Origin of the sequence: Streptomyces sp. NPDC002730, from assembly GCF_042888805.1 — a bacterium.
GTDB lineage: Bacteria > Actinomycetota > Actinomycetes > Streptomycetales > Streptomycetaceae > Streptomyces.
Map to the genome: position 1 here is coordinate 57,672 of NZ_JBIAQG010000009.1, position 115,343 is coordinate 173,014.

Genomic DNA, 115,343 nt, shown 5'->3' on the forward strand with positions numbered 1-115,343 from the left:
GGGGTCGCTGTCGCTCATCGCCTGGCTGCTGGCGTGACCGCGGCGTCCGGCGACTGAGGACGGACCGGCAGCCGGACGGCCCCGGCCACCGCGCCGGCGGTCGACCGCCCTACCGGTCGACCGCCTCCGGCCAAAGCTCGCCGGACATCGCCGCGGCCATCCGCAGATGCGGCGCGGCGTCCCGAGGGCGCCCCTGGCGCTCCAGTGTGCGGCCGAGCATCAGCCGCGCGTAGTGCTCCACCGGGCTGAGCTCCAGAACGGCACGCAGTTCGGCCTCCGCCAAGCGCAGCCGTGCCGAGTGGTAGTAGGCGCGGGCGAGCAGCAGACGCGGCGCGATCTGCTCCGGCGCCTCGTCGACCAGACCTGCGAGAATGCGGGCCGCGGTGACGTACTCCTTGGCGTCGAAGAACAGCTGCGCGCGATCCCACCGCTCCGCGGGGGTGCCGAACTCGTAGTACGTCTCGTTCACGTGCTCTCCTCCTCGGAGCCCCGGTCTGCTGCTTGCACGGTGCTCAACACAGAGAGATGGTTGAACATTCCACTATCATTTGGGCGTGGGGGCTGACGGCTCGCGTCCGTACAGGAATAGGTTGAGCGCCATGAGCAATCTCGATCGTCAGGCCGCCCTCTCCGTCTGCGGCGGTCGTGGCTTCGTCGTCGCCGAACCCGTCCGCGAACTCCTCAGCCCGCGCCATGTCCAGCTCGGCGAATCCACCGAGGTCCGCAGGCTGCTGCCCAACCTCGGCCGCCGCATGGTGGGAGCATGGGCCTTCGTCGACCACTACGGTCCCGACGACATCGCCGACGAACCCGGCATGCAGGTCCCGCCCCACCCGCACATGGGACTCCAGACCGTGAGCTGGCTCCACGAGGGCGAGGTGCTGCACCGCGACAGCACCGGCAGCCTGGCGACGATCCGACCGCGCGAACTCGGCCTGATGACCTCCGGCCGGGCGATCAGTCACTCCGAGGAGAGCCCCGAGCCGCATGCCCGCTTCCTGCACGGAGCCCAGCTCTGGGTCGCGCTCCCCGACGCCGAACGGAACGTCGAGCCGCAGTTCCAGCACCACGCGGACCTGCCGACCGTCAGCGGGCCAGGCCTGACCGCCACCGTCATCCTCGGTCAGCTCGACGGCGCCCTCTCGCCCGGCACCACCTACACCCCGCTCGTCGGCGCCGATCTGGCGCTCTCCCGGGGCGCCGCGACGAGCCTGCCGCTGGACCCCGACTTCGAGTACGCCGTGCTCTGCATGTCCGGCGAGACACATGTCGACGGCGTGCCCGTACTGCCCGGTTCGATGCTCTACCTCGGCTGCGGCCGCACCGAACTCCCCTTGCGCGCCGAATCCGACGCGGGCCTGATGCTCCTGGGCGGCGAGCCCTTCGAGGAGGAGATCGTCATGTGGTGGAACTTCATCGGGCGCACGAACGAGGAGATCGCGCAGGCGCGGGCGGACTGGATGACCGGCTCCCGCTTCGGCGAGGTGAAGGGCTACGACGGCGGCCGGCTGCCTGCTCCCGAGCTGCCCCCGGTGGCCCTGAAACCACGGGGAAGGGTGCGCTGAACTGCGGTGATGTGCTCGAAGTGCGCGGTCATCAGGCGCCGGCCAGGGTGCTGGGGCCGCCCGCCAGGGCGATGTGCAGGCCGTCCGGCCGGACGTGCACGGACGTGGCTTTGAGTCCGAGCGGGTAGTCCTTCTGCGCGCCCGGCGCCGATCCAGGGCTGCGGTTGCCCATCCCGAGCCGGCTGGTGGGGACGGAGCGGCCGAACACGGTGAGCCCGTCGACGGCGAGGGTGACCTTCCCGTCCTTGAGTACGGGATGCAGCGTCAGCTGTCCGGCGCCGCCCGGGCCGACGGCGGCGAGGATGGTTCCTTTCGCCGGGTCGGTGGTGACCGATGCGACCGGTACGGACGGGGCGGCGGTCTGGATCGCGGCGGCGAGGGACTGCGTCCAGGCGATCACCTGGGCGTGGGTGCTGCCGACGGTGGCCGTGCCGCCGAGGCGGACGTCGTCGAGCTGTGCGTGGACGGAGACCTGGGAGAGGGGTCCGAGGTGGGCGTCGTCGCTGCTGATGTCGAGTCTGGGGATGTTCTTGTGTGCCAGGTCCCACAGGACCCAGTCGCCGGCCACGCTGACCGCCACGTTGTCGCCGAGGGAGGGTGCTGCTTCGGCGATGCGATTCTGGATCATGTTGCGGGCTGTGATCTCGGCCGCGCCCGTGGCGACGGCGGCTACCAGGACCACGGCGGTCGTGACCGTGAGGACGAGGTGGCGGCGCATGGCTGCCCGGGTCTTCGTCAGGCGGTGCTTCATCGCTGGTCTCCTCCTGCGGGCACAGGGGCGGGTGCGGGCAGGGAGGTGGGCGCGGCGGCGGGGCCTTCCGGGTCGAGATGCGGAAGGACCCGGTCCAGCCAGCCGGGTAGCCACCAGTTGGCGCGCCCGAAGAGGTACATGGACGCGGGCACCAAGATCAGGCGGACCACGGTGGCGTCGATGATGACGCTGACGCCGAGGCCGAGGGCGAGCATTTTGACGGCGACGTTCGTGGAGAGCAGGAACGCCAGGAAGACGCTGGTCATGATCAGTGCTGCGCAGGTGATGACGCGGGCCGTGGCGGCGAGGCCGGTGGCGACGGCCAGGTGGTTGTCCTTTCGGTGCAGCCAGGTCTCGCGGATCCGGGAGAGCAGGAAGACCTCGTAGTCCATGGAGAGCCCGAAGACGATGGCGAACATCATCATTGGCACATAGGACTCGACGGGGACCTTCTCGGTGACGCCGAACAGCGCGCCGCCCCAGCCCCATTGGAAGACCGCGACGACCACGCCGTAGGAGGCGGCGATGGAGAACAGATTGAGCACGGCGGCCTTGAGTGCGATCAGCAGGCTGCGGAAGACGGTCAGCAGCAGCAGGAACGCGGCGGCGACGACCACACCGATGATCAGGGGCAGTTTGGCGACGAGGGTGTCGGTGAAGGTCTGGGTGGCGGCGGTGGTGCCGGTGACGTAGCCGGTGGCACCGGTGCCGGACAGCGCTTGCGGCACCGTGTCGTTCTGCAATGTGTGGATCAGGTCGGTGGTGGCCCGGTCCTGCGGGCCGGTGGTGGGGGTGACGGTGGTGATGAGCAGGTCGTGGTCGGGGCTGACGACCGGGGGTGTCACGGAGGCGACGCCGGGCACGGCGGCCAGCGTGTGCCGGAGCGAGGTGGCGAGGTCCTGGCGCTCGGTCCGGCTGGCGACCTGCCGACTGTCAAGGTGGGTGACGACGGTGAGGGGGCCGTTGGCGCCGGGGCCGAATCCCACGGTGATCAGGTCGTAGGCACGGCGGTCGGTCCGGCCGGTGGACTGTGCTCCGGCGTCGACGTGGCCGAGCTGCATGGACGCGACCGGAATGGAGAGTGTGCCGAGCAGGAGCAGGCCGCTGACCAGGAAGAGCCAGGGGCGTCGGCTGACCTTGACGGCCCAGCGGTGCCACACGTCCGACTCGCCGGTGGGTTCGGCGACCGGCGTGCGCACGTGCAGGCGGTCGATGCGGCGGCCGAGCAGACCCAGCAGCGCGGGTGTCAGTGTCACGGACGCGGCAGCGGCCACGACGACACTGAGCCCGGCCGCGACGCCGAGGGTGCCGATGAAGCTCATGCCGGAGACGCAGAGCCCGCCCAGCGCCATGGCGACCGTGGCGGCGGCGACCAGCACGGCACGGCCGCTGGTGGCAACGGTGCGTCCGACCGCCTCAGCGGGTTCCATCCCGGAGTGCAGCAGGGCTCGGTAGCGGGTGGCCAGGAAGAGCGCGTAGTCGATGCCGACACCGAGGCCCATCATCGCGGCCAGGGTCGGGGACGCCTGCGCGAAGCTGAAGTGTGAGGCGAGCAGGCCGAGGCCGCCCAGGCCGACGGTCAGGCCGAGCACGGCCGTCAGCAGCGGCAGTCCGGTGGCGGCGACGCTGCCGAAGCCGATCAGCAGCACGAGTACGGCGACAGCCAGACCGATGGCCTCCGAGGCGCGGTCGGCCGATTTGGGCGCGGCCAGCTGCCCGAGCGGGTCCCCGTATTCGACGGTGACGTGGTCGGTGCGCAGTGGCTCGACGGCGGTGTCGACCTGGGCGAGATAGGAGCGGTCGAAACTCGCCGGGTTGCTGCTGAAGCGGACGGTCATCTGGGCGATGTCGCCGTTCGCGGAGACCGCCCCAGGCGTGGTGAGCGGGTCGGCCACCGAGAGGACGTTCGGCAGCTGATCCAGGTTATTGACGGCCGCGTCGATCGCGGCCCGGTGACTGGCGACCGAACCCTGGTCGGACTTGATCACGATCGGGGCGGATGTGCCCCCGGAACTGCTTGTGTGGGCCTTGAGCAGGTCGGCACCGGTCTGGGCACTGGTGCCGGGCAGGGTGAAGCTGTCCGCGAAGGTGCCGCCCCACTTGTGGTTGGCCGGCCCGAGGCCGACAAGGAGCAGCACCCACAGGGCGATCACCCGCCAGGCGTGCCGGGCACACCAGCGCCCGCTCCGGTGGAGCAGTCCAGGCCCCTCGGCCGATTCAGTTTTCATGGGGCCTCACTGTGCGCGGCGCGTGTAAGGGGGCCTTTGGCGCAATGTTCGGGGAATGTACGGGCGGCTGCGCGCCCGCCGGGACGAGGGCTCGCGAGTCCTCAAGCGCCGTCGGGTGACGGCGGGAGGGTGACGGTGAAGCAGGCGCCGCCTTCCGGGCCGCGCCCTTCGACACCGATGGCGCCACCGAGGCGGCCGGTCAGGCGGTGGGCGATGGCCAGGCCCAGGCCGCTGCCGACCGGGCGGGTGCCCCGGTAGCGCTCGTGGAGGGCGCCGCTGTCGAAGGCAATGCGGACGTCGTCGTCGCTCAGGCCGGGTCCACCGTCGCGGACCTGCAGTTCAGCCGCGCCGCCCGCAGCCGCGTGGACGGCGAGGACCAGGGGTGCGCCCTCGGGCGTGACCCGTAGGGCATTCTGCACCAGGCCGTCGATCAGCTGGCGAACCCGGAAGGCGTCCGTGTCGACGACCGGCTGCCCGGACTGCTCGAGCCGTAGGTCGACGCCGTGGCGTGCGCAGGGGCCAGCCCAGAAGGCAGCGGCCTCGGCGACGAGTGCGGAGATGTCGGTCGGGGCCGTGTCGAGGCGGAAGTCGTCCGCCTCCAGCCGGGCCAGGTCCAGCAGGTCCTCCAGGAAGCGGTCCAGGCGGCGGGTCTCGTCGGCCAGGATGCCGCCGACCTCGGGCAGTTGGTCCGGCTCGACCAGGCCGTCGGCAAGTGCCTCGGCGTATCCCTGCAGTGCGGTCAGCGGGGTGCGCAAGTCGTGGGAGACGGAGAGCAGGAACTCCCGCTGCCGGTTCTCGCTGTGCGCCAGCGCTTCGTCCAGGACGTTGAGGGCGCGCCCGATGTCCGCGGTCTCCCGTGGGCCGTCGACCGGGGCCGGTACGCCGCGTTCGCCGTCGGCGAGCCGGTGCGCGATCTGCGCGGCCGTCGCGAGCGGGCGGGCGATGCGGCGGGCCAGGAGTGCTCCGGCCAGTGCCGCGCCGAGCATGCCGACGATCAGCGGCGCGATCACGTTGCGGCGGATCTGGTTCGTGTTCTGGGTGACGACCGTGTACGGCTCGGTCAGCACGATCGCGCCGCCGCGCGCGCCGGGCTGCCCCACCAGCAGCACGTCCTGGCCGCCCAGGACGCTGTCGGTGGAGACCGGCTCTCCCGCCAGCAGGTCCGATTTCGAAGCCATGTCGACGGCTGGGGTAGCGGTTCCGCTCACCGTTCCGTCCGGGGCGATGACGGCGAGCTGCACGCTGTTCGGCCCGGCCAGTACCTGGGCGCCGGTAAAAAGGGCTTCGGACAAGGCGGGCAGGCGGCTCAGCACCGTTGCCTGGCGCGTCAGTTGGTCGCGCTCGCGACGCTCCGCGCCGTGCTCGGCGGTCTGCCAGGCGATGAGCCCGGTCAGCGCCACTGCGAGTGCTGCCACCACGGTGGTCAGCACCACGATGTTGCGTGCGAGCGAGCCACGACGGGAGCGGGGGCGGTTCACCTGCTGGAGGCCGTCGCGCTGTAGCCGACGCCGCGCACCGTACGGATCGGGCTCGCCTCGCCGAGCTTGGCGCGCAGTTGTGAGATGAAGACGTCGACCATCCGAGTGTCGCGGTAGCCCGGGTACCCCCAGACCCGCGCGAGCAGCTGGTCACGGGTGAAGACCTGCCCCACGTGCTGGAGCAGGTACGCGAGCAAGTTGAACTCGGTGGCGGTGAGCTCGACCAGCTCGCCGTCGCAGCGCACAGTGCGGCCGATCGGGTCCACGCTGAGCCGGCCGACGCTCTCGGTCGGCTGCCCCGGCGGCCCGGCCGCCCGGCGCAGCACGGTCTTGACCCGGGCGACCAGCTCGCGCGGCGAGAACGGCTTGGTCAGGTAGTCGTCCGCGCCCAACTCGAGCCCGAGGATCCGGTCGGCCTCCTCACCGCGCGCGGTGACCAGCAGCACCGGCGTCCAGTCGCCGACGTCACGCAGGGCACGGCAGAAGGCGATGCCATCCAGGCCCGGCAGACCGATGTCCAGCACGATCGCCACCGGGTGCATCCGTCTCGCGGCCGCGAGCCCGGCAATCCCATCGGTCTCGACGTGGACACCGAAGCCCTCGCGCGCCAAGTAGAGCCTTTCCACATCGGCGATGTGGCGCTCGTCCTCGACGATCAGCACGAGGCCCCTGGACTCCGTCATCACTGCCTCTCACGTGCGGCAACCTCATCGATGCTAACCACATCAAGTCGCCCTCCCGGCGGGCGCGCCGCCGCCCGTACATTCCCCGAACAATGCGCCGACCGCGCCCTTGCACCCGCCGCGCGTCCTGGTACCGGACGGCGCGCCCGGGGCTTGGCTGCCGCCGGGGGGCGCGGTCGTGCCGCAGGTCGCGGGGGGCCTGGACGGGCGACTGGCTGCCGCAGTTCCGCGGAATGCGGCGTTTGCGGGGAGCTCTGATCCGGAGCAGCGTGGACATGGATGCCGGTGCGGCACCGCGGCATCGGGGGCACTGGCTTCCAGAGGCACCTGCCGGAGCGAGGAGGAGACCGATGACCACTCCCCATGGAGGCCCGGAAGGCGTGCCGGTCGAACGCCGTCGGCCCGATTCGATCGACAGCGTGACCTGGGAGCCGAGTGAGCGGTGGGTGCGTGCGACGAAGGGCGAGGTCACGGTCGTGGACAGCCGCCGGCCCGTTCTTGTGTGGGAGCCCGGTCGTCCCGTACCCCTGTACGCCTTCCCGGCCGCAGACGTCCGAATGGATCTGCTGCGAAGGACCGAGCGGCCCGCCAACCCGCGGCGTCACGGGGGAGCGACGGTCTTCTACGACCTTGCGCTCGCCGAACGGACCGTCCAGGCGGCGGCCTGGACCTATCCCAGCGAGGAGCTGGCCGATTACATCAGCTTCGAATGGTTCGGGCACGAGGTGCTCGACCACTGGTACGAAGAGGACGAGGAGATCTTCGTGCACCCGCGTGACCCGTACAAGCGGGTGGACGCGCTGCCCAGCACCCGGCACGTCCAGGTCGAGATCGAGGGCACCGTCGTCGCGGATACGCGTACGCCGGTTCTGCTGTTCGAGACGCACCTGCCGGTCCGCTACTACATTCCGCGGGAGGACGTCCGCCTCGATCTTTTCACCCCAACCAGTGCGCGAACCCGCTGCCCGTACAAGGGTGTGGCGACCGACTACTGGTCGTGGGCGGGCGACGCCGACGTGCGGCCCGACATCGCCTGGAGCTATTCCGATCCTCTGCCTTCCGTGTGGATCATCAAGGACCGGGTGGCCTTCTACAACGAGTCCGTCGACATCGTCGTCGACGGAGAGCGGCAGCAGCGTCCGGTCACCTTCTTCAGCAAGCCGCCTCCCGAGAGTTCGGGAGGACCGGGTGCGACCGCAGGGCGGCCGGACCCGGAACACGCCTGATGAGACGGTGTTGGCCGCGAGCATCTACTTGAGGGGTGGGCGCGGCCTCGTTCCACGCCGCAGGCGTGGGCATCGCGGCGCTCGCATCGTCAGGGACTGCTGCTGCCGACGGCGCTGAGGTCAGCGGGTTTCATGCGCCTCTGCCTGGTGCTGCGCCCGATCCGTCGGCTCTCGACGACATACGCGAGCGCGTTGAGGGCCAATATCGCCGCGGCGAGTGCGGGCTGAGGGGCGAAGGTCCTCGGCGGGTCGACGAGCGCCGTGCCGGGGTAGAAGATCGCCGACAGCTGGGTGATCCAGTACAACGATGCGGCGCCGGTGGCGAGTTGAAGCCGGGAGTGCGACCAGGCGCCGCGGCGCATCCACAGGGCGTACAGACCCACCAGGCCGAGCGCAGCGCCGACGCTCATGGTCTGGGCGTTGTGGAACTTCGCGTGCGACGTCCAGTCGGGGTTGTAGATGTGCGTTTCGTTCCAGTCCGCCACGTACGCGAGGCTCATCGTGGCGAGCGAGGTCAGGGTCAGGAGGGCTCGCCCTGTACTGATCTTGGGCATGGGATTCCTCCGCAGGGTTGCGGCAGGCCGGCTGCCTGCCTGTCGGGCAGGTGTCACTTCACATGGCGTGCGTCGATGAGCGCCGGCCGCGCTGCTGTTGTCAGGCGGCCTGGGTGGTCATCGGGTTGGGGTGGCGGCGCCTTCAGCGCGCCGCCAGTCAGTCAGTCAGGCAGGTGTCACGGTCAGGCCGCAGCGGTCGTGACGATCGGAGCGCGGCCGGTTGCGTACTGGTAGCAGGCGGCGATGACCTTCTTGGCCACCTCGAGCTCGGCCTGGTCGCGGGGGGCGTAGAACATGACGACGTTGACGCCGCGCTCGTACAGAGGGTGCTTCTCGCCCCACCCGGAGGCCAGGAACGCGGGGTGGTCGGCCGGGTCCAGCGCCAGGTGGAGGCTGCCGTCGGCGTGCAGGTGCGCGAACTCCGCGTTCCCCCGGGGCAGGAACAGCCGGGCGCCCTCGGCCGGGGCGACGTCGCTGAGGAACACCGCCCAGGTGCTGGGGACGGATATCTCGCTGTGGCCCGGGACGATGCCGGGCAGTGCGGTGGCCATCCAGTGCCGCAGTTCTTCCTTGATCTGCGGCGGGCTGATCTGGGTGTACTGCAGGTGAGGGACCTCCGGCCCGGTCTCGGGCCGGTCGCCCTCACGCGTGGGGAGTGCCGGGAACGTCATGGTGGTGCCTTCTTCGCGTAGGAGACCGTGCCCCAATCGGGGCTTGGTCCGGTTCGGCGGGAGTGCCGGGCTGCTGTCTTTCAGCAACACCACCAGGCTACTTTCCTCGATATAGTGGTTACCTCAGAGATAGTGCCCGCAGCTTCGCGGGCCCGGGGCGGTAAGGAGAACGTCATGGCCGAGCCGGTGGAGCAGGCATGCCCGATCAATCCGGTGGTTGACCTGGTGTTCAGCCGCTGGACCACCCCGATCCTGTGGGTGCTCGAACACCATGGGCGGCTGCGTTTCAATGAACTGCAGCGGCTCGTGCCGAGCATCACTCCCAAGGTCCTCACCCAGCGCGTGCGTCAGCTGGAGCGTGACGGCATGATCGTGCGCACCTACCACGCGGAGATCCCGCCCCGGGTGGAGTACGAGATCAGTGACCTGGGCCGCACCCTGGTACCGGTCTTCGACACCCTCGTGGGCTGGTCCGAGGCGCACCTGCCACAGGTCGCCGCCGCCCGACGCGCCTATGACGCCGCACGGGAGGAAGAGGAAGCCTGGGCCAAAGGCTGACTGCGGTCCCGCTCCAACCTGGACTCGAAACCCACATGCCGGCTCGTCGTCGCCGCCCACGGGCGCTTCATGTCCAATACGGGACCTCGCAGTTGCACGCGCCGGTGTGCGGTGTTCACCGGTCCGTGGCGCGGAGGTCCGGCCCGGAGATGGTCAGATCGCCGCCGAACTGGCCGGCCTGCGAAACGGTCACGTCTTCGAACGCGACGGTCCGCATGGGCGCCCCCGGGTGAGAAAGCCACTGCGGGAGGGCGTCGGGGGTGATCGTGACGCTGCGGACCGCCGGGAGTGGGGCGTCGCCCAGGCTGGTGAGCGAGCCGGACAGCCTCTCGGTGTAGAGCGTCACCACGTCCTTGCCCCTGATCGTGGATGTCGTCGCGGGCCTGGCCCGCAGGCGCACCCCGCCGCCGATCGTCAGGTCGAGGTCGGTGATCTCCATCAACCGTGCGGTGAACTTCAGAACCCGCTCGGGTCCTGCCGGGGTCTGCACGGTTACCAGGCCGTGGAAAACGCTCCCGTGAAGGACGAGTCTGTCTGCCCGCAGAACCAAGGGGCCGTTGCCGAGCGGGGCAGAAGGCCGGTCGCGCGGGGCATCGGTGCCGACAGCGTCGAATGTGAGGATGCCGCTGGAAGAGAGGAGCGTGGTCGAAGCCGCCGGCGCACCGACGAGTGCCATCGGCAGCGCCGTCAGGGCCAGCGTCCTGGCGAGTGACCACCGCAAGCGGTCGAGTACGCCGCTCAGGTCGTCACCTCTCACCCTGGTCCTCGCTCACCGGGACGGCCGCGGAGGCGCGGTGTGCCGCGGACCGAGGATCCGCGGTGTCCGGCGGGGCCCAGGCACAGGCGAGGGAGCCGCCGACGAGGCCGCAGAGCAGACCGAGAAACATCCCCCCGAAGTTGACCATGGGGAGGGAGGCGAGGGCGAGCAGCATGGCAGCGATCCCGGCGAATACACGCACTTGCTGGTGGAACCAGAGGGTGATGCCGAGGATGACGAGCAGGATCCCGATGATCAGCGATCCTGCGCCGGCGGTGGTGGACAGCGCGAGAGGGATGCCGCCCAGACTGAGGCTCACGTAGGGGAAGTAGATGACGGGAACTCCGGCCGCGAGGGTGAACAGCCCGGCCCAGAAGGGGCGTTCACCACGCCATGCCCTGAATCTCCGTCGGGCGTCGGTGATCGCGACGCGCAGTCCTGGGCGTCTGCTGAAAGGGTTGTGGATCACGTGCGTCTTCCCTGTGGAAGCGGGCGGGAGGCAGGGCAGGCGAGCCCGGGTCACGCGGTCAGAAGCACTCTTCGCGACCCTTCAAGAGACGCAGATTGAGACCAGGGACATTGAGAGTGGCGGCCGAGACGGCGACTGCGGTGACACGCACGTCGGTGAGAGTGGCCGATGCCGCTTGCTGTGCGAAGCCGTTGGGATCGAAGAACCGCGAGTCCCTGTCATCGGGGTTGACCTTGCCCTTGGTGAGCGAGCCGGCCGCGACACCGATGTCGAGATCGTCGAGGGCCGCCTGACTCGCTGCCAAGGAGGTCCCATCGATGAACATGTCCTTCGCCTCGGCCAGGCCCCGGTCACCAGTGAGCCTCAGCGTGTACGTGCCGAGAACCGGGATCGGGACCGCAACAGACTGGCACAGACCGTCGATCTTCGCATGTCTCAGCCCGGTGACCACGACCGGAACAGGGGTGCCTTTACGGGGCACGTCCACCATGCCGTAGATGCTCAGACCCCGTACGGTCAGTGAGTCGGCGCCGACCTGGAAGCGCTGGCCGGAGATGAAGAACGACGCGGCCAGCGCTCCTTGCGCCATGGCGACACCAAGAGTCGCGGCGGCCGCGATGCCCGGGACAAGGATGATGGCGAAGCGCTTCCAGCGTGTCCTGCCGACGCCCTGTGACATTCCTTCTCCTCCGGTCCTGATATGGGCATGCCGGTGTCAGGCAGAGGAAGGCAATGTCCCAGTATGTGGTGATGAATCCTAGACTGCTGTGACCGGCAGCTGTCGGCACATCAGACCGTGCAGACGGGTGAGAAGCTTCTCGCGCGGTTTTCGTGCGACGCGCGGTGTTGTGCCACGGGCGATGTCCTCCGGCTGCTGACAATCACCGGGTGTGTGCCGAGGATGCCGAGCCGCTTCTGGGGGGCTGCGGAGTTACTGCTGAATGCCTTGGTTCAGGAGACCGGCAGGCGGCGCTGTTTGGTGGAACAGGGCCGTCCGCCGCTATGGCTTTGTCGAGCGGGGCTGGGTCGTCGGGATCCGATGGGTGAAGAACAGGGCGAGGAGGGCGGCGAGGGCGAGGATGGCGAGTGCGGCGCGCAGGCCGTCGAGCCTCGCTGCGGCGTTCGCGTCGAGCGCGGCCTGGGTCACCTCCGTGCTCGTGCCCGCTTCGTCGAGGGCGGTCTTGAGCTGGGCGTCCGACAGAAAAGGCACTCCGCTCTGGAGTTGGACGGTCGCCTGACTCTTGACCTCGGCCGGGACCGCCGGATTCTGCTCGATGGTGGTCAGAAACGAAGCCGTCAGCGCGGCGATCAGGATCGACCCGGCGAGTGCTGTACCGATCGAGGCGCCGAGGTTGGTGACGGCGTTCTGGATGCCGCCGACCTCCGCGCTCTGCTTGTCCGGCACTGCGGACACGGTGACCGACCCGAGCTGGGACGCCAGCGCGCCCATGCCGAGCCCGATCAGCAGAAGGGGGACGGTGACGATTTCCGCACCCGCGTCTGCGTCGAGCGCGGCCATCAGGACCACCGCGCCCGCGAGTAGCGAGAGGATCCCGAGCCGCACCACCCGCCGTGGCGAGACGTCCGGGAAGAAACGCGGGATCAGGATCGCGGCGGCCAGCAGTGTCAGTGAGAGCGGCAGGAGGCGTGCGCCGGTCTTGAGCGCGGACAGGCCGAGTGCGACCGACAGGTAGAGCGGTACGACGAAGAACACGCCCATCTGCACGAGGTATTGGAAGAAGAACATCGTCAGGCCGCCGGTGAGCTGCTTGTTCTGCAGCAGTGCCGGGTCCACGAGTGGTTCCTTGCGCTGCTCCACGAGGCGGGCCTCCCAGCGGAGGAAGAGCCAGATCAGGAGCAGACCCACCAGCATCAGCCAGATGACCAGTGAGATCCCGAGCCAGGAGGGTGCGTCGGGCTTCGGCTGGAACCAGCCCCATTCGTCCGAGCGGAGTACGCCGTAGACGAAGATCCCGAGCCCGAGGGCGGAGAGCACGGCGCCGACGAGATCGATGCGCGGGCGCCCGTCGCTCGGCGCGTCGGCGATGCGGCGGGTCAGTACCAGGATGCCGAGCACGATGACGACCTCACCGGCGAACACCCAGCGCCAGGAGAAGTACGTCGTCGCGATACCCCCGATGAGCGGTCCGACCGCGATGGCTACGGCTCCTGCGGCCGCGACGAGTCCGTAGGCGGCGGGCCGGCGTTCAGCCCCGAAGTTGCCGGCGACGAGCGCCACGATCGCGGGCAGGATGAGCGCCGCCCCGATCCCCTCGAGGAACGACCAGCCGAGCAGGAGCACGGGCAGGTTCGGGGCGAGCGCTGTCGTCAGGGATCCACAGCCGTAGATGACGCAGCCGATCCCGAACGCGCGCTTGCGGCCGATGAGCGCGCCGACCTTGCCGCCAGGGATCATGAACATCGCCATCACGAGCGTGTATGCCGTGATCGCGCCCTGGATCCCGGTCACGGTCGTGCCCACATCGTCGGCCACCGTCGCGATCGAGACGTTCATGACAGAGCTGTCGAGCGCCATCAGGAACTGCCCGGCCGCGAGTGTCAGCAGGACGAGTCGCGCCGATGCCGAACTCTGGGGAGAGCCTGTCCGGGGTGTCATGGGCGTATCGTCCCAGCGACCCGGAGGGCGGCTCCTCGACCCGCCGCGGAGATCAGCCGGTTGGCGGCGGTCGACCGCGCCGACTCCACTGAGCCCGTAGAGCCTGCTCCAGGCGTCACGGTCATGCCCACGTTGGTCACGGACGAGAGCAGCGTCGGCACGCTCAACCGTCGCTGAGAGCCGAAGCCGTTGCCCACTGATCCGCGCGCTGAGGGAATCGACAGGCCGGTGGTATCCGTCCGCCCGCGTCGTCGGCGGAGCCGGTTGGAGCGGCGTCGGGCGATCGCCAACGAGGGGAGCGGAATGGATGGTTGAGCACTTCCAGTGATTCAGGCCCAAGGGACGCGATGCGCATCCATCAGCGGTCGGCGGGCGCGGCGCAGCGGAAGCCGATGTTGCCGGTCGAGGACTCCGGGGTGTTCGGCATTCTCGCCGAGACCCGGTAGCGGCGCCGGTCCGAGCCTGGCGTGACAGCACACCGCTGGACCTGGGGCCTGTCCGGCGGCAGGCCGTACTGGCCGCACTGGTGCTGCGTCCGGGCTTCCTGGACGGAGTCTGGGGGGACCGAGCCGCCGCCGCCCGGGGCGGGCTGGAGAGCCGGCCGTTCCCGTGGGGCAGCGAGCTCCGCCCCGTCGGCCGGCACGCGACGAACATCGCTTGCATCCTGATCCGCTACCCGCAGACCTGCCAAGTGAGATGGCCGCGAAGACCGGGCCGCGTGAGCGCCGTCTGACGAGCGTGGGTCGTTGACGGGGTTGGTGAGGGCGAGCTGTATAGGGTCTTGGCAACCGTCCTTCTCGGTGAGGCCCCACCGCCCCGAATCAGACGGACATTCTCGGCAGGCCGTAAGCGCAGACTTGACCGATCATCAGGAGTGCTGCCGTGCGACCCACAGCGACATCATCCGCGCCCGGCAGCCTCGGTTGGAACCATGAGACAGCGATGCTGGCGCTCCTGTCCTTCGCCATGCTCATCGTTTCGCTCGACCAGTACATCGTGGTCGTGGCACTCCCCGACATCGCACGCGACCTTGGCTATTCCGCGCAGACGCTCCAGGCGGTCATCAGCGCCTATGCGGTAGCCTCCGCCGGCTTCCTACTGTTCGGCGGGCGTGCCGCCGACCTGCTCGGACGACGCCGCATCCTGGCCACCGGCCTCGCACTCTATGCCGGGGCATCGCTCGCGGGAGGATTCGCGACCGGCACCGGAATGCTTCTCGCCGCCCGCGCATTCCAAGGCCTCGGCGGAGCCCTCGTCTTCCCCACCACCCTGGCACTCATCAACACCACCTTCGCTGAAGGCCGCGCCCGTAACCGCGCATTGGGAATCTGGGGTGGGGCAGGCGCGGCAGGACTCGTCATCGGTGTGCTGCTCGGCGGAATTCTGACGCAGGCGTTCGGCTGGGAAGCGGTATTCCTCGTCAACGTCGCCCTGGCCGGCCCTGCGCTGCTGCTTGCCTTCGTAGTGATCCCCCGGGACGGTGAACGCGAAGAAGGCCGCACGTTCGACCTACCCGGTGCGCTCAGTATCACTCTCGGTGTCACACTCATCGTGTTCGCCCTCGTGCAAGGCCCCGGATTGGGCTGGCTTTCGCCGGGAATCCTGGTTGGCGCAGCGGCGGGCCTCCTGCTGATCGGAGCTTTCTTCATCATCGAGCGGCGCAGCGACGACCCGCTCATGCCACCCCGGCTGCTCTCCAACCCCAACCTGATCACCGGCGTCGTCATCGCGTTCATGTTCATGGCGACGTTCGGCTCCGTGCTCTACTTCCTGTCCATTTACTTCCAGGAGATTTTGGGCTACGACGCTTTGCAGACCGGCGCCGGCTTCCTCATCCCCACGGCAGTGGTGGTGGCCGGTTCGACAACCGCAGGCCAGCTCGTGACGCGGTTCGGTCTCAGGCGCACGTTGGCCGCAGCCCTCGCCGTCGGTGCGCTTGGTGCGGTCGCACTCGGCCTCGCGATCTCGCCGAACGGCACGTACATCGAACTCATCCCCGGCCTCGTGGTGCTCAGCGTCGGCGACGGGGTGGTCTTCACCGCCATGTTCATCGCCGCCGCCACTGGAATCTCCGACCGACAACAAGGCATCGCCTCCGGCATTGCCTCCACCGGCTCAGGCGCGGGCGCGGCTGTCGGCCTCGCCATCCTCGTCCTGGTGGCGACTGCCGGCCTCGATGGCCTCTCCGGTGAACAGCTTCGAATCGCCACCGCCGACGGGATCAGCACCACGCTCTTCGTCGTGGCAGGCGGAATCGTGCTGACCTTCCTCGTCGCCTTGAGGCGGTGCCCGACACCGCACGAACCGGTACCCGTCCCCGTGCCGTACCAGACCCGTCGCTGCTGACGGTTCTGACGCTCGCGCGACGCTGTTCCGGCGCCTACGCCGACCGTGCATGAGGTCGTTACGTACGCCAGATCTTCCGGTAGGCCTCACGGTAGCCCGACGGATTCCAGGAAGTGGCCCCGTTGCTGTTGTCTGCCGTGGCGATGTGGACGGGGGCGACGTAGCCGCTGGCGGCCTGGCCGGCGAAGGAGCGGTTGAACTCGTCGATGATTTGCCAGCCTTGCTGGGACAGCGGCTCGGGGACGGTGGCGGCCTGGAACTGCTTGCTGTTGATGCGCTGGAAGGCGGAGGGATCGCCGTCGCCCGCGCCGATGTTGAAGGGAGGGCCGGAGCCCGGTTTTGCGGCAGCGCGGAGGGCCGGGGCGGCGTCGGCGAAGTAGAGGTCGTTGATGGCGACGGAGTACGTCCAGCTGTTCTGGAAGCGGGAGAGGAGGGAGGAGACCTCCTGGGGGGTGCGGTGGCTCGCGTCCGGAATCGGGATGTTCTCGTACGCCAGCAGCTTCAGGCCGGAGCAGGTGGCGAGCTCCTGCTTGATCAGTTCGGACTTGTTCTTGGCGAACGGGATCGAGTCGTCGGTGAAGACGACGACTCCGGCATTGCCGTTGGACCGGGCGATGACCCAGTCCGCACTGATCTTCGCCACGTCCTCCACTTTGGTGGTGATGTTGGTGTAGAGGCTGGGGTTCTTGCTCGGGCCGGGGGAACGGACCGCGTGCCAGCCGATGAGCGGGACATGCGCCGCTTGCGCCCGTGCCACCTGCTGCGACGTCAGATTGGGGTCGAAGCCGCCGATGACGATGCCCGAGGGCTTGAGGGTGACGGCCTGGCTGAGTGCTGCCTGGATGCCGGCGGGGGTGCCCTCTCCGTCGATCACCCGGACGTTCCATCCGGTCACCTTCCCGGCTTCCTTGACGCCCCGCGCGACGCCTGCGACGCCAGGGTTGGTCATGGTCTGCGCGACGTAGACGATGGTCTTGCCGGAAACCGCCGCGGGGCCGCTGGTGGGGCCGTTCCAGGAGGCGTTGGTGTTCTCGGCCTGCTGCACGGCCGCCTTGGCCTTCGCGAGGATGGCGGGGCAACCGGCCTTCGACGGACCGGTGCCGGTCGACGGGCCGCGCTCGCAACCGACAACGACGGAGGCGGCCAGTGCCAGCAGGGTTGCGGCGGTGAGGGTGGTCTTTCGGTGCGAGTACACGGTGCTCCTGACGCAGGTGCGCGCTACGAAGTGTTCTAGGGGTTGCCGTCCTTCGTCGGTGCAGCCGACGGCTTTGCGAGTGACTGGCGGGTCGCGGTGGGGCCGGTGCGCAGTCGGCGGCGGGCGGAGTAGCCGGCCAGGCCGACGGCGATGAGCAGGGTGCCGCCGTTGAACAGCGGGGTGACCCAGAACTGGGCGCCGAGCTGGCCGATGCCGGCGAGGCCGATGGCGAGGACGGCGACGGCCACGAGGGTGCCCAAGGCGTTGGCGCGGCCGGGTTTGATCGCGGTGGAGCCGAGCAGGGCGCCGACGAAGGCGGGCAGCAGGTAGTCCAGGCCGACACTCGGGTTGCCGGTCTGCTGCTGAGCGGCGAGGAGGACGCCGGCGAAGCCGACGACCAGGCCCGATCCGGCGAAGGCGTAGACGGAGTACTTGCGGGTGGGGATGCCGAGCATGCCGGCGGCACGGGGGTTGGAGCCGATGACATACAGGTACCGGCCGAGCGGCAGCCGCTCCAGCACCAGCCAGAGGGCGACGACGACGGCGAGGACGTAGAAGGCGGGTACCGGCAGGCCGAGGAACCTGGAGTCGTAGATGTCGGTGAAGGCGGGCGGCAGGCCCTGCGGGCCGGGGACGATCCGGGCTCCGTCGGTGATCCAGCCGGTGAAGGCGTACATCATGCTGCCGGTGCCGAGAGTGGCGATGAAGGAGTCGATCTGCGCGAACTCGACGATGACACCGTTCAGAGCGCCGACCACCAGCCCTCCGAAAATCACTGCGAGGCAGGCGAGCGGCCAGGGCCAGCCTTCGTTGACGATGAGCTGCATCACCATGACGTGCGCCAGGCCGAGACCGTAGCCGATGGACAGGTCGAACTTGCCGGTGACGATGGGGATCGTCGCGCCGAGCGCGAGGATGGCGGGGATCGATTGGTTGGAGAGGATCGACGAGATGTTGTCCCGCGTGGGAAATGTGTCCGGCAGGGTGATGGAGAAGATCAGGAAGAGCAGGCCGGTGAGGGCCAGGAGGCCGTAGGTGCCGATGAGGTGTCCGCGCAGGAAGCCCAGCAGGGATCGAGGGGAGGGGGAGGGGGTCACCGGCTCGTCGCGGTTCCGGTGATTGCGGGCATGGCCGAGGCGGTGCGGGTGAGTTCACTGACAGTGAGTGCTTCACCGGTCAGCTCGGCTGTCACGGTCCCACGGGCGAACACCAGGGCGCGGTGGCACACGGTTGCGACCTCCTCGAAATCGGTGGAGATGAGCAGTACCGCCAGGCCGGCGGCCAGCGCGTCGTCGAGCAGACGGTAGATCGCGGCCTTGGCGCCGACGTCCACGCTGGCGGTCGGCTCTTCGAGGATCAGCAGGCGCAGGCTCCCCCGGAGCCACCGGCCGACCATGATCTTCTGCTGGTTGCCGCCCGAAAGGGTGGCGATCGGGACCTCGCAGTCGCGGGGCTGCACCGAGAACCGATCGATCAGGGCGGTGGCCTCGGCGCGCTCGCGCCGGGGACTGATCCAGTGCCACGCCGGCACACCGGCTGCCCGCGGGTTGGCCAGGAAGTTCTCCCGTACGGTCAGTTCGGCGGCGCAGCCCTCCTCCTGACGGTTGCCGGCCACGAAGCCGACGCCGGAGTCGAGAGCGGCGGCGACCGTACGCGGCTGGTACGGGCGGCCGTCGAGCAGCGCCCGCCCGCCGAGGATCGGCCGGGTGCCGGCGAGGGCGCGGCCCAGGTCCATGTGGCCGGCGCCGGTCAGGCCCACCGTGCCGAGGATTTCGCCGGCACGCAGTTCCAGGCTGACCGGTCCGGTGTACTGGGTCCGTACGCTGTCGAGGCTCAGGACGGGCGGGGCTGTGGCGGGGGTGGTGGCGGTTCGGTGGCCGGCCAGTTCGCGGCCCACGATGTCGTGCACCAGACGGGCGGGGCTGTGGACGGCGAGCGGACCTTGGCTGACGAGGTGGCCGTCGCGCAGTACGGCAAAAGTGTCGGCGACCTTGTACACCTCGTCGAGCCGGTGGCTGACGTAGAGGATGCCGTGCCCTCGGTCGCGCAGGGCGTGCAGTACGTCGAAGAGCCGGGCGCAGTCCGCGGCGGGGAGGGTGGCGGTCGGCTCGTCGAGGATGAAGAGCTCCGCCCGTGTCGCCAGGGCGCGGGCGATGGCGACCAGCGAGCGCTCGGCGGGGGCGAGGTCGGCAATCCGGGCGTCGGCGTCCAGGTGCCCGGCGACGATCCGCAGGGCCTCGGCGCAGCGCTCTCGGGTCTGCCGCCAGGAGACCAGTCCGCGACGGCGCGGATAGCCGGTGCCCAGTGCGATGTTCTCGGCAACCGTCATCCACTCGACGAGGCCGAGATCCTGGTGGATGAACGACATCTTCCGGGTGGCGGCGGCGGAGCCGAGCGAATGCCCGGCTACCGTCACCTCGCCCTCGTCGGCGCGGTGGACCCCGGCGAGCACCTTGATGAGGGTGGACTTCCCGGCGCCGTTGGGACCGAGCAGGGCGAGGACGCTGCCGCCGTGGATGTCGAGGTCGACCGAGGCGAGCGCGAGGGTGCCGCCGAAGCGCTTGCTGAGACCGCGAATGCGGACGAGAGGTTCTCCACCGAAGCGCGAGGGTGGGCTCATCGAGGTGTCGGGAGCGTCATGCACGGACTTCTCCGAGGGTCGGCCTCCGGGTTCTTCCCGACTGCATGGGGGATGCTACTGGGATCTGTTACCGCATTTCCGGCATATCGTTGATCCCTTTGACTCCAATGGGCGAGTTGCCCGGGAGGCAGTCTCCCCCTGCGCCTCCCGGCTGTGTCGGGTGGAGGTCACGCCGCATCCAGGGCGCACTCAGCCCAGATGACCTTGCCGTCGGTGGTATAGCGGGTGCCCCAGGTCTCGGCGAGCTGCGCAACGAGGAACAGGCCACGGCCACCCTCGTCGGTGGTGGCCGCCTGGCGCAGGCGTGGGGCGGTGTTACTGGTGTCATAGACCTCGCAGATCAGGGTGCGGCCGTGAATGAGGCGTACCTGGATGGGCCCGGTGCCGTAGCGGACGGCGTTCGTAACCAGCTCGCTGAGCAGCAGCTCTGTGGCGAAAGCGGACTCGTCCAGCCCCCACTGGCTCAGCCGGCGGACGGCGGCGGCACGGACGTCGGAGACGAGGGCCGGGTCGGCGGTCAGGTCCCAGGTGGCGATCCGGTCTGGGGGCAGGGCGTGGGTGCGGGCGACGAGTAGGGCAATGTCGTCGCCAGGGTGGTCGGGTGCCACGGCGTCGAGGACCGCTTGGCAGGTGTCCTCGGGCGTTCGGTCCGGGTGGGCCAACGCGCGGCGCAGCTGGTCGAGGGCCACGTCGATGTCGCGATGGCGGTCTTCGATGAGTCCGTCGGTGTAGAGGACCAGCTGGCTGTGCTCGGAGAGGTGAATTTCGGCCGTTTCGAAGGGGAGACCACCCAGGCCGAGCGGGGGTCCGGCGGGCAGGTCCGGGAATGTCACGGTGCCGTCGGGGTGGACCAGCGCGGGCGGAGGGTGGCCGGCGCGAGCCATGGTGCACTGCCCCGAGGTGGGGTCGTAGATGGCGTACAGGCAGGTGGCGCCGACGATGCCGGTGCTGCCTACCGCAGGGTTCTCGTCGCCCTCCTCCCGGTCCAGGCGCACCACGAGATTGTCCAGGTGGGTGAGGAGTTCGTCGGGGGCGAGTTCCAGTTCGGCGAAGTTGCGTGCGGCGGTGCGCAGCCGGCCCATGGTGGCGGCGGCGTGCAGTCCATGGCCGACGACATCGCCGACGAGGAGGGCGACGCGGGTGCCGGAGAGGGGGATGACGTCGAACCAGTCGCCACCCACTCCGGATTCGGCGGGCAGATAGCGGTGCGCGACCTCGACGGCGTCCTGCTCGGGATGGCCGCGCGGGAGCAGGCTGCGCTGAAGTGCCAGAGCCAGGGTGTGTTCGCGGGTGTAGCGGCGGGCGTTGTCGATGCAGAGGGCGGCGCGGGCGGCGAGTTCCTGGGCCAGCGAGCGGTCGTCGTCCCCGAAGGGGGCGGGATCCTGCGAGCGGTAGAAGCTGGCGATGCCCAGGAGGACTCCGCGCGCGAGCAGGGGGACGGAGATGAGGGAGTGGACGTTGTGGGCGAGGATCCGCTCGGCGTGCTCGGGTTCTTGGGCGATCCAGCCGGCGGCGGACTTCAGATCGGGTTCCAGCACTGCCTGTCCGCTGGCCAGGCATCGTAGATGGGGCGTCGCCGGGCGAAGGTCCACCCGCTCGCCGACCGGGTAGAAGGGGCAGTCCTCGCGGATGCCGTGGACCACCGTACGGTGCAGTTCGGTGCGGGCGTCGGAGGCCTCCTCGCCGCGCAGTACGGCCTCGGGCACGTCGATGGTGACGAAGTCGGCCAGGCGCGGGACCGCGATCTCGGCGAGTTCCCAGGCGGTGCGGCTCACGTCCAAGGTGGTGCCGATGCGGGTGCTGGCCTCGGCCAGCAGCTCCAGGCGGCGTCGGGCCGCAACCGCGTACTTCCCTACTTCCGGCTCGCCCACCAGCACCAGCCCCCTGGCCAAGCCGTTGGCGGAGTCGTCGGTGCCAGGTGGGACGGGCGCGCGGACCGTCGTGGCGGCTCGGCCGGCTGCGGCGCCGGGAAGGTGCCCGGACGACGGGTCGGCGGAGGTGGGGGCATATTGCGCGACAAGGCCGAGTGGTCGGCCGGCGCGAGTCGGGCCGGCGCGAGTCGGGACGGCGATGCGGGGTTGCGGCGAGTCACCGGGGAGGACCGCTTCGATGACGACGCCCTCCACCCCGGAGGGGCTCGTCACCGGACGGCTCAAGAGCGTGACCCGCCGGTCGCGGGACAGGGACACTTCGACGGCAGCCCGCTGGGACGAGGAGATCAGCTCGGTGGCCTTCTCCTTGAGGATCATCTGATCGCGCTGGTCCAGCCCGATCTGAACCAGTTCATCCATTCCGATCAGGTGCCCGTCCCTGGCGGCCTCGCTGGTCCACGCGAGGCGTCTGGCGTCGAGATACGCCCGCAGCAAGCCGCGCTCTCGCGCCGAACTCTGCTCCATCAGCCGCCGTTCGATGGCTTCGGCGGCGTCGCGTATCACGGTGACCAGTGCCGGGTCCGCATCGGTGAGGGGATAGCCGAAGCAGAGGACGCCCTCGATGCGTCCGCTGAGCTGGTCGCGAATGGGGATTGCAGAACAGGCGTTTGACTGAGAGCGCTCGGCGAAGTGCTCGGCACCGTAGACCTGGCAAAGCTCCCTTTCCGCGAGTGCGAGACCGACGCCGTTGGTCCCGGCGAACTGCTCGGCGAACACGAAGCCCGGGACGCTCTGGATCGCGGAGAGATGCCGGACCAAAGACGCTTCCCCGAAACGGCGTTCAAGCACCGTGCCGTGTCCATCGGCGAGACAGATATTCATCTTGCTGCCCGCGAACATGGATCGCAGCCGGTCCAGCACAGGCCCGGCCGCGCGGACGAGCTGGCTTTCCGGATCGAAATCCTGCCGGTAGGGGAGCTCGGACTGGTCCGGTGAGAGTCCCAGCAGTCGGCAGCGCTGCCACGAGCTCAGAATCGGACTTCTCACGCCCCCCTCGACCGACTCGCCGTGCAGAAACCGCTCGCGGGGGCGTACGGGGCCGATGCGGTCTCCCACGACCCCCATCTGCATCACTTCCCTCACAGAAACTTTGCGATCACCCAGTCTCCATTTGAGTATATTCCTCACTTTTTGGGTGAATTTAAGAAGCCTTAACGTAATGCGATGGTCGGCTGTCGAAAAGACCTGGCCGGCGTCCACCGTGATCGGCGGCCGGCGCGAGGCGACGGTGGCGGCCGGCCATCACAGGACCGCGACCGGGTTGACGGGCGAGCCTGTCCCGCCGGGTACGTTCAGCGGCGTCACGACGAGCATGAATTCGTAACGGCCCGCCTCGGCGCAGCTGGCGGAGAGTGCTTCGAGGTCGAGATTGTCCAGCAGCGGCACGCCCATGGCGGTGATGGCAAGCGCGTGGACCGGAGAGTGCAGGCCTTCGACCGGCGAGGGCCGTACATCACTGTCCCCGTCGCCGCCGAGCAGGGAAATGGCACGCTCGGCCAGCAGCGGCATGGCGTCCACGTGCAAGCCTGCGCTCGCCACGTCAGGGTTCCAGGGGCCGATTTCCCGGCGGCGGCGGAAGCGGCCGGAGCGCAGCAACACCGCATCGCCGTCCCCGATCGTCACCTCGAGTGCCTTCTCAGCGGCGATGATGTCCTGCGCGTGCAGTGCGAGCCCAGGCTCCAGCCATTTGATCCCGAGGACGGCGGGCAGGTCGAGGAGTACGCCCTTGGTGACGAGGGGGCCGAGTGCCGGTACCGCGCCGAAGCGGGCACCCCCGGCATCAACGACCTCGCGCGCCGCACGGCCGTCGTAGAGCTGCCCTCGGTAGGCGATGTGTGACAGCGCGTCGAGATGGCTCACGCCCTTGCCGTGGTAATCCACGGCAATGAAGTCCTTGTGGGTGGAGGGTTCCGGTGCCTCCACGTCGCCGAGGTCGGACATGTAGTGCAATGCGGGCTTGCTGTTGTCCGGTCCGGGCAGGGTGTTCCAGGGCAGCCCCATCGGCACGACCGTCCCGGACCGGATCAGGGCGGTGGCCCGCTGCACGTGGCCCGCTGTCACCCTGTTCCAGGCGCCGCGGTCGGCCGCAGCCCAGCGGCCCCAGGTGCGGACCGCGTCGAAGAGTGCGTCGAACTCCTGACGAGAGACGGCGGGCCCATTGCCGGGACCGGCCGGCAGGGGATCGGGGGCATCGGCGGGGCTGCTGCTCATCTGTACTCAGCGCTCCAAGGTTCATGGGGGCTGTCGCCCGGGGCGCCAGGGCGGCGCTACGACTCCCGGTTCAGAATCCTGCCCCGGAGCGGGCCCCCGGCAGGTGAACGGTTCGGCTCACCTCGCGGCTGTGACATCGGCCCCCAAGGCAGCGATGCCCCTCGGCTCCGAGCTCTACGCGCGGTGTCGACATGGCCCTGCCTCACTGACCACCGCGTCCTCGGCCTCCACTTCGGCGGCCGCTACCGCCTCGGCAACTACGCCGTACCTCTGTGGAGGGTGGTGGACGATCCTCTGCTGCGGCGCGCCGAGGTCAACTTCGTCTGACCGTCCGGGCCGCGGGCTCAGCGGGAGGCGCCGCGGATGACGGCCATCGGCGCACCGAAGGGGTCGGTGAACATGGCCAGGCGGCCCACGCCCTCCGCGTCCATCGGCGGGATGAGCGGGGTGGCACCCTGTCGGGTGGCCTCGGCGAAGGTGGCGTCGACGTCGGTCACTTCGAAGTACGGATGCCACTCCGAGCGGGAACCCGCCTCCAGGTTCTCTTTCGGAAGCTGCATGATCCCGCCCTGCGTGGCCTCCTGGCCGCCGCCCGACGGGGAGACGACGCTGTAGGTGACGCTCGCGAACGGCATGTCCTCGTAGTCCCACGAGAACACGGAGCGGTAGAAGTCCTTCGCGGCGGCAGCGTCCGTGGTGTACAGCTCGGTCCAGGACAAGGTGTTCACATCGGTGACCGCGCCCAGGCCCTTGGTGTCACCGGGCTGCCAGACCGCGAAGTCGGCGCCGGTCGGGTCGGTGTACGCCGCCATCCGGCCTTCGGTGAATACCTCCATCGGCTGCAGACGGACGGTGCCGCCGGCCTGCTCAACGGATCTGGTCGTGGCGTCGGCGTCGGCCGTCAGGAAGTACGGCGTCCACGCCGAGGACGCGCCCTCCTCGGTGAGCGGGCCGATCGCGGCGACGGTCTTCCCGTCCAGCTGGAAGAAGCCGTACCCTCCGGCCTCCGGTCCCAAGCTCTGCAGCTCCCAGCCGAACAGTGCCCCGTAAAAGGCGGCGGCCGCGTCGATGTCGGGGCTTCCCAGGTCCAGCCAGTTCGGCGAGCCCGTGACGTATGAGGTAGTCAGCATCGCAATTCTCCTCCCGCGAGTGCGCGGTGGATGACGGATGTGGATGACGGACGGGGTCAGTCGATTTCAGCATGCCAGCCCCCACTGACAATCCGCCGCTCCGCGCGCCGCGACACCCCTGCCACACACACGACGCGCGGAGTGTGCCGGTGTCGCCCCGAATGACCGACAGTTCGTCAGCTCCCGCACCTCGCCCGCCCCGGCCCCTGGCGCGCCCCGAACCCTCCCCGGGGCTCCCACGGGGGTGACAAGGGTTTTCCCCGTATCGGGTTCATCTCCCCGTTCCCTACTGTCTGCCGCACCGGCGGATCTCAGCTTCTGACTCTTAGATGTCAGGTGCATGTAAGTCATGGGTTCCGTCGGGGACGGCCCTTGACCAGGGGCCGTCGCGCCGACGGCGACGCAAGGGCGACCCGGCCCAGGGAACCGCGGATCGCACCCCCACAGCGAACCGCGGTTCCCGCGCCGCCCGCCCGCGCTCCGCACCGTCAGTTGAAAGGGAACACCTTGAACGGTTCCAGACGGAGACTCATATCCGTCGTGGCCGCGAGCGCGACGATCGCTGCCGTCGCCGCCACGTACTCCGTGGCACTCGCCGCCACCCCGCCGCCGCCCTCACCGAAGCCCGCTCCGGCTTCCCAGTCGATGACCGCACTGCCGACCGCACCGGTCGAGAAGGTCATCGTCACCTACAAGTCCAAGACGTCCGAGGCCACTTCCAACACGGCGGCCAAGACCGACGCAACGGCCAAGGCCGCCGAGACCGGCGAGAGCCTGTCGTTCGAGCGCCGGCTCGCCGGCGGTGCCGCCCTGGTCAACCTCGGTGGCAAGGCGTCCAAGAATGACCTCGCCGAGGTCCTGGACGCCTTCCGCGCCGATCCTTCGGTCGCGTCCGTGGAACCCGACATCCGCGCCTACGCGATGGCCGTCACCCCGAACGACACCGAGTACACCAAGCAGTGGGACCTGTTCGAGGCCACCGGCGGCATGAACGTGCCCGGCGCCTGGGACAAGACCACCGGCAGCGGCGTCACCGTCGCCGTCATCGACACCGGCTACGCCGCCCACACGGACGTGGCCGCCAATGTCGTGTCCGGCTACGACTTCATCTCGACCGCCGCGGACGCCCGGGACGGCAACGGCCGGGACAGCGACGCCAAGGACGAGGGCGACTGGAACGCGACCGACGGCGAGTGCGGCACCGGTTCCAAGGCGAGCAACTCCTCCTGGCACGGCACCCACGTCGCGGGCACCATCGCGGCAACGGCGGGCAACAGCAAGGGCGTTGCGGGTATCGCGTACAACGCGAAGATCCAGCCGGTCCGCGTGCTCGGCAAGTGCGGCGGCTCCTCCGCGGACATCGCCGACGCGATCACCTGGGCGTCCGGCGGTACCGTCCCGGGCGTCCCGGCGAACCCGAACCCGGCCAAGGTCATCAACATGAGCCTCGGCGGCGCCAGCGCCACCTGCCCCAGCGTCTACCAGAACGCGATCAACGGCGCGGTGTCGCGCGGCACCACGGTCGTCGTGGCGGCGGGCAACAGCAACGCCAACGCCTCCGGCTTCACCCCGGCCAACTGCTCGGGCATCATCAACGTGGCGTCCACCTCTCGCGAGGGCAACCGCTCGTTCTACTCGAACTTCGGCTCCATCGTCGACGTGTCGGCTCCCGGCGGCGAGACCCGCCGCGCCACCGACACCCCGGGCACCGTCACCACCCCCGAAAACGGCATCCTCTCCACGCTGAACTCCGGGGCCACCACCCAGTCGACCGAGAACTACAAGCCCTACCAGGGCACTTCGATGGCCGCCCCGCACATCGCCGGGCTCGCCGCGCTGCTCAAGTCGGCCAAGAGCACTCTGACCCCGGCCGAGATCGAGGCCGCGATCAAGAGCAACGCCAGGCCACTGCCGGGCACCTGCACCGGCGGCTGCGGCGCCGGCATCGCCGACGCGGCGAAGACCGTGAACGCCGTCACCGGCACCAGCGGCGGCACGACGTTCAGCAACGCGGCGGACGTGACGATCGCGGACAACTCGACCGTCAGCTCGTCGATCGCCGTCACCGGCCTCACCGGCAACGCCCCCGCTGCCCTCAAGGTCAACGTCGACATCAAGCACACCTGGCGCGGCGACCTGGTCATCGACCTGATCGCGCCGGACGGCACGGTGCGCAACCTCAAGGCCTCGTCGTCGTCCGACAGCGCCGACAACGTCCTTGCGACGTACACGGTCGACGCGTCCAGCGAGGTGGCCAACGGCACCTGGAAGCTGCAGGTCCGCGATGTGGCATCGGGTGACACCGGCTACATCGACTCCTGGAGTCTCACTTTCTGAACCACCCCAAACAACCGCATCACAGCTGGTCAGAGGCGCGTTCGCGGCATATCGCCGCGGGCGCGCCCCGCCGCCTGTCCGGGCGCGCGTGTCCGTATGCCGGACATGCAGCCTGGACTGCGGTGGCCTGATTCGTATGCTCTGCTCTCAACGGGCAGAGTCCCGCGCAGGCCACAAGGGGGGTGGTGGGGAGGTGACAACGGCGGCGCACCGCCCTGCACCGGTCGGGCGGGGGGAGCTCCTCACCCGGCTCGACCGGGTCCTGCACACGCGCGGGCGCGCCCTGCTCACCGGCCCTGCCGGGGTCGGCAAGACCGAGGTCGCCCTGGCCGCCGCCGCGCGCGCCGAGTCCCGCGGCGAGACCGTACTGTGGCTCGCCACACTGCCCGCCGACCGGGACATACCCGGCGCGGCCGCCGCCGCCCTGGTCGCGACCATTTCGGCCTGCGCGTCCTGGCCGGCGGCCCGGCCCGACAGCGGCCCCGGCAGCTACGACGTCCTCGGGGGACTGCCCGGACCGCAGCGGACCGCTGTCGCCATGCTGTGCCGCGAGGCGCCCGTGCCCGACAACGGCTGGGACCCCATCGCCCTGCGGCTCGCGCTCGCCCAGATCCTGCGCACGCTCGCCGCACACGGCCCCGTCCTGCTCGTCGTCGACGGCGTCCAGCGCATCGACGCCGACAGCGCCGACCTGCTGCGGTTCGCCCTGCATCTGGCTCCATCGGCGCTACGCGTCGTCGCCGTCGAGACCCCGGCGGCATACGGACCCGACACATCCACCGCGAGTACCCCGGCGCAGGACGCTGACTGCCCGGAGCCCCTGTGGGTGCCGTCCGAGGCCGACGTCCTGAACGTAGCGCCGCTGCACGCCGACGAGATCGCCGAACTCCTCTTCCACCACCGGCTGCCGTCCCGGATGGCCGGCCGTATCCACAAGGCCAGCGGCGGCAATCCGCGTCTCGCGCTCGCCGTCGGCCGGTCCCTCGCCGACGCCAGGACGCCGGTGCACCACGCCGAGGCCCTGTCCCTGTCCGGGCGCGCACGCGATCTCGCACGTCAGCTGCTCGGCGCCGCCTCCCCCGCCGTGCGTGACACGCTCCTGCTGGCCGCACTGGCGCTGCACCCGACGGCTTCGCTGATCCGCCGCACGGGCCGCCCCACGGCCGAGGCCGACCTCGCCGCCGCCGAGCGGGCGAATCTCATCTCACTGACGGAGGACGGCACGGTCGCGTTCACGGCAGGGCTGCTGCCCTCCACGCTGGTGCACGACGCCGACTGGGCCGAGCGCAGCGACGGTCATGCGGCTCTCGCGCGCGTCGTGGACGACCCCGTCGAGGCCGTACGGCACCGGGCGCTGGCCACGGACACACCCGACGAGCAACTGGCAGCGGAGGTCGCGGTCGCGGCCGATACGGCACGACGCCGCGGGAACAGCGCGCTGGCCGCCGAACTCGCCCTGCTCGCCGCCGAGTCCACGCCCGGCCGGCACAGCGCGCAGCGGCTTGCCCGGCTCGTCGACGCCGCCGAGGAAGCCGCCCGCGCCGCCCGCGCGGACCTGGCGATGCGCGCAGCCACCGATCTCCTCGCCCGCGACGCCGCGCCCGCCGACCGGGTTCGCGCGCGGCTCGCGGTGCTGGACACGGCCGGGCAGGGACTGACCGACCTCGACGAGATCTACGTCCACGCCATGGAGGACTCCGAGGGCGACACGGCGCTGCGGGCGGCCGTCCAGCTGCGGCTGGCAGTGAAGCATGTGCTGGCCGACGGTGATCCCGTACGCTCCCGGGCCGCCGCCGTCGAGTCCGCGGTGCTGGCCTCTTCGGTCGGCGACCGTATGACGGCGGCCACGGCGCTGACCGTCCAGGCGCGCATGGACCGTGTCCTGGGCTCGCCGGACGCGGAGCAGGTCCTCACCGAGGCACGAGCCCTCGAGATGGTCGTGCGGCCGCTGGGCATCCGTAACGCCGCGCAGATCCTGACGATCCGCCATGCGCTGTTCGACGACCGGCTCACCGACGCCCGCGACCAGCTCAACGCCCTGCTGCCGCTGGTCGAGCGCCGTGGGCCGGTGGAGGACGCCATCGAGCTGTTCCATACGCTCGCGGAGATCGACGCCCGGCAGGGGCAGTGCGCGGCGTCACTCGCACATGCCGGGCGGTCGCTCGCCCTGACGCTGGAGGCCGGCCTCTCGCCGGGGCCCGCCTGGTACACGCTGGCTCTCGCGGAGAGCGCCGGCGGCAGTTTCGCCCGCGCCGCGAGCTACGCCCGGCGCAGTGTCCAGGCATCCGAGGAGGAGGGCGACCATGTCTTCCTCTCCCGCAGTCTGTACGCACTCGGCCGGGTCCAGCTCGTGACCGGGGATGTGGCGAACGCCCTGGAGACCCTGCGCCGGGTGCAGTCCGGTGAACGCGCCCAGTCGACGGTCGACCCCTCCATGCTGCGCTGGCACGAGGAGCTGGCCGAGGCGCTGATCGCGAGCGATGCCCCCGAGGAGGCCGCGGCCCTGCTCGCCGATGTGCGTCCCGTCGCCGAACGCCTGGGCCGCGCAACGGTGCTGCTCGGCTGCGACCGCGCGTACGCCCTGCATCTGGCGGCGGTCGGAAAGCCCGATGAGGCGGCGGGGCTGCTGACCGAGACCGCCGATCGCTTCGCGGCGGCGGGGCTGCCGCTGGCACGCGGACGGGCGCTGATCGCGCTCGCCCGGGTCGAACGCCGCCGCCGCAGGCGGTCGGCCGCACAGAACGCGCTGCAGGCCGCGGCCGCGGTCTTCGAACGGGCGGGGGCGTCGCCCTGGCTGGCACTGGTGACGGAGACACCGTCCCGTACGACCGAACCCGCCCCGGCCCGCGGCGGCGCCGTGTCCTCCCTCACGGAGGCGGAGCTGCGGCTCGCGCTGCTGGTCGGCCAGGGGGCCAGCAACCAGGAGGCGGCGGCGAAGCTGTACCTCAGCGTGAAGACGGTCGAGGCGCGTCTCACCCGCATCTACCAGAAACTGGATGTCCGTTCGCGCGCCCAGCTGGCAAGCGCCCTCAACGCGTGGCCCGCCCATCGGCCGTCGACGGACACGACGGACGGCCCGGCGGCGGGCTGATATCACGCATCGTGTCGGCGGGACGATGGTCATCGTTGGGATGCATCCCTGGCTCAGCGCGTGCGGCGGTGGCCGGTGACCTTGGAGGCGGGCAGGCGGCCGGCCTTGGAGCTGCCCGTCATGGTGTCTCCGTCGACCGTGACGGCGAAGGCGAGGTTCAGCCTCAGGGGCTTGGCGATCGACTGGGTCCAGGTGAGGCGGTCGTCGTCGAGCGCCAGGTTGTTCAGGGCGACGTCCTCTCCGGCGCCGTGGGCGGTACCCGTCAGGGCGCCGTTCGCCAAGTGGAGCTCGACGACGGCCGTGATGGTGCCGATGGGGGTCGAGATGTTCAGGTCCCAGGTTCCTTCGACGGACATGCGGGGGCTTCCTTACGGGGTGGTGCGCCGGCGCGGCACAAGGGAAGAAGTGAAGGGGTGTCTCAGAAGGCGACGGGCGTCGGACCCTGGTCGCGCCAGACGATGCCGCGGCGTTCGTAGGAGAACAGTTCCTCGACGGCATGAGCGACCTTGGGACCCACCTCGCGCTCCAGCAGGTACAGGGCCAGGTCGAGGCCCGAGGTGACGCCGGCGCCGGTGACGAGGTCACCGTCGTCGACGACGCGCGCGGGCACCGCGCGCACACCGGTGGCGTCCAGCAGGTCCATACCCATGTGGTGAGTGGTCGCGTTACGGCCCTCCAGGAGGCCGGCCATGGCCAGGACGAGCGAGCCGCCGCACACCGCGCTCACCGTTACCCCGGGGCGTTCCATGGCGGACTTCAGCAGGGGCGGCAGGCCGGTTTCCAGGGTGCGGCCCAGCAGGACAGGAATTGCTTCGTCCTCCGACTGCCGGCCACAGTCCGGTCCCGGCTTCCCGTCGTCCTGCTCGACGCGGCCCGACGCGCCGGGGACCAGGACGAGGTCGGCGCGCTCGGGATCGAGGCGGGCCGTCGCCCGCAGGGCCAGGCCGCCGGTACCGCCGGCCACTTCGCGCGTTCCCTCGGCGGAGACCAGCTCCACCGTCACCGCCCCGGCGGAGGCGGTGCCGCCGGCGTACAGGACCTCGTAGGGGGCGATGACGTCGAGCGGGTCGAAGCCGTCGAACAAGACGATCTGGGCGTGCATTTGTGTTCCGTTCGGGATGGATGCGAACCGGTCTGTGCCGGGTTCACCACCGACGCTAGACAGCCGGTCCGCCTCTCCCTAGTGGCACTAATGACAGCTTCCAACGGAATCGAGCCAACAAGCGTCCAGGTCACGGCGGACCAGGCCCGCATGTCCGGCCGCTTGCTCCGTGGCGCGGTCGGCGATCCGGAGGCCGATGATCCGTGCCTGGCCGGGGTTGTGCGCGTCGAATGCGACCGCCTCGGAGGCTCCAGTGGAGGCGGGCAGGGGCGCCGCTGAGCACAGCGGCGAGCGTTCGCCTCGCGGTCCACTGGCTGGGCGCGTGCCACCGCTCCGAAGCCGCTCCGGGCTGCCTCAGATTCCGCCTCAGGCACCTCCACCGCTGGAGGTTGCTACGAATTGCTGTTCGCGTTGAACACTTCGTGGGTCTCTTCCGTACGTAGCACAGCACTTCTCCCTCAGCCAGCGCATGTAACGGCCGACCGGCAATGAAACATAGGAGTTCCAATGAGGCGTACAGAGCGAAGACGCTCAAAGAGAGGCAAAAGAGTAGTCGTTGCCTCGATCGCGCTCATGCTGGGCGGGGGTGGCCTCATCGCGGTCAACTCCTACGCCTCCGCCGGCGAGGGACGGGGCCCATGGCCCGGCGAATGGAACGGGCAACAGCAGAATCAGACCCAGAGCGCCGGACCCTCTGCGTCCACGATCAAGTGTCCTGAGGTTGCGAACGGGCTGCCCGAAGTACCGGACGGGGCCAGGCTGGAGGTCGACCGCGAACTTGCCACGCTGGACAGCCAGATCACCGAGGCCTACCAGCGGTTCGTCGACGAGAAGGAGCAGATGGAGCGGGACCCGGAGTTCGCCCGGAACGCTGTCCTGGACCCGCTGAAGAACAAGCGCGCAGCAAGCATCGACCGCATAGCCGTAGCCATCAGCCGTGCGACAGGGAAGCGCCCGCAGGGACTGGATCCGATGGCCCCGTGCACTCTTCAGGTGGATGACGCAGACGGGGCCGACGCCGGTGAGGGCAACGGCCAGGGGCAGGACCAGGGCGGCGACCAGAACAACGGCAACGGCGACCAGGGCAACGGCAACGGTGGCCAGGCGGACAACGGCCCTGAGGCGTCCGACTTCGTCGACATCCAGTCCGTCAAGCCGAATGTCCGCAACCCGCGCACGCTCCGCAACGCCTCCCGCGGCACCTTCTCCACCGACTGCGGTGTCAACGCGAACGGCAAGTTCAACCCGGACAACGTGATCGTGGCGCCCGGTGTGAGCAATGGCGCGCACCACATGCACGACTATGTCGGTAACCAGGCCAACGACGCCTTCGCGAGCGACGACGATCTCGCCAACGGCCGGACGACGTGCCGCGACCAGGGTGACAAGTCGACCTACTACTGGCCCGTCCTGCGCCTGCAGAACGGCCAGAAGGAGGCCGACGCCGACGCGGACGGTGGCGGCAAGGACCAGAACGTCGGCGAGATCCAGACTCCGGCCCAGGTCACGCTGAACTTCGCGGGCAGCCCGGTCGGCAAGGTCACCGCGATGCCCCGCTTCCTGCGGATCATCACCGGTGACGCCAAAGCCTTTGTCAACGGCAACGCGAATGCCAATGCCTCCTGGAGCTGCACCGGCTTCGAGAACCGCCAGCTGAAGGACAAGTACCCGGTCTGCCCCGAGGGCAGCCAAGTGGTCCGTGCCTTCAAGTTCCAGAGCTGCTGGGACGGTCAGAACACCGACAGCGCCAACCACCGCACGCACGTGGCCTTCGCCGACCAGAACGGCCGCTGCCCCAACGGCTTCCGGGCCATTCCGCAGCTCGTGCAGCGGATCGTCTACGACGTGCCGCCGCCGGTTTTCGACGGGGAAAAAACCGCGGTGTTCGCGGTCGACTCCTTCCCTGAGCAGCTGCACAAGCCGGTCACCGACCACGGCGACTTCATCAACGTCTTCGACGACAACCTCATGCGGGAGGCGGTGCGTTGCATCAACGACGGACGAGAGTGCGGCCCCGGCGACCCCGGCGCCCCTCCGGCCGGTGGTGTGGAGAAGCCTGAGGTTGCGGTGGGTTCGGGTGCTGGTAAGCCTGGTGCGACGGGTACGCCGGACAGTGCGGGTGGTGTGGAGAAGCCTGAGGTTGCGGTGGGTTCGGGTGCTGGTAAGCCTGGTGCGACGGGTACGCCGGACAGTGTGGATGGTGTGGAGAAGCCCGAGGTTGCGGTGGGTTCGGGTGCTGGTAAGCCTGGTGCGACGGGTACGCCGGACAGTGCGGGTGGTGTGGAGAAGCCCGAGGTTGCGGCGGGTTCGGGTGCTGGTAAGCCTGGTGCGACGGGTACGCCGGAAACTGCGGGTGGTGTGGAGAGGCCCGAGGTTGCGGTGGGTTCGGCTGCCGGTACGCCTGGCGCGCAGAGCACGCCGGACGCCGATGAGAACGGCCTGGCGCCTGACGGCAGCAGCGAGCGACAAGCCGGAACGGGCGGGCTTGCGGCTACTGGCGCCCAGCTGTGGCCTTCTGCGGCCGGAGCTGTGCTGCTGATCGCAGGCATCGTGCTTCTCCGGACGCGCACCCGCCATGAGACCGCACGTCGTCGATGAAGACTGTCCCACTCATGTCCTGGCCGGACCCGCAGTGCAGGTCCGGCCAGGGCTGACGCCGATTCGAATGCATCGCGGAGGTGCTGTCGAGGTCGAGCCGGTGGTGCTCAGAGGCCGTCCCTGGGGCCGTGGGTATTGAGGAACAGAACAGGGCCCGTGCCGAGGCGACCGTCGGCCGCCATCGCGAGCAGGGCAGCCAGCGCTTTCGCCGTGTACACGGGCTCAAGCTCCATGTGCGCACTGTCGGCGGCGAGTCGCTGCGCCTCGACGGCCTGCGGTGTGGCGTAACCGTAGCCCGGGCCCAGCCAGTCCCGCACCATCGTCACGTCGTCCGGCGCGATCTGGATCGGAGGAAGGCTCGCGCCCCGCCTGCGAAGCAAACGCTCGGTCTTCCCGGCCAGCGTGACCACGGCTTGCGCGTCCAGCTGCAGCGTGTGATTGACGACGACGCCCACCACTCGGGTGCCGCACAGCCCTGCCAGTCGGAGGCCGAGAGCCAGTCCCGCGGCTGTACCCCCTGAGCCGACGGCGGTGACCACATGTGAGGGTTCCGGCAGGGCTCCGTCTGCTACCTGGGCCGCGAGCTCGAGGGCTGCTTCGATGTAGCCGAGCGTACCGACCGGTGCGGATCCGCCCGCCGGGAGGAAGTATGGCAGCCGTCTCCCCGTGGCATGGCGAAGGAAGAGCCAGGGGGCGGCGGCGATAGTCCGATTCTTGGTACGGGTGAAGTGCAGGGTGGCACCGGACCGTCGAAGCCGCTCCAGTTGTGCCCGGACGTGGTCGTCGACCGGCTGGTCGATCAGGGCGAGCGCGGTGGTCAGGCCCTGCTCCCGAGCGTAAAGAGCAGTGGCCAGGCCCCAGTTCGTACCGAGACCACCCACTGTGAGGATGGTTCGTGTCCCACGGCGTTGCACATCGGGGAGGATCCACTCAAGCTTGCGGATCTTGTTGCCACCCCACCCGCCCGAGCCGAACCCGCTCTCGTCCTTGCACCACAGCGAGACCCCGTGTGCCAACCCGGTCAGCTCGCGTACGGGCGTCGGACGATCGCCGAGCGGGAGGTATGGCAATGAGGTGACCAGCTGTGGAAACCGCCGGTGCAGCAGCGGTCCTCTCATACCGGTCCGACCTCTCCTCCAAGCGTTCGGCTCTCTGTACCGAGAGCAACTGTCCACGACAAGGCGCCGGACCGCAATGCCGCTCGACAGCCACCTCCGGCTGCGACAACGGCTTCGTCAGCCGCGTGCCCCTCGCCCATGGGCTCGGGTTCTGATCTCCGCCGATCCGGCCGATTGCGGATGCCGTTCTCGCCAGCGTGCGTACGCAGGGCTGGCGGCGCAGGTGTCCAGATAGCCTTCGGTGACTCTGCGGTGGATTTCGGCGCCGTGTGCGGCGAGAGCGCCGTCGCGGTGCCAGGCCAGAACATGCCGGTACCACAGAGGATTTCCGGCGAGGGGACGGACAGCGACGCCCGGGGCCTCGATGAAGGTGGCCTGGCAGAGGCTGACGGCCAAGCCGGCCCGTACGATCTCGATCAACTGCCGCCCCTCGGCTTCGTACGGGGTGAACGGACGGCGACCTGCCTGAGCGCAGACGGACGACCAGTATTCGCGGGTGCGGTCGCTGTCGGGGCGGGGAACTGCCCAGTCCTCGTCCAAGAGTTGAGCCAGCGAGACCTCCTCCTGCGCCGCCAGCGGGTGGGCCGTCGGCAGGAGGGCGAATACGGGCTCGGTGACGATCGGGTTGAGCACCACGCCCTCAAGTGGAGGTAGCTCCTGGTCGGGATGGTCGCCGAGAACCGCCGCTTCCAAGCGGCCCGCCGCGAGATCGTCGAGCAGAGTTGTGGGGGAGTACTGACAGCGTGAGGTCACTTCGGAGTGGGGCAGCAGCTCCTTTACGGCCAGAATGAGATGGCCGAGCAGGGGGGCGCCGACCGACCCGATGCGGACTCGCTCAGGGGTCGAGGTGCGGCGGGCGGCCAGGGCGGCCCGGGCGGTGTCGGCGAGGAGGCCGTCGATGCCCGGCAGGATGGCGTGCGCCCGGCTCAGTACCAGCTCGCCGAAGGGTGTGGGGACGGCGCCGGCTTGCCTGCGGTCGAAGAGGGCTCCGCCCAGCATGGCCTCAATGCGGCGCAGTTGGGTGCTGAGCCCTGGCTGAGTCATGCGCAGCGAGGCAGCGGCGCGAGTGAGGCTGCCCGACTCGGCGATCGCGCACACCACCCGCAGATGCCGTACCTCCAGATCCATGGCGTGGATGTTATGGAGCGACGACAGCTTTCGGACAGGGGCGTGCATCTGCAGTCTTGTGTGAAATGTCACATGCCATAGATCGAGAGGTAGTGATCACGTGAGACGATCCCGTCCCTTGACGCCGGCGCACAGGGTGCTCTTGCCTGCGCTGCTCGCCGCCATGCTCCTGCTGCTCCTCGGCACGCCGTCCGCCGCGTCCTCAGCCGGCCCATCAGCCTGTGCCCTTGGCGGCACCACCGGCTGGACGGACGAGGGCCACGACACCGACTACTCCGTCTTCCAGCGCCCCGTCGGCACCATCAGGGTCGGCATGATCTTCGTGGACTTCCCGGACGCGCCGGCCACCGAGTCCCCGGCCGACGACGCCGCACAGCTCACGCCCGGCGCGGACTGGCTGTGGAACGCCTCGTACGGCAAGGTGTGGCTCGCCATCACCCAGCAGCAGCGCTGGGTTCGGATGCCGCGCAACTCCACCGACTACGGCTTCGCACGCGGTCTCGGACACGAGGCACACGAGGCATACCTCAGGGATGCCGTGACGGCCGCCGACCCGTATGTGGACTTCTCGCGGTACGACATGGTGTACGTCGTCGCGACGAGGAACGCGTCGGCGATCTCCTTCACCCCCACGTACGTGTACGACCCGGGCACGGCGGGTGTCGTCGCCGACGGCACCAGGATCAAGTGGGCGGTGACCTTCGGCCAGGACATGTGGCACTGGGGTCCGAAGCTGGTCGGCCATGAGACCGCCCACAGCTTCGGGCTGCCGGACCTGTACGCCTTTGACACGGGCACCGATGGCCACCGGTTCGTCGGCGGTTGGGACGTGATGGGTCTGGTTGGGGGGAAGGCGCCGCAGTATTTCGGCTGGGAGTCGTGGAAGCTCGGCTGGACCGATGACAGCCAGGTCTACTGCCAGGCCTCGGCCGGCAGCGGCACGGTGTATCTCACCGCGGTCGAATACGGCAGCGGCACCAAGATGGCTGTGGTGCGTACGGGACCGACGACCGCGTACGTCGTCGAATCCCGCCGGTCGGTCCAGGCGGACACGGCAGCCTGTTCGACCGGCGCGCTGGTCTACAAGGTCGACACATCCGTGCAGACCGGTTACGGACCGATCCGGGTCATGGACGCCAAGCCCAGTGCCACTCCGGCGAGCGGGTGCCGCCCGCTGGACGATGCCCCGTACTGGGCCGGCGAGTCATTCACGGACGCCGCGGCCGGGGTACGGATCGACGTGCTGAGCGCCGATGGCTACGGAGAGACGGTACGAGTCACCAAGTCCTAGCCAGGGCTAAAAGTTGTGCCCCGGATCCGTTGTGCGGATCCGGGGCCGGGCCGTGTTCAGGCCGCCTCGGGGAAGTGGCAGGCGACCTCCCGCGGCTCGCCCGGTGCGGCGATCCGCAGCAGTGGCGCCTCGGTGCGGCAGATGGCCTGGGCCTTGGCGCAGCGCGGGTGGAAGGTGCAGCCCGGTGGGGGAGCGGCCGGGCTGGGCGGGTCGCCCAGGAGCGTAATGCGCTCACGGGCCCGCTCGGCAGCGGGGTCGGGCAGGGGCACCGCGGAGAGCAGTGCCCGGGTGTAGGGGTGGGCGGGGGCCGCGTACACCCGTTCCTTGTCGCCGATTTCGACGATCCGGCCGAGGTACATGACGGCGACCCGGTCGCAGACCCGCTTGACGACCGAGAGGTCGTGGGCGATGAAGAGGTAGGCCAGGCCGAGCTCCTGCTGGAGGCGTTCCATGAGGTTGACGATCTGGGCCTGTACGGAGACGTCGAGGGCGGAGACGGGTTCGTCGGCGACGACCAGCCGGGGGCTGGTGGCGAGCGAGCGGGCGATGCCGATGCGCTGGGCCTGGCCGCCGGAGAACTCGTGCGGATAGCGGTCGATGTGCTCGGGGATGAGTCCGACCAGGTCCATCAGCTCGACCGCTCGCTTGCGTGCGTCCGTCGGCGAACTCCCTTGTGCCAGAAGGGGGTCGGAGATGATCCGGGCCACGGTCTGGCGTGGGTTGAGGGAGGAGTGCGGGTCCTGGAAGACCATCTGGAGTTCGCGGCGCAGTGGCTTGAGTTCGCGCTGGGACAGATGGCTGATGTCGCGGCCGTCGTAGGTGATCGAGCCAGTGGTGGGTTCGAGCAGCCGTACGATCATGCGGCCCGTGGTGGACTTGCCGCAGCCGGACTCCCCGACCAGGCCCAGCGTTTCCCCGGCGGCCACATCGAAGCTGATGCCGTCGACGGCCCGCACGGGATCCCTGCCCCGGCGCTTTCCCGGGAAGGCCATCGTTACGTCCCGCACGCTGAGGAGTGGCCGCACATTGAGGAGTGGCTGAGCTGTACTGGTCATGAGGCGACGCCTTCGTATGCGGGGAGGTGGCAGGCGGCCGGATGCTCGGCCGGTCCGGAGAGCAGGGGCCGTTCGGTCTCGCAGCGCAGTCGCTCGCTCTCCAAGGCGCCTGCCGCCCGGGCACAGCGGGGCGCGAACGCACAGCCGGGGGCGGGGGCCAGCAGGGACGGCGGGCTGCCGGGGATGGCCCGCAGCGGTTCGTCGTCGCTGTCGTCGAGCCGGGGCAGGGAGTCGAGCAGCCCGCGGGTGTAGGGATGGGCGGGGGTTGCGAACAGGGTGTCCACCGGGGCCTGTTCGGCCGCGCGCCCGCCGTACATCACCAGCACCTCGTGGGCGACCCGGGCAACCACCCCGAGATCGTGGGTGATCATGACGACGGCGAGTCCGCGCTCCTCCTGCAGCCGGGCGATCAGCTCCAGGATCTGGGCCTGGACGGTGACGTCGAGGGCGGTGGTCGGCTCGTCCGCGATGAGGAGTTCGGGCTCGCAGGCCAGCGCCATGGCGATCATCACGCGCTGGCGCATTCCGCCGGAGAACTGGTGCGGATACTCGCCCGCCCGGCGTCCCGGCTCGGGGATGCCGACCTCGGCGAGCATCTCCACGGCCCGTCTGTGGGCCACCGCACGGCGGGAGTTGAAGTGGACCCGGTGGTGCTCGGCGATCTGCTCGCCGACCGTGTAGTACGGGTGGAGGCTGGAGAGCGGGTCCTGGAAGATCATGGCCATCCGGCGGCCCCGCAGCCGGTTCAGCTCCCGCTCCCGGAGCCCCAGCAGCTCCTGTCCGTCGAGGCTGATCGAGCCGGTGACCTCGGCGGCGGTGTGCAGACCGAGCACCGCCATCGAGGTGACGGACTTGCCCGAACCGGACTCGCCGACGATGCCCAGGGTGCGGCCCCGGTGGACGTCGAAGCTGAGTGAGTCCACGGCCCGTACCGGTCCCCGCTTCGTCGCGAAGGTGACACTCAAGTCCCGTACGCTCAGGAGCGATTGACTTCGGGTCATCAGAACCTCACCCTCGGGTCGACGACGGCGTACAGCAGGTCGACGGCCAGGTTGGCGACGACGATGAAGGTGGCCGCGAGCAGCGTGACCCCGAGGATGACCGGCTGGTCCCCGCTGGAGAGCGCGCCGTAGAAGAGCCGGCCGATGCCCGGGAGTCCGAAAATGGACTCGGTGATGACGGCGCCCGCGAGGAGCCCGCCCAGGTCCATGCCGAAGATGGTGAGGATCGGCGTCATGCCGGCCCGCAACCCGTGCTTGACGACGACCGTGCGACGCGGCAGGCCCTTGGCGCGGGCTGTGCGGATGAACGGCTCCGCCATCGTCTCGATCATCGAACTGCGGCTCTGGCGTGCGTACATGGCCGCGTACAGGATGGCGAGTGCCAGCCACGGCAGGAGCAGGTTGGTCGCCCAGTGGACGGGGTCGCTGCCGAAGGACACGTACTGCGGATAGGGGAACAGCCCCGCCACCCGGATCAGCCCGTAGATGAGCATCATCGAGGTGAAGTACACGGGCATCGAGGCGGCGCCGACCGCGCCGATCATCAGGACCCGGTCGAGCAGGGTGTCCTTGCGCAGGGCGGCGGTGACTCCGGCGGTCAGACCGAGCAGCAGCCACAGCACTGCCGCGCCGAACGCGAGCGAGGCGGAGACCGGAAGCCGGTCCATCAGCAGGCCCCAGACGGACTCGCTGTTCTCGTACGAGTAGCCGAGACACGGGAAGCCGCAGTGCAGCGCGTACTGGCCGCTGCCCAGGGTGCGGCCGGTGAAGATGCCGGAGAGGAAGTCCCAGAACTGCACCCAGATCGGCTGGTCCAGGCCCATGTGGGCGCGGATCGCCGTCAGGCGTTCGGCGCTGCACGACTTGCCGCAGGCCGCGGCCGCCGGGTCGGAGGGCAGGACGTAGAAGATGGTGAAGGTGACGGCGGCGATCGCGATCAGCACGCCGATAACGCCGAGCAGCCGGCGGCCGAGGTAGCGGGTCATGTGCGGCTCCCCCTCGGGTCGAGGATGTCCCGCAGCGCGTCTCCGAGGAGGGTGAAGGCGAGCACGGCGAGGAAGAGGCAGATGCTCGGGATGACGAAGTACATGGGATCCGTGTCGTAGAAGGCGACGCTCTCGGCGATCATCTGGCCCCAGGAGGGGGTGGGCGGGCGGACGCCGACGCCCAGATAGCTCAGGGCCGCTTCGGTGGCGATCATGCCCGGGATGATCAGGGTGGTGTACGCGATGACGGGCCCGGCGACGCCCGGGAGGATGTCGCGGGTGAGGATCCGCCAGGGCCCCGAACCGCCCACCCGCGCGGCGTCGACGTACTCGCGGTGCTTGAGCGAGAGTGTCTGGCCGCGGACCACGCGGGCGATGCCGGGCCAGCCGAACAGCCCGATCACCGCGGTCATCAGCACGATCCGGTTGACGTCCTTGGCCACCGACATCATCGCGATCATGAAGATGAGGGAGGGGAAGGACATGGTCAGGTCCATGATCCGGCTGAGGACCGCGTCCGTGCGGCCGCCGAAGTAGCCGGCCGCGATCCCGGCCGCCGTGCCCGCGACCACGACGATCGCCGTCGCGGTGAAGGCGATCAGGAGGGAGACCTGGGCGCCGTGCACGACCCGGGCGAACAGGTCGCGGCCGGAGACGGGTTCGACGCCCAGCCAGTGGTCGGCGGAGATCCCGCCGAGCGGTCCGAGCGGCAGCCCGCCCAGATAGGGGTCGACGGCGGACTTGTCGAACTCGTCGGGCGACCAGCCGCCCAGCGCGCTCAGCAGCGGCGCGGCGGCGGCCATGACGACGAAGAGCACGACGATGACAAGGGAGATCTTGACGGAGGTGCGGCGGCGCAGTTCCGCGCGGGCCAGCTGCCAGGGGCCGCTGCCCGCCGGAACCTCCACTGGTGCAGTTGCTGTGGTCATGATCTGTCGAACCCTCAGCCCTGGCTCTTGGAGGGGTCCTTGAGGCCGACTGTGGCGTAGTCGAGCTGACCGCCGAAGGAGGTCTGACCGTAGGCGCCCGCGATGTTGCTGCCGAGCACCAGGGGCCAGCGGCGGACCAGGACCGGTACGGCGGGGGCCTTGGCGAGGATCTCGCCGTCCAGCTGCCGCCAGGCGGTGTTGGCCTGCTTGGCGTCGGTCATGGCGGCGATTTCGTCCATCCGCTTCATGGTCGGCTGGTCGCGGAAGAGCGAGTGGTTGCCGGAGTTGCCCTTCTCCTTGATGAAGCGGCCGTCGAAGACGAACGGCAGGAAGGTGGAGCCGGACGGATAGTCGGGGCACCAGCCCGTGTACGCGATGTCGGTGCGGTTCTTGGTGTCGCCGATCGTCGCGTAGAACGCCGACGGGTCGACGGTCTCGATGGTGACCTTGATCCCGGCCTTGCCCAGCGACTGCTGGATCGCCTCGGCCCGCCCCTTGTCCCCGGTCGAGACGGTCATCTTCGTCTCGAACCCGTCCGGCTTGCCCGCCTCCTTCAGCAGTTGCTTCGCCTTCTCGACGTCACCCGTCGCGGGGATCTTCAGAGTGTCCGGTTCCTTGCCGTCGAAGAGGGTGGCCGGCATGTAGGCGGTGGACAGGTCGTTGAAGGCGGGGCCGCCCGAGGCGGTGAGCACCGAGTCCTTGTCGAGCGCGTACTGCACGGCCTGACGGACCTTCACATCGTTGAACGGGGCCCGCCCGGTGTGCATCTGGACCATGTCCGTGCAGTTGGTCGACTCGGCAATCAGCCGCTTCCGCACCTCCGCGCTGGGCAGCACCTTGGCCGCGCTCTCCGGCCGCAGCGCACCCCAGGAGACGGCGGAGGCGTCCGCGCCCTGGCTGGCGATCAGCCGGTCGTCGATCTGGTTGGCCTTCAGCCCCATCACCATGACCAGCTTGTCCGGGTACGCCTTGCGCACCTCGTCGGTCGAGGCGTCCCAGCTGGTGTTGCGCACAAGCACCAGCTTCTTGCCGCGCGCGTACGACTCGATCTTGTACGGGCCCGAGGAGAACGGCCGGTTGTCGTACTGCGGCCCCTTGTCCTGGCCCTTGGGCACCGGGGCGAAGGTCGGCATGACGGTGGCATTGGGGAACTCCGCGAAGGGCTTGCGGAGTTCGAAGACGATCGTGTGGGCGTCGGGCGTCTTGATGGAGTCGAGGTGCTTGCCCTCGGCCGGTCCCTGGTAGCCCTCGGCGCCGGCCAGGTAGCGGGCCGCGTAGTCGGCGCCGCCGGGCAGGTCGGGGGAGAAGGACCGCTCCACGTTGTACTTGATGTCCTGCGCGGTGACGGGCGTGCCGTCCTCGTACTCGATTCCCTGCTTGAGGTGGAAGGTCCAGGTCTTGGCGCCGTTGGAGGAGGTGCCGAGGTCGGTCGCGAGGTCCGGGACGAGTTCACCGCCCGCCGTGCCGGGGGCTGCCTTGTAGGTGACCAGAGTGCGGTAGAGCAGCCGGGTCCCGAACTCCATGTCGCTCATCACCCAGTTGCGGGCCGGGTCGAGGTGGGTGAAGTCCTGGTTGGACAGGACCGTGAGGGTGCCGCCCTTCTGTGGAGTGCCGCCGACTACGGCGCCTTGGTTGGCGGTCGCCGGGTTCTTGCCGCCGGCGCCTTGGCCCGCGGCCGGGTGCTTGGAGCCGGAACAGCCGGCGGTGCCGAGTGCGATGGTCGCCGCCAATGCGGTAGCGACGGCGGTAAGGGTGCGCTTGTTCATCAGTGGTCACTCCGAGAACAGTCGGCCAGCCGAAGGGCTGGAATGTGACCGGTAACATAGTAATGTGAAATTGCACTGACAAGGCATCGGCGAGTCCGTTACTCACCTGTGTCCGAGGGGGGCCGTTGGAGGGGTGAGCGGCGGGCGGATCGCGCGAAACCCTTGGCAACGTCAGTGCTATGTGAAATATTACTGCTGTGCTCACAAGAAACACCTCGGACGTCATCGTCGTCGGTGCGGGGGTGGTCGGCGCGGCCTGCGCCTACTACGCAGCCCGGGCCGGCCTCTCCGTCACCGTGATCGACCGCGGCCCCGTCGCGGGCGGCAGCACGGGTGCCGGTGAGGGCAACCTCCTGGTCTCCGACAAGGAGCCCGGACCCGAACTCGAACTCGCGCTGCTGTCCACCGGGTTGTGGCAGGAGCTGGCCGAACTGCTCCCGCCGCAGATCGAGTACGAACCCAAGGGCGGCCTCGTCGTCGCCTCCGGGGAGGCCGGGATGCAAGCCCTGCGCGACTTCGCGGCCGGACAGGAGAAGGCCGGTGTGCAGTCGGAGGAAGTCCCGGGGGACGGGTTGAAGGACCTGGAGCCGCATCTGGCCACCGGCCTGGCAGGTGGCTTCCACTACCCCCAGGATGCGCAGGTCATGCCGGCCCTGGCGGCCGCGCATCTGCTGCGCGCGGGCGGCGACCGGGTGCGCCTCAGGCTCGACGAGGAGGTCACCGGCCTGCTCACCACGGCGGACGGACGGGTGCGGGGGGTGCATACGGTGGCCGGCGATGTCCATGCCCCGTACGTGGTCAACGCCGCCGGCGCCTGGGGTGGCGAGCTGGCCCGGCTTGCGGGCGTCGAGCTTCCCGTGCTGCCCCGCCGCGGTTTCGTCCTTGTCACCGAACCGCTGCCGCGCGTGGTGCGGCACAAGGTGTACTCCGCGGACTATGTCGCCGATGTCGCGAGCGGTTCGGCCGCGCTGCAGACCTCGGCCGTGGTCGAGGGCACCCCGGCGGGCCCCGTCCTGATCGGTGCCAGCCGGGAACGGGTCGGCTTCGACCGTACGTTGTCGACCGAGGTGCTGCGCCGCCTGGCGGCGCAGGCCACCGCACTGTTCCCGGTCCTGGCCGGGGTCCGGGCGATGCGGACGTATGCGGGTTTCCGCCCGTACCTGCCCGACCATCTCCCTGCCATCGGCCCCGATCCGCGAGTGCCCGGCCTGCTGCACGCCTGCGGTCACGAAGGCGCGGGGATCGGGCTTGCTCCGGCCACCGGGCTGATCGTCGCGCGCTGTTTGGACGGCGGTGAACTTCCTCTGGACCTGGGCCCGTTCCATCCCGGCCGCTTCGAAGCCGCCGCTTGACCCGTCTGCTACGAGAGGAGGCCCGCAGTGGCCCGTACCCCCGCCGACCTGGTCGGGGCGAACCCCGGCCCGTCGTTCGAGATCACGATGGACGGCAGCCCCGTCACCGCCCTGCCCGGGCAGTCCGTCGCCGCAGCTCTGTGGTCCGCGGGCTTCCTCGCCTGGCGTACCACGCGCAAGGCCGGCCGCCCGCGGGGTGTCTTCTGCGGCATCGGGCAGTGCTACGACTGTCTCGCAGTCATCAACGGGGAGCCCAACCGCAGAGCCTGTCTGGTGCCTGCCCGTCCCGGCGACGCGATCACCACCCAGGAGGGACACGGCCATGCCGGCCTCAGCGTCTGACCCGTACGACCTCGCGGTGATCGGAGCGGGCTCCGCCGGTCTCGCGGGCGCCGTCATCGCCGCCGAACTCGGCCTGTCGGTAGCTCTGCTGGACGCCTCGTCCCAGACCGGTGGGCAGTTCTACCGGCATCCGGCGCCCAGTCTGAGGGCGGCGCGGCCCGAGGCCCTGCACCACGACTGGGCTGCCTTCGCCGAGCTCCGCCGACGCCTGGAGCAGAGCGACGTCAGCCACCTCTACGGACACCATGTCTGGGCGGTCGCCAAGGAGGACCACGGCCTGTGGGCGGTGCACGCCGTCACCGGGGTCGACGGCACCGCAGAGCGGTCGGTGCGGGTGCGGGCCCGGACGGTCCTGCTCGCGACGGGGGCGTACGAACGCCAACTGCCCTTTCCCGGCTGGACCTTGCCGGGTGTCGTGGGTGCCGGGGGAGCGCAGGCCATGCTCAAGTCCGGCCTGGTGCTGCCCGGTAAGCGCGTTGTCGTGGCGGGCAGCGGGCCCCTGCTGCTCGCGGTCGCCTCCTCGCTGGCCGCCGCCGGCGCGCAGGTCCCCGCCGTGATCGAGGCGTCCGGCTATCTGGGATACGCCCGCCGTCCCCGCGCGCTCGCGGCCAACCCGCAGAAACTGGTCGAGGCGGCGGTCCACGGTGCCGCTCTGCTGCGGCACCGGGTACGGCTGCGCACCCGCAGCGCGGTCACCGAGGTGCACGGCACCGACCGGGTGGAGGCCGTCACCGTCACCCGGCTCGACCGCGACTGGCGGCCCGTACGGGGGGCGGGCCGGCGGATCGAGTGCGACGCGCTCGCTGTGGGACACGGCCTTGCCCCGCAGATCGAGCTGGCCACCACACTCGGCTGCGCCACCCGCTCCTTGGCTGACGGGACATCCGCCCTGGCCCTGGACGGCCTTCAGGAAACCTCGGTGCGTGGCCTGTGGGCGGCGGGGGAGACCGGGGGAGTCGGTGGCGCGCAGCTGGCCCGCACGGAAGGGGAACTGGCCGGGCTCGCGTCAGCCGCCAGACTGTCCGGGTACCCCGTCCGTGAGGGGCGCGTCCGCGAGCTGCAACGCCGCCGGGACCGGATGCGCGCCTTCGCCGACGCGATGGCCGTCGCCCATGCCCCGGGACCGGGCTGGACGGGCTGGCTGACCGACGACACGGACGTGTGCCGCTGCGAGGAAGTATCCGCCGGAAGCATCCGTGAAGCCGTCGCCGACCTCGGGGCCCGCGACGCACGCACCGTCAAACTCCTGACCCGGGCCGGCATGGGCTGGTGCCAGGGGCGTATGTGCGGGACGGCTGTAGCTTGCCTGGCAGCCCGCGAGGGCGCCGTGGAATCACCCGCTGAACGCCGTCCGTTCGCCGTGCCTGTTCCGCTCTCGGCACTCGCCACGCTCGACGAGCCCGCCGAGATCGGGCCCGATACCGCCCCGGGGGTTGACCGCTGACCCGCGGCCCGCCCTCTTGTGGGCGCCACATCAACATCAGTAAAATGTCACACATTACAGAAAGGCTACTGGCATGACCGCCACCAACTGGAACAGCACCCGCCCCTGGCGCGGGATCATGGTCGCCACCGCGCTGCCCCTGCGCGACGATCTGTCCGTCGACTACGACGCGTACGCCGAGCATGTCGCCTGGCTGATCGAGAACGGCTGCGACGGAGTCGTGCCGAACGGTTCGCTCGGCGAGTACCAGACCCTCACCGACGAGGAGCGGGCCCGCGTGGTCCTTACCGCCGTCGAGGCGGCGGGCGACGGAGCCCGGGTGATGCCCGGTGTCGCCGCCTACGGCAGCGCCGAGGCCCGCCGCTGGGCGGAGCAGGCGGCCGAAGCCGGCTGCGGCTCGGTCCTGCTGCTGCCCCCGAACGCCTACCGGGCCGACGAGCAGGCCGTCCGCGCCCACTATGCCGAGGCCGCCAAGGCGGGGGTGCCGGTCGTCGCGTACAACAATCCCATCGACACCAAGGTGGATCTGACGCCCGGGCTGCTGGCCAAGCTGCACGGCGACGGGCACATCGTCGCCGTCAAGGAGTTCACCGGCGATGTACGGCGCGCGTACGAGATCGCCGAACTCGCCCCGGAACTCGACCTGCTGATCGGTGCGGACGACGTCCTGCTCGAACTCGCCGTGGCCGGTGCGGTCGGCTGGATCGCCGGCTACCCCAACGCCTTCCCCGCCGGCTGCGCCGAGCTGTACAACGCCGCCGTCGCCGGTGACCTGGACACCGCCGTGCCGCTCTACAAGTCCCTGCACTCGCTGCTGCGCTGGGATTCGAAGACGGAGTTCGTCCAGTCCATCAAGCTGTCCATGGACATCGTGGGCCGCCGCGGTGGCCCCACCCGCCCGCCGCGCTTCCCTCTCACGGGGGAGATCGAGGCCGGAGTCCGGGCCGCCACCGAGAAGGCCGTCGCCGACGGTCACCACTGACCACGGGACCCCCCCCGCATGTGTACGCGACATGTCTTCCACGACCCCTTCCCCGAAGGTTTCCTCCTATGACCAGCCTCGTCTCCCGCAACCCGGCCGACCCCACCGACGTACTCGTCAACATCCCGACTCCCGGTGTGTTCACGGTGGTTGATGCCGTCGAGCGGGCCCGTGCCGCCCAACCAGGCTGGCTGATCGGTGGTGCGGCCGCCCGTTCGGCGGCGCTCACCGCGGTCGCCACCGGCATCGAGGCCGCCGCGGACGAGCTTGCCGGACTCGCCGTGCGCGAGGTGGGCAAGCCGCTCGCCGAGGCCCGGGCCGAGGTCGCGCGGACTGCCGCGATCTGGCGGTACTACGCCCAGGCCCCGTACGAACCCACCGGCGCCGTACACGAACCCGCCGCCGGCCCCGGACTCCTCCTCACCCGCCGGCGCCCGCACGGCGTCGCGGGCCTCATCACACCCTGGAACTTCCCCTTCGCGATCCCGAGCTGGAAGGCCGCCCCGGCACTCGCGGTGGGCAACGCGGTCGTCCTCAAGCCCGCTCCGGAAGCGACGGCGTGTGCCCAGCGCCTGGCCGAGATCGTCCAACAGAGCCTGCCAGCCGGGGTGTTCACCGTGCTACCCGGCGGGGCGAACGAGGGCAACGCCCTCGTCTCCGCCGCCGACGTCGTCTCCTTCACCGGCTCGACAACCGTCGGCCAGGCAGTCGCACGTGCCGCCACGGCCCGGGGCATCCCGGTCCAGGCGGAGATGGGCGGCCTGAACGCGGCCCTCGTCCTTCCGGACGCCGACATCGAGCGGGCCGCGGTCCACATCGCCGCCGCGATCGCCGGATACGCGGGCCAGAAGTGCACCGCCACCAGCCGCGTGATCGCGGTCGGCGCGGCCCTCGACCCCCTGCGCGAGGCACTCTCCGAGGCGCTGCGGGCCGTCCCGTTCGGCGACCCGGCCGACCCGTCCACCGTGTGCGGACCCCTCATCAACGAACATGCTCGCGATCAGGTCAGCAGTGCCTGGGGCGGGCTCTCGGTACTCGCGGGTGGAACCGTGCCCGACCTTCCCGGCTGGTACGCGGCCCCGACCCTGGTCGAGAAGGTGTCCCCGGGCCACCGGCTGCTGCGCGAGGAGGTCTTCGGGCCCATCGCGGCCCTGCTGCCCGCCGACGACCTCGCCCATGCGGTACGGATCACCAACTCGGTCCCGTACGGCCTGGTCACCTCGGTCCACACCGCGGACCTGGACACGGCCCTCAACGGACTGGATCAGCTCGACACCGGGATGATCCGGATCAACGCCCCATCCACCGGCGTTGACTTCCACCTGCCTTTCGGTGGCGCCAAGGCATCCAGCCACGGGCCGCGCGAACAGGGTCACGCGGCCTTGGAGTTCTACACCTCCAGCCGCACGTACACCCTGTCACCTGTGAAAACAATGTGACAAGGGGTTCAGGGGGACCCAGGTCAACGAGGAGGCGGCCCTGGTCGAGGCGGGCCACGGCTGTCTCAGGCGGCACGGCCCTCCATAACGTCGAGTTATGCGGACTTGGGGGCTCCCCGCCGACAGCCGGCCGCACCATGCTGAGCCATGCAATGTCACACTTCATGCCGCAGCTCCTGGGCTGTGAAAGGGATCCATGAACCCCGCGTACGCGACCGTCGACCACGTCTTCACCGTCCCCCTGGACCACTCCGCCCCCAACGGGCCGGACATCCAGGTCTTCGCCCGTGAGGTCGTCGACCCGGCCCGCGTCGACGAGCGACTTCCCTGGCTGCTCTATCTGCAGGGCGGCCCGGGCGGCAAATCACCCCGTCCGTCGGCCGGTTCACCGAGCTGGCTGCCCCAGGCGCTCAAGACCCACCGGGTGCTCCTGCTGGACCAGCGCGGCACCGGCCGCTCCACCCCCGTCACGGCCCGGTCCGCCGCCCGCTTCGCATCCCCCGCCCAACTCGCCGTGTATCTCAGCCATTTCCGTGCGGACGCCGTGGTTGCCGACGCAGAACTGATTCGCCGTCAGCTCTGCGGTGGACAGCCCTGGGAGACACTCGGCCAGAGCTACGGCGGCTTCATCACCCTCACCTACCTCTCCCAGGCACCCGAGGGCCTGCGGGCCTGCTACGTGACCGGTGGTCTGCCCGGTCTCACCGCCACCGCCGACGACGTGTACGCCCGCACCTACCCGCGGGTGCGGGACCGCGTTCTCGACTTCTACGCCCGCTACCCCGACGACGCCCCCCGCCTCCGCAAGATCGCCGATCTCCTCGCGACCACCGAGGTCCACCTGCCCAATGGAGACCGCCTCACCACCCGCCGCCTGCGCACCCTCGGACTCGCCCTCGGCATGGGCGACGGCTTCGAACGGCTCCACTGGCTGCTCGACGAATCCCTGCACGGAGATGGCGAGTTGACCGACACCTTCCTCCATCAGGCGATGGCTCTCACCGGCTTCACCGACAATCCGCTGTTCGCCGTCATGCAGGAGACGCTCTACGGTCAGGGCGCGGCTTCGAGCGGCTGGGCCGCCTCGCGGGCGCTCGCGGACCTCCCCGAATTCGCCGAGGACGCGGATCCCCTTCTCCTCACCGGAGAAATGATCTACCCGTGGATGTTCCGCGACATCACGGGTCTGCGCCCCTTCGCGGACGCCGCCGACCTGCTGGCCGAACGCGCCGACTGGCCGCCGCTGTACGACCCCCACCGCCTCGCCGACAATCAGGTCCCCCTCGCCGCGGTCGTCTATCACGACGACATGTATGTGGACGCCGCACTCTCCCTGCGCACCGCGTGCGAGGTCGGTGCCACCCGCGTCTGGATCACCAATGAATGGGAGCACGATGGCGTCACCGCCTCTGGCGGCCGTGTGCTGGCCCGCCTGATGGACCTGGCCGCAGACCGCGCGTAACCCCATCCTCTGCCGTCCTTCCCCTCCGCTTCCGCCTGCCACCACTGCCCCCAATGGGAGAGACATGTCCGCCCTGCCGACCCGCCTGCGGCCCCTCACCGCGGTATTCGCCCTCGTCTCCTGTCTCGCCGCCCCGACCACGGCCACCGCTGCCACAACGCTCAATTCGCCCGCTCCGGCCGCTGATTGTGCCCTTCCCGGCAAGACCGGCTGGACCGACGAAGGCCACAACACCGATCGGACCCAGTTCCAGCGCTCCACCGGCACCCACCGCGTCCTGACCCTGTTCGTGGACTTCCCCGACGCACAGGCCACGGACTCAACGGACGCGTACGCGGCCCAACTCGCCCCGGCCGCCGACTGGATGAGAAGAGCCGGCTACGGCCGCTCCCGGCTCGCCATCAGCTCGTTGCACCGTTGGATTCGGATGCCCGCGGACTCCACCTCGTACGGGTTCGCGCGCGGCCTCACCTTCGAGACCCACGAGAAGTACGTCCGCGACGCGATCACCGCCGCCGACCCCTACGCGGACCTCTCCGCGTACGACATGGTCTATGTCGTCCCCACGAAGGCAGCGGCCGCGATCTCCTTCTCCCCGACCTACCTCTACGACCCGACCACGCCCGGTGTCACCGCCGACGGCACCCGCCTCAAGTGGGCGGTCACCTTCGGGCAGGACATGTGGCGCTGGGGATACAAGGTCGCCGCCCACGAGACCGGTCACACCTTCGGCCTCCCGGACCTGTATTCCTTCACCGGCTCCACCCACCAGTACGCCGGCGGCTGGGACGTCATGGGCAACATCGCAGGAGCCGCCCCGCAGTACCTCGGCTGGCACTCGTGGAAGCTCGGCTGGACCCGCGACAACCAGGTCTCCTGCCTGCCAGGGCCGGGACGCCGCACGGTACGGCTGACCCCGGTGGAGCGCCCCGGCGGGACCAAGATCGCCGTACTGCGCACCGGCGAGACCACGGCGTACGTCGCCGAATCCCGCCGCGCCGAGGGCAACGACCAGGGCGCCTGCTCCACCGGCGTCCTCATCTACAAGGTCGATTCCGCCGCACAGACCGGCGAGGGACCGGTCAGGGTCATGAACGCCAACCCGACCGGCACTCCGCCCACTGGTTGCACCCAGCTGGACATGGCCGCATACGCGCCCGGCCAGACCTTCACCGATCCGGACACCGGAGCCCGGATCGATGTCCTCGCGGGCGGCAGGGCAGGGGACGTGGTGCGGCTCAGCAAGGCGTGACGGTCGGCCGCGCATATGGACGGGTGAGACAGGAATGCGTCCTGCCCCCGGTCGTCACACCGCGGGGACCCGATGCGTCGGTGCGGTCATCGGCTCCTCGGCGGAGCGCTGGTGCGGAATCGGCAACTCTCCCTGCTGCACGGCAATGGTCCGCGTCGGAGCGGGGATGCTGATGCCCTCGGCACGGTAGCGGCGGTGCAGACGCTTGATGAACTCGTGCTTGATCCGGTACTGGTCACTGAACTCGCCGACCCCCAGGATCACCGTGAAGCCGATCCTGGAGTCGCCGAACGTGTGGAAGCGAACCGCCGGTTCATGGTCGGGTACGGCACCGGCGATGTCCGCCATCACGCTCTCGACGACCTCGGTGGTGACCCGCTCGACGTGGTCCAGGTCGCTGTCGTAGCCGACTCCCACCTGGACGTTGAGCGTCATCTGCTGGTCCGGCCGGTGGAAGTTGGTCATGTTGGTGCCGGACAGCTTCGTGTTGGGGATGATCACCAGGTTGCTGGAGAGCTGGCGCACCACGGTGTTGCGCCAGTTGATGTCGACGACATAGCCCTCCTCGCCGCTGCTGAGCCTGATGTAGTCACCGGGCTGCACCGTTCTGGAAGCGAGGATGTGCACTCCCGCGAAGAGGTTGGCCAGAGTGTCCTGCAAGGCCAGGGCGACTGCCAGACCTCCCACGCCCAGCGCGGTGAGCAGCGGGGCGATGGAGACGCCCAGGGTCTCCAGTACGACAAGGAAGCCCATTGCCAGCACCACGACGCGCGTGATGTTCACGAATATGGTGGCCGACCCGGCGACACCGGACCTGGACTGCGCCACGGCCTGCACCATCCCGGCGACGATCCTCGCGGCCGTGAGGGTCGCGGCCATGATGAGCACGGCGGTGAGCGTCATGGTGACGTTGCGTCCGACCCTGGCGTTCAGTGGCAGCACCGACGCCGCGACCGCCACGCCGCCGGTGATCGCTGCCCAGGGGGCCAGTGCCCGAAGGGCGTCAACAAGGATGTCGTCGCCGCTCCAACGGGTTCTGCCGGCCCGTTCGCCGAGCCATTTCAGGATCACGAGCAGCAGCAGGGCGGCCGCGATGCCTGCGGCCACCGCGATTCCGGCGACGATCACGTCGTGCAGGGTGAGGTCCCGGTTCACCGCTTTCCTCCCGTTGACCGGGGAAGAGTGCGGACGGCGGGGGTTGCCGCTGTGAGCCGGATGTGATGTGTCGTCACCATGCCACCTGTGCAGTCTGAGAGGGCGGTTGTGCGGTCGCGTCGGCGTACGGAGTCCACTCGGCGCGACCTGTCATCCTGCCGCACGCCGCAGGCAGCAGTGCAGGTGGGCCACCTCGGCATAGCGCTGGGACGCGACGAGCTCAGTGGACGAGGAGCATGTAGGTGTTCTCCAGCTCGTCCTGCACGACGTGGGCATCTCCCTCGACCGTCCGCACGAGAAGGTCGTTTTCCGGGGTGTGGACCCGGTACCGCCAGCCTTGCGGGAGTCGCAGCCGCCGGCCGAGCGTGGCCAGAGTTTCCATCGTCTGGCTGTCGTCCACGGTGTGGGAGTACGCCTGTAGGACGTATGTGCGGTCGCCCGGGGCGATCAGCTCGTGCACCGGTTTGCCGCTGGACAGGACGTACTCGGTGTCCCGTTTCACCGTGGAATCGACGTAGAACTTCCTGGCCGTCGCCCCGGTGAGGTCGATCTCCGCGGGGATGCGGAGCTCGGCCACCCAGCGGGCCTCCAGGCCGTCGAACATCGTGGGGTCTCCCCACTGGAACGTCGTGACCTCGTCGATCGTCCAGAAGCGGGGTCCGTTCAGGAAAACCATCGGCACCTGGAATTGTTCCGCCAGCGCACGGGGGTCGAGCGCGTTCCACTGCTCCGGCGGACAGTCGTTGAGGCCGAAGGTGTTGTAGACGGCAGCCTTGAGATGACCGTCCTCGCCCGGCGAGATGAGAAGAATCTCGCCGTAGCGAGCGTTCCGCATGCCGCTCACGTGCCGGGACGCTTTCGTCGTGTGGGACATGGCTCCTCCTTCTCACAGCCCGTCTCCGCTCCTGCGCGGAGACCACTGTGGGGCCGGGCCCGCAGGCGGGCGGGCCCGGGCCGTGCCGCGGGTCTCCACTCCATCAAGAGCAGCACACGCGTGGTGAAGTCGCACGCCGTCCCCGGTGGCGTCGAGCGACGGCCGGGCGGGCAGGCGGCGCTGACCGCCTGGGTGGCGAGGAGTGAAGCGGCATCTGAGGCGGTCAAGAGTGATTCTCGGGTGGTGTGGTCGGGTCGGCGCCGGCCAGGAAGCCGATGGCCTGGGCCTCGATGTGTACGGAGTCGAGTGCTGCCGCCCAGCGGGCGATCTCACGGGCCAGTGTGTGGCTCCCGCCTCGTTGCCACTGTCGCGGGCCAGGAGGGCAGGGAGCATCTGCGGATGAGGCCCGCGGGGTCACACCCCACCCGTCGTCGGCGACTCAGGAAGGCGCATGGCCGCCGTCGGCGGCGAATGTCAGGGACCGATTCGTCTGAGGATCCGCTCGTGCTCCTCGTCGGGCACCCGGGCACCGGAGGAGGGCAGCAGTTGCGGTATTCCATCGATGATCGGATAGCGCCGATGCAGCCGCGGGTTGTAGAGGAACTCCTCGGGCAGGAGCAGCGTCAGCTGCCCCTTGTCGATCGGGCAGGCGATGATCCGGAGCAGGGGATCGTCAGGCTTCATGAGCCAACTCCTTTGCCGGGGTGGGGGGTTCGTCATGGCGCGGAAGCATCAGCAGGACGGAGACGGCGAGTACGGTGCCGCCGAGTCGCAGGGCGAGCCGCAGCGGGTCTCCCGGCAGGGATTCGCCGAAGACGAAAGTGCCGAGCGCGGCCGTGAACAGACAGGTGACGGTGGTGCACACGGGCACGATCAGAGATGCCCGGCAGCGCTGCAGCGCGGTCTGGGACAGGATCAGGCCGGTGACCGAGGTGAAGAGCAGGATGTACGGATAGGGGGACCTCAGCAGGGCGAGGGCCGCGTCTCCGATACCGCGGGTCGTCAGATGACCGGAGACGCCCTTGATGGCGAGCGAGCTGACGCCGTACAACAGGCCGACAGCGACGCCGTATTCGACGCCCGCGGTCGGCAGCCGGTGACGGCGGCGGGTCCGGCGTTCCACGGACCGGTACAGCCACAGCCCCGCTGCGAGCGCGGGCAGGCAGATCAGCAGGACACGGCCGGCCGAGGCATGCCCGCCCACGGCGTCGGAGCGCTGGAGGGAGGCCACGACCATCAGCAGGGCGAGGGTGATCACGACCACGCCACGTCGCTCGCGGCCGCTGGGGCGCTCGCCCAGCACGACCGAGGAGAGCAGAAGCAGCAGCACGAGACCGGAGACGAAGATGCCCTGCGCGGCCGCGATGGGAAGGGTGCGGTAGACGGCCAGCTGTGCCGCGAAGCCGGCGGCGAGCGCGAGCGAACCGCCGAGCCACAACGGGCTGCCGATGAGCAGCCGTACGACTCGGGCCGGCTGTCCCGTGTTCAGTCGCGGCAGGCGGGACAGCGCCCGCTTCTCGAGTACGAAGCCTGTGCTGTAGAAGACGTTGGCCAGCAGAGCCGATGCCACCCCCCACCACATGGCCCTACACCCGCCTGGCGTGCACCAGGAGGATGGAGGCCAGGGATGGCGCGGCACAGGCGGCCCGGTCGACCGGGCGCAGGGGGCGCGGGACACCGTGGAAGGGCGCGCCGGTCAGGGTGACCACCTCGAAGCCCGCGGCGGTGAGGAATCCCCGCAGGGCGCGGGCGGTGAACAGGCGTAGATGGCCCACCACCTGGGATCCCGGGCGGCCGTGAATGCCGCGCAGGCTGACCTCCGAGAACACGGGCTGCACCCCCGCGGCCAGCAGCACCCGGTTGTACCAGGCGGCCAGGTTCGGAGTGGAGAGCATCAGATGGCCACCCGGTTTGAGGATGCGGCGCAGTTCGTCCATGGCGCTGTCGGGATCCACCAGATGCTCGATCACCTCGCTGAAGAGCACGGCGTCGGCACTCGCGTCGACCAACGGCAGCCCGCCCGACGTCAGTTCACCCCGCACGACATGGTTCATCCGGGTGGCGGCCCGGCGCAGCGCGTCCTGGGACCAGTCGATACCGACGATCCGGTGATCGCCGAGGAGCGGACCCGCGGTGGCCGCCGCGGAGCCGTCGCCGCAGCCGACGTCGACGACGAGGGAGGGCCCGGGGGGCAGCACTCGGGCCAGCATCACTGCCTGGCGCCGGCTGCGCTCATCTCCGGAGGCGACGGGGACGGCCGGGTTCTCGTAGAACTCGTGCAGTCCCGCGGGGAGAGTTCCCGTCATGACCCGTCACCTCCTGAATCGGCCGGCAGAGCCGCCATGACGGCCAGATACTCCGTGAAGAAGTCGCACAGCCGTTGTCCTGCCGCGTCGTCGAGGAGAGCGCGCGACCAGCGCAGCGCCACATGCAGCCGTCCTCCCGTGCTGGCGGTGGTCACGGTCAGCCCGCGCGGCATCGCGGCAGGAGCCGAGAACCAGACGGCCTCCGCCCGGCCCGCCTCCGCGAAGTCCAGCGGGTACGGAATGCGCCCGATGTTGCTGAGCAGCGTCGTCGAGGTCCAGGGAGCGGCAGCCCGCCGAAGGCCTCGGGTCAGGGCGGCCCGCATCCCCACGGGCAGGGCGGGTGCGGTGAGGAGGGCTGCGGCGTGGCCGAGTTGGGGGCGGGGTGCAGACTTCAGGGCGCGGGTGCGTTCCGCGGTGCGGTGCAGCAGGGCGGCGAGAGCCTCGGGGCCGGGCTCCGGCGCGCACTCCTGCGCCCCGAATCCGACCTCTACGAGGCGGGTGCCGTTTCCGATCGGCATCTCGGCGCCGCGGGGCCGGTCGTCGACGGGCATGGTGATACGCATCGGGCGGGGCGGGGCGTCGTGCAGCCGGTTCCAGCGGGCGATCATCAGGCAGGTGGTGACGAGGAGCTGGTCGTTGACGGTGTAGCCGGCCCCGGCCGGTCGGCGCGGCACCGGCAGCTCGGCCAGCAGCAGTCCGTTTCCGCCGGCTGACCCCCGGGCATTGGTCGCCGGTGCGACACGGGCGGGCCGGGCCGGCCCGCCCGCGCGGCCGGGCGGCGGTGGCCCCGGCCGCCCCGTCGAGCCGACGGGATTGCGTACGGGGGAGGTCGGGGAGACGGCGGCGCCGCCGTACAACTCGGCGGCAGTGGCCAGCACACGCAGACACGCGGGCCCGTCCAGGGCGGTGTGGTTGAGCGTCAACAGCAGCACACAGGAACTGCCCGTCGACGACGGCCTCACCACCTCCAGCCGGACAGGTGGGGAAACGGACAGCGGCGGAGCCTCGGCCAGCGCTCTGGCCCTGGCCCGCTTCAGCGCACCGGGCCCCGGCTCCGGGAAGCGGACCGGATCCACGTCCGGGGTACCCGTCAGCTCCCATTCGTAGCGCCGCCGGTACCAGGGGCCGGGTGCCTCGCGCACCAGAATCCGCGGATGCCGGCGCAAGGCCTCGTCGAACGCGGCCCGAAGGCGCGCCGGATCCGGCTGCCGGGGCAGGTGCACCTCTATGTGTACGGTCTCGGGCTCCTCCTCGCGCAGGCAGTGCCGGGAGATCTCGTCGACGACCGGGAACGGAATCCGGTCCAGCGCGGGCTCGGGCGGCCGCCCGGGCCTGGCGGGTTGCAGGGCGGTCATCTCGGCGGAGCCTCCCTTGGGTTGAGCGCCGCGTTGCCGGGCGGTTCAGCGTGGGGCGCAGGGCCCGGAACGGGGCGCCCGGCAGGGCCGTTTGCGGACCGCACCCGTTGGGGCAGGGGCTGCGGGTCCGGTGCCGCGGAGGCAGGCGTCGCCCGTACTCGCCGGTCCACGGTGACCACGGCCGCGCACAGCGCGATGAGCGCCAGCAGTTGGGCCGCCGGGCCGAACGCGCCCCGGCCTGCGGAGACCGGATCGCCCGCCCCGGTCGCGGCCGCGATCCCGGCGCCGGCCATCGCCACCAGTGCGATCGGCACCAGCAGGGAGTGCCGCAGGCGGGCAACTACCGCCAGCGCGGGGACGATCAGCGCGAAGGGACCCGCCACGACCGCGACCACCAGGGTCAGCGCGACGCAGCCCAGAACCCATCCGGGCGCCGGTGGGGTCATCGCCACGGAGGCCGGGTTGCCGCCCCGGCGGCGTACCAGCGCGAGACCCGCCAGTAGCGCCACCGCCACCGCGCCGCCGATCATCCCGATGTCGTAGAGCAGCACGGGTTCGTACTCGAGCTCGACCGTGCCGCCCGCGCCTGCGGGGATCAGCCAGGCCTGCTGCCAGCCGTCGATCCGCAACGGGATCAGCTTCTTGCCATTCAGGGTGGCTTTCCAGCCGTCGTTGGCGTTCTCGTACATCTGGAGGTAGCCGGCCTCGCCCGCGCCGACGGTCACGGACCGCCGGTCGCCGCGCCAGTCGGCCACGGTCGCCTTCCGCTGTTTGCTCATGGCGGGCGGGCGGACCTCGCCGCGGGCCAGTGTGATGTCGGTGAGCGCGAGGGGACCTTCGTCGCCCGCCTCCACCTGGTGCAGTCCTCGGCCCAGCGGAAGAGTGCCCTCCGGTGCACGGCAGAGCGTGACCTCGACGGGCCGGCGCTCGGTCAGATCGCGCACCGTTCCCGACGCGCTCGTCGCGTGCAGCGTGCCGTCGACGGCGAGGGGCGGACCCTCGCCGCACGGCACGGAGAACCTCAAGCGCGAGTCCGGCGGCGGTGTGCGCAGGTCGGCGAGTGCCGGAATGTAGACCTCGCTGAGGCCGACCGGCAATTGCATCGGGTTGTCGGCGACGGGGTTGTGGACGGTCAGCGGCGCGGCCCGGCTGATAGTGATGTCGAGCCGGTCCGTGGTGATCGGCTCGAAGCGGGCCAGGCCGTTCTCGTCGACACCTGCCGTCACGGCGCCGTTCGGGGTGCTGATCAGTATCTGCTCGGGCCGGGTGGAGAGTCCGCCCGCGGCCGCGAGGACGATCTCGTCGATGGTCTTCCGGCCGGGCCAGCGGAGATGAATGACCGGCCGGTCGCCGGCGATCCATGCGGTGGTCAGGTCCTCGTCGACGAGATTGCGCGGGCTGAGGCCGTTCCCGAGCCGGCTGGTCGAGTCGGCGGTCGCCGTGATCCGCCGCCCCTGCCGCGGATCGGCGCCGGTGACGAGCCGGTCCAGCGCCTCGCCAGGCACCGGCAGCGCCTTGGCCGTGACGGCGAAGTCTCCGCCCCGGCCGACGCCGAACCGGCGGTGCAGGCCCTCCTCGGCCGAGACCGGCGAGAGACCGCCCGGGTCACTGCCGCGATGGAGCGAGAAGACCTCGGCCCGGGCCTCGTTGTCGTGCGCGTCGGTGGGAAGCCGGAGCAGCCGGGTGACCTGGACGCCGGGGACGGCGACCTCGCTGAAGCCCGCGCCGCCCAGTCCGGCCTTGGGGGACTGGGCCGCCAGGACGGTGATCTTCAGCCATTTGGCCTGCCCCGCGGGCGCCTTGACCGGCTGCGGGTTTCCGTTCGGTGCCAGCGGGCTCTCCTCGAAGCCCTGGTCGGTCTCGACCCGTACGAGTGTGGGGGCGGCCCGCATTCCGTCGCCGGGCAGCGGAGTGAGCTGCAGGGAGGCGGGAATGCCGGTGGGTGAGGAGAAGCCGATACGGAGCCACTGGCCTGCGGCGTTTCCGGCACTGCCCTCGGCCCACGCGGTCCCCGGGTTGCCGTCGAAGGCATTCACGGGGTCGTACTGCGGCAGATGGAACAGCCAGTTGCCGCTGCTGGATGCGGTCACCGAGGCGGCCCCCCGCAGGACGGCCGTCGTCTGATGCCCGGTGCCCTTCGTCGGCAGGATCTGCCGCGGCCGCTCGCCCGGGTCCTGCAGGCTCCCGGAGGGGTTCCGTTCGTTCGCGGTGTAGGTGTACGAGGTGTTGCTGTTGACCAGCCCGAAGCGGGTGTCGGCGCGGCGCAGCCCGTCCACGACGTACTGCGCCGCGGGTGTGCCGAGCCCGGGGTGGTTGTCCCCGGTGAGCACGGTGGGCCTGTTCCGCAGGCGCGGATCGGCGGACAGTTGCAGCAGCGCTTCGGGGCCGCCGCTGACCACGGCGGTGTCGGCGACCGCCTGGAGGTCGACCTGTCCTGGCCGCCGGGTGTTGCCGGTGGGCTCGTAGATCTCGACAGCCTGCATCCGCGGGAAGATGCCCTGGACCTGCAACGGTGTCCCGCTGGGGATCCGGCCGCCGGTGAGTACCGGGTTGAATCCGGCGACCCTCCGGTACCCGGAGGCTTCCAGGGTGCGTTTCACGGTGATCGGCGGGACGTATCCGATCTGGTCCGGGTCGAGATCGTTGCGTACGACGACGAAATGGAGACCGGCGCGTGACAAGTAGTCGCGCAGGCCCGGCACTTCACTGCCGCTCATGAGTGCCTGCTCCACCGCGTCCATGGCACGCCGCGAGCCGGGCGTACCGAAGGGCACGAAGTCGCGCTGCGCCCAGCGGGTGTCGGCGAGTACGTCGAAGGGCTGGTCGATGGGCGAGCCCCAGGTGTAGAGGCCGTGGGCGGTGGCGGGGACGACGAGAGCGCGGCTGTCGGGGGAGTTCTTCTCCAGCCAGTCGGCGGCCTTCGTCCACTGGCCGGGCAGCTTCTTGAAGGCGCCCGGCTGCAGGACCGTCCCGTTCACATACGGCCAGGCCAGGCCCGGCAGGACCAGAAGCGCGGCGATGAGGGGGGCGTGGCGCCGGGCGGGGAACGGCCGGGCCCCGTGGCTCGCGCTTGCCGTCGCCACCAGGTGCATCAGCCCGAAGGCGAGGGCGAGAGCGAGCCCGGGTTGGAACTTGTAGATGCTCCGGAAGGGCCGCAGCGGCCCGTTCAGCCAGTCCCGAACCGTGTCGTGGAAGGGGGCGCCGAGGGAACCGGCGTATCCGGCCAGGGCGATGAGGACGACAGCCAGCACGGTGAGCAGCAGCCAGCGGCGCTCGGGCAGATCGCGCCGGGCCAGGCCCGCGAGCCCCAGCGCGGCGGCGAGCGCCGAGCAGAGGATGGTGATCGTCGCGGTCGCCACGGTCCAGCCGGCGGGCAGCCAGGCTTCGCCGAAGTGGAGGTAGGCGACCCAGTTGCCGGCGCCGCGCAGCAGTTCGGTCGCCGACATCGTGCCGGTGGTGGTGTCGGCCTGTTCCACGTACGGCATGAAGTCGTCCCCGTAGACGCCGAGCAGCAGCAGTGGGACCACCCACCAGGCGGTGGCGAGCACCACGCCGGGAACCCACCAGGCGATCAGGGCACGCTTGCGAGGACCTGCCGGGCGGCTGAGCAGATAGAGCCCTACGGGCAGCAGTGCGGCGAGCGTCGATGCCGCGTTGACTCCGCCCATGAAGGGGATGAGCAACGCGGACGTGGCCGCGGCCACCCGTGGGGTGCGGGTCCCGGTGAGCGGCAGCAGTACCCACGGGAGCAGCGCGCCGGGGAGCGCGGCCGCCGATGTGGAGCCGACGACGATGGTGTAGGTGGGCCACAGCGCGTAGCCGACGGCGCCCAGCAGCCGGGTCCGTGCGCTGCCGATGACCAGGCGCTCGGCGAGCCGCAGGGCGCCCCAGAACGCGGTGGCCACGATCAGCGAGAGCCACAGCCGCTCGGCCAGCCACACCGGGATGTGCGCGAGGTCGGTGAGTGCGTAGTACGGGAGGGTCGGGAAGGCGTATCCCGCGTACTGGTTGGCGAGCCCGCCGAATCCGGCGCGGCTCTGCCACAGCTCCCCGAGGTCGCCGATGAACCTCCATGGGTCGGCGACCACTCCGAGCTTGGTCTCGAACGTCATCCTGCCCGGTGACACGGAGAGGAACGCGACGAGGACCGCAGCCCAGAAGGCCAGCAGCCACGATCTGCGGCGCGGCCCGCCGCCCGGCGGCGGGGGCGGCACGGTGGGCCGGGGCCGGCCGGGCCGGCTCGGGGGGAGGGTCAACGTCGTCTCAGCCACGGGTGGCTCGCAGTGGGCTGTCCATCGCTGCTGCCGTTTCTGTTCGGCGCCGGAGGATGAGGAGGAGGTTCCAGGTGGCGATCTCGCGCAGGCCCGGGACGCGGGTGACGGCCTGTGCGAGGAACGGCCAGTACCGCGAGCGGGCCGTTATGAGGGACACGTCGTCGCGGGCGCGTACCTGACGCAGGGTCGGACCGATGTGGATCACGAACAGGTTCTCGCCGAGGGCGTGCTTGGCGGGGCGCCCGGTCCGTCTCAGGTACCGGGCGCGGGCGCGGTCCGCGCCCAGGTAGTGCCAGGGTGCCCACTCGTGACCGCCCCAGGGGGAGAGCCAGTTGGTGAACGAGACGTAGATCAGCCCGCCCGGCCGGGTGACGCGGATCAGTTCGCTGAGGAAGGTCTGCGGGTCGGCGACGTGTTCCAGCACATTGGAGGAGAAGCAGATGTCGGCGACGCCGTCGGCCAGCGGCAGCAGATAGCCGTCGGCGACCACCGAGCCCGCGGGGAGGATGCCCCGTGCGCCCAGTTCCCGCAGGTCGGGCTCGAAGAGAAAGCTCTGTGCTCCGCGCCGCCGGAACTCCTCGGTGAAGTGGCCGCGTCCGCCGCCCACATCCACCACCAGCCGGTCGCGCAGGGGCATCTGCCGCTCGAGTTGGTCGGCCGCGTCATGGGCGAGCAGGGTGTAACACCGGTCCGGGTCGGACTGCTCGCCCATGAACGCCCGGAAGAGAGTGAGAGACCTGCGGATGGAGGGGTCCTTCACGGCCGGTCCATCCGCCGCGGCGCGGCCTCCGCGGCCGCCGCCCGGAACTGCCGGACCGTGGCGCCCCAGCGGAAGTGCGCCGCCCGCTGCCCGGCCGCCCGGCCGAGCGCCTCGCGCCGCTCGGGGCTGAGCGCCAGCGTGCACCAGGCCGCGGCGAACGAGCTCTCGCCGCGGGCCAGCACGCCGGTGACGCCGTCGTCGATCGAGTCTCTGAGTCCGGGCACGTCGAAGCCGATGGCTGGCGTGGACCGGGCCGCCGCCTCGGTCACCACCAGCCCCCAGCCCTCGACCAGCGAGGGGTGCAGCAACACCCAGGCCGCGCACAGCAGCCGGTGCTTCTCGGCCTCCGAGACCCGGCCGGTGAAGGTCACGCCGGGCCCGGCGAGAGCCTCGAGCCGGGCGCGTTCCGGCCCGTCACCGACGATGACGAGCCGGCCTCCGGTGACCGGTCTGACCCTCTCCCACAGACGCAGCAACAGCTCGATCCGCTTGTACTCGACGAGGCGTCCCACGGCGAGGAACAGCGGCTCTGCCGATCTGGGGGCGAGCGGGCCCGGATCCTCGACACCGTTGTGGACGAGCCGGATCCGCTCGCGCGGGACACCGAGGCCCTGGAGCGCGTCGGCCGTGGAAGGTGAGACGGCGACCAGCAGATTGCCGCTGTGGGCGCGGGTCAGTGCCCAGCGCTCGAGCCGTCTGCCGAGCCGGGCGGCGGGGCCGGGGAAACGCTCGGTCCAGATGTCGGTGTGGACATGGTTGACCAGGCAGAGCGTAGGTCCGCGGTGCCACAGCGGGGCGAGGTACGGCATGCCGTTGCACACCTCGACGAACAGGTCGCAGTCACCGACCTGCCGTTCGAAGGCGCGGCGGGCGCGCAGGAAGTGTCCGGCGTCCCCGCCGGCCGAGACCACGCGGTAGTCGCGGAAGGCGGCGGGACCGCCGCACAGGAGCGTGACCTGGTGGCCGTGGGCGGTGAGCCCGTCGGCGATACGGTCGATGAGCAGTTCGGAGCCGCCGGCGGCCGGGTTGCCGAGGTCGCGGCGGGCGAGGAAGACGATCCGGCGCGGATGCGGAGGAGGGCCGGAAGAAGGGTCGTGCTGCGGAGACTTCGGCCGGTGGTGGGGGAGTGGCGCGCGCAACATGGGGGGTACGTGCTGGGGCATTCGAGCTCCAACTCGCCTTGAGGTGCGGGACGGTGGGGGGCGTTGGGGGCACGAGCGGCCTGGGGCGGGGTGGGGTGGGGTTGGTAGTGTCCGCCCGGCTGTTCGATGCCGCTACTCACGGCGGTGACAAATTTGGCCTGCTGTGGAGCTGACGTTGCGTCACATTGTGCGCATTACTAGGGATTCGGGCGTTCCCTGCCGCGCGCGACGAGTACGACACCGGCGGCTGCCAGCACGAGCCCGGCCGCTCCTGCGCCGATCGGCGCGATGTCACCCAGCGCCCGCAGTCTGCCGCTGTCCGACTTCGCCAGCGCCACCATCTCGCGCTGGGTGTCCGGGGTGAACTCCAGCCCCGCGCTGTCCAGCAGGACCACCTTCGCCTCATCGGCACCGGGGGCGCGCAGTGTCTTGCGGGGAGCGATCCTCGCGTTCATGATGCGGCCGGTCCGCCGGTCGACGACGAGCTCGATGCCCTTGTTGGCGTACCACTCCTCGGCATGGACCTGGCTCCGCTTCGGCAGGCCGACCAGCCGCCCCGGCACCTGGCGGGTGCCGGTCCGCGTGTCCTTCACGGATCCGGTGAAGCGATAGCCCTCGTAGCCCGCGACCTTCTTGGTGCCCTTGAACTCCAACCGCACAGTGGCTCCGAGCGTGTTGTCCCACCAGAGGTAACCGCGCTTCTGCACGTCGAAGGGGAACTTGAGGTAGGCCTCGCCCTGATACTCCGGCGTCTCCCCGCAGCAGTGCACCGGAGCGTTGGTCCTGCGGTCGGTCACCCAGCGCTCCAGCGTCCACTGGTAGGACCTGCGCGGGTCGCGGAAGGCCAGCGTGTCCGGCGTGTCGATGGCTGTGGACACGTCCCACACCGCCCGCCCGCTGCGCTCGCTCGCGGCGACATCGCCCAGCACCCGCCGGGTGATGGTGATCGGTTTGTCCCGGACGGGTCTGACGTTGTTGGTGTCGAAATACTCGCCGGTGCCGGTGAACACCGTGGTGACATCGACATCGGTCGGGGTGCGTTCGGCGCGTGGTTCCACGTACCGGGCGAGCATCGGAGCCAGTACGAGCAGAAAGACGCCGACACCCAACAGGACCAGCGACAACGGCGAAGCGGTACGACGCATGGGGGGCACTCCCGGGCCGATGGTGGATTCAGGACGGTGCGCGTCTGTACGGGCCGGGACCGTAAGCGCCCTCTTGACGGGGTGTCAATGCCCCTCACAGACTGGGCAATCGCCGAGCCGGGGCCGTGGGGCGGGGTGCCTTCCGACCGAAAGGCTCGCTGGACCATGCACAGACTCACCGCTGCCGTGCTGACCGCCATGGCCGCCGCCGTCCTCGCCATGGGGGCTGCCTTCGGCATCGTTGCCGCCCTGAACGCCACGCCCGAGCAGCCCAATGTGCCCCTCGTCTCGTTCGAGACGGGTCGGCCGACAGCATCCCCGCAGCCGTAGCCGACCAGCAGCGAGGGAGGAAGCCATGCTCGTGCGCACGGCCTGGCGGGACGTTCCCCGCCTGCGGGCACGTAGATTCGCAGCCCTGGCCATGGCCGAGGTGCCCGCACTCGCCCAGGTCATCCTGGTGGAGATCCGCAAGGAGTTCCCCGGCCTGCCGCTCGTCGTCGACGACTCGGGTGAGCCCATGGCGCTGATCGGCATCCGCAGGGCGTTGGAGGACTTCGTGGACCACCTCGTGGTGGAGGAGGGCCGGCCGTACGGGCGTCAGCTGGAGGTCTTCCAGGAGTTCGGCCGCGGCGAAGTGCTGCACGGCCGCAGCCTGGACTCGCTCCAGGCCATCTACCGGCTCGGCGTGCGGCTCGCGTGGCGTCGCCTCGCCGAGATCGGTCAGCAGGTCGAGATCCCGCCGCCCGCCATGTACGAGCTGGTGGAGTCGGGATTCGAGTATCTCGACGGGCTCGTCGCACAGTCCGTACGCGGCTACGTCGAGGCCGCCGCTCGCCAGGCCGGCGAACGGCTGCGGCTGCAGCAGCGGTTGATCAGCCTGCTGCTCAGTGAGCACCGCACCAAGCCCGCCGATGCCCTCGCCGAGTATGCCGAGCGCATCGGCTGGCCACTGCCCGAACAGGTCGCCGTCGGAGTACTGCTGCGACCGGCCCCGGAGTCCGTCGCCCCGGCCGTGGGGCAGGACGTGCTGCTGGACATGGAGTACGAGCAGCCGCGCATGGTCGTCCCCGAGCCGGACGCGGCAGGCCGGCCGGAACTGCTGGAGCGCGCGATGACGGGCTGGTCCGGCGCGATGGGACCGCCGGTTCCGCTCGCCGAGGCGGCCAAATCGCTGCACTGGGCCTGCGCCGCCGTACGCCTGATGGAACGCGGGCTGCTCCCGGCCGGCCAGGTCCTGCAGTGCACGGAGCACACCGAGGCGCTGGTCCTGCTGCCGCCCGAGGAACTGATCGAGGACCTGGCCCGTCGCTGCCTGGCGCCGCTCGACCAGTGCGCCCCGGCACACAGCCGACGACTGGTCGAGACGCTGCTCGCCTGGCTGGAGACACGTGGCGGCGCCCCCGAGGTCGCGGCACGACTCGGCGTCCATCCGCAGACCGTGCGCTACCGATTACGCCAGATCCGCGCACTGCTGGGCGACGAGGTGGACGATCCGGACCGGCGCTTCAAGCTGGAGCTGGTGTTACGCGCCCGCCGCCTGCGCGATGCGGGGGTGGCCCGTTACGCGCGTGAACCCCTGGAGGGCGGCGGAGGGTGACGTGGAGCAGGAGTTGCGGGTGCATACGAGCGGTCGTGGACTGCACTCGGCGCTACGGGATTGTCGGAGCCGCCGGGGCCGGTCCCAGGGTTGTCGTGCCGGGGGCTGCCCGGTGGCCCAGTCCCGTGCGGTACGCGTCCAGAGCGGCTTCGGTGCGGCCGCTGCGGCGCAGTAGGTCGCCCAGCAGACGGCACAGGTCGGCCAGGTCACCGCTGGCCCCGCTGCGCTCCAGCAGGGCCAGCGCCAGGACGTAGTGCTCCTCGGCGGCCTCGGCCTCCCCCCGCTCCTCGGCGATCAGCCCGAGCAGCCGGTGCGCGCCGCCCGCGTGCACCGCGCCGTGCTGGTCGCCGAGTTCCAGTAGCGCCGAGAGCAGGCCGGCCGCCTCGTCGTGCCGCCCGAGCCGCCGCAGTACATCGGCCAGCTCCACCTCCACCTGGGCGGTGTAGAGCACAGCACGCTTGGCGGCCAGCATGTCCCGGGCGGTGCGCAGCTCCTTTTCGGCCAAGTCGAGTTCGCCGTTCTGCGCCTGGACGTAGCCGCGCATCCAGTGGCAGTGCGCGAGATCCGTCCGCAGCCTCAGCTGCCGGTAGATCGTCTGGGCCTTGGCGAGCGAGGCGTCGGCGTCGGCCGTGCGTCCTTCGGCGAGGAACGTACGGGCCACCTGCCGGTGCATGCTCGCCACCAGTGCCGGGTCGTTGACCTGCGGCGCCAGGGCCAGGGCGAGTTCGGCGGCGTGCGCGGCGCGGGCGTGGGCGCCCATGTCGATGTATGGGCCGATGACAGCGGCGTACAGCAGTACCAGCGCCTCGGGATCGGCCAGTCCGCTTGCGCCCAGCTCGGCGATGGTGGACTCGAGGAGATAGCAGGCGTAGCGCAGCTCCCCGGCCAGGAGGTGCGCGATGGCGCGGCCCCGGATCGCGCGGGCGCGACGGGGCAGCGGTTCACCGGCCAGGAGCCGCTCCGCCGCCTCGAAGTGACGTCCTGCGTTGGCCAGTTCACCGGTTTCCAGCGCGCAGTCCCCGAGTCCGAGCAGCGCCTCGGCCTGCTCGGGAGCGAGGTCGAGGTGTTCCGCGTCGGTGAGGAGACGACGGTAGCTGACGGCAGCCTCGTCGGCGGAGCCGGTGGCGAGCTGCTGCTGGGCGTCGGTGAGGGCGAGCCGCAGCTCGGTGGCCAGATGTGCGGGGCGTCCCGTGGCCAGCTCCTCGAACGACGTGCCGAGCCGCTCCGCGAGGAAGCGCAGCGCGGTCTCGGAGGGCCGGACCTTGCCGGACTCCAGTGTCGAGATGTACGCGGGGGTGTATGAGGGATCAGCCAACTGCCGCTGTGTCAGGCCGCGTTGGTTACGCAGTCGCTGCACCCGGCGGCCGATTTCGACCGGTTCGTCCATGGGGACCCCCTGGTTCTCGAACTCCCCAGTATTCAGGGGCAGTAGGGATTGCGCACGTCCTGCACTCCCGCCTAGTTTAAGCACGTCGTTCATTGCGTTTACTCAGCTACTTAACTTCCGCATCAGGGGGAGGATTTCATGCGTTCAGCACGGCGCAGAGTTATGGCGGCGGTCGGCGTGGCCGCGGCCCTCGCGGCCGTACTGGCCGCCGCACCCGGCAGCGCGGCCGCGGATCCGGAGCCGCCCGGCAGGGCCGGGGTGGAGGTCGAGATACCCGGGCCGGAACGCGGCACAGCCGCCGGATCCGGCCACACGCGCGTACCGGCCGACGGCCGCAGCCGGCCCGCGCCCCGGCTCTCGGCGGCCGAGGAAGCCGCCGACGGCGAGGTCACCAAGCTGGTGGACAACGGCTCCACCGCCGACCGGCTGGACATCGTCATCGTCGGGGACGGCTATACCGCCGCAGAGCTGGGCCAGTTCCACACCGACGCCAAGGAGAAATGGGCCGAGGTCGCGGCCGTCGAGCCGTACACGACGTACCAGGGCCTCTTCAATGTCTGGGCGGTCGATGCCGTGTCGAACCAGTCCGGCGTCTCGGGCGACCCAAGTCCGTCCGTCGTCCGGGACACCGCCCTGGGCTCGTATTTCTGGTGCGACGACATCGAGCGACTGCTGTGCATCGACCAGGACAAGGTCGACGGGTACGTGGCGAAAGCGCCGGAGGCCGACTTGGTGCTCGTTCTCGCCAACAGCGCCAAATACGGTGGCGCGGGCTACAACGAGCCGAGCGCGACCCTCGGCTACGAGGGCATCTCGACCGCCTCGGCGGGCAACGAGAAGTCCGGCCAGGTCGCCATCCACGAGACCGGCCACTCGCTGGGCAAGCTCGCCGACGAGTACTCCTACGCCGGCTACCCGGGCTACGAGGAGTACACGGGCCCCGAGCCCGACGAAGCCAATATCTCCACACTGGCCGCCGGGGACATGGCCGGGCAGCGAGCCAAGTGGCACCGCTGGCTCGGCGAGGAGTCGCCCGACGGCGGCACGGTCGGCACATACGAGGGCGGGGGCTACTTCGTCACGGGGCTGTACCGGCCCACCGACAACTCCCTGATGCGTTCTCTCGGCAAGCCCTTCAACCTGCCCGGTGTCGAGGCGATGATCGCCGGCTTCTACCGCCATGCGCGGATCGTCACCGCGGTCACCCCCACCGATCGCACCCTCCGGCTGGGAGACACCGCGAAGGCCGCCGTACCCCGGCTGACGGGTGCGGACGGGCGTCAGCTCAGGATCCGCTGGTATCTGGACGGCAGGGAGTTGAAGCCCTTCGCGGGCCGTACTCAGGTGCGGGTGTCGGACCTGGCCCTAAGGCTGCTCGACCTGCGCACGCACAAGTTGTCGATCACCGCCGAGGACCGTACGCCTTCGGCGCGAGACCCGAAAATCGCCGGAACGCTGAAGTCCACCACCAGCTGGAAGATCCGGCTCTGACGCCACCCGGCCCGAGCGGTCCGACGCGGACTCCCGGGCAGCGGTTGCCGGATGCCGCTGCCCGGACGTCGCGTTGTCCCGGCCGTGATGGGAAGTGCTCGGTGTGAGCCGCCGCCGTTCATGGCAGTACGCGTGCGGGCCCGGCGTCACGCGTGACCGTCGCCGGTGGCGGACCGCGTCGAGCCACCGGTCGTAGAGGTGCGGCGGGCCTCCCCGAAATCCCACAGACAAACAGCCGACCGGTCGCCCCCGGCCGACCTCACCCGAACGTTCACATCGGAGAAAAACGCCGTCAGAAACGGCCGGCGGTCTGCCCAGCGCTCCGCGAACCAGTCACCGAGATCCTCGCGGAGCAGCAGCTCCGCCATGGGCGCGCTGCACACCGCCAGCAGGTCACCCGGCCGGGTATCGAACCGGGCCCAGCGCAGCTCCGGCGCGGCGCTGGGAAGCCGCGCCTCCCGCGCACCGGTGAAAACCTCGCCCCAGGCGCCTTCTCGCAGCCGCAGTACGGAGCAGTCGCCGACACCGAAAGCCACATGCTCACGCAGCTGATGATCGCCCAGGCGGGACAGCAGTCCGGTGAGCGCGACCTCGACCTCTGCGTCCCCGGCCGCGCCGGTGCTGCCGGGACCGGCGCTCGCGCCGCCCGTCTCGTTGCGCGCCACCAGACGCACCGAGCGAGCCACACCCTGGACGGCGGTGCGCAGCAGGCCCCCCAGCTCACTGTCATCGCCCGGGACATGCGTGGTGGCGTAGGCACCCTGATACAGCTCGGCGCCGAGCCGCTCGCCGTAGTGGCCGAGCTGCGCGGCGAGGCTCCGGCAGGCCCGCTCCGCGGCCGAGCGCGACCACAGCCCGCGCGGGGCACCCGCGGCCACCACGCTGAGCAGCGTCGGAGAGGGAATCTCCTCCACCAGCCCCAGCAGGATCGCGTCCCGCCGGTGCTCACCGTCGTCGCGCTGCCGGTCGCCCCGAACGGAGGCCGCCCGGACGATCAGCGGACCGAGGTCTGCACCGTCGATGGTGCTGTCGGCCGCGGAATCCCTGCCCAGCGGCAGTCGGCTCGGTACGGCGGGGGAGAGCGCCGGCCCGCCGGGCGGGTCGGGGGCCTCGGCCGCCTCCTGCGTGCGGTTCCGGGCAGCGGCGGCCGCCAGCGCCTCGGCGAGCCGGGCAGCCACTCCCAACTCGACCTTCGCTTCGAAGGCGGCGGTCAGTCGCGCCTCCACCTGCGCCTCCACCTGCGCCTCCAGCGCGGCGGCCACTCTCGCCTCCACCTCTGCCTCCAGCGCGGCAGCCAGTCGCACTTCCACCGCCGCCGCGAGGGCAGCCTCCACGCCGCCCTCCACCTCGGCGAGCCGCGACCGCAGAACACCGTTGTCCGCGAGCGCCTGCTCCCGCTCTCCACGGAGCCGGGTGAGCTGGACCTCGTACGCCCCGCGGGTCCGCTCCAGTTCCGCCGCGACCAGCTCCCTCGGTGGCACCAGTACCGGTGTTACGGCGCGGCGCGATCCGCGGCGGACCCGTGCGGCCAGTACGCCGCACAGGGCGAGGGACGCGAACAGCAGGGCGAGCAACGCGACCAGACCGAGCGGTTCAATCTCCACGCGGCCGACCTCCGTTCGTGGCCAGCCGCCGCACGGCTCGCTCCGCGAGCGCGGAGGCGGCGAAGGCTTCGAGACGGTCCCAGAGTTCGCGTCCGTCGCGTTCCCGGAGCGATTCCGCTCCCGGGAGCGATTCCCTGGGCGGAGGCGACTCCGCAGGGTCGGCCGTGGACCGCTCATGACGTTCCGTCAAGTCGAGGCAGCCGAGCCGGATGTCCCGGCACGCGGCCCGCAGCCGCTGCACGGTCAGGCCGGGAACCTGGCGAGGGGCCTCGCCGATCAGCGGGCGCAGGACGAATTCGCTCAGCGCCGCCAGACCTGAGGCAGCCCAGTCCGCCTCCGCCTGCCGCACGGCGTACCCGGGCCGCCGAACCGTCCCGTCGAGCAGCCGCGCCGCCAGTCCGGCCTCCGGCAAGGCCAATGCGTACACCGGCAGCCCTTCGGCCGCGGGCCCCACGGTCCGGCCGCCGCGCCCGCGCAACCAGCTGCCCAGATCCGCCATGCCATGCCTCCCGCGCAACCCGGCCACGGTCGCCACCAGCACGACCGGCGGCGGGTGCGGCGCCCGCCGGACCTGTTCCAACAGTCCCCCGAGCACTCCGACCGCGGGCGAGGGCTTCGCGTCCGCACCGAGCTCGTCGGCCGGCAGCACGGCGAGAACGAGGTGCGCGGCGTGCAGCACTTCCAGGGCCTGTCGGCGCAGCGCGCGCCCGGTCACGGGTCCGGCCCTGTCCGGCGCTACGACAGGTAGATCGACGACCTCTGTGCACAGGCTGTCCCGGCCCCTTTCGCCCGGAGTCGGCCAGGGCAGGAGAGAGGCGCGGAACGGCGCGCGGATCACCGCCGGTGCGGACAGCGCCGATGCCACCGCGGCATCCAGGACCGCCGATAGGGGACCGGCCGCGGTGAGGTCCTGGCAGCGGCGCCAGGTACGGGCGACCGCTTCGGTGCCCGCGCAGCCCGGGCGGAAGAAGGAGCCGGCGGTGGCCTCGGACGCACGGACGCGGAGCCAGGCCGCCGTGCCGGGCGAGGCGCGCAGTGCCTCGCCCAGCAGCTTTGGCCGGGAGGCCAGCAGCCGGGCCAGACGGTCGAGCGCCGCCGACTGGGCGGGTGCCAAGCGGAGTTCGGGGCGGTCGACGGCGGTGTGGAGCACGGAGACCGGAAGGAGGTCCGTGTCGAAGGGCGGATCGGCGATGCGCAGCCCGGCCAGCAGCGGAACCAGCCCAGGGCCGGGGCCGGTACGGGGCACCACCACCCGGAGCGGAACCCGCCTCGCGTCACCGTCCTGTGCACCGAGCATCGCCACATCGGCCGCGAGCTGTGGGGACAGTCCGGCGGCACGTCCCACCCCGGACGCGGCGAGCAATGCGCTCGCGCGCACCCACCATGGGCCGCTCCACGTGGGGCGATGGGTCCCCGCCGTCCTCGCCATGTCACAGCCCGCCGGGGTTCGGCGGATCGGGGCGCCAGACCACCCTGCCCGGGAACTCCGTCCCCTGTCCGCCGCGTCGGCGCAGTGGGGTCTGGAGCACCCAGTGCATCAACTGCTCGTCCCGTGTTCTGTCGCCCCCCACATTGTTCCTGGTGAAGGCGCCGAGCTCGGACTCGTGCCAGGTGCGGGTGTCGTCGAAGACCAACTCGTGGCCCGCCTTCTCGGCCAGCGGCTTGAGGATGCACGACACCTCCCTGCGCCACCACCACCACCAGCTGTCGGGGGCGGCCGCCGGTTCGTGGTGCAGTCCGCCCAGTACGAGGTCGAGTTGCAGGGCGGGGCCCAACTGTGTCGAGGGGGTCCAGTCGGCCCCTCCGCTCAGTGCGTTGGCAGCGGTCTTCAAGCTGCTCACCAGCACGTTCCGGTACCGGTTCTGCTTTTCGTGCCACAGGGCGGCAGGAGCGCCGTCCGGGTCGAGGACAGCTCGCAGCTCCGGGTCGAGCTCCACCAGCCGCAGCGCCTGTGCTGCCCGCGCGGCCCAGTGGAGCCGCGGGTCGTGGAAGTCCCCGGCCCCGGCGTCCCCGATGCCGAGACCGTCGCGGACGTCCGAGGGCGCCTGGGCGGCTGCCCTTCTCAGCGCCCCCACGGTGGTGAAGGCGCGCGGCAGGACAACTCCGTTGTGCAGAGCGCCGAGCGCGGGAACGGGGTGGTCGTCCGGCGCGCCGGACGACGCGGCACTGTCGATGCCGAGGCACTCGCGTGCGGCCCTGGCCAACTTGTCCCGCCAGGTGGCGACGTCTTTCTTGGGCAGGCGCAGCAGGGCGATATGCAGCGACTCCCAGGATCCGGCTATGTCCTTCCCGGTGACGGGCCCGGGCGGACGGCGCCGCCAACTGCCGACGTACATGCCGTGGTCCGTGTGCAGTTCATCGCCCAACTCGACCAGGCGGGTGGCACATTGGGCTTCCCGGTCGAAGACAGGATCGGGATCGGGCGGCGTTGCGGTCATGTCCTGGGACTCGGTCCCGGTACCGGTGTCCGTACCCTCCTCGCCCGTCCGCCGGGCCGCCCCGGTGCGGTTGTCCGCCTCGTCGGCCGGCTCGGGTCCGCCCGTGACCGGCGGCCTTCCGGCGGCCCGGATCGCGAGACCGAGGGCCTTGTAGGCGTCCAGTACGCGGGAGACCACCTCGTCGGAGTCACCGGCGTACCGTTCGTGATCCGGCGTCATCTCTTCCTTCAGCGTCTGCGCGCAGCGGCGCAGAGCGTAAAGCAATGTGTCGCGGCTCGCCGAGGGGCCCGCTCTGAAGGTGTCGGCCACGGCGTCGGCGAACGTGGCCCAGTGGTCGGTGGCGGTGCTGGTGGCGGTGCTGGTGGCGGTGCTGTTGGCGGTGCTGGTGGCGGGCATCAGTGGCTCCCGTTCGTGGGGTCCCAGTGCTTGTTGAAGTTGCTGACACCGCGGTTCATCGGCCGGTGCAGTACCCGGCCGGGACGCTGCTCGACCTGCCGCAGGGTCTCCGCGGGCAGATAGGGGACGGCGCCCCGGTGCACGCGGAGCCGGCCGTGGGCGTCCAACGTCGCCGAGTGCTCGCCCTGGCCCGGGGCCGGGAGCCGGCCAAGGTACTCGGGTTCGCCGCTGCCGTCGCGCAGCAGATAGAAGTGGTAGTTACCCCGGACCGGCAGCGCGTCGAGCACCGCCACCCGTCCCGGAACCGGTGGCTCCTCGGAATCGGTGGTGTCGTGGAAGAGCTCGCCCAGATACGTCTCACCAGCGCCCGTACCCGAACGTGTTGCTGTATCCGGACCGGCGGCCCGCGGAGTCGGGAACACCTCGACCAGGTCCGGTGCGCCCACGTCCGGCGCGCCCAGCGACACGCAGATGCTCCCGGGCAGTGACCACTGGCCGAGCGAGGCGTTGAAGGCCAGACCCGGCAGTGCGTCGTTCAGTTCCAGGGGCTGACCGGTGACCAGCAGATGCGGTGTGCCGTTGCAGAGCAGAATGTAGGAGAACAGCCGGTGGTCCATCTCCAGCTGGTAGTTGACGCCGTTGCCGTCCATCCTCCGCCAGGCCTCGCCCAGCGGCTCCTTCATCGACTCCGCGTCGGCGGCCAGGAACAGATTGAAACTGCCCCACTGGATCGAGTCCTTCGACGAGACGGCCCGATACAGCAGCACCAGGTCGCTCAGCGGCTGCCAGTCCGTACGGACACCTCTGGTGCCCCGCGCGTCCAGCTCGATGAAGGGAGTACCGGCGCGGAGCACCGGAAGCACCCTGGCCTCGCCGGTCACCGGGCCGAAATCGCTTGGCAGCGCGGAGAAGAGCCCCTGGGTCCTGATGTCGAGATCGCTCAGCCGGATCACCGCGTCCGTGGCCCGCAGCCGAGTCCGCTGTCCGCCCAGCACGCCCGCGAGGGCATGGGTGGAATGGGCCCAGGCCGCGCCGAGCGAGGTCGCCTGTTTGGCGATGAAGCCCTTCTCGACCGCGAGGGCGGTGGGGTTCCAGCCCAGCCGCACCTGGGAGTCGGCGTCGACCTTGGTGAGTACGTCGATGACGTTCTCCCGCACCTGCTCCAGCGCGCTGCTGCGGCCGGAGAGCACCACCTGGTCGAGGGCAGGCACCGGATGCGGATCCAGGCCCTTGGCGACGCGTTTCGCGTTCTCCTCGTGGATCCGGGTGAAGACCGTGCGTACGAGGTCGCCGCCCATCTCCGCGGCTCGGCTCAGTACCGGCTGCAGCAGCTTTCGGAAGTCGGCGGGGTCGAGCCGGACCTCCTTCGCCTGGCCGAGCCCGTGCGAGCAGGCGTCGAGAATCGCCTGGACATGATCGGTCCTGATCGTCCCGGCAGTGGCTGAACCCCCGCCCCCGCCGCCGTCCACACCTTTGCCCAGCTTGCGTTTCTGCAGCTCGGCCTGTTGCCAGAGGAGAGTGAAACGGCGCCGTCGCCGGTCGCGCTCCGCCTCGTCGCGGACATTTTCCCAGCGCGTCGGAAGGTACTCGTCGAGTGTGCGGTGGACGTCCGGGGCGACGATGACGTTCAGCATCTCGGCGGCCTGGTCGGCGATCCGGGTGGCGAGGGTACGGGTCACGGATTCACCGTTCACGCCGGTACCGGTTGCCGCGCCGGGGCTGCTGCCACCGGAGCGCAACTGGTCGACGAGGCAGGCCTTGATCCAGTAGAAGACCTGAAGAGTCAGCAGATCGCCGCCGAGCTGGCCGTGCCCGGTCGAGCCCAGCAGCTGCGGTTCGAGCCGGTAGTCGCGGCCGGAGACGAACTCCTCCTCCTTCGTCAGCTCCGGCGTCTGGTCCACCATTGCCAGCCGCAGCAGCGCGATGTCCGTCGTGCCGCCGCCGATGTCGATGGCCAGCAGAATGCGATGCCAGGTCGGCGGGTCGTCGCTGACATGCCGCGACCGGGAACGCAGGGCCTCCAGACCGAGGTTCTGGTTGTCGGACAGCTCCCGCATCACGAAGAAGAGACTGGCGGCCAGCCCCTCGTCGTAGTCCATCACCACTTGCGGGATGCCGAGTCCGGTGCGTACGAGCGTCTCCAGCCGGAGCTTGATCTCCGGCAGGATGCTCGTCGGGTAGGTGATGACGGCGGTGCGCAGCCGTGGCTCCGACCGGTCCCCCTCGCGGCGGGTGAGTTCCTCCGCCCGTTCCACCAGCCGCAGATACATGTGCTGGGCAAGATGGACGGCGCTCATGTCGGTGCCGCCGACAGGGCGCGGCGGATGCTCCAGGAGGGCGCGCTTGATACCGGTGATGGCGTCGTCGGAGTTCTCTCCACACAGCTCGAAGCGCCGGTCCTGCGGCAGCGGAGCGACGCCGGGCTCGGCCTCGGCCGGCCTCGGCAGTTCGACCAGGGCGCTCGCCGGGGCATGGGTGCGTTTGCCGGTGACGTCCGCATAGTCCACGGGCCGCAGCTTGTGGCGGTCCAGCGCGGGGGTGCTCATGACGCGGGCGTAACCGTCGTAGAGGCGCGACACCAGCCAGTCCCGCAGCGCCGGCCGGCTGTCCTGATGCAGGCTCTGCTCCACCTTCACCATCAGGGCGTCGACGACATCGGCGTCGTTCAGCCGCGCGAGCGCCTCCCGCCCGGTGATCCGCTGTCCGCCCCGGCGACCCAGTACGAGTCGGCTGGACATGATCGCCTCCACCACCTTGCGCCACTCGCTGGGAGCGTCGGCAGGAGGCTCCAGCAACTCTCTCAGCAGCGCGGCGAGGGCCGCCGTCTGATCGGGGTCGACCAGCCGGTGGGTGATGTTGCCCAGGTCCCAGAGCGTCGCCGTGGATGCGGTCGAGCCCAGATCGACGACGACGAACTGCTGGAAGTGGTCGCCCGCCGGCTGCGGGGTCCGCAGTGCCAGGAACTCGCCGTCGTCCGCGGGTTCGAAGCCGGAGGCGAACCCGGAGGCTGTTTCCGCCGCCGGTGGCTGCTCACCAGGCGGCGCGAACTCCACGGTGACGCTGCCGGGCGCGGTGTAGTTGCCCGACGGGCCGGTGTAGTCGACGGACCAGTGCACATCGACCCGGAGCTGCCTCTCGGGGAACGGAGCGCCCGGTGGTGCCGTACGAGGATCGCCGTACACCAGGCTGACGGGCAGCCGGGTGTTCGCGGAGAGGACTCGGAGTCCGTCCACGCTGACGACGGTGTACTCCTGCGGGACCCACACGGTCTCCAGGGCGTGCGCGAGTTGCGCCGGCATGGGCTCCCCGGGTTCGGCGCGGACCTCGACGCGGGGCGGCAGATGGACGGTGAGGTAGCCGAAGTTGCCGGGCTCGCGCTCAACCAGCACTTCGGGAAGGGCGAAGCCGTCCTGATCGGCGTAGACGCGGAAGTGCCGCCGGCCGAGCGCCACCACGCCGGGGTGGGGCGTGGTGCCGGGTTCGGTGCCGGCACGAGGCGGGACACGGAAGGAGATCTCCAGTGCGCTGCTCATGGTCAGTCGACGCTCCAGGTCCTGATGAGGTGGTCGATCGGCTGCTCGACGTACTCGCGGTACTCGTCGGCGCCGCCGTCGCCGTCCGGTGAGCCGCCGGGTGGCCGGCCGGCCGGCCCGCCGAAGAGGCCGTCGCCCGGCGGGTCCTGACGGGGCGGCACGACATCGCTCTCCTTGAGAAGGGCCGCAGATGCCTGGTCGTACACCGGGATGAGCTGCTCGGTGACCACACCGAGCAGTTCCTCCAGATGGTCCGTGACCGTCCGGGCCGCGGCTACCGCCGTGTGCTGGCGCAGTTCAACCACCCGCAGCGGGTGCCGTTCCCGCTCCTCGATGTGCTCCTCGAGGTCCCGCATCAGGTGGTGCCAGGCGAGTGCGTGGTGCGGCCGGGCGGGGAAACGGCTTTCCAGCTCGCTCCTGTCCCACTCCCGGTGGTCGAGCCTCGGCATGATCTTTCCGACCGTCTTCTCGGGGTCGAGACAGGTCCAGAGATGCCCCAGCTGCCGGCGGGCCTTCGCCGATCCACCGCGCCGCCGGGAGTAGAGCTCGATCAGCAGCGAGCGCGTACCGGGTTCGGCGAACCACTCGCGCAGCGCGGCGAACTCCTGCTGCCAGTGGGTGGCCCAGTCCTGGCACCACTCACGCAGCCCGTCGTTGCCGTTCCTGCTCCATTCCTGGACCGTCTGCCGGAAGTTCTCGACGAAGATGCCGGATGAGTCCTCTGCCGGGTCCGCGTCCCCGAGGATGTCGTCCGGGGCGTCGGAGCCCGCGTCCGCGGAATCGAAGTAGTCCTCCCAGATGGTCGTATCGGCCGCGGGTGGCCTGCTCTTGGTGACCAGATGCTGCTGGTCCCGGTCGGCGCGCTCCAGCAGCTGGTGCCACTGTGTCCACTGGAAGACGTCCTGGTGCACGGCGGCGGCCGTGGCCGCCAGACCCGGCGGCCGGGCCAGGGTCCCCGCGTCCCCGGCCTCGCCGTACTCCGGTGCCTCGCCGCCGTCCTCGGCAAGCGGGTCGGGGCTGTGCAGCGCGTGCAGGGCGGGGCGCACCCGCTTGTCCAGCAGGTAGCGCAGCTCGGCGAACATCTCCGTGATCTCCCGGTACGCGGCGTTCTCGCCTGCCGCGGAGCGATGTATCTGGCGCTGGAGCGTGAGCAGCGCCGCGTTCAGCTTCCGCCGTGAGCGCTCGGCGCGTTCCAGCTTCTGCGCCACGCCGTTCTTCCGTACGTGCTCCTCGATCAGCGTGCGCAGATGGCCGACGCCGCCGTCCTCGTCGTACGCGCGCAGCCGTGGCGTCCAGGCATTGGCGGGCTCGGTGGCCTCCAGGCGGGCCGCGATCGGCTCCCATGGGCGTTCGCCGGGCGGCGGAAGCTTGCCGATGGCGGCGCGGACGCGGTCGCGGGTGTGGTCGGAGAGGTTGGTGTACGACAGCTCGTAGCGGCGGATCGCGGGGATCGCCGAGGTCACGACGATGCCGTCCTGGCGTCCCCGGACGAACTTGCTGCCGTAGACATGGATTCCGTTGAGCTCGTCCGCGTGCCGCAGCAGCTGGGGCAGCGGCAGTTCGGAGCCCGGGAGGGCGGCGAGGGACGGAAGGTGCGTCCGGTCGAAGATGTTGGAGGCGACCAACGCGGCCTGGCCCAGGGCCTCCGGGGTGCGGCCGTCCTCCAGGAGCATGTCCCAGAATTCGGAGGCTCCCTTGGACTGCGGGCGGGCGGAGAGAAGGACCAGCAGGATCGTGTGCACGTCGACGAGCGCACGTCGGCTCAGCGACTTGTCCCTGCCGTACGAGCCCGCCGCTCCGATGCCGGGGAAGTCCAGGAACCGCAGCCGGTGTTCGGTCAGCAGACCGCCCAGGGCCCAGTGGTCGGGGGAGACCGTGACCTCCTGGACCACCCGCTCGATCAGCGGGAAGCTGCGGCTGAGCGCATCGCCCACTTCGCTGCGGACGTTCTCGCGGTTGAACGGCTGGATGGTGAGCTTGGGTGGTGTGGGAGGAGTTACCTTCTCGGCCGGGAGCTTCAGGGCCTCGTTGACGATCCGCCGTTTGACGGAGACGCTCTGCCCGAGAACGCTCAGCTCTCCCTGCTGACTGAGCAGCGCGTCCCTGATCCGGCACAGCTCGACCACGGTGTCCCGGTGGGTGTCGTCGATGACCTCGGGCGGCACCGGGCGGGTTCCCGCGCCCGGTGGGGCAGGCCACAGACACGGGTACCAGCTGTCGAAGGGCGCCCAGCCACGCGGATCGGCCACCGGGTCGTATCCGGCGAGGGCGGTGCCCGCGCCCAACTCCGGATGCCTCTTGTCCAGTTTGGTGATCAGACTGGAGAGGATGTCCTGTACGCAGCGGCTGAGCTGCGCCTCGCTCAGATAGCGGATCTCGGTGTCCTCTGCCGCCCGGGTGGGGCTGCCGGGCTCGCCCGCGGTCAGCGACAGCACGGTGATGTTGCCGGTGGTGGGGCGTTCCTCGGCCGGCAGCAGATCGGGGCAGCCCAAGAGGGTGCCGAGCAGCAGGGACTTGCCCACGCTGTACTCCCCGACGACGCCGATGGTGACGGGGGAGATGGCCCGGTCCAGCAGCTCCTGGGCGGCTTCCCGGACCCGGTCCCGGCCGGCGTGGCACTCCGGGGTGTCGGGTATCTCCTGGTCCCGGAGCATGGCCTGGGCGTCCTCGGCATACCGCTGCAGATCGGCGAGAGCGGTGGGCGAGGACGCGTGGGAACCTGTGGCGGCTGATGCGGATGAGTGGGGCACGGCGACTCCGCGGTGAGTGCGGTGAGTGGGTCAGTGAAGCAGGAAGAACAGCTCGATCTCGGCGGTGCCGGACGGAACGCCGGGGTCCGTGTTGTGGTAGCTGCGGATGATCTTCTCGTCGTAGGGCGGGAAGAAATCGGGTGCGGCGGAGGGCAGCAGTTTGGCGACGGCTTCGGCATACGCCGTGCTGGACCGGGTGTCGACCGCACCGCCCGGGAGTCGGCCGGCGTTGCCGAAGACGATGACGAAGGCGGCCCGCTCGCCCTGGAACTGTTTGGCCTTCTCGACGACTTGGCGTCGAATGCTCGCGGCGGCCCCGTCCGAGCCGCCGATGAGTTCCTCCGGGTCGGTGCGTACGGTGATCGACTCGGTGTCCGGATCGAGCCCGCCGGCCGGGGCCGCCGGGCTGCTCGGCGCCGGGGCGGAGATCGTGGGCGTCGGTGACGGCGCCGGCGTGCCGGTGGGGCCGGCCGTGAGCTCCGGCCGAATACGCGCACCGGCGCCTTCCGTCATCTTCTCGCCGCCCAGCGCCACGACCACCATGACCAGCAGCAGATCGGCGAAGAGCCACCCTGCCAGCCGTGCCCCCGACATGCCGCGCCTCCTCATCGGTCCCCCTCGCCGGCCGCCCGCGCGCTCCGGGGATCATCGGCGGGTTCGGGGCGGGCCTGCTTCCTTTCGGCTCCCGGTCCGGGCCCGGCGGGTGGACGGAGTCCGGGCAGGGGCAGGCTCAGCGTCGGCGGGGAGGGCGGGGCGGGCGGGCCCGCGGCCAGGGTGTCGGCGAGGGACCGCAGTGCGCCGTGCAACTCCTCGACGGTTTCCAGCAGCCGGGTGTGCGCCCGGGTCTGGCCGTTCTGCTGGGTGAGAGTGGCTTCGCGCAATTCCGCGATGCGGGCGGCCAGTTCGGTGGTGACGGTATGCACCTCCTCGCGCAGCGAGACGGCCAGGGCCGCGACCGCAAGGTCGTAGGCGGTGCCGATGCGTTCGGCGCCCTCTGCGGCCGCGCGTTCGAGGGCGGCCGGCAGGGCCGCCAGTGTGCGGTCGAGACCGCCGAGTGTCGCGGTCAGGACCTGAGTCGACTCGGCCGTCGAGGCGCGCACGGCGGTGAGGGATCCGGTCACCTCCTGCACGGCCTGGCGCATCCACTGCGCTGTGCGGTCGGCCGCCGCGGTTTCCCGTTCGCGTGCCTCGCGCGCGGCCTTGTCGATCCGGGCGGCGGTCAGCTGCCCGGCGCCGCCTATCCGTTCCGCAGCCAGCCGGCCCGCGCGGTCCATGCCTTCAGCCATGGCGCTGCCCGACTTGGCGAGCTCGTCGGTGAGCAGCCGGGTACCGGTCGCCACCTCGCCGGCCGCCTCTGTGGCGACGTGCACGGACTCCCGTACGTCCGCTGTTCCCGCCCGTAGCTCGGCCACGGCCGACTCCAGAGCCTTGACGGCGGCGAGGTGCTGCTCCGTGGCCGCACCGGCTTCGCTGAGGAGGTCGTGTGCGCGTTCCTGGACATCGGCCGCCTGGACCAGCAGGGCCCGCAATCCCGTGGCCGCGCCCTGGAGTTCCTGGGCGAAGTGGGCGGGGGAGGAGTGCGCGGCTCGCGCGGCCAGCGCCTCGACCTGGGCGAGCGCTCCCGACAGTCGGGGGACGATCAGCCGCCGTTCCGTCTCCTCCGCCGTGTCCCTGAGGCGGCTCAGCACGGTGGTGCCCATCAGTGCAAGCAGGGCGACGACGGTGTAGACGACCATCATGTCGAAGTGCAGGACGGGCCAGAGATGGCCGTCGAAGCCCTGCTGCCACAGGGTGAGGAACGACTCGGACGGGCCGGAGTCGGCGCCTTCGCCGGAGTCCCGCATCCGCTGGTATGCGTAGGCGGCGGCCCCCAGCCCTGCCCAGGTGACCAGCAGCGGGGCGAAGACGAGTACGGAGGGCAGCGCATGGAGGAGCCGCCGCGCTCCGCCGGACTCCGCGGCGGTCGCGGCGGTGAGCGCGTCCGGCCCGCAGTACGCGGCGACCAGTCCGCCGCCCGCCCACATGCGCAGTTCGTCCTCGCTGCCGCTGTTCACCGCATCCGCGAGACGGCGCAGCGCCTCGCCGTGCACCGCACAGAGCGGGTGGCCGGCCAGATCACGTAATTCGGCCGCGAGGCGCTTGGGTTCGTGATGCGTCGGGCCCGCCGTGAAATGCCCGGCGACCGTGGTGGCGCCATGGCCGCGAGCGCGGGCTGATGGCCCGCGCAATTGTTCCAGCCAACCCATGGTGCTCCCCCCGCCGGGTCTGGACCGGGTCTGAAATATGCCATCGGTCGGCAGGCGACAACCAGTCGTATTGCGGAATTGGTTGCGGGGATGTGCGGTATCCAGGGTGGTGCGGAATCGTGTGGCGGCCGACTTCTCGTGGGGCGGAAAGGTACGCAGTTCGGCGAGTGGTTCGAGCAATGCCAGGATCGATTTGATTTGCCTGCGGATCGATTCTGAATGTGTCGTTAAATGACCGATCGATTGATCGAGATTGTTAGGGGTGGTCTGTGAAATCCGCAGACATGGCCCATTCCGCGAATCCGCCGCTACGGTCGGCAATCTGGCGCTCCGTCGGACGGGGAATGCGGGGGAGTGAGGGGGAGGGGTAAAGCCATGGCCAAAACCAGGCAGCGTGTAACCGCAGGGGGCGGCGAGAACGGCGAAGCCATCGGCAGGCTGACCGCGCTGCTGCTCATCGAGCAGCGGGGAACCGATCCCGTCGTCCGCCGGCCCGGCGAGCCGGCCCCCCGGGAAGACGAGTCGCTGGGCACGTGGCTCGCGTCGGCTGCCGCACTCGCGGCCGGCGAACCCAAGCGGGCCCTGGCCATCCTGGAGGAGCCGACACCGGGCGCCTCAGAAGGTGCGACCCCGCCCAGGGCACACGATCACGTGCGGCCGTCACCGTGGTCTCCGCTCTCGTGGGCCCTGCGGACCGCCGCGGTCGCCATGGACAGCAATTGGCAGCCCGGCACCTCGTTGGTGCCCCTGCGGCCCGAGGCCGAAGTCGCGCAGTTCAAGGCCGGCGAGGGTATCGAGGCCGCCATGGACTCGGCCACCGACCCGCGGCTGCGACTCTGTGCGCACCTAGCGGGACGCGTCACTCCGGTCCTGCTCTCCTCCCGTATGACGCTCGGTCACGCCGCGGGGGCGGCCGACGCCCAGGCGCGAACGGTTCAGTACGGGGTCCGCGCCCACTGGACGGAGCGGGATCTCTCGGCGGACACCCGGGAACCGCTGAAGTGGTTCGACGGCCTGTACGAGGAGATCGCCGCCACCGGCCACGCGGATGCGGCAGCCTGCCATCTGCTGCTCGCAGCGGACCTCCGCGTCCGGGCCGGCGACCGGCACGCGGCCGAAACCCTGCTGCAGCACGTGGGGCAGAACGCCCCGAGCCCCGCGACCGCCGGCTTCGCCGCGCTTCTCACCGGCGACTGGCGCCTGGGAACACCGGGAACGGCGGAACAGTGCGCCGCCGTACCGCACCCGCCGGATCCGGAAGCGCTGTCCCTGGCTGCCGAGCACTACGAGCAGGCCGACGCGGCGTACCAGGAGGCCGGATCGCTGCGGGGCCGGGCCGCGGCGCTGCTGCGCCTCGCCCACATCCATCGGCTCCGGGGTGAACTGGATGAATGCCGCAGGACCGTCGCCTGCGCACGGGAGCTGGCGGTCGCGGCAGGTGACGGAGCGTACGCCGCGCTGCTCGGCGTCCACCAGGAGCTCGACCTGATCGCGGCCGGCGTCGAGTCCGGAGCACGGACGGACCCGGGGGAGGAGGCTGAGACTGCCGAGTCCGTCGTGAGCTGGGCGAGTACGGCCGGAAGCACGTCATGGCTGCGAGGCATGCGGCAACTCGTCCTGGAGCGGGCCGAGTTCTGGGGCACGCACGGGGACGTCGTCCGGAGCAGGCGGGCCGCACTGCTGGCTCACCGGCTGGCTCCGGAGCCAGCAGGCACCGCCGAGGGCGTGGCGGCCCCGGCGGCGGGCACCTATCTGCGGGCCCGGCACCGGCTGGCCGGTATCGTCCTGACCGATCTGGAGCAGAAAGGCCATCTCGCACATCTCCGGCGCAGGACCGAGCAGGGCGAGCCGCCCGAACTGGCGGACTGCCTGGGCGTCATCCACTCCGCCAAGATCTTCCACGACCAGGCGTCCGCCCTCCGGGACCCCGAGGTGATGGCCGCCTCGCGATCCCGTATCGATGTCGCGATCAGCGTCGGAACCCGCTTTCTGGCGGACGTCGAACCGGTGGAGACGATCCTCGGCATGCTCCGTTCCGACCTCGCGTCCTGCTCGGCCCAGGAGACCTTCTTCCGGTCTCGCCGCTCCCGTTCGGCAGGTCTGGAGGAGGAGGCCGACCGCCTCGCCCGGCAGGCCCTGGGGGAGGCCGAGCGGATCCCGGACGAGACGATCCGGCGCGTCCTGCGCTGTGCGGTTCACGTCGATCTGCGGGAGTGGGACAGGGCCAGGGCCGAGGTGGAGGCGGTCGAGCCGCAGCTCTCCGCCATCCAGGCCGCCGGACTCTGGCTGCGTCTGCGCCGGCCCGAACGCGCCGCGCCTCATGTGCCGTTCATCGGCGCCGCCGGCCCGGACCAGGACCACCCCTGGGAACGGCCGGGGATTCATGCCGACCTCGCCCTGGCGAGGGGTGCGTACGGCCAGGCCGCCGACCACGCCCTGCTGGGGCTCGACGCCTACGAGGAGCATCACATCAAGCTGGCCCGCGACGCGCTGCGCGCCGCCTTCGCCGACGATCAGGTGGTGGCCGGCCTGCACCACACCGCGGTGCTCTCCCTCCTCGCACTCGGCGGTCCCGCCGCGCCGGCCGCCGCCTTCACCCGGGCCGAGCGGAGCCGCGCCGGATTCCTCGACGCCGTCCACGCCCTCGACGCCGCCGGCAGCGACCCATCCGCCCTCGCGGCCGTCAGGAACTGGCTGGCCGCCGAGGTGCGCTGGTCCGCGGAGTTCGAGGAACACGCGGCCACCTTCCGCAGCCGGTTGGCTCCGCCGGGCCCGGTCGGCTCATCCGCCGAAGGCGGCGGACGGCCCGCTTCGGATGCGTCGGCACCCGTGGACGCTCGACACCCGGCACGGACCGAAGTGCGCGGGCCGGAGGCGGTCGCGGGAGACGAGGCGCTCGGGACTCCCGGTGCGTGGACGCACGAGGGCGGCGGGACCGAAGAGGGCGACGGGACGGGAGAGGAAGTGCGGCGGGGGCGCATCGAGGAGGCGGAGCGGGCTCTGGATGTCGCCGAGGCGGAGGTACGGAGGCTGGTTCCGGCCGCGCTCACGGCGTCCGGCGGCAGTACGCTTCCGGACGCCGCCGCCGTGGCCGCGGCACTGCCTCCCGGCACTCTGCTCCTCGCCTACCACCTCTTCGACAACACCCTCGTCGCCTGGGCGATGACCCGTGAGACGCTGCTCGCCGAGCGCCGTACCCGGTGGGCCCACGCCCTGGTGGCGGCCGCGCGACGCTTCCACGGCTGGTGCTCCACGGCGGGTGGGAGCGCCGGCGAAGCCGACGGCCGGGAGCTGGCCGAGCTGCTGCTGCGGCCCTTCGCCGCTCAACTCCAGCATCACCGGCGGGTGATCGTGGTTCCCCCGGCCCCGCTCTCACTGCTGCCCTTCCACGCCCTGCCCTGGAACGGCGATGTTCTTGGTGCCACCCACGAGGTGTCGTACCTTCCCGCGGCTTCGCTCCTCACCCGGCACCATGCGCCGGACCGGCCCTGGTCGGAGCTCGGCGCCCTCCTGGTGGGCGCCCCGGCCTGCGACCCCCGCCACGGGCTGCGGGAGCTGCCGGGCACCGCGGCCGAAACCGCCGAGATCGCCCGGCTGATGCCCCGTCACCGACTGCTGACCGGGGCCGAAGCCACCCGTGCCAAGGTGCTGGACGCGGCGCCCGGCTACGAGGTGCTGCATCTCGCCGCTCACGGTCTGGTCGACGAACTGGCCCCGAACCGCAGCCGGCTGCCGCTCGCCGGGGACGACTTCCTCGGCCTCGCCGACCTGCTGGCCGCCGCTCATGGGCCGCAGCTGCTGGTGCTGTCTGCCTGCGACACCGGGCGCGGCAGCGCCACCGCGGGCGGCGATGTCCTGGGGCTGACCCGGGCCGCCCTGATCACTGGGGCGCGGCATGCCGTGGTCTCGCTCTGGCCGGTCCGCGACAGCACAGGCTGCCTGGTCGTCACCAAGGCCTACCGGCACCTCGTCCACGACCCGGCCGCCTCCGTCGGTGGGGCGCTGGCCCGCGCCCAGCGCGAGGTGCGTGATCTGTCCGGCGCCGAACGGGACGAGGAGTTCGGCGCGTTGACGCGACGTGCCGGAGTCCGCGCGGGACCGGCGTCCCGCGCACGGTCCTCTGACGTGTCCATGCCCCCGGCTTCGGCCCCGTCCACGTCCCCGGCCCGGGACAGCGAACCGCTGCGTCATACGGACGCAGACGACCGGCACCCGTACCACTGGGCGCCCTTCATCCATGTGGGGGTATGAGATGACGCTACGAGCGGTGCTGATCGGTGCCCAGACCTACGGTCTGACCGGGGTGCACGCCGATGTGGAGCTGATGCACGCGGTGCTGAGGAACCATGGATTCACCGACGTACGGACCTGTACGGAGGAACTGGCCAGTTACGCGGGAATCAGGACGGCCCTGAGCCGGCTCGGGGAGGCCACCCGGCCGGGCGACGGCGTGGTCGTGTACTACTCGGGGCACGGCGCACTGCTGGGCGAACTGCAGTATCTGGTGCCCGTCGACATGGCCGACAGTACTCCCACCGACTTCCGTGGCTATCTGGCCGAGGAACTCACCGCCGCCGTCCGCGTCCTCACCGATGTCACCCCCAATGTCACCGTCGTCCTCGACTGCTGTCACTCCGGCGGTGCGGTACGGGAGGCGGCGTACGAGTCCGGCCGGTGGGCACTGAAATCGGTGGAGCTGCCCCGAGTCGCCCGGGCCGCGGGGCTCGAGCGCGCGGCCGCTCTCTCCCGTCCGGGCGACCCGCTGGTCCCGAACGTCGTACGGCTGACGGCATGTCAGCAACACGACTCGGCGTACGAGGTCGAACTACGCCCCGGAGCCGGGCGGCAGGGCGTCTTCACCGCGGCCCTGGCCAAGGTGCTCGATCCGCAACGGCATCCCCGCGTGCCCTGGTCGGTGCTGGTCGCGCACGCCCGCGACCGCATCAAGCAGCAGCAGGTACGGCAATGGCCCGACGCCGGAGGGCCCTCGGGACGGCTGCCGTTCTCCCTGGAGGAGCCCCCCGAGCCCGAACGGCTCCCGCTGGTGCGGCGGGACGGCCGGTTCGTCGTTCCCGGCGGCGCCGTCTTCGGTCTCGGCATCGAGGACACCGTCAGCATGGTGTTCCCCGGCGGTCAGCCGGAGGGCGGCGGCCGGGAGACCTCCATGGCGGCGACCGTGGAGGTGATGAAGGCGGGGGACGCGCTGCTGTGTACGCCGCCGTCCGCCGCGCCCCGGCCGCCGGCGGGTGAGCTGCTCACGGCGGCGCTTCCGCCCGGCTCGTACGCGCTTCCGGTGCGGGTCCACGACCGCCGGCACGTGCTCATCGACGCCCATGACCTCTTCGCCGAGGCGCTGCGCAAGGAACTCGCCCGCTGTCCACGGCTGGCCGAGACCGAGGACAAGGGAGAGGCATTCGCCACCGTGCGCGCTCGGAACGGGACGTGCGAAGTGCTGAACGCGGAGGGGCAGCCTTTCCGAAAGCCGTCCGGAACCGCACGCTCCGATCCGGCCCGGCTGACCGCCCTGCTGGAGGAGCTGGCCCGGGGCGAACGCGTACGACGACTTCGTGACCCGGAGGGCGCGGGCCGTCTGGATGCCGGCCCGGAGGTCCGGTTCGAGGCCGAGCATGCGGCCGGGAGCGGCGAGTGGCGGGTGCTGCGCCCTGTGGGCGAGCGGCTGTACGACGGTGACAGCTACCGGGTCACGGTGGCCAACCACTCCGGTGTGCCCCTGTATTTCTGGGTGATCGGCGTCGGACTGAGCGGTCGCACCGCCCTGGTGACCAACGACCAGCCCAGCGGTTACCGGCTCGAACCCTGCGGGGACGAGCACAGAAGCACCCGCACGACTGCCTCCGTCAAGATCTACTGGCCCTCCGACGTCCCCGCGCAGGGTCCGCGGCCGGAGACCGTGCATCTCCTCGTCGGCGACCGCCCGATGGACCTCAGGGGTCTGGCGTCGCGGGATGCCCCCTCCCGGTCCGCGTGCAGGACCGATCCCGCCCTGGGAGCGCTGCTGCAGGAGGTCTGGTACGGCGTCCGGGACCAACTGCTGGACGTGGGCGAGGAGTTCCATTACCGCGTGTGGACCGTGCACGCGGACGCGCTGCCGCAGCCGCAGGAGTCCGAGACGTGATGCAGCTGCTTTCGATGGTCCGTATGAGGAAGGCGGACCGCATGGCCGAGGAGCGGCGCTGGGCGGAGGCGTACAAGCTGTACCGCGAGGCCGCCATCAATCTCTTGGACCGGTTGCTCGCCGCCGCCTGCTGGCAGGACGCCGCGGTCGCGGCCGGACAGCTCGCCCGCTACCCCGAGCAGGCCGACTGCAGCAGGCGCAGCCTCTCCCTCCTGCACGGCATGAAGCGCAACACCCCTCTGGTGCGCAGAACCAGGATCAGGGCACTGCTCGCCCTGGCCGAGGCGCTCTACCGCAGCGGCGACCTGGCCGGTGGTGAGCAGGCTGTCCGGCACGTCTTCGGGCTGGCTGCCGAGAAGGACCCCGACTTCACCGCGGACTGTTTCCACCGGCTCGGACAGGTCCTGCTTCTCCAGGGGGAGATAGGAGGCGCCCTCACTGCCTTCGCCCGCGCCGCGGAGAGGGCACGGAGCTCCGGTACCGGGTTGGAGCTCGCCCAGGAACTGGTGAGCCTGGGCCTCGCCGCCAACACGGTGGGCGACAGCGCCACCGCCCGGGACTGCGCGAACGAGGCCGAGCGGCTGGCCCGGACCTCCACCGAGCGCGAGCGCACCCGAGTGCTGGCATCCGCCGTCAGTTTCCAGGCGCTTGTGCTGCGGCGTGAGCACCGCGGTGAGGAGGCGGTGTCGAGAGCACGCGAAGCTCTGTCGCTGTTGTCCGGCACGATCGGGCAGCAGGATGTGGCGATGCTCGCGCAGGCTCGCGAGCGGCTCGCGACCTCACTGGTCCTCTGCGGCGGGCCGGAACGGACGGCGGAGGCTGTGGAGCTGCTGATCCGCAGTCACGCAGAGGCGGCCGAGCGCGGTGACCCCCTCGTCATGGCCTCGTCCGCCGCCAATCTCGCCAACCTCCATGCGCTCACGGACACCATGGATGAGGCACTCACCTGGGCGGAACGAGCCGTCCGCACGGCGCGCGGCGGCCAGGGACCACACCTCGTCGCTGTCACGCTGCTGACGCTGGGGACCGTACTGCACGTACGGGGTGAACATTCCGACGCCGAGACTCACCTGCTGGAGGCAGTCACGCTGTGGGAGCAGGCGCGGGCCACCACCCGCAGCGAGATGGAGCACATCGACCTCCTCGGAGAACAGGCCCAGGTGTACCGGGCCCTCCAGCGCTGCCGGGTCGCGCGCGACGACACCGACGGCGCGCTGGAGGCCGCGGAGCGGGTCCGTGGCCTCCTGCTCGAACAGCGGCTCCTGGCGACGAACTCCTCCGGCTCCGACACCACCGCGACGGCCCCGGGATCACCGGCGTCTCCGGGAGCACGGACGGCACCGCAGCTGTCCGAGCAGGCCGCCCGGCACGACACGGTCACTCTGGTCTACAGCCTGCTCGGGCCCGCCCGCCCCAGCGTGACCAGCGGTGCCACCACCGTCTACATCTGGGTGATCGCCCCCGGTGGCACACGGCGGCACCATGAAGTCGACCTCTCCGCCGTCCGCGCGGCGATGCCGAGCGCCGTGTCGGCCGACGAGACCCGGGCCGGCGAGAACCCTGCCGACGAGGTCCCAGCCGACGAGGCCCATACCCGCGGGATCCCCGTCGGCGAGGCCACCGTCCGCGGCGACGGGTCTCCGGCGGCGGAACCTCCGGAGACCCGGCTTCTGCGGGCCCTGTCCCAGGGCGCCGCGGTCCCGCTCACCACCGCACGGGACAGCCGCCCGCTCGCCGACCGCGAACGGAACCACGTCACCGACGCGGATCTGCGCCTCCTCGCCGACGCCTTTCTGCGGCCCGTCGAAGACGAGCTGAAAGCGGCCGGGACACGGCGGCTGGTGGTCGTACCCGACGGATTTCTCCACTACATGCCGTTCAACGCGCTGCCGCTGAAGGACAACACACCTCTCGTGGACCGGTACACCGTCGCCCTGGCGCCCTCCAGCCGTCTGCGGCCCGCAGGGAGGCAAGGCACCGCGCCCGTCATGGTCGCCCCGTCCGAGGCGCTCGTGGTCGGCAACCCCGACCCGCCCGCGGAACCTCTGCTGCCAGGGCTGCCCGCACCCGTACTGCCCGCCCTGCCCGCCGCCGAACGGGAGGCCCGGGCCATCGCCGAGCTCTACGACGCCCCTGCGTTGCTCGGCGCGCGGGCGACCCGGGAAGCGGTCCTCGACCGGCTGCCGTACGCCCGGTTCGCGCACTTCGCGACGCACGCCCTCGCCGGCGAGGACGCCCTGCGGATCCCGGGCGCGCTCTGCCTCTCCCCGAGCGCCCCGGCGGACCCCGCCCGCGCGGAAGGCAGCGTCTCAGTCGGTCCGTACCTGCGGGCAGACGACATCGAGCCGCTCGATCTGTCGGGCTGTCACCTCGTCGTGCTGAGCGCCTGCCAGACCGGCTGGGGCCGGCTCTCGCCGGAAGGCAACCTCGGCCTGGCCCGCACCTTTCTGGTAGCAGGAGTGGACTGTGTGGTGGTGTCCCTGTGGCCCGTCGACGACACGGCCACGGCCGGCCTCATGATCGCTTTCCACCAGCACCTCGCCGCGGGAGCGACCACCGGGGAGGCGCTGCGCCATGCCGTACGGGAGACCAGGCGCTGTCACACGCGGCCGGTGGACTGGGCGGGGTTCACCCTGCTGGGCTCCCCGGATCTACGGCTCGCTCCGGCGCCGAGGGCCTGACCTCCGCCAGGGGGCGCGGGCTGCGATGGGAGACGGGACTACGGGGACCCGATTGGCCGCCGACGGCTGGGTCCCCGTGCCGTCCCCCGTGCAGCCAGCATGCACGGCCCGCGGCGGCGCCTTCCCGCAGCGCTGCGGAATTGCGAAGGCCACCGGGCACAACTCTCCTGTGGAAAAGGGGTGTTCAGCATGGCCCAACGACTACGATCGGTTCGCCACAAGTGCCGGAGAAGTCCGAGAGGCCCGGGGAGGTGCCGTGATGCCGGAGAGGTACACGGAAGGCCCGGGCTCCGCAGACCGGTGGCCGCACGGCACTTTCCTGGCGGAGCTGGCCGGCTCCCCGGAGGCCGCGAAGACCCTGCTCTCGCTGGGGACTCCACGCTCGTACGAACCGGGCGAGATCCTGTTGGCCGAGGGGCTGTACGAGACCTTCGTCCTACTGCTGCTGAGCGGTGTCACCAAGGTCACGGCGGTCACGGAGAACGGCGACATCGCACTGCTGGCCGTCCGGCTCGGCGGGGATCTGGTGGGAGAGTTCGCAGCCTTCGACAACCGGCCCAGGTCTGCCACGGTCACGGCCGCCAGCGCGGTGACCGCCCGGCGCATCGGGCAACAGGACTTCCTCGGCTGCCTCGACCGCTGTCCCGCCGCCGCACTGGCGGTCAGCCGGATGCTGGTGCGCAAGAACCGGTGGTCGGTGCGGCGACGGGGCGACTTCAGCGGCTGTCCGGTGGCGACCCGGGTCGCCCGGGTGCTCGTCGACCTGGTCGAGGACTACGGACAGCCCTCGCGCGGCCACGTTCTGATCGGGCCGCGGCTCACCCAGGCGGAGATCGCCGGACTGGTCGGCGCCAAGGAACGCCGCGTGCACCACGTGCTCGGGGCGCTGGCCGAGCAAGGAGTCATCCGGGTCGGCTACAGCCGGGTGACCGTCCTCTCCCCGGCCGGACTGCGCCGCGCCGCCCGTCTGACGGAGCCGGACAGCTGACAAGAGGTGCCCACCGCACAGGAAATGAGGGGGAGTCAGGGACGTGGGGGAAGACGGCACGGAGTACGAGGAACCGAACGGGGGTGCCGGGGGTGTCAATCCGGCCGACGACGACCAGGCCCACGACGACGTACTGGCGACCACGGATCTGCTCGCCGTCGACGGTGTGGTGTCCAAGGGGCGTCAGCACGTACGCGACCGGATCGGCGGTGCTTCCCTGGGGCGCCCCCTCGGCTATGCCCTTCCCGGGGCAGACCTCCAAGGGGCGGCCGACGGCGGTGTCGCGGCAGCCGCCACGCACCGTGACATCCTGCTCTGCTTCCCCTTCGACCTGGAGGAGCTGCCGGAGGGACGCGGCTACCAGCAGGTGACCCTCGCCGTCCGGCTCGACGACGGAACGCACGCCCTCACCCTGCATCCGGCCCCCGGGACAACCGCTGCCGACGGAACGGAGGTTGCCGCGTTCGGACTCGGCCGGGACAGGCTCCGCTGGACCTTCCGGGCCCCGGGACGCAGTGGCGCGCTCCGCCCCGACGGCCGCTGGGCACAGGCCGTCGTACGACTGCCGGGAACCGCGGCCGAGGTGTCCGGCCGGCTGAGCCTGACCACGGTGACCGTGCAGCCGGTGCTCGGCGGGACCTTTCTGCGCAGGGAGGCGGAAACCCCGTACGACACACCGTTCCGGCTCCAGGTGGCCGAGGTCTGGCCGGCCGCCACCCCGCTCGCGCGCCCGGCCCTCCCCGGCGCCTGGGCGCTCTGCGCATACGAGGACGGTGCCTCTGAGGACGGTGCCTCCGAGGACGGTGCCGCTACGGACGGCGAGGAGGCCGGCCCGGACAGCAGGGAACTGCCGCCGGGTCTGCGGCGGCTCTGCCTCGCCGTCGACATCGAGAAGTACAGCGCGCGTGACAACGCCGACATGATCCGGTTGCAGCGCGTCCTGCTGCGAACCCTGCGCGCCGCCTGCGAGCAGGCCGGCATCGAGTGGCGGCGCTGCGGCCGGCAGGCCCAGGGCGACGGCTATCTGCTTGTGCTGGAACCCGGCATCGACGAGACCAGGGTCGTACCGGGACTGCTGGACGGCCTGGCCGCAGGGCTGGCCGTGGCCAATGCTCCGGCCAATGCCCCGGACAGGACGAAACCCGGAGGGCGAGCCGCAGACTCGCGGGTTCCCGGCAGCATCCGTATGCGGGCCAGCCTGCACCAGGGCATCGTCCACGAGGCGGACAGCGGCTACGCGGGCTCCGCCGTGGTCGCTCTCTTCCGCGTCCTCGACTCCGGTCCCGTACGCCGTGCCCTCGCCGAAACCCTCTCCACCCACCTGGTGGTCGCTTTCTCCGACGCGCTCTACCAGGATCTGGTCGCCACCGGTTACGAAGGCCTGTCGGCCACCGGATTTCGGCGTGTGGAGATTCAGGTCGAGGCCAAGAGCTTCACCGGCGTGGCGTGGATCCGCGCGATGCACCCAAGCGTCACGAGGGGGTGCTGATGCGCAGCAGCGGATCGGCACCCCCTCGGCGGTTGACCTCCGTGTGTCCTCAGGCCGCCGCAGCGGCGAGAGTTGTCGCTCGATCGGCACGCGGGCGGCTCGGGATCAGTTGCTCCGGCCTGCCTTGAGCGGCGGGAGTCTCGGCTTCCCTGAGTAGTTCGATCAGCGAGGTGCGGGCGCGGGCCACGCGTGAGCGGACGGTGCCGATCGGGCACCCTATGGTCGCGGCGGCATCTGCGTAGGGGAGCCCGAGGAGTTGGGTGAGTACGAACGCTTCGCGGCGTTCGGTCGTGAGGAGCGCCAGGAGTTCGGCGAGCGCGATTCCGTCCTCGAAGCCGGGCAGGTCGCGTGGCTGTGCCCGTTCGGCGGCGGACTGCCAGTCGTCCCTGTCCGACATCTTGGGGCGGGCGGCGGTGTGGCGGAGGCTGTCCACGACGGTGCGCCGGGCGATGGAGAGCAGCCAGGTACGGGCGGAGGAGCGGCCCTCGAACCGGTGGAGGCTGCCGAGTGCGCGCAGAAACGTGTCCTGGGTGAGGTCGTCGGCTGCTTGGGGGTCGGCGCTGAGGTAGGCCACATAGCGCCAGACGTCGCGGTGCAGGGCGCGGACGAAGCGGTCCACGGCGTCGGGGGCGCCGTCGCGTGCGGCGAGCGCCAGGCGCGTCACCGGTTCGTCGGCACCGTGCGTGTGACGCGAGGGCCTTGCGTCGGCGGTGGCTCGGTGTTGGGGCAGGGCAGGGGTCATCGCCTGATGTCCTTCTGGAAATCCGGGAACCGGCACCGCGCGGTGGGGCGGGCCGGTGAGTCGTACAGCACTGCCGATGGGCGGCGCCGATGCCCGAGACGCGCGGTGGCACACCGGCACGTTCGGGAAACCAGCTGTCAGATGACAGCGGTCCCGGACGGTGGACCCCGTGAGGTGATGGCGTGGCTGAGCAGAAGCTGCCGCAGCGGGCAGGTCCTGCGGTCACGCCGGGCGCGGACGCGTGGCCGATGAGGTGGCGTGGGGAGACGGAACAGCAGGCGCAGCGGGGCGAAGAGCCATCCCGCGATGGCGCGCAGGAGGCTGAAGGCGGCCTGCTCTCCGTACGCGAGCCAGAGACCGCACAGCAGCGCGGCCAGCAGGTGGGCGCCCAGCATCCCTGCCGGAGACATGCCGACGATGTCGTGCCCGGCAGACATCGTCGTGCCGTCCGTCATGGCCATGGCTGTGGCGCCGGGCGGCAGCTGGTGAAGGTGGTGGCCGAGCCCGGCGTCGGTCACGACCCGCACGGCTTCGGAAGGAGGGACAGCGCCGGATTCCGTCGCCCTGCACAGCAGGTACTGGGCCCACTGTTGGGCGAAGGAGGCACTGTCGGACACTGAAGGATGAACCGCTGCCTGGGCCAGTGAGAACCCGGTGTGCAGTGCCGCTTGGGCGGCGACAACTGTCGACGTGACGCTGAGAACGCTGCGTTGCCGGCCGGCGAGGATCCAGGCCGTCGCGGCTGTAGTGGCGAATGCGGCGGACATGACCCACCAGGGGACGGCCACCCCCGACATGAGGATGTGGCCGAGAGCTGCGAGCAGCACGCAGGTGGCTGCGAACACCGCAGCCCGTACCGCGCGACAACATCGACCCGGAGTCATGGCGAGTTCATCCTTGCATCCCCCTCGTGGTCACCATGCGTGGGTACGAAATGTTCCGGTGCCGACCTCACTCGGAAGCATGTGGCGCACGCCATAACTGGCGTAAGGAACCCCAGCGTTGAGCGGGCCGACTCCTGACGGGGCCCGAGGGGCGTCCAGTTGGGTGGAACGGAGACATCGGTGGGGGCAGAGCAAGGGGCGCCGACGGCGTCAGCAGCAGGAACAGATGGTCGGTTGACGGCGCTGCTCACCTGCGCCATGGCGTTCTCGATGATGCAACTCTTCCTGCTCGGGGCGCTCGGCCCGCGCCTGGTGGACGAACTGGGTATCTCACCCACGGTGCTGGGCCTGACGACGACGATCGGCTTCGGGACAGCGGCGGTGCTGTCCCCTGCGGGCGGGCGGATCGTGGACCGGATCGGCCCGAGGCGCGCCCTCGTTGCGTTGCTGCTGGTGTCCGCCGCCGCGCTCGCGCTGATCGGTGCGGCGCCCGGTGCCGGGTTCCTCCTCGTGGCGGTTGCGCTGGGCGGTCTGCCTCAGGCGCTGGCCAACCCGGCGACCAACAAGGCCATTCTGGCCGGTGTTCCCCCGGTGCGGCGGGGCTCGGTGACCGGGATGAAGCAGTCGGGGGTGCAGCTGGGTGCGTTCGCGGCCGGGCTGCCCCTGGCGGCGCTGGCCGCAGGCGTCGGCTGGCGTGGCGCGGTGTGGACCGCGGCCGGCACGGCGGTGCTGGCGGCCCTGTGGACGCTGCGTGCGCTGCCTGCCGATCCTCCGGTGAAGGGGGCGCGTTCTCGGTTGTCGCTGGTGCCGCGGGGAGCCATCGCCTGGCTGACGGTGTTCTCTCTGCTGCTGGGCTGCGGAATCGCATCGGTCAACACCTACTTGGCACTGTTCGGCGCGCAGCGACTCGGCTTGGGGCCCACCGCGGCCGGCGCCCTCGTGGCGGTGCTGGGCGTGGCGGGGATCGCCGGCCGGGTGGGCTGGTCGAAGGCGGCCCGGCCGGGGCGCGCCGAATGGCTGCCGGGATGGCTCGCGGCCGGTGCGGTCGGAGCGGCTCTGCTCCTGGCGGCCGCGTTGCTCGTGCATCCGCTGGTGTGGATGGCGGCGGTGGCAGTGGGCGTGTTCGCCGTGTCGGGCAATGCCGTCTCCATGGTGCTGGTCATGCAGCGCGCCGCCCCCGGCCGGGCCGGCCAGGACTCGGCGCTCGTCTCCGCCGGGTTCTTCGCCGGCTTCGCCGTAGGCCCGCCGGTCTTCGGCGTACTCGCGGAAGCCGGTCACTACGGGCCCGGCTGGCTGCTGGTCGCCGCGGAGTTCGCGGCAGCCTGCGCAGTCGCGATGACCTGGGCGGTACGGGAGCGACGGCAGCGCGCGATGAGTCCGGCGTGACCCCGGCCGACTGGGCCGAGCGTGCACTGGAGGACGTCCTCGACCGGGCCGCCGTCACCGCGGCCGAAGTCGGCCATCGCTTCCCCCTGTTCGCCGACCCGGACACGGGCCGCTGGGTGACCACCGGCCGTGGTTCGTGGACCGGTGGGTTCTGGGCCGGGCTGCTGTGGCTGCGGGCCCGGCACACCGGCGACGAGGCCGACCGGGCCTTCGCCTCGGCGTGCACGGCGCGGCTGGCCGGCTGGGTGGAGGCCGACACCGCCACCCGTGGTCTGATCCACTGGTACGGAACCGCTCTGGCGGTCGGTGACGCCGGAGCGGTAGAGCTGCGCAACCGAGCCGCCCGCGCCTGTCTGACCGCGCTGGACCCCGAACTCGGTCTGGTCCCCTGGGGATCTGCGTTCGGTGGACCCAGGTTGCTGGCCCGCGTGGACGGAGTCCCCGGCATGGTGCCGCTGCTCGCCACCGCGGGCCTCGAGGGCGCCACGGCAGCCGCCTCCCACCTCCACCGGCATATCGACCTGTGCCTCCGCGAGGGGCTGGCGCCGGCCCTGCGTTTCGAGGCGGACACGGGCTGGCACGCGTGCGACGATCCGCCGCCCGGCTGGAGCCGGGGGCGGGCATGGCTCTTGCTGGCAGTGGCCGACGCGTTGCACCGCCCCGGCGCGGCTGGGTGGAAGCGGACCCGTTTGGAGGGCGTGGCAGCGCAGTTGGCCGCCCCGCGGACGGCGTCTGCCCGACGGATGGTTCCCCTGGCTGACGAGGCATGGCCCGACGGTCCGCAGGACACTTCGGCCGCCGCGATCACGGCGGTCGCGCTGTTGAAGCTCGCTCGCATCCCAGGACCCCGGGCGGCGGAATACTCCTGCTGCGCCGTCGCGATCCTGGACCGGCTGGTCACCGCACATCTCACCGGGCGGGACGGGACCCGGCCGGCCGGCATGCTGCTGGACGGCTGCTACGACGCGGGGCGGGGTGCCGCCGTACGGCACGAACTGGTGTGGGGCGACTTCTTCTTGGCCCTCGGGCTCGCTGCCCTCACCGGACTGGTCGACGTCCGGGAGGTGTAGCCGAACCGCCGGGGGGTTCGAGGCCTGAGGCGTAACCCGGAGCCGACCGGCAGATCGCGATCCCCCCACCCGCCGTCGCGATCAGCGCCGAGCCTCCTGAGCACAGGGCTTGATGGATCCGGTGAAGATCAAACACGCGGCCCTCCAGCGGGGTGGCCCCAGTGTCATCCCCCGCCGGGGAACGCCCTGGCCATGGCTTCGTGCTCGGAGTACGGCCGCTGTGCCCGGCCCTCGACATCCACGGGACCCCGGCCGGCAGGTACTGCGGGCACCTCAGTTCCATTGCCGTGGACGGCCGCCGATTCGTCCGCCCGAGGAGGAGGTGCGCAGTACCCGCCGTGCGACGGACGTGATGTGCAGCTCGTCCGGGCCGTCGAGGATTCGGGCCGCACGGCCGGTACGGAAGAGCGCGGGCAGGGCTGTGTCCGGACCGAGTCCGGCCGCGCCGTGGATCTGGATGGCGGCGTCCGTCACCTGCTGAAGCATGCGGGCGGTGGCGACCTTGGCCAGGCCGACCTCCACATGCGCATCCAGCCCGGCGGCGATGAGTGCCACGGCCTCGTGGACCAGTGGGCGGGTGGTGCGCAGAGCGAGCAGCGACTCGAAGACATGCTGCTGAACGAGTTGGTGGCCGGCGAGCGGACCACGTGACCCGGCGCGGGTGTTGGCGCGCTCACACATCAGCTCGAAGGCCCGCTGGGCCTGACCGAGCCAGCGTAGGCAGCGCAGGGTCCGGCCCAGTTGGAGCCGTTCTCCGGCGATGGCGAGAGCCTTGCCGCGTTCGCCGATCAGATGGTCGCCGGGGACGGCGACATGGTCGAGTTCGATCTCCCATTGGCCGCCTGCACCGAGGACGGGCAGTTCGCGTACGACGCGGAAGCCGGGGGAGTCGGTGGGGACCACGATGAGGGAGAGCCCCTCACGGTCGGAGGGCACTCCGTCGGTTCGGGCGAGGACCGTGACCAGGTCGGCGTCGGCGGCTCCGGAGGTGAACCACTTGCGGCCGCTGACGTCCCAACTCCCGTCCGCCTCCTGCGCGGCGCGGGTACTGGTCATGAAGGGATCCGTGCCCTGGACCTCCGGTTCGGTCATCGCGTAACAGGTGCGGAGCTCCCCGGCCACCAGCCCTTCGAGGTACAGGTCGCGTATCCGGGCGCAGCCGTGGCGCTGCAGCATCAGCACGTCCAGCATCGGTGCGGAGCCCAGGGCGGCCGGCCCGTGGTCGCTCGCTCCCTCGGCCTCTGCCAGTTGGGCGTACTCCGACAGGTGCAGGCCCTGGCCGCCCAGATCTGCGGGCAACGGCAAGGCCCACAGCCCCTGTTCCTTGGCCTGGGTCCGAAGGTCACGCAGCGTGGCTGCGGCGATCGGGCCTCCTGCGTCCAGTACGGGCTCGCACGGCATCACCCGGCTGCGTACGAACTCCGCCACCCGAGCCCTCAACTCGACTGTCCCGGGCGAACATTCCGGAGATCCGACCGCCAATCGGCCTTGGCTCTGCACCACTTTCCTCCAGTCTGCCGGGAACCCATGGGAACGACAGTCCGACTGTCTCTCCGTGGAACTGGTCGGGCGTGAAGGCGCCCTGGTTCCCGCGTTCCGCACATCCCCATGCGTCGGCCACCGCCGCGCCAGGAGAGGAGAGGCATGGCGTCACCAGCCACCACGCAGACGGTCCGGCCACTCGACGGGCTGCACCTCGACAGTTCGGGGCCGCCCGAGCTGACCGGCCTCGTAGCCGAGCACCTGCGGCTCCTGGGAGCCCGGACGGAGCCTGAACCGGCTGCTTCGAACCACGTCGGTAGCGTCCCTGGCGCCCGTAGCCCCCGGAGCGCGCAGATCGCGCTGACCGGTGACGGTTTCGGACCCCAAGAAGCCCGGATGACCTGGGCGGATCCGTCGAGTGGGATCACCGACGAGGCCACCGTGCAGGCTGCCACCGGCATCATGGCCGTGCACGGCCGACGCGACGGAGAGCCGCGCGGTCTGGCTGTCGACTACGCCACCACCGCGGCGGCCGTACTCTCCGTCCAAGGACTCCTGGCCGGGCTGCTGGGGCAGGCCCGCGGTGGACCGGCGGCACGGGTGGCCACGAGCGCCGACCGGGCCGGGCTGCTGTCCGTGTCCCAGTACCTTGCCGCGACAGGGGCCGACGAAGGCGAGGCGGCCGAACTCGCCGCAGGCGGACCACCCTTCACCGCGGGCGACGGCACCCTCTTCGAATTGGAGACCCTGGACCCGGGTGCATGGGCTGCCTTCTGGCGGGCCCTGGATGCGCCCGCCGACGCGATACGGGCAGGCTGGCGGCCCTTCCAGTTCCGGTACGCCACGGCCTGCGCACCCTTCCCACAGGCACTGCACGCGACCACGCGCGCCCAGCCCTGGCAGCGGATCCGGCAGGCGGCATCGGTCTCCGGCGCCGAGGTCTGCCCGCTGCGGACACTGGCTGAGCGTGCCGCCGAACACGACGGCGGCGCACCGTGGTCACTCACCTCTCACGCAGAGGGCCCTCGCCCCCTGGCTTCACCTCCCGCTGCCGTACGGCCGCTGGCGGGACTGACCGTGCTGGAGGCCGGCCGCCGCATCCAGGCCCCGCTCGCCGCGCACCTCCTGGGACGGCTCGGCGCGGACGTGATCCGTATAGAGCCGCCGGGCGGTGACCCGCTGCGCGGGATGCCCCCCGCCTGTTCCGGCATCTCCGCCCGGTGGCTCGCGCTCAACCGGGGCAAGGAGGCCGTCGAAGTGGACATCAAGTCTTCGCAGGGCCGGCGTCGAGTGCGGGATCTGGCTGCCGGGGCCGATGTCTTCCTGCACAACTGGGCCCCCGGGAAGGCCGCTCAACTCGGCCTCGACCGGGACGATCTGGCCGAGGTCAATCCTGTACTGGTGTACGCGTACACCAGTGGCTGGGCCGAACGTCTCCCGGGCGCTCCGATGGGTACGGACTTCATGGTCCAGGCCCGCACCGGAGTCGGGGAAGCCGTACGCCCCGCGGGCGAGTCTCCCGCGCCGTCCCTGATGACCCTGCTCGACGTCATGGGCGGACTCCTCGGTACCGAGGCCGTACTCGCCGGGCTGCTGCTGCGCGAGCGCACCGGCCAAGGCGTCCGTGTGGACTCCTCACTGCTGGGCGCGGCCGATGTCCTCACCGCCCCCGCCCTGCGCCGGGCCGCGACCGGCGGAAGCGCGAGACGGCCGGCCGGGTTCCGCCGCCCCCTGCGAACCGCGGACGGCTGGATAGCCCCCGCCGATGCCTGCGCGGCCGCAGCCGGTGCGTACGACCTGCGCGATCTGCATACCGACGAGGCCCTGACCCAGCTGCGTGAGCACGGCTTGACCGCAACCGCGGTCACCACCGATCTCGCCGACCTGCACCACGATCCGCGCTTCGCCGGCTCGATCAGCCGCGACACGCACGGTGCCCCCGCCGTTCCCGACCCCTGGAGCTTCGCGTGACCGTCGCACTGCACGACCTGCTGCCCGCCGACCTCCGCCGCTCCTGGGTGATCGACGGCACCTGCCCCGACCTCGACCTCTACAGCCTCTTCCGGGCCCGCCAGATCGCGGACCTCCACCGCACCGCCGTCCTCGACGCCAAGGGCAAACTCTGCTACACCGCCCTCGACCGCAAGGTGCGATGTCTCGCCACCGGCCTCAGAGACCTCGGCATAGGCCCAGGCGATGTCGTCGGCGTCCAACTACCCAACGGCCGCAACGCCGTTGTCGCCGATCTCGCCCTGGCCGCCCTCGGCGCCGTGGCGCTGCCCTTTCCGGTCGGCCGCGGCAGCCTGGAGGCCGAGTGTTTGCTGCGCCGCGCGGAGGCCGTCGCGGTCATCGCCGCGGTTGAGCACCGAGGCAACCATCACGCCGCCGACCTGAACACTCTGGCCCCGGCGCTGCCCGCACTGCGGCACGCCATCGCCGCCGGACCCGGCAGCGCTCCAGAAGGAACGGTTCCGCTCGCGCAGTTGCTGCGATCCGACCCGAGTGCGTTCGTCCCCGCCCGGCCGGACCCGGACAGCGCCGCCCGCATCCTCGTCTCGTCCGGCTCCGAGGCGGAGCCGAAGATGGTCGCCTACTCCCACAACGCGCTCGCGGGCGGGCGCGGCAACTTCCTCGCCTCGCTGATGCCCGAACGGACACCGCCGCGTTGCCTGTTCCTGGTGCCGCTCGCCTCGGCCTTCGGCTCCAACGGCACCGCGGTCACCCTCGCCCGGCACGGCGGGACGCTCATCCTCCTCGACCACTTCACCCCGGAAGCCGCGATCGCCGCGGTTCGGGAGCACGAGCCCACGCACATCCTGGGCGTGCCCACCATGGTGCGCATGATGCTCGACCGGCTCGACAGCACAGGCGAGAAACTGCCCGCCCCCACGGCCTTGATCCTCGGTGGCTCGGCCCTGGACGGGACTACGGCGGAGAACGCCGCCCGCGCGTTCGGCTGCCCGGTCGTCAACCTCTACGGCTCGGCCGACGGCGTCAACTGCCATACCGGGCTGGGCAGCGCGACCCCGGACGGTGACGCCCGGGGCGTGGTGGCAGGGCGTCCCGATCCCCGTGTCGCCGACATCCGTGTCGCCGACACCGAAACCCAGGAACAGCTGCCGGACGGCGCGATCGGAGAGATCATCGCGCGAGGCCCGATGACCCCCATGTGTTACGTGGCCTCCCCGGACCTGGATGCCCGCTATCGCACCCGCGAAGGCTGGGTCCGCACCGGAGACCTCGGATTCCTCGACAAGGACGGCACTCTTCACATCGTCGGACGCCTCAAGGACATCGTCATCCGCGGCGGCGCCAACATCAGTCCTGCCGAAGTCGAACGGGAACTGGCCGCGCACCCCTACGTACGCGACGTGGTGTGTGTCGGCGTACCCGACGAGGTGATGGGGGAGCGGCTGGCGGCATGTGTGGTGTCCCGCACCACCGATTCCCCGACGCTCGATTCACTGTGTGCGCACCTGACGGAACGGGGCCTCGAGCAGCGCAAGCACCCCGAGCGCCTCCTGGTGGTGGAGGAACTTCCCCTGACTCCGGCAGGCAAGCCCGACCGAGCAGGGCTGCGTCGGCGCCTGACCGACAACCTGTCGCCGGAGCGGGACCTCGCTGCGGTTCCGCTCGCTCAGGCAGGCTGACGGCGGGACCGGAGAGCGGTGCCGCACCGCTCTCCGGACCCGATGCCTGACGAGTAGCGGGAGGGGACGCGTGGTGCGTGCCCTCCCGCTCTTCGCTACGCGGTGCGGATCCGTCGGACGAGTCCGAACGCCACGTCCGCGACGAGGAACCCGAGCAGGGTGACCCCCAGGACCGGCAGCGCCCAGCCCAGAGCGGCGGCGGCCGGTATACCCAAGATCAGCACGGGCAGCGGCAGTTGGCGCCAGACGCCGCGGGCCGGAGCCTTGCCGAGTACTGCCCTGCGATCGTCGCGCGTCGGGCGACGCTGCCACCACATGCGGTAGCCCCAGATGGTCACGGCGGTCAGGCCGAGCGCGATCACAGTCAGCACGATCTGGTTGACGATCCCGAACAGCACACCCATATGCCCCTGCACACCGAGCTTGCTGAGCTTGGCCAGGAGCGGATAGTCCGTCCACCGGCTGTGTGAGGTGACCTCGCCCTTCTCGGCGTCCACGGCGACCTGGTCGTAGTGCACCGGCCACACGTTGTCCTTCTGCGCCACGACCCATGCACCGGCGCCGTCGGCGGGAGGCGTCACCTCGACCGTGCCGCCCAGCCCGGCGTCCCGAGCCACTGCAAGGGCAGCGTCGAAGTCGGCCGGATCCGCCGCGGCGGACTCCTCGGCAGACCCGTGCCCGGCGTGCTCCCCGCCCTCTTCCCCGGCGGACGGCTCCGCACCGGGAAGCGCGGTGTCCAGCTCCGGCGCATGGCCCTTGGCCGCGTCCAGCAACTGCCCGAAGCGCTCACCCGCATAGTGGGACCAGGTCAGGCCGGTGGCGCTCAGGAAAAGCAGACCGAGGGCCAGCCACACACCCGTCGCCGCGTGCCAGCTACGCGTGCGGCGCACGCCCCGGGCGGAACGGTCGGGCAGCAGAACGCCGCGCGCCGACTTGGCCCGTTGACCCCGGCTGCGTCCGATCCAGAGCACCAGACCACCCGCGACGATCACCCAGAGCCAACTGGCGGCGACCTCCGAGTAGAGGCGGCCCGTCTCGCCCAGGTGCAGATTGCGGTGAAGGTCGTCGAGCCAGGTGGTGAGCGGTGTCGAGCCCCACCATGTGGTCAGCTCGCCCTGCACCTCCGCGGTGTACGGGTCGACGAACACCGTGCGCTGCTTCTCACCGAGTTCCGGCACGGACAGCACCACCCGCGTGGTGTCCTCGGTTCCGGGCGGGGTGATGACCGAGGCCAGGCTGCCCTCCGGGTGGGCGGCCCGTGCGGCGGCTATCTGCTCCGTCAGCGGACGCGGCTTGTCGCCCACCTGCTCGACGCGCAGCTGGTCGCCGTAGACCAGCTGGTCGAGCTGCGGTGTGAAGGTGTAGGCCAGCCCGGTCAGGGCGGCCACCAGCAGGAAGGGGGCGACGAACACGCCGGCGTAGAAGTGCAGCCGGACCAACAGTGCCCGTACGCCCTGCCGGGACCGACCGGGCTGGGGTTCCGGCGCCGGGGCGGCGGGGTCGGCGACGGCGACCGCGGACGCCTCTTCGGCCGACGGGGAGTCGACCGGATCGCGGTCGTTTTGTGGTGGTTCTTCGACTTTGGAAGACATGCGAATTCCTTGAGGGACAGCACCCGTCGGACGAGCCGAGGGCGCAGGCGGAGGCGGTGAAGGGAGATTCCGCTTGGGGTGGCGGTGCGAAGTGATCGCAGCCCCGGCCCGACTCCGCCCCTGCATGCCTCATCGGCGCCAGTGCACATCCGGCGCGAGAGAACGGCGAGAAGGGCCCGTCAGGCCGGGGCCGCCGGGGGAGGGCCTCGTCTGGGTCGGGAACGGGCGAGCAGCACCCCGAAGCCGGTATGCACAACCGGCGGGGGCATGGGTCGAAGACGCGGCGCGAAAGGAAGGGGTGGGGGAGAACGGAAGCCGATGTCCGGCACGACCAGGGCGGCCAGCCGTTGCAGGACACGCTCTGCGTAGATGACACAGAGCGCGGTCCCGAGCGTGGCGACGGCGTGCGCCAGTGTCATGGCGGCGGTCATGGAATGCCCGGCCCCGTGCCCGCTACTGACGCCCGATACGTCCGCCGGGGCCATGTTCATGTGCTCGCCGGTCATGCGACCGGCCATGTGGTGTGCTGCGTGTCCCGCAGGCATCGTGCGCCCGCCGCCGTTCGGCACCGAGAGATGGCGGAACACGAGGTGCAGCGAAAACTGCGTCCCGCCCAGCACCAGCGCCACCACGTCGAAGCGACGCCGACTGCTACCGAAGAGCACAGCGCCCTGCACCGTCAGAGCGGCAAAGAGAAACCCCAGCGCGTCCGCGCCCGGCAGCCGGCCACCCGCTGAGACATGGCTCAAAGCGCCCAGAAACAGACACGCGAAAGCACAGAGCAGACCCCTCCCGGTCCGCCCCACCCACCGTCCCCGTCTGCGCACGGGCACAACCTATCCAGCATTGACGGAGAGGTGGGCAGGCGCCCGCGAGGGACATCCGGGCCACCGGAAGAGGCCTCCGCCGCCCTGTCGGGCAGTCACCATCACAACCAGGGGCGGCTGTTGAGCACCGGCGGCGTGCGTTCAGTGCCGCGTACGGAGGTGAGTGCTATCCCTCCCCGTGAGTGGAATCACACGTGACGCCAGGGACTGAAACCGGCCGGGGCAGTCCGTACGGACTGCCCCCAGCCGGGAGACGCGGGGGCCGCCATACCCCGTTACCGGGGTTTCCGGGCTCAGGACCCGGACATGGCCTTCTTCAGCTCGGCGGCTGCGTTGCGGTAGACGGGCAACAAATCCAGGTCCTCACCCGGGTAGTTGACGACCTTGACCTGCTTGGCGCCGGAGTCGGGCAGCACGGTTCCGGTCGACATATGGGCGTTGTCCAGGACCAGGGCGGGCTTCTTCTTGGAGAGGTCGGCCAGCTGTGCCGGGGTGACCGGCTCGGGCCCGTAGGTGCCGACGGTGGTGGCGCCCGCCAGCTTCGCGGACCAGGCGGTGAAGACCTGGGTGACGACAGCCGGGCTCTTCCCGCCGGGCCAGGCAGCCTTCAGGTCCTTGGACAGCTTGGCGTACTCGGCGTCGAAGGTCGTCTTCCACTTCGCCGCGACGTCCTCGGTGCCGAACAGCTTGCCCAGCCGGGCCACTTCGGCGCTGACCTTGTCGGCGTCGTTGTCGAGGCTGACCTCGACCAGCTCGGCCTTGGAGCCGGCGGCTTCCTTGATCTTCCCGGCGTACGGCTCGAAGGGTGCGTACAACACGAAGTCGGCCTTGGCGACTGCCGCGAGGTCGGACGGCTTCGGGTCGTAGTCCGGTGCGTGGTGCACGGACTGGGGCACGATGACCTTGACGTCCTCGGCGCCCGCGGCCTTCGCGAAGGCGCCCTCCCAGGTCGTGGTGACGACCACGACCGGTTTTCCCTCCTTGCCTTCGGTGCCGCTCCTGGACGACGAGTCGCTGTCGCTTCCGCAGCCCGTGACCAGGACCAGGGCTGCGCTCAGTGCGAGGAGGGAAGTGATACGGACGCGGGTGCGCGCCATGAGCTGATTCTCCGTTCGGGTATGAGATGGACGGCGAGGACGACTGCCCCCGCGGTCAGGACGAGAACCGGCCCGGGTGGCCAGTCCAGCCAGAGAGCGATGAGGAACCCGGTCAGGTTCACGGTGATGCCGATACCGACCGCCCACACGGTGATCGATTTCAGTGAGGTGCCCAGACGGCGCGCGGCGAGCGCGGGCAGCAGGGTCAGGGCGTCGACCAGTAGCGCGCCGGTGAGCTTGATCGCTCCGGCGACCGCGACCGCGACCAGTACCAGCAGCACCAGGGTCAGCCCGCGTACCGGGACGCCCGAGCACTGCGCGAGTTCACGGTCGTACAGCAGCAGCGCCACATCGCGGCGTCGCCACCAGAACAGTCCGGGTACGACGACGGCGAGCACCCCCAGCACCACCAGATCCGCCGTGCCGACGGACAGGATCGACCCCCACAGCAGCGCGAACGCGCCCGAGGCGTTGACTCCCGAGACCGCGAGGACCAGCAGCGCGGCCGCGATCGCGAGACTCATCAGCAGGCCCATCGCGCCGGACAGGCCGTCCGGGGTGCGGGCGAGCGGAGCGACCCCCGCACCGGCCAGGGCGCAGGCCACCAGCGCGCACAGCATCGGGTCGAGTCCGGTCAGGATGCCGACCGCGATGCCCAGCAGAGCGACGTGCATCATCGCGAAGCGGACCGGCATGATGTCGAGCCCGACGATGACCACCCCGATCACCGGTAGTCCGATCGCGGCCAACAGCAGGGCGAACCCGGCCCGCTGCACGGGCAGGAGTTGCAGGAGTTCACCGAGGTCGGCGGTGGCGAGGGTCACCGGACCTCCCGCAGCCGGCCCGCGGCCATCTCCAGTACGCGGTCGCAGCGGTCCGCGAGAGACCGGTCGTGTGTCACCACGACCAGCGTCACCGGCAGGGAGGTGAGGACATCCGCCGCCTCCGACTGGCCGGTGAAGTCGAGGGCAGCGGTGGGTTCGTCGGCCAGGAGCACCTCGGCTCCGGCGGCGACGCAGCCGATCGCCCGGGCGAGGTACATCCGCTGCAACTGCCCACCGGAGAGGGTGTGCAGGGGCCGCTCGGTCAGCGACCCCACACCGAGCCGGGCAGCGGCTTCGGTGGCCTCCTCCGGCGCGGTGCTGCTGGCCAGCAACTCGTCACCCAGCAGAGGGAATCGACCGGCCGCCGGCTTCTGCGGAATCCAGGCGCACGCACGCCGCCGCCAGGCCCATTCCGCCGGCGAACGGGTGTCCCGGCCGCCGACCAGGATCGATCCGGTCACCTGCCTGTGCAGGCCGAGGACGGCACGCAGCAGCGTGGTCTTGCCCGAGCCGTTGGTCCCGGTCAGCGCCACGCGTTCACCGGCGGCGATCTCCAGATCCACGTCGGCGACTGCCTCGACCCGGCCATGGCGGCAGGCGACCTCCCGCATGCGTACATTCAGCCCGCCCATCACACGCCCTCATTCGTCCGTAGCCGCAGGGGTACGACGGGGTGTCCGCCCTCCCACTCGGCAGTAGTCGGATGACGGCCGTGTCAGGTTCCCGCGAACCGGCAACTGTTCCCGTACGCGTCCCACTTCGCCCGAAGGTCCCCCTGCCCCGGAGCGGCGACCTCGCTCATGTAGTCGTGCCGAGACCTCGTCCGGTTTCCGCCTTCCCTCCGCAATCGGAAGCACTGGAAGCACTGGAAGCAGAAACCTCATGTGCCGTGCCTCGGGGGCGTGCCCCTCCGAGGCTTGCGTCCAGCGTCGATCGGGCATTCCCTCGGCGTCGGGCCGCAGGAGGCCGTTCTGCGGGCGGACGCGTACGAAAGGCGATTGCGATGACCGATATCAGTTCTCTGGAGCCCGTGGCGACGTTCTGCGGTAACTGCAACTGCGGTTGCCCCCAGCTGTTCGTCGACGAGGCCGCTCCTGCCGAGCGCAGGATCGTGATCACCGATGACTTCGGTCAGCAGGTGCAGATGAGTGCCGACCAGTTCGGCTCCATCGTCGAGGAGGCCAAGGCGGGCAAGTTGGACTCCATCGCGATCGCGTGAACCGCCGTGCCCGGTCCGGGGGCTGACTCAGCTGCCGGGCCGGACCACGACCACGACGGTGTCGACCGGTCCGCCGTGGCGGAAGTGCAGAACGAACGGGACCGTATCGCCCACTTGCCAGGGGGCCTTCATCTTGACCATCACGTCCAGGCCGCTCGGTGACATCACCACGGTGTCGCCCGCCGGGATTTCCGCCGAGTCGACCATGCGCATGAAACCGGCTCCGCTGTCGGCACTTTCGTGCCGGCTCAGCATGGCACTCTCGACGGCGGGTGACGTCACGGAGACCAGTTGGTCAGCGGCCCCACCGCTGTTGGCGATCCGGAAGAACGCCGCGGTGTCCTCGTTGTCGCCGTAGGGCAGGAAGGCACGCCCGTCGCTGACCTTGATCCGTGGCGGGCTGCCGGCGGCCCCGGCCTTGGCCCAGGTCGTCAGCCCGCCCAGGGCCACCGAGCAGGCGGCCATTGGGGCGAGCGCGGCGAAGAGTCCGTCGCGCAGACGCCGACGACTCGGCCTCCAGCCCTCAGCCGCGGGCTCCCGGTCGGGATCCGTCATCGCTGAACACCTCCTCGGGGGCGACGCGTTCCGGACCGCGTGGGACGAGGTGGCGAAGGCTGCCAGGCCCGCAGACGCAGGCTGTTGCCCACCACCAGGAGCGAGCTGGCGGACATCGCGGCTGCGGCGACCATCGGGTTGAGCCAGCCGACTGCGGCCAGCGGCACGGTGACCACGTTGTACCCGAACGCCCAGACGAGATTGACCCGAATCGTTCCCAGGGTGCGCCGGGCGAGCCGGACCGCGTCGGTGACAGCCTCGATGTCGCCGCGCACCAGGGTCACGTCGGCGGCTCCGATGGCCACGTCGGTGCCGGTGCCCATAGCGATCCCGAGATCGGCGCCGGCCAGCGCGGCGGCATCGTTCACGCCATCACCGATGACGGCGACCTGACGGTCCTCCTTCTTCAACTGCCGTACCAGGTCTGCCTTGCCCTCGGGGGTACAGCGGGCGTGCACTTTTGTGATGCACAGTTCAGCGGCGACAGCACTGGCGGCGGCTTCTCGGTCGCCCGTGGCCAGGACCGGTTCCACTCCCAGCCGCTTCAGGCGGTCCACGGCCCGGTAGCTCTCGGCCCGCACGACGTCGCCCAGGGCGATGAGGGCCTCGTCGACGCCGTCCACCCGCACCAGGACCGGGGTGAGCGCGGAAGACTCGGCATCGGCCAACGCCTGTGCCAGCGACTCGGGAAGGTCGTCGCCGGGGGCACACACCTCGACACGGAGGCCGTCGACGAGACCGGTGACCCCGGCGCCCGGGGTAGCCCGGAAGCCGGTCACTTCGGGCAAGGGACGTTCGGGCAGTGCCCGCTGTGCGTACGCGGTGAGGGCGCGGCCCAGCGGGTGTTCAGAACCCTGCTCCACCGCGCCGGCCAGCCTGAGCGCAGCCGCCCGGCCGATTCCACCGGTGACCGGCGTGACCTGAGCGACGGTCATGTGCCCGGTCGTGAGGGTGCCGGTCTTGTCCAGGACGACGGTGTCGATGTGGCGCAGTGCCTCCAGTGCCTGAGGTCCACTGACCAGGACGCCGAGCTGGGCGCCGCGGCCGGCGGCGGCCAGCAGGGCGGTAGGGGTCGCCAGGCCCAGCGCGCAGGGGCAGGCAACGACCAGGATCGCCACGCACGCGGTGACGGCTGCCTGCGGGTCTGCTCCGGCACCGAGCCAGAAGCCGAGGACAGTGACAGCCAAAGCCAGAACGACCGGGACGAAGACGCCCGCCACCCTGTCCGCCAGACGCTGGGCACGAGCCTTCCCCGCCTGAGCTTCGGTCACCATCCGGGTGATCAGGGCGAGTTGGGTGTCCGCGCCGACCGCCGTGGCCCGCACGACGAGTAGGCCCCCGGCGTTGACTGCGCCCCCGACCACTGTCTGATCAGGACCGACTTCGACGGGCTCGCTCTCCCCAGTGACCAGGGAGAGATCCAGGGCGGAACTCCCGGATATCACCACACCGTCGGTGGCGACCCGTTCACCCGGACGGACGGTGAACTCCTGGCCCACCCTCAGCCGTTCGATCGGGATCCGCCGCTCCTGTCCGTGCTCCCGAACGGTCACGTCCTTGGCGGCCAGCCCGGCCAATGAACGCAATGCCTCACCGGTCCCGTGCCGGGCACGCGCTTCCAAGAAGCGGCCGGTCAGGACGAACAACGGCACACCGACCGCTGCCTCCAGGTAGACGTGTGCGGCATCTCCGCCCACCGAGGGAAGCAGGGTGAACGGCATGCGCATGCCCGGATCGCCCGCGCCGCCGAGGAAGAGCGCATACACGGACCAGGAGAACGATGCGACGACACCGAGCGAGACCAGGGTGTCCATGGTGGCCGCCGAGTGCCGCAGACCCCGCATCGCGCGCACGTGGAACGGCCAGGCGCTCCAGACGACCACCGGGCCGGCCAGCATGAGACACAGCCACTGCCAGTTGCGGAACTGCAGGGAGGGCACCATGGACAGCACGAGGACCGGCACGCAGAGCAGCGCCGTGATCAGCAGCCGCTCGCGTTCCCCGCGCGGCTCGCCCTCCTCCGGCTCCGCCGGCCTGGTGTCTTCCTGCGGCTCGGGCGGCAGGGGCAGTTCGGCGGTGCAGCCCGCGCGTTCGACAGCAGCGACGAGGTCTTCCGCGGTGATGTCCGAGGGGTGGCTCACCCTGGCCTGCCCCGTGGCGAGGTTGACCGTGGCAGTCACCCCGTCGAGCTTGGCCAGTCGTTTCTCCACTCGGTTCACGCAGGCCGCGCAGGTCATGCCGCCGACGATCAGATCAGTGGTCACCAGTGAGCTCGCCGGTTCCACCGTCATCGTTCACCGCCCGAGTGCATGTCACCCATGCCGCCGTCCCCGTGCGGTTCGGAGCCACCGTCGGAACCGGTGCCGGTGGAGTGCATGCCGGGTGCGACCGGACCGACGGCTGAACCGACCCCGTACGAGAGCGCGAACATCACCACAAGCAGCACCAGGAACCCGGTCGGCGCGGGTGGCGGCGCCCACCGGCGCAAGGCGGCGTACGTACGGGCAAGGGAGTGCTGCTGGTCTTCCATCGCCGCTCCAGAGACGGGCCCGCGCCGGTGTCACAGGGCGGGACGGAGGGAAACCGAGCCTGGGCGGGGGCAGTCCGCTCGGCCCGTGGGTGTCATGCTGGCATGGCGACGAGCGTCGGATTCCCGGTACCACGGCCCGCTCGTACGTGACGTTTCTCCCGGCTCGCTGGGGGAACCCGTGGAGCTGTTCACACGACCACGTGTGAACGTGCCGTACGAGCTGCCGACCGTTCACTGTCGTACCGGGATGTCTGCCACGGGCACCGTGATCAAGGTTTCGGCGACACAGACGCAACAGCGAAGCGACCCGTGCCACCCCAGCCGCTCCGGTCACTGCCGCTGTCCACACCTCGAGTGGTCGCCGCTGTGCGGACAGTCACATTGACGAAGTTTACTACTTAGGCCAGCCTTACCTTCGCTCGCTCCGGTGTGGTGTGGGCGCCCTCGCGTTACACCTCTGGAGCACCATGTCCACCGCCGATGCACCCTCGATTCAACGAAGCTCCGGACAGGAAGCAGGCTCTCTTCAGCTTCCCCCGTGGTGCGGGCCCGCGTTGGCATCCTCGGCGGTGTGCGTCGGATGGGCGGCCAGCACATGGACAGCCGTCCACGTGCGTGCCGATGCCACGCTCCACACTGCGGCGCTCTTCGCCCACCTTGCCTGCCTGGTCCTTGGATTTGGCGCGGTTCTCGCCATCGACTATTACGGTGCTCTGTGGCTCATGGGCCGCAAGACTCTGCGCGAGGTGCTCGACTTCACCGCCCCTCTGCACACCCTTGTCTGGGCCGGCCTCTTCGGTCTGCTCCTCAGCGGAGCCTTCCTCCACCCCGACATCACCTCACCCCTCACTTGCGTCAAACTCGGCCTCGTCCTGATTCTGTCCCTGAACGGTGTCCAGGCCGGTGCCCTTCACAGGCGCCTGAGGAGCCTCGGTGGCCGGCCCAACGGCCGCTCGCTTCTGGTCCGCGGCGCCGCAACCGCGTTCGCGTCACAGGCCACCTGGTGGGGCGCGGTCGTCATCGGCTTTCTCAACAGTCAGCGGTGACCGGCCTGTCCGGTTGAGTGCTTGAGCGAGGTCGTCGGCCGTCGAGGGCGGACGGCCATCCGGCTCACCCACCGCCGCCTCGGAGCCATCGCTGTCCCCGCGGCCATGCTGACGGCATTTTCCCGTGTGTGGCCAGGAGCCCACTACCCCCACGACGTCATCGTCGGCCTGGTCGTCGGAGCGGCCATCGCCTGGCCCTGGAAGCGTGCGTGGCCCAGTCCGCGGCGGCGGGCCGGGGTCGCCCGATCAGGTGGAGGAGGCCGGAGTGGACGGCTGAGCCGCATCTACCTCGGGGTGCACTGGCCCAGCGACGTCCTCGGCGGAAGGCTGTTCTGTGCCAGCGCATTCTGTGCGGCTCCGTCGTGGCGGCCGCGTGTCAGAGACCCGTCAAGGTCCGTGGGTCCGGTGGCCGGACGGGGTTCCGGAGCGGACTCTGGCCTTGTGAGCGCAGAAGAACGTGATCGGTCTCGTCATCGCTGTGGGCCTGCTCGGGTACCGCATGGTGGCGCTGATCTCCCAGGAAGTTCTGAGGCCATGAGGCGCAGAGCCATGCGGCGCAGCATCACGCGCGAGGTGGGCCATGAGAAATCCGCTTCGTGACTCCGGCGCGGTTGCGGCCGCCGTGATCGCCCCGCCGGCGGTGGCGGCCCTGCTGGTGCCGTTCCGTACGGACCTGACGAACGCGACCTCGGCATTGATTCTCGTCGTGGTCGTCGTGGCGGTCGCCGCGATCGGGAACCGCATGGCGGGAGCCCTCGCGGCGCTGTCGTCCGCCGTCTGGTTCGACTTCTTCCTCACCCGGCCGTACCAGACGTTCACCATCAACGATGCCGACGACATCGAGACGGCCGTCCTGCTGCTGATCGTGGGCCTTGTCGTGTCGCAGCTGGCCGCCCGCGCCCGGCGACTGCAGGTGATCACGGTGACCGACGCCGGGCATCTCGCCCGGATCCACGAGACCGCGCAGCTCGTCCAGGCCGCCGGTTCCTCCGACAAAGTCGTCGACCATGTCCGGCGGCAACTCATCGACGTACTGGAGCTGCGGGACTGCCGTTTCGAGTACGGCAGTCTGCTCGGGCATCCAGCGAGGCTGGAGCAGGACGGCAGCGTGGTCGTGGCGCGCAGGCGCTGGGACGTCGAGCGGCGCGGCTGGCCGGACGGCGAGATCGAGCTCCGGGCCCTCGCAGGCGGCCACTACCGCGGCCGGTTCATGCTTCAGCCCGGCCCCGGTGCCGTCCCTTCCCGGCAGGCACGGCTCGTCGCCGTGACCCTCGCCGACCAGGCGGGCTCGGCCCTGGACACGGAGGGGCCGGTCCTGGAGCGCTGACCCGCAGGCGTCAGACACCAGCGGATTCCTCGGCGACGGCATGAGGATGCCGACATCCCCCCCGCTGTCGGTCACAACACAGCTGGTTCCAGGACGACGGGCAGCTCCGCGAGGCCGCGGAAGGCCGGGAACGGAACCACCATCCAGGGCGCCTCCCGCGCGGGGTCGGCCAGAGTCACCCGCGGGAATCGGCTGAACAGACCGGTGAGAGCGAGTTGCATCTCCAGTCTGGCCAGAGGCGCTCCCAGGCAGTAGTGAATGCCGTGCCCGAACCCCAGATGGGCACTTTGCGCGTTCTCCGATCGCGTCACATCGAACTGGTCCGGGGAGTCGAACTTCAGCGGGTCGCGGTTGGCCGAACTGAGCGCGATCTGAACCAGGGCGCCCTTCGGGATCCGCGTTCCGGCGATCTCTACATCCTCGGTCGCGAAACGGAACGTTGCGCTCTCCACCGAGCCGTCGTAGCGCACCAGCTCCTCCACCGCCTGGCCGACCAGCTCAGGGTTCTCCTGCACGGCGCGGAGCTGTGCGGGATGGGCGAGGAGATGGTAGACGGCGTTGCCGATGAGGTAGGCGGTCGTCTTGTGACCCGCGAACATCAGCAGAAACGCTGTCGAGATCAGCTCCTGCTCGGTGAGCCCGCCGTCTGTGTCCCGGGCTGCGGTGAGCGCGCTGAGCAGGTCGTCGCCCGGGCGGCTGCGCTTACGTGTGAGGAGATCCGCGAAGTACGCGTGCAGGCTCTCCTCCGCCTTCTGCTGGGCCTGCTTGGATTCCTTGCTGAACCCGGTGTGCGCCACCGTGGTGGACCAGGCCTGCACCTGCGACCGCTCGTCCGGCGGCACGCCGAGCAGTTCGCAGATAACGGTGATCGGCAGCGGGAAGGCGAACGCGGGCAGCAGGTCGACCGGTTCCCGGGTCGAGCATCCGTCCAGCAGCGTCTCGACGATGTCCTGGATCTGCGGCCGCAGCGACTCCACACGGCGCGGGGTGAACTCGGAGTTGACCAGCTTGCGCAGCCGGGTGTGCTTGGGCGGGTCGGCGTTGAGCATGTGATCGTCCAGTGCCACGGACGAGTCACCGAAGATCCTTCGGTAGGCGTCCATGGCCCCGTACATGTCCTTGCTCAGCCGCGGATCCGCCAGGGCGGCCCGCGCGTCCTGGTACCGCGTGATCAGGTAGGTGTCGATGCCGTGCGGCGGCCGCATGGGGCAGACGGGCGCCGTTTCCCTGAGGTTCGCGTAGACGGGGTGTGGGTTCCGTCGGAACTCGGGGGTGCACCGCTCGGCTGCGGTGGCTGGGTCATCCACTGTGGTCACGGACGGCTCCTGAGGTCGAAGATGGCCTCGGCGTTGCCGCCGAGGATGAGCTGCTGCGACGCCTTGTCGATCGGCAGCTTCTCGATCATGCGCATGAACTCCTCCAGGGGCACGGACATCGGCGGCGAGTCAGTGCCGAACAGCATCCGCTCCGGCCCCAGTACCTCCGCGTTGAGGCCCAGGTGCGCCGGGCTGAACGTGCTGGTGTCGACATACATGCGCTGCAGCGCCGCGCCCGGGTCGGCCGCCGGCGGGGCGGAGGGCGGCGTCGGGGCGGAGGGCTGCCCCGCCGGCGCGCCCCCACCCCAGTGCCGGGGACGCGCCGCTGTCTGCAGGCGTTCCGCCAGCAGTGCCAGCGCGCCG

89 protein-coding genes and 1 pseudogene (2 of these 90 cut by a window edge) are annotated in these 115,343 nt (G+C 70.6%); 33 read left to right on the forward strand and 57 right to left on the reverse strand.

Going from position 1 to position 115,343, the window contains the following annotated elements; genetic code table 11:
• Positions 1 to 37, forward strand: the 3' end of a protein-coding gene (locus tag ACFYXH_RS23015) for an AEC family transporter (RefSeq protein WP_389566779.1). 881 nt of this gene lie to the left of the window's left edge; only the last 37 of its 918 coding nucleotides appear in the window; its start codon lies off the left edge, out of view; the stop codon is at positions 35 to 37.
• A 72-nt stretch (positions 38 to 109) separates the two neighbouring features.
• Here ACFYXH_RS23015 and ACFYXH_RS23020 read toward each other — a convergent pair whose 3' ends face one another.
• Positions 110 to 469 (reverse strand): tetratricopeptide repeat protein, encoded by a 360-nt coding sequence (locus ACFYXH_RS23020; protein WP_389565940.1) that lies wholly within the window; start codon positions 467 to 469, stop codon positions 110 to 112.
• A gap of 130 nt (positions 470 to 599) precedes the next feature.
• On the opposite strand from ACFYXH_RS23020, the gene ACFYXH_RS23025 reads away from it, so the two are divergent.
• Positions 600 to 1,565, forward strand: coding sequence for a pirin family protein (locus ACFYXH_RS23025; RefSeq protein ID WP_389565942.1), 966 nt, complete (start codon positions 600 to 602; stop codon positions 1,563 to 1,565).
• Positions 1,566 to 1,596: 31 nt separating this feature from the next.
• Here the strand turns inward: ACFYXH_RS23025 and ACFYXH_RS23030 are convergent, their stop codons facing one another.
• The 4 genes from ACFYXH_RS23030 to ACFYXH_RS23045 all read right to left on the reverse strand — a co-directional run bounded on the left by ACFYXH_RS23030 (position 1,597) and on the right by ACFYXH_RS23045 (position 6,705).
• Positions 1,597 to 2,316, reverse strand: coding sequence for a DUF2993 domain-containing protein (locus tag ACFYXH_RS23030; protein ID WP_389565945.1), 720 nt, complete (start codon positions 2,314 to 2,316; stop codon positions 1,597 to 1,599).
• Complete coding sequence (locus ACFYXH_RS23035) at positions 2,313 to 4,544, reverse strand: MMPL family transporter (protein ID WP_389565948.1); 2,232 nt, start codon at positions 4,542 to 4,544, stop codon at positions 2,313 to 2,315. Before ACFYXH_RS23035 ends, ACFYXH_RS23030 begins: the two co-directional genes overlap by 4 nt.
• 101 nt (positions 4,545 to 4,645) lie before the next feature.
• Positions 4,646 to 6,022 carry a histidine kinase dimerization/phospho-acceptor domain-containing protein gene (locus tag ACFYXH_RS23040; protein WP_389565951.1) on the reverse strand — a complete coding sequence of 459 codons (1,377 nt, stop codon included), beginning with the start codon at positions 6,020 to 6,022 and terminating at the stop codon, positions 4,646 to 4,648.
• A complete protein-coding gene (locus ACFYXH_RS23045; protein ID WP_389565953.1) occupies positions 6,019 to 6,705 on the reverse strand; it encodes a response regulator transcription factor in 687 nt (228 codons plus the stop codon). Before ACFYXH_RS23045 ends, ACFYXH_RS23040 begins: the two co-directional genes overlap by 4 nt.
• A 350-nt stretch (positions 6,706 to 7,055) precedes the next feature.
• Here ACFYXH_RS23045 and ACFYXH_RS23050 point away from each other — a divergent pair, with 350 nt between their 5' ends.
• Positions 7,056 to 7,931 carry a DUF427 domain-containing protein gene (locus ACFYXH_RS23050; RefSeq protein ID WP_389565956.1) on the forward strand — a complete coding sequence of 292 codons (876 nt, stop codon included), beginning with the start codon at positions 7,056 to 7,058 and terminating at the stop codon, positions 7,929 to 7,931.
• Between the two features lie 89 nt (positions 7,932 to 8,020).
• Here ACFYXH_RS23050 and ACFYXH_RS23055 read toward each other — a convergent pair whose 3' ends face one another.
• Both ACFYXH_RS23055 and ACFYXH_RS23060 read right to left on the reverse strand, forming a co-directional pair.
• Positions 8,021 to 8,485, reverse strand: a complete 465-nt coding sequence (locus ACFYXH_RS23055; protein ID WP_389565959.1) for a DUF6640 family protein — start codon at positions 8,483 to 8,485, stop codon at positions 8,021 to 8,023.
• Positions 8,486 to 8,667: 182 nt separating this feature from the next.
• Entirely contained in the window at positions 8,668 to 9,156 is a 489-nt protein-coding gene (locus tag ACFYXH_RS23060) for a luciferase family protein (RefSeq protein ID WP_389565961.1), read from the reverse strand.
• A gap of 174 nt (positions 9,157 to 9,330) precedes the next feature.
• Here ACFYXH_RS23060 and ACFYXH_RS23065 point away from each other — a divergent pair, with 174 nt between their 5' ends.
• Positions 9,331 to 9,714, forward strand: a complete 384-nt coding sequence (locus ACFYXH_RS23065) for a winged helix-turn-helix transcriptional regulator (protein WP_389565964.1) — start codon at positions 9,331 to 9,333, stop codon at positions 9,712 to 9,714.
• Positions 9,715 to 9,829: 115 nt separating this feature from the next.
• Here the strand turns inward: ACFYXH_RS23065 and ACFYXH_RS23070 are convergent, their stop codons facing one another.
• The 4 genes from ACFYXH_RS23070 to ACFYXH_RS23085 form a co-directional block, all read right to left on the reverse strand.
• Positions 9,830 to 10,471: a hypothetical protein gene (locus ACFYXH_RS23070; protein WP_389565967.1), complete on the reverse strand. Its 642-nt coding sequence runs from the start codon at positions 10,469 to 10,471 to the stop codon at positions 9,830 to 9,832.
• Positions 10,461 to 10,940, reverse strand: coding sequence for a DUF6114 domain-containing protein (locus ACFYXH_RS23075; RefSeq protein WP_389565970.1), 480 nt, complete (start codon positions 10,938 to 10,940; stop codon positions 10,461 to 10,463). The genes ACFYXH_RS23070 and ACFYXH_RS23075 overlap by 11 nt, the downstream gene beginning before the upstream one ends.
• A 58-nt stretch (positions 10,941 to 10,998) precedes the next feature.
• Positions 10,999 to 11,619, reverse strand: coding sequence for a DUF6230 family protein (locus ACFYXH_RS23080; RefSeq protein ID WP_389565972.1), 621 nt, complete (start codon positions 11,617 to 11,619; stop codon positions 10,999 to 11,001).
• A 321-nt stretch (positions 11,620 to 11,940) separates the two neighbouring features.
• The gene (locus ACFYXH_RS23085; RefSeq protein ID WP_389565974.1) at positions 11,941 to 13,557 is read right to left on the reverse strand and encodes an MFS transporter; all 1,617 of its coding nucleotides are present in this window, start codon (positions 13,555 to 13,557) and stop codon (positions 11,941 to 11,943) included.
• Positions 13,558 to 14,499: 942 nt separating this feature from the next.
• On the opposite strand from ACFYXH_RS23085, the gene ACFYXH_RS23090 reads away from it, so the two are divergent.
• The gene (locus tag ACFYXH_RS23090) at positions 14,500 to 15,903 is read left to right on the forward strand and encodes an MFS transporter (protein WP_389565977.1); all 1,404 of its coding nucleotides are present in this window, start codon (positions 14,500 to 14,502) and stop codon (positions 15,901 to 15,903) included.
• A 58-nt stretch (positions 15,904 to 15,961) separates the two neighbouring features.
• Here the strand turns inward: ACFYXH_RS23090 and ACFYXH_RS23095 are convergent, their stop codons facing one another.
• The 5 genes from ACFYXH_RS23095 to ACFYXH_RS23115 form a co-directional block, all read right to left on the reverse strand.
• Complete coding sequence (locus tag ACFYXH_RS23095) at positions 15,962 to 17,098, reverse strand: substrate-binding domain-containing protein (protein ID WP_389565979.1); 1,137 nt, start codon at positions 17,096 to 17,098, stop codon at positions 15,962 to 15,964.
• Between the two features lie 35 nt (positions 17,099 to 17,133).
• On the reverse strand, positions 17,134 to 18,195 hold the full coding sequence (locus tag ACFYXH_RS23100) for an ABC transporter permease (protein ID WP_389565982.1): 1,062 nt from the start codon (positions 18,193 to 18,195) through the stop codon (positions 17,134 to 17,136).
• On the reverse strand, positions 18,192 to 19,742 hold the full coding sequence (locus ACFYXH_RS23105; protein ID WP_389565985.1) for a sugar ABC transporter ATP-binding protein: 1,551 nt from the start codon (positions 19,740 to 19,742) through the stop codon (positions 18,192 to 18,194). The genes ACFYXH_RS23100 and ACFYXH_RS23105 overlap by 4 nt, the downstream gene beginning before the upstream one ends.
• A 164-nt stretch (positions 19,743 to 19,906) precedes the next feature.
• Positions 19,907 to 22,735 (reverse strand): SpoIIE family protein phosphatase, encoded by a 2,829-nt coding sequence (locus ACFYXH_RS23110; protein WP_389565987.1) that lies wholly within the window; start codon positions 22,733 to 22,735, stop codon positions 19,907 to 19,909.
• 177 nt (positions 22,736 to 22,912) lie between these two features.
• On the reverse strand, positions 22,913 to 23,881 hold the full coding sequence (locus ACFYXH_RS23115) for a cyclase family protein (RefSeq protein ID WP_389565989.1): 969 nt from the start codon (positions 23,879 to 23,881) through the stop codon (positions 22,913 to 22,915).
• Positions 23,882 to 24,064: 183 nt separating this feature from the next.
• Between ACFYXH_RS23115 and ACFYXH_RS23120 the strand changes: the two genes are divergently transcribed.
• Positions 24,065 to 24,208: a hypothetical protein gene (locus ACFYXH_RS23120; RefSeq protein ID WP_389565992.1), complete on the forward strand. Its 144-nt coding sequence runs from the start codon at positions 24,065 to 24,067 to the stop codon at positions 24,206 to 24,208.
• A 17-nt stretch (positions 24,209 to 24,225) separates the two neighbouring features.
• Here the strand turns inward: ACFYXH_RS23120 and ACFYXH_RS23125 are convergent, their stop codons facing one another.
• Positions 24,226 to 25,011: a VOC family protein gene (locus ACFYXH_RS23125; RefSeq protein ID WP_389565995.1), complete on the reverse strand. Its 786-nt coding sequence runs from the start codon at positions 25,009 to 25,011 to the stop codon at positions 24,226 to 24,228.
• Between the two features lie 540 nt (positions 25,012 to 25,551).
• Here ACFYXH_RS23125 and ACFYXH_RS23130 point away from each other — a divergent pair.
• Positions 25,552 to 27,348, forward strand: a complete 1,797-nt coding sequence (locus tag ACFYXH_RS23130) for a S8 family serine peptidase (RefSeq protein ID WP_389565998.1) — start codon at positions 25,552 to 25,554, stop codon at positions 27,346 to 27,348.
• A 193-nt stretch (positions 27,349 to 27,541) separates the two neighbouring features.
• Positions 27,542 to 30,439, forward strand: a complete 2,898-nt coding sequence (locus ACFYXH_RS23135; protein WP_389566001.1) for an AAA family ATPase — start codon at positions 27,542 to 27,544, stop codon at positions 30,437 to 30,439.
• A gap of 53 nt (positions 30,440 to 30,492) precedes the next feature.
• Here the strand turns inward: ACFYXH_RS23135 and ACFYXH_RS23140 are convergent, their stop codons facing one another.
• Both ACFYXH_RS23140 and ACFYXH_RS23145 read right to left on the reverse strand, forming a co-directional pair.
• Complete coding sequence (locus ACFYXH_RS23140) at positions 30,493 to 30,795, reverse strand: hypothetical protein (RefSeq protein WP_389566003.1); 303 nt, start codon at positions 30,793 to 30,795, stop codon at positions 30,493 to 30,495.
• 62 nt (positions 30,796 to 30,857) lie between these two features.
• Positions 30,858 to 31,541, reverse strand: a complete 684-nt coding sequence (locus tag ACFYXH_RS23145; RefSeq protein ID WP_389566005.1) for a DJ-1/PfpI family protein — start codon at positions 31,539 to 31,541, stop codon at positions 30,858 to 30,860.
• Between the two features lie 507 nt (positions 31,542 to 32,048).
• On the opposite strand from ACFYXH_RS23145, the pseudogene ACFYXH_RS23150 reads away from it, so the two are divergent.
• A pseudogene (locus ACFYXH_RS23150) lies at positions 32,049 to 33,551 on the forward strand (DUF1996 domain-containing protein); the annotation flags it as partial.
• Between the two features lie 695 nt (positions 33,552 to 34,246).
• Here ACFYXH_RS23150 and ACFYXH_RS23155 read toward each other — a convergent pair.
• Together ACFYXH_RS23155 and ACFYXH_RS23160 are read right to left on the reverse strand one after the other, a co-directional pair.
• On the reverse strand, positions 34,247 to 35,257 hold the full coding sequence (locus ACFYXH_RS23155) for a 1-aminocyclopropane-1-carboxylate deaminase/D-cysteine desulfhydrase (RefSeq protein ID WP_389566008.1): 1,011 nt from the start codon (positions 35,255 to 35,257) through the stop codon (positions 34,247 to 34,249).
• A 117-nt stretch (positions 35,258 to 35,374) separates the two neighbouring features.
• On the reverse strand, positions 35,375 to 36,385 hold the full coding sequence (locus tag ACFYXH_RS23160) for a LysR family transcriptional regulator (RefSeq protein ID WP_389566010.1): 1,011 nt from the start codon (positions 36,383 to 36,385) through the stop codon (positions 35,375 to 35,377).
• A gap of 163 nt (positions 36,386 to 36,548) precedes the next feature.
• Between ACFYXH_RS23160 and ACFYXH_RS23165 the strand changes: the two genes are divergently transcribed.
• On the forward strand, positions 36,549 to 37,676 hold the full coding sequence (locus ACFYXH_RS23165; protein ID WP_389566782.1) for a M6 family metalloprotease domain-containing protein: 1,128 nt from the start codon (positions 36,549 to 36,551) through the stop codon (positions 37,674 to 37,676).
• 56 nt (positions 37,677 to 37,732) lie between these two features.
• On the opposite strand, the gene ACFYXH_RS23170 is transcribed toward ACFYXH_RS23165, so the two are convergent.
• From ACFYXH_RS23170 to ACFYXH_RS23190, 5 genes are read right to left on the reverse strand one after another with little or no spacing between them, the layout of a single operon-like run.
• Positions 37,733 to 38,731, reverse strand: a complete 999-nt coding sequence (locus ACFYXH_RS23170) for an ABC transporter ATP-binding protein (protein WP_389566013.1) — start codon at positions 38,729 to 38,731, stop codon at positions 37,733 to 37,735.
• The gene (locus ACFYXH_RS23175) at positions 38,728 to 39,732 is read right to left on the reverse strand and encodes an ABC transporter ATP-binding protein (protein ID WP_389566015.1); all 1,005 of its coding nucleotides are present in this window, start codon (positions 39,730 to 39,732) and stop codon (positions 38,728 to 38,730) included. The genes ACFYXH_RS23170 and ACFYXH_RS23175 overlap by 4 nt, the downstream gene beginning before the upstream one ends.
• Complete coding sequence (locus tag ACFYXH_RS23180; RefSeq protein WP_389566018.1) at positions 39,732 to 40,718, reverse strand: ABC transporter permease; 987 nt, start codon at positions 40,716 to 40,718, stop codon at positions 39,732 to 39,734. Before ACFYXH_RS23180 ends, ACFYXH_RS23175 begins: the two co-directional genes overlap by 1 nt.
• Positions 40,715 to 41,647 carry an ABC transporter permease gene (locus ACFYXH_RS23185; RefSeq protein ID WP_389566021.1) on the reverse strand — a complete coding sequence of 311 codons (933 nt, stop codon included), beginning with the start codon at positions 41,645 to 41,647 and terminating at the stop codon, positions 40,715 to 40,717. Before ACFYXH_RS23185 ends, ACFYXH_RS23180 begins: the two co-directional genes overlap by 4 nt.
• A gap of 14 nt (positions 41,648 to 41,661) precedes the next feature.
• Complete coding sequence (locus ACFYXH_RS23190) at positions 41,662 to 43,413, reverse strand: ABC transporter substrate-binding protein (protein ID WP_389566023.1); 1,752 nt, start codon at positions 43,411 to 43,413, stop codon at positions 41,662 to 41,664.
• 197 nt (positions 43,414 to 43,610) lie between these two features.
• On the opposite strand from ACFYXH_RS23190, the gene ACFYXH_RS23195 reads away from it, so the two are divergent.
• From ACFYXH_RS23195 to ACFYXH_RS23225, 7 genes are all read left to right on the forward strand, one after another.
• Complete coding sequence (locus ACFYXH_RS23195; RefSeq protein ID WP_389566026.1) at positions 43,611 to 44,765, forward strand: NAD(P)/FAD-dependent oxidoreductase; 1,155 nt, start codon at positions 43,611 to 43,613, stop codon at positions 44,763 to 44,765.
• 27 nt (positions 44,766 to 44,792) lie between these two features.
• A complete protein-coding gene (locus ACFYXH_RS23200) occupies positions 44,793 to 45,107 on the forward strand; it encodes a (2Fe-2S)-binding protein (protein ID WP_389566029.1) in 315 nt (104 codons plus the stop codon).
• Positions 45,088 to 46,551: an FAD-dependent oxidoreductase gene (locus ACFYXH_RS23205; protein ID WP_389566032.1), complete on the forward strand. Its 1,464-nt coding sequence runs from the start codon at positions 45,088 to 45,090 to the stop codon at positions 46,549 to 46,551. Before ACFYXH_RS23200 ends, ACFYXH_RS23205 begins: the two co-directional genes overlap by 20 nt.
• A 73-nt stretch (positions 46,552 to 46,624) precedes the next feature.
• Positions 46,625 to 47,533 (forward strand): dihydrodipicolinate synthase family protein, encoded by a 909-nt coding sequence (locus ACFYXH_RS23210; protein ID WP_389566034.1) that lies wholly within the window; start codon positions 46,625 to 46,627, stop codon positions 47,531 to 47,533.
• Between the two features lie 68 nt (positions 47,534 to 47,601).
• The gene (locus tag ACFYXH_RS23215; protein WP_389566037.1) at positions 47,602 to 48,972 is read left to right on the forward strand and encodes an aldehyde dehydrogenase family protein; all 1,371 of its coding nucleotides are present in this window, start codon (positions 47,602 to 47,604) and stop codon (positions 48,970 to 48,972) included.
• A gap of 196 nt (positions 48,973 to 49,168) precedes the next feature.
• Entirely contained in the window at positions 49,169 to 50,434 is a 1,266-nt protein-coding gene (locus ACFYXH_RS23220; protein ID WP_389566039.1) for an alpha/beta fold hydrolase, read from the forward strand.
• A 64-nt stretch (positions 50,435 to 50,498) separates the two neighbouring features.
• Complete coding sequence (locus tag ACFYXH_RS23225; RefSeq protein ID WP_389566042.1) at positions 50,499 to 51,686, forward strand: M6 family metalloprotease domain-containing protein; 1,188 nt, start codon at positions 50,499 to 50,501, stop codon at positions 51,684 to 51,686.
• 54 nt (positions 51,687 to 51,740) lie between these two features.
• On the opposite strand, the gene ACFYXH_RS23230 is transcribed toward ACFYXH_RS23225, so the two are convergent.
• The 10 genes from ACFYXH_RS23230 to ACFYXH_RS23275 all read right to left on the reverse strand — a co-directional run bounded on the left by ACFYXH_RS23230 (position 51,741) and on the right by ACFYXH_RS23275 (position 64,697).
• The gene (locus ACFYXH_RS23230; RefSeq protein WP_389566045.1) at positions 51,741 to 52,841 is read right to left on the reverse strand and encodes a mechanosensitive ion channel family protein; all 1,101 of its coding nucleotides are present in this window, start codon (positions 52,839 to 52,841) and stop codon (positions 51,741 to 51,743) included.
• Positions 52,842 to 53,061: 220 nt separating this feature from the next.
• Positions 53,062 to 53,715 (reverse strand): hypothetical protein, encoded by a 654-nt coding sequence (locus ACFYXH_RS23235; RefSeq protein ID WP_389566048.1) that lies wholly within the window; start codon positions 53,713 to 53,715, stop codon positions 53,062 to 53,064.
• Between the two features lie 474 nt (positions 53,716 to 54,189).
• A complete protein-coding gene (locus tag ACFYXH_RS23240) occupies positions 54,190 to 54,399 on the reverse strand; it encodes a Trm112 family protein (protein WP_389566051.1) in 210 nt (69 codons plus the stop codon).
• Positions 54,389 to 55,297, reverse strand: coding sequence for a DMT family transporter (locus ACFYXH_RS23245; RefSeq protein ID WP_389566054.1), 909 nt, complete (start codon positions 55,295 to 55,297; stop codon positions 54,389 to 54,391). The genes ACFYXH_RS23240 and ACFYXH_RS23245 overlap by 11 nt, the downstream gene beginning before the upstream one ends.
• A 4-nt stretch (positions 55,298 to 55,301) precedes the next feature.
• Positions 55,302 to 56,021 carry a class I SAM-dependent methyltransferase gene (locus ACFYXH_RS23250; protein ID WP_389566057.1) on the reverse strand — a complete coding sequence of 240 codons (720 nt, stop codon included), beginning with the start codon at positions 56,019 to 56,021 and terminating at the stop codon, positions 55,302 to 55,304.
• The gene (locus ACFYXH_RS23255) at positions 56,018 to 57,376 is read right to left on the reverse strand and encodes a condensation protein (RefSeq protein ID WP_389566060.1); all 1,359 of its coding nucleotides are present in this window, start codon (positions 57,374 to 57,376) and stop codon (positions 56,018 to 56,020) included. Before ACFYXH_RS23255 ends, ACFYXH_RS23250 begins: the two co-directional genes overlap by 4 nt.
• Positions 57,373 to 61,632, reverse strand: a complete 4,260-nt coding sequence (locus ACFYXH_RS23260) for an alpha-(1->3)-arabinofuranosyltransferase family protein (protein WP_389566063.1) — start codon at positions 61,630 to 61,632, stop codon at positions 57,373 to 57,375. Before ACFYXH_RS23260 ends, ACFYXH_RS23255 begins: the two co-directional genes overlap by 4 nt.
• Before the next feature lie 7 nt (positions 61,633 to 61,639).
• Positions 61,640 to 62,410: a class I SAM-dependent methyltransferase gene (locus tag ACFYXH_RS23265; protein WP_389566065.1), complete on the reverse strand. Its 771-nt coding sequence runs from the start codon at positions 62,408 to 62,410 to the stop codon at positions 61,640 to 61,642.
• Positions 62,407 to 63,573: a glycosyltransferase family 4 protein gene (locus ACFYXH_RS23270; protein ID WP_389566068.1), complete on the reverse strand. Its 1,167-nt coding sequence runs from the start codon at positions 63,571 to 63,573 to the stop codon at positions 62,407 to 62,409. The genes ACFYXH_RS23265 and ACFYXH_RS23270 overlap by 4 nt, the downstream gene beginning before the upstream one ends.
• A 176-nt stretch (positions 63,574 to 63,749) precedes the next feature.
• Positions 63,750 to 64,697 (reverse strand): DUF3068 domain-containing protein, encoded by a 948-nt coding sequence (locus ACFYXH_RS23275; protein WP_389566070.1) that lies wholly within the window; start codon positions 64,695 to 64,697, stop codon positions 63,750 to 63,752.
• A gap of 165 nt (positions 64,698 to 64,862) precedes the next feature.
• Here ACFYXH_RS23275 and ACFYXH_RS23280 point away from each other — a divergent pair, with 165 nt between their 5' ends.
• Positions 64,863 to 65,027, forward strand: a complete 165-nt coding sequence (locus ACFYXH_RS23280; protein ID WP_389566072.1) for a hypothetical protein — start codon at positions 64,863 to 64,865, stop codon at positions 65,025 to 65,027.
• A gap of 25 nt (positions 65,028 to 65,052) precedes the next feature.
• Positions 65,053 to 66,294: a PucR family transcriptional regulator gene (locus ACFYXH_RS23285; protein WP_389566075.1), complete on the forward strand. Its 1,242-nt coding sequence runs from the start codon at positions 65,053 to 65,055 to the stop codon at positions 66,292 to 66,294.
• A gap of 52 nt (positions 66,295 to 66,346) precedes the next feature.
• Here the strand turns inward: ACFYXH_RS23285 and ACFYXH_RS23290 are convergent, their stop codons facing one another.
• Entirely contained in the window at positions 66,347 to 67,681 is a 1,335-nt protein-coding gene (locus ACFYXH_RS23290; protein WP_389566077.1) for a helix-turn-helix domain-containing protein, read from the reverse strand.
• 138 nt (positions 67,682 to 67,819) lie between these two features.
• Here ACFYXH_RS23290 and ACFYXH_RS23295 point away from each other — a divergent pair, with 138 nt between their 5' ends.
• The gene (locus ACFYXH_RS23295; protein WP_389566080.1) at positions 67,820 to 69,172 is read left to right on the forward strand and encodes a M64 family metallopeptidase; all 1,353 of its coding nucleotides are present in this window, start codon (positions 67,820 to 67,822) and stop codon (positions 69,170 to 69,172) included.
• A gap of 146 nt (positions 69,173 to 69,318) precedes the next feature.
• Here ACFYXH_RS23295 and ACFYXH_RS23300 read toward each other — a convergent pair whose 3' ends face one another.
• Genes ACFYXH_RS23300 through ACFYXH_RS23330 form a run of 7 tightly spaced genes read right to left on the reverse strand, consistent with a single transcriptional unit; the run spans position 69,319 to position 82,139 of the window.
• The gene (locus tag ACFYXH_RS23300; protein WP_389566083.1) at positions 69,319 to 70,776 is read right to left on the reverse strand and encodes a hypothetical protein; all 1,458 of its coding nucleotides are present in this window, start codon (positions 70,774 to 70,776) and stop codon (positions 69,319 to 69,321) included.
• The gene (locus tag ACFYXH_RS23305) at positions 70,766 to 72,154 is read right to left on the reverse strand and encodes a hypothetical protein (RefSeq protein WP_389566086.1); all 1,389 of its coding nucleotides are present in this window, start codon (positions 72,152 to 72,154) and stop codon (positions 70,766 to 70,768) included. Before ACFYXH_RS23305 ends, ACFYXH_RS23300 begins: the two co-directional genes overlap by 11 nt.
• A 52-nt stretch (positions 72,155 to 72,206) precedes the next feature.
• Positions 72,207 to 73,610 (reverse strand): hypothetical protein, encoded by a 1,404-nt coding sequence (locus ACFYXH_RS23310; protein ID WP_389566089.1) that lies wholly within the window; start codon positions 73,608 to 73,610, stop codon positions 72,207 to 72,209.
• Positions 73,610 to 77,143 carry a hypothetical protein gene (locus tag ACFYXH_RS23315; protein WP_389566091.1) on the reverse strand — a complete coding sequence of 1,178 codons (3,534 nt, stop codon included), beginning with the start codon at positions 77,141 to 77,143 and terminating at the stop codon, positions 73,610 to 73,612. The genes ACFYXH_RS23310 and ACFYXH_RS23315 overlap by 1 nt, the downstream gene beginning before the upstream one ends.
• Before the next feature lie 2 nt (positions 77,144 to 77,145).
• Positions 77,146 to 79,893 carry a hypothetical protein gene (locus ACFYXH_RS23320; protein WP_389566093.1) on the reverse strand — a complete coding sequence of 916 codons (2,748 nt, stop codon included), beginning with the start codon at positions 79,891 to 79,893 and terminating at the stop codon, positions 77,146 to 77,148.
• A gap of 30 nt (positions 79,894 to 79,923) precedes the next feature.
• A complete protein-coding gene (locus ACFYXH_RS23325; RefSeq protein WP_389566096.1) occupies positions 79,924 to 80,487 on the reverse strand; it encodes a hypothetical protein in 564 nt (187 codons plus the stop codon).
• 11 nt (positions 80,488 to 80,498) lie between these two features.
• Entirely contained in the window at positions 80,499 to 82,139 is a 1,641-nt protein-coding gene (locus ACFYXH_RS23330) for a hypothetical protein (RefSeq protein WP_389566098.1), read from the reverse strand.
• Positions 82,140 to 82,514: 375 nt separating this feature from the next.
• Between ACFYXH_RS23330 and ACFYXH_RS23335 the strand changes: the two genes are divergently transcribed.
• From ACFYXH_RS23335 to ACFYXH_RS23355, 5 genes are all read left to right on the forward strand, one after another.
• Complete coding sequence (locus ACFYXH_RS23335; protein ID WP_389566101.1) at positions 82,515 to 86,390, forward strand: CHAT domain-containing protein; 3,876 nt, start codon at positions 82,515 to 82,517, stop codon at positions 86,388 to 86,390.
• A 1-nt stretch (position 86,391) separates the two neighbouring features.
• Entirely contained in the window at positions 86,392 to 88,275 is a 1,884-nt protein-coding gene (locus ACFYXH_RS23340) for a caspase domain-containing protein (protein ID WP_389566104.1), read from the forward strand.
• Positions 88,275 to 90,956, forward strand: a complete 2,682-nt coding sequence (locus tag ACFYXH_RS23345) for a CHAT domain-containing protein (RefSeq protein WP_389566785.1) — start codon at positions 88,275 to 88,277, stop codon at positions 90,954 to 90,956. Before ACFYXH_RS23340 ends, ACFYXH_RS23345 begins: the two co-directional genes overlap by 1 nt.
• A gap of 259 nt (positions 90,957 to 91,215) precedes the next feature.
• Positions 91,216 to 91,944: a Crp/Fnr family transcriptional regulator gene (locus ACFYXH_RS23350; RefSeq protein ID WP_389566107.1), complete on the forward strand. Its 729-nt coding sequence runs from the start codon at positions 91,216 to 91,218 to the stop codon at positions 91,942 to 91,944.
• A gap of 43 nt (positions 91,945 to 91,987) precedes the next feature.
• Positions 91,988 to 93,433, forward strand: a complete 1,446-nt coding sequence (locus tag ACFYXH_RS23355) for a hypothetical protein (protein WP_389566109.1) — start codon at positions 91,988 to 91,990, stop codon at positions 93,431 to 93,433.
• A gap of 49 nt (positions 93,434 to 93,482) precedes the next feature.
• On the opposite strand, the gene ACFYXH_RS23360 is transcribed toward ACFYXH_RS23355, so the two are convergent.
• Both ACFYXH_RS23360 and ACFYXH_RS23365 read right to left on the reverse strand, forming a co-directional pair.
• Entirely contained in the window at positions 93,483 to 94,175 is a 693-nt protein-coding gene (locus ACFYXH_RS23360) for a sigma-70 family RNA polymerase sigma factor (protein WP_389566112.1), read from the reverse strand.
• Between the two features lie 137 nt (positions 94,176 to 94,312).
• The gene (locus ACFYXH_RS23365; protein WP_389566114.1) at positions 94,313 to 95,059 is read right to left on the reverse strand and encodes a hypothetical protein; all 747 of its coding nucleotides are present in this window, start codon (positions 95,057 to 95,059) and stop codon (positions 94,313 to 94,315) included.
• A 234-nt stretch (positions 95,060 to 95,293) separates the two neighbouring features.
• Here ACFYXH_RS23365 and ACFYXH_RS23370 point away from each other — a divergent pair, with 234 nt between their 5' ends.
• A complete protein-coding gene (locus ACFYXH_RS23370; RefSeq protein WP_389566117.1) occupies positions 95,294 to 96,445 on the forward strand; it encodes an MFS transporter in 1,152 nt (383 codons plus the stop codon).
• Positions 96,442 to 97,515, forward strand: coding sequence for a sugar ABC transporter permease (locus ACFYXH_RS23375; RefSeq protein ID WP_389566120.1), 1,074 nt, complete (start codon positions 96,442 to 96,444; stop codon positions 97,513 to 97,515). Before ACFYXH_RS23370 ends, ACFYXH_RS23375 begins: the two co-directional genes overlap by 4 nt.
• A 273-nt stretch (positions 97,516 to 97,788) precedes the next feature.
• On the opposite strand, the gene ACFYXH_RS23380 is transcribed toward ACFYXH_RS23375, so the two are convergent.
• A complete protein-coding gene (locus tag ACFYXH_RS23380) occupies positions 97,789 to 98,955 on the reverse strand; it encodes an acyl-CoA dehydrogenase family protein (RefSeq protein WP_389566123.1) in 1,167 nt (388 codons plus the stop codon).
• Between the two features lie 204 nt (positions 98,956 to 99,159).
• On the opposite strand from ACFYXH_RS23380, the gene ACFYXH_RS23385 reads away from it, so the two are divergent.
• Positions 99,160 to 100,968 (forward strand): CoA transferase, encoded by a 1,809-nt coding sequence (locus ACFYXH_RS23385; RefSeq protein WP_389566126.1) that lies wholly within the window; start codon positions 99,160 to 99,162, stop codon positions 100,966 to 100,968.
• Positions 100,965 to 102,647, forward strand: coding sequence for a class I adenylate-forming enzyme family protein (locus ACFYXH_RS23390; RefSeq protein ID WP_389566128.1), 1,683 nt, complete (start codon positions 100,965 to 100,967; stop codon positions 102,645 to 102,647). Before ACFYXH_RS23385 ends, ACFYXH_RS23390 begins: the two co-directional genes overlap by 4 nt.
• A gap of 95 nt (positions 102,648 to 102,742) precedes the next feature.
• Here ACFYXH_RS23390 and ACFYXH_RS23395 read toward each other — a convergent pair whose 3' ends face one another.
• The 5 genes from ACFYXH_RS23395 to ACFYXH_RS23415 all read right to left on the reverse strand — a co-directional run bounded on the left by ACFYXH_RS23395 (position 102,743) and on the right by ACFYXH_RS23415 (position 107,619).
• Positions 102,743 to 104,239, reverse strand: coding sequence for a PepSY-associated TM helix domain-containing protein (locus ACFYXH_RS23395; protein ID WP_389566131.1), 1,497 nt, complete (start codon positions 104,237 to 104,239; stop codon positions 102,743 to 102,745).
• Between the two features lie 179 nt (positions 104,240 to 104,418).
• Positions 104,419 to 104,988: a hypothetical protein gene (locus tag ACFYXH_RS23400; protein WP_389566134.1), complete on the reverse strand. Its 570-nt coding sequence runs from the start codon at positions 104,986 to 104,988 to the stop codon at positions 104,419 to 104,421.
• A gap of 371 nt (positions 104,989 to 105,359) precedes the next feature.
• The gene (locus ACFYXH_RS23405; RefSeq protein ID WP_389566137.1) at positions 105,360 to 106,163 is read right to left on the reverse strand and encodes a metal ABC transporter solute-binding protein, Zn/Mn family; all 804 of its coding nucleotides are present in this window, start codon (positions 106,161 to 106,163) and stop codon (positions 105,360 to 105,362) included.
• Complete coding sequence (locus ACFYXH_RS23410; protein ID WP_389566140.1) at positions 106,121 to 106,987, reverse strand: metal ABC transporter permease; 867 nt, start codon at positions 106,985 to 106,987, stop codon at positions 106,121 to 106,123. Before ACFYXH_RS23410 ends, ACFYXH_RS23405 begins: the two co-directional genes overlap by 43 nt.
• Complete coding sequence (locus tag ACFYXH_RS23415; RefSeq protein ID WP_389566143.1) at positions 106,984 to 107,619, reverse strand: ATP-binding cassette domain-containing protein; 636 nt, start codon at positions 107,617 to 107,619, stop codon at positions 106,984 to 106,986. The genes ACFYXH_RS23410 and ACFYXH_RS23415 overlap by 4 nt, the downstream gene beginning before the upstream one ends.
• Positions 107,620 to 107,990: 371 nt before the next feature.
• Here ACFYXH_RS23415 and ACFYXH_RS23420 point away from each other — a divergent pair, with 371 nt between their 5' ends.
• Positions 107,991 to 108,206: a hypothetical protein gene (locus tag ACFYXH_RS23420; protein WP_362683615.1), complete on the forward strand. Its 216-nt coding sequence runs from the start codon at positions 107,991 to 107,993 to the stop codon at positions 108,204 to 108,206.
• A gap of 27 nt (positions 108,207 to 108,233) precedes the next feature.
• On the opposite strand, the gene ACFYXH_RS23425 is transcribed toward ACFYXH_RS23420, so the two are convergent.
• The 3 genes from ACFYXH_RS23425 to ACFYXH_RS23435 are packed head-to-tail and all read right to left on the reverse strand — an operon-like array spanning position 108,234 to position 111,291.
• The gene (locus ACFYXH_RS23425) at positions 108,234 to 108,761 is read right to left on the reverse strand and encodes a copper chaperone PCu(A)C (protein WP_389566147.1); all 528 of its coding nucleotides are present in this window, start codon (positions 108,759 to 108,761) and stop codon (positions 108,234 to 108,236) included.
• Complete coding sequence (locus ACFYXH_RS23430; protein ID WP_389566150.1) at positions 108,758 to 111,052, reverse strand: heavy metal translocating P-type ATPase; 2,295 nt, start codon at positions 111,050 to 111,052, stop codon at positions 108,758 to 108,760. Before ACFYXH_RS23430 ends, ACFYXH_RS23425 begins: the two co-directional genes overlap by 4 nt.
• Positions 111,049 to 111,291, reverse strand: coding sequence for a hypothetical protein (locus ACFYXH_RS23435; RefSeq protein ID WP_389566152.1), 243 nt, complete (start codon positions 111,289 to 111,291; stop codon positions 111,049 to 111,051). The genes ACFYXH_RS23430 and ACFYXH_RS23435 overlap by 4 nt, the downstream gene beginning before the upstream one ends.
• A 611-nt stretch (positions 111,292 to 111,902) precedes the next feature.
• On the opposite strand from ACFYXH_RS23435, the gene ACFYXH_RS23440 reads away from it, so the two are divergent.
• The 3 genes from ACFYXH_RS23440 to ACFYXH_RS23450 are packed head-to-tail and all read left to right on the forward strand — an operon-like array spanning position 111,903 to position 113,664.
• Positions 111,903 to 112,337 (forward strand): hypothetical protein, encoded by a 435-nt coding sequence (locus tag ACFYXH_RS23440; RefSeq protein ID WP_389566155.1) that lies wholly within the window; start codon positions 111,903 to 111,905, stop codon positions 112,335 to 112,337.
• 21 nt (positions 112,338 to 112,358) lie between these two features.
• Entirely contained in the window at positions 112,359 to 112,937 is a 579-nt protein-coding gene (locus tag ACFYXH_RS23445) for a phosphatase PAP2 family protein (protein ID WP_389566157.1), read from the forward strand.
• Entirely contained in the window at positions 112,918 to 113,664 is a 747-nt protein-coding gene (locus tag ACFYXH_RS23450) for a DUF4118 domain-containing protein (protein WP_389566159.1), read from the forward strand. Before ACFYXH_RS23445 ends, ACFYXH_RS23450 begins: the two co-directional genes overlap by 20 nt.
• Positions 113,665 to 113,735: 71 nt before the next feature.
• Here ACFYXH_RS23450 and ACFYXH_RS23455 read toward each other — a convergent pair whose 3' ends face one another.
• Together ACFYXH_RS23455 and ACFYXH_RS23460 are read right to left on the reverse strand one after the other, a co-directional pair.
• Complete coding sequence (locus ACFYXH_RS23455) at positions 113,736 to 114,980, reverse strand: cytochrome P450 (protein ID WP_389566162.1); 1,245 nt, start codon at positions 114,978 to 114,980, stop codon at positions 113,736 to 113,738.
• Positions 114,977 to 115,343, reverse strand: partial view of an amidohydrolase family protein gene (locus tag ACFYXH_RS23460; RefSeq protein ID WP_389566165.1) — the final stretch only. Its footprint extends 608 nt past the window's final position; only the last 367 of its 975 coding nucleotides appear in the window; its start codon lies beyond the right edge, outside the window; the stop codon is at positions 114,977 to 114,979. The genes ACFYXH_RS23455 and ACFYXH_RS23460 overlap by 4 nt, the downstream gene beginning before the upstream one ends.

What these genes read in the sequence shown, in the direction of transcription:
- ACFYXH_RS23330 (WP_389566098.1), bottom strand. Translation starts at nt 82,139, where the DNA reads ATGGGTTGGCTGGAACAATTGCGCGGGCCATCAGCCCGCGCTCGCGGC.
- ACFYXH_RS23190 (WP_389566023.1), bottom strand. Translation starts at nt 43,413, where the DNA reads ATGAACAAGCGCACCCTTACCGCCGTCGCTACCGCATTGGCGGCGACC.
- ACFYXH_RS23430 (WP_389566150.1), bottom strand. Translation starts at nt 111,052, where the DNA reads ATGACGGTGGAACCGGCGAGCTCACTGGTGACCACTGATCTGATCGTC.
- ACFYXH_RS23050 (WP_389565956.1), top strand. Translation starts at nt 7,056, where the DNA reads ATGACCACTCCCCATGGAGGCCCGGAAGGCGTGCCGGTCGAACGCCGT.
- ACFYXH_RS23385 (WP_389566126.1), top strand. Translation starts at nt 99,160, where the DNA reads ATGGCGTCACCAGCCACCACGCAGACGGTCCGGCCACTCGACGGGCTG.
- ACFYXH_RS23060 (WP_389565961.1), bottom strand. Translation starts at nt 9,156, where the DNA reads ATGACGTTCCCGGCACTCCCCACGCGTGAGGGCGACCGGCCCGAGACC.
- ACFYXH_RS23115 (WP_389565989.1), bottom strand. Translation starts at nt 23,881, where the DNA reads ATGAGCAGCAGCCCCGCCGATGCCCCCGATCCCCTGCCGGCCGGTCCC.
- ACFYXH_RS23205 (WP_389566032.1), top strand. Translation starts at nt 45,088, where the DNA reads ATGCCGGCCTCAGCGTCTGACCCGTACGACCTCGCGGTGATCGGAGCG.
- ACFYXH_RS23420 (WP_362683615.1), top strand. Translation starts at nt 107,991, where the DNA reads ATGACCGATATCAGTTCTCTGGAGCCCGTGGCGACGTTCTGCGGTAAC.
- ACFYXH_RS23415 (WP_389566143.1), bottom strand. Translation starts at nt 107,619, where the DNA reads ATGGGCGGGCTGAATGTACGCATGCGGGAGGTCGCCTGCCGCCATGGC.
- ACFYXH_RS23085 (WP_389565974.1), bottom strand. Translation starts at nt 13,557, where the DNA reads ATGACACCCCGGACAGGCTCTCCCCAGAGTTCGGCATCGGCGCGACTC.
- ACFYXH_RS23310 (WP_389566089.1), bottom strand. Translation starts at nt 73,610, where the DNA reads ATGCCCGCCACCAGCACCGCCAACAGCACCGCCACCAGCACCGCCACC.
- ACFYXH_RS23220 (WP_389566039.1), top strand. Translation starts at nt 49,169, where the DNA reads ATGAACCCCGCGTACGCGACCGTCGACCACGTCTTCACCGTCCCCCTG.
- ACFYXH_RS23285 (WP_389566075.1), top strand. Translation starts at nt 65,053, where the DNA reads ATGCTCGTGCGCACGGCCTGGCGGGACGTTCCCCGCCTGCGGGCACGT.
- ACFYXH_RS23250 (WP_389566057.1), bottom strand. Translation starts at nt 56,021, where the DNA reads ATGACGGGAACTCTCCCCGCGGGACTGCACGAGTTCTACGAGAACCCG.
- ACFYXH_RS23345 (WP_389566785.1), top strand. Translation starts at nt 88,275, where the DNA reads ATGCAGCTGCTTTCGATGGTCCGTATGAGGAAGGCGGACCGCATGGCC.
- ACFYXH_RS23340 (WP_389566104.1), top strand. Translation starts at nt 86,392, where the DNA reads ATGACGCTACGAGCGGTGCTGATCGGTGCCCAGACCTACGGTCTGACC.
- ACFYXH_RS23125 (WP_389565995.1), bottom strand. Translation starts at nt 25,011, where the DNA reads ATGCTGACTACCTCATACGTCACGGGCTCGCCGAACTGGCTGGACCTG.
- ACFYXH_RS23180 (WP_389566018.1), bottom strand. Translation starts at nt 40,718, where the DNA reads ATGACCCGCTACCTCGGCCGCCGGCTGCTCGGCGTTATCGGCGTGCTG.
- ACFYXH_RS23185 (WP_389566021.1), bottom strand. Translation starts at nt 41,647, where the DNA reads ATGACCACAGCAACTGCACCAGTGGAGGTTCCGGCGGGCAGCGGCCCC.
- ACFYXH_RS23030 (WP_389565945.1), bottom strand. Translation starts at nt 2,316, where the DNA reads ATGAAGCACCGCCTGACGAAGACCCGGGCAGCCATGCGCCGCCACCTC.
- ACFYXH_RS23275 (WP_389566070.1), bottom strand. Translation starts at nt 64,697, where the DNA reads ATGCGTCGTACCGCTTCGCCGTTGTCGCTGGTCCTGTTGGGTGTCGGC.
- ACFYXH_RS23295 (WP_389566080.1), top strand. Translation starts at nt 67,820, where the DNA reads ATGCGTTCAGCACGGCGCAGAGTTATGGCGGCGGTCGGCGTGGCCGCG.
- ACFYXH_RS23245 (WP_389566054.1), bottom strand. Translation starts at nt 55,297, where the DNA reads ATGTGGTGGGGGGTGGCATCGGCTCTGCTGGCCAACGTCTTCTACAGC.
- ACFYXH_RS23450 (WP_389566159.1), top strand. Translation starts at nt 112,918, where the DNA reads ATGAGAAATCCGCTTCGTGACTCCGGCGCGGTTGCGGCCGCCGTGATC.
- ACFYXH_RS23025 (WP_389565942.1), top strand. Translation starts at nt 600, where the DNA reads ATGAGCAATCTCGATCGTCAGGCCGCCCTCTCCGTCTGCGGCGGTCGT.
- ACFYXH_RS23170 (WP_389566013.1), bottom strand. Translation starts at nt 38,731, where the DNA reads ATGACCAGTACAGCTCAGCCACTCCTCAATGTGCGGCCACTCCTCAGC.
- ACFYXH_RS23045 (WP_389565953.1), bottom strand. Translation starts at nt 6,705, where the DNA reads ATGACGGAGTCCAGGGGCCTCGTGCTGATCGTCGAGGACGAGCGCCAC.
- ACFYXH_RS23080 (WP_389565972.1), bottom strand. Translation starts at nt 11,619, where the DNA reads ATGTCACAGGGCGTCGGCAGGACACGCTGGAAGCGCTTCGCCATCATC.
- ACFYXH_RS23315 (WP_389566091.1), bottom strand. Translation starts at nt 77,143, where the DNA reads ATGAGCAGCGCACTGGAGATCTCCTTCCGTGTCCCGCCTCGTGCCGGC.
- ACFYXH_RS23035 (WP_389565948.1), bottom strand. Translation starts at nt 4,544, where the DNA reads ATGAAAACTGAATCGGCCGAGGGGCCTGGACTGCTCCACCGGAGCGGG.
- ACFYXH_RS23425 (WP_389566147.1), bottom strand. Translation starts at nt 108,761, where the DNA reads ATGACGGATCCCGACCGGGAGCCCGCGGCTGAGGGCTGGAGGCCGAGT.
- ACFYXH_RS23110 (WP_389565987.1), bottom strand. Translation starts at nt 22,735, where the DNA reads ATGGGGGTCGTGGGAGACCGCATCGGCCCCGTACGCCCCCGCGAGCGG.
- ACFYXH_RS23395 (WP_389566131.1), bottom strand. Translation starts at nt 104,239, where the DNA reads ATGTCTTCCAAAGTCGAAGAACCACCACAAAACGACCGCGATCCGGTC.
- ACFYXH_RS23175 (WP_389566015.1), bottom strand. Translation starts at nt 39,732, where the DNA reads ATGACCCGAAGTCAATCGCTCCTGAGCGTACGGGACTTGAGTGTCACC.
- ACFYXH_RS23255 (WP_389566060.1), bottom strand. Translation starts at nt 57,376, where the DNA reads ATGACCGCCCTGCAACCCGCCAGGCCCGGGCGGCCGCCCGAGCCCGCG.
- ACFYXH_RS23155 (WP_389566008.1), bottom strand. Translation starts at nt 35,257, where the DNA reads ATGAGAGGACCGCTGCTGCACCGGCGGTTTCCACAGCTGGTCACCTCA.
- ACFYXH_RS23210 (WP_389566034.1), top strand. Translation starts at nt 46,625, where the DNA reads ATGACCGCCACCAACTGGAACAGCACCCGCCCCTGGCGCGGGATCATG.
- ACFYXH_RS23225 (WP_389566042.1), top strand. Translation starts at nt 50,499, where the DNA reads ATGTCCGCCCTGCCGACCCGCCTGCGGCCCCTCACCGCGGTATTCGCC.
- ACFYXH_RS23270 (WP_389566068.1), bottom strand. Translation starts at nt 63,573, where the DNA reads ATGCCCCAGCACGTACCCCCCATGTTGCGCGCGCCACTCCCCCACCAC.
- ACFYXH_RS23160 (WP_389566010.1), bottom strand. Translation starts at nt 36,385, where the DNA reads ATGGATCTGGAGGTACGGCATCTGCGGGTGGTGTGCGCGATCGCCGAG.
- ACFYXH_RS23290 (WP_389566077.1), bottom strand. Translation starts at nt 67,681, where the DNA reads ATGGACGAACCGGTCGAAATCGGCCGCCGGGTGCAGCGACTGCGTAAC.
- ACFYXH_RS23145 (WP_389566005.1), bottom strand. Translation starts at nt 31,541, where the DNA reads ATGCACGCCCAGATCGTCTTGTTCGACGGCTTCGACCCGCTCGACGTC.
- ACFYXH_RS23365 (WP_389566114.1), bottom strand. Translation starts at nt 95,059, where the DNA reads ATGACTCCGGGTCGATGTTGTCGCGCGGTACGGGCTGCGGTGTTCGCA.
- ACFYXH_RS23215 (WP_389566037.1), top strand. Translation starts at nt 47,602, where the DNA reads ATGACCAGCCTCGTCTCCCGCAACCCGGCCGACCCCACCGACGTACTC.
- ACFYXH_RS23140 (WP_389566003.1), bottom strand. Translation starts at nt 30,795, where the DNA reads ATGTCCGTCGAAGGAACCTGGGACCTGAACATCTCGACCCCCATCGGC.
- ACFYXH_RS23165 (WP_389566782.1), top strand. Translation starts at nt 36,549, where the DNA reads ATGCTCCTGCTGCTCCTCGGCACGCCGTCCGCCGCGTCCTCAGCCGGC.
- ACFYXH_RS23240 (WP_389566051.1), bottom strand. Translation starts at nt 54,399, where the DNA reads ATGAAGCCTGACGATCCCCTGCTCCGGATCATCGCCTGCCCGATCGAC.
- ACFYXH_RS23405 (WP_389566137.1), bottom strand. Translation starts at nt 106,163, where the DNA reads ATGGCGCGCACCCGCGTCCGTATCACTTCCCTCCTCGCACTGAGCGCA.
- ACFYXH_RS23055 (WP_389565959.1), bottom strand. Translation starts at nt 8,485, where the DNA reads ATGCCCAAGATCAGTACAGGGCGAGCCCTCCTGACCCTGACCTCGCTC.
- ACFYXH_RS23065 (WP_389565964.1), top strand. Translation starts at nt 9,331, where the DNA reads ATGGCCGAGCCGGTGGAGCAGGCATGCCCGATCAATCCGGTGGTTGAC.
- ACFYXH_RS23435 (WP_389566152.1), bottom strand. Translation starts at nt 111,291, where the DNA reads ATGGAAGACCAGCAGCACTCCCTTGCCCGTACGTACGCCGCCTTGCGC.
- ACFYXH_RS23335 (WP_389566101.1), top strand. Translation starts at nt 82,515, where the DNA reads ATGGCCAAAACCAGGCAGCGTGTAACCGCAGGGGGCGGCGAGAACGGC.
- ACFYXH_RS23350 (WP_389566107.1), top strand. Translation starts at nt 91,216, where the DNA reads ATGCCGGAGAGGTACACGGAAGGCCCGGGCTCCGCAGACCGGTGGCCG.
- ACFYXH_RS23280 (WP_389566072.1), top strand. Translation starts at nt 64,863, where the DNA reads ATGCACAGACTCACCGCTGCCGTGCTGACCGCCATGGCCGCCGCCGTC.
- ACFYXH_RS23090 (WP_389565977.1), top strand. Translation starts at nt 14,500, where the DNA reads ATGCTGGCGCTCCTGTCCTTCGCCATGCTCATCGTTTCGCTCGACCAG.
- ACFYXH_RS23325 (WP_389566096.1), bottom strand. Translation starts at nt 80,487, where the DNA reads ATGTCGGGGGCACGGCTGGCAGGGTGGCTCTTCGCCGATCTGCTGCTG.
- ACFYXH_RS23360 (WP_389566112.1), bottom strand. Translation starts at nt 94,175, where the DNA reads ATGACCCCTGCCCTGCCCCAACACCGAGCCACCGCCGACGCAAGGCCC.
- ACFYXH_RS23235 (WP_389566048.1), bottom strand. Translation starts at nt 53,715, where the DNA reads ATGTCCCACACGACGAAAGCGTCCCGGCACGTGAGCGGCATGCGGAAC.